The organism is Delftia sp. S65, from assembly GCF_016516495.1.
Lineage (GTDB): Bacteria > Pseudomonadota > Gammaproteobacteria > Burkholderiales > Burkholderiaceae_C > Comamonas > Comamonas acidovorans.
This window is the reverse complement of record NZ_JACVUR010000005.1, coordinates 113,205-224,781: the sequence shown is the minus strand read 5'-3', so window position 1 is coordinate 224,781 and position 111,577 is coordinate 113,205. Positions and strand designations below refer to the sequence as shown.

Here is a 111,577-nt window from a genome sequence, read left to right as displayed (position 1 = left end):
AGGCCGTTGACGAGGCGCCCGAGTTCACGCTGCCCGAGGAGCTGACCTCGCCCGAGTACTCCAACTTCCTGTGCTATGCCGAGTGGCGCAGCGACTACCGCTATGCGCTGGACAACGTCATGGACCCCATGCACGGCACCTTCCTGCACAAGCAGTCGCACTCCATGGCCGAGGGCGACAGCAAGGCCACGTTCCAGGTGCGCGAGACCGATGACGGCTTCGTCTTCGAGAAGGTGGGCCAGCGCGACGTGAACTTCGACTGGACCGAGTGGGGCAGCACGGGCGTGCACTGGATGCGCCTGGAGATTCCGTACCCCAAGACCGGCGGCCCCGGCGGCAACTTCGCCATCGTGGCCTGCGTCACGCCCATCAGCGCCGACCTGTGCGCCGTGTTCTTCTGGCGCTGCCGCAAGGTGCAGGGCTGGATGCGCGACACCTGGCGCTTCCTGTACCGCAACCGCCTGGAGGCGCGCCACTGGGCCGTGCTGGAGCAGGACCGGATCATGATGGAGCAGATGGAGCTGGACGCCAACGAGCGCGAGAACCTCTACCAGCACGACATCGGCCTGGTGCGCCTGCGCCGCCACCTGCGCCGCCTGGCCCAGGAGCAGATCGACGAAGGCGCCGCATCATGAGCACCAACCTCCAGGCCTTCGTGCACACGCTGCGCTTCGAGGCCCAGGACACCATCAGCGTGGACCTGCGGCCCGTGGCGGGCGGGGAGCTTCCCGCCTTCACGCCGGGCTCGCACATCGATCTGCACCTGCCCAACGGCCTGGTGCGCAGCTACTCGCTGAGCAACCCCAGCGAGGAGCGCCACCGCTACGTGGTCGGCGTGCTGCGCGACCGCGCCAGCCGCGGCGGCTCGCGCTGCGTGCACGAGTCGCTGCGCGTGGGCATGCCCATCACCATCTCCGAGCCGCGCAACCATTTCGCGCTGGACGAAAGTGCCGCGCACACCGTGCTGGTGGCCGGCGGCATCGGCATCACGCCGCTGCTGTGCATGGCGCGCCGGCTCAAGGGCCAGGGCCGCTCGTTCGAGATGCTGTACTTCGCCCGCGAGCGCAAGGGCGCGGCCTTCCTGGAAGAGCTGCAGGCGCTGGGCATGCCGCTGCACCTGCACTTCGACAGCGAGGCCGGCGGTCCGCCCGACCTGCGCGCGCTGCTGGCCCAACGGCAGCCCGACGCGGGCACGCACCACTACGCCTGCGGCCCCACGCCCATGCTGGACGCCTTCGAGAAGTTCTGCGCCGAGCTGGGCCACGCCAACGCCCACGTCGAGCGCTTCACGCCTGTGGAGGTCAAGGCCGCCGACGACGCGCGCAGCAACTACACGGTGGAGCTCAAGCGCAGCGGCCGCTTCATCGAGATCACGCCCGAGAAGTCGCTGCTCGACACCCTGCTGGATGCCGGCATCCAGATGGACCACAGCTGCTGCGAAGGCGTCTGCGGCTCCTGCGAGACGCGCGTGCTCGAAGGCATTCCGGACCACCGCGACTCGGTGCTCAGCCCCAAGGAAAAGGCCAGCAACAAAGTGATGATGGTCTGCGTTTCCGGCTGCAAGAGCGAACGTTTAGTGCTCGATATCTGAGCAGGCAATCAGACCTGCGCGGCAACAACCCACCACCCCCAAGCCCCCCAAGCCACCACCCCAGAGGAGACAACCCCATGAAAACCATCCATACGCCCATGCTGGGCGTGGCGCTAGCCTGCCTGGCGTCCTTGCCCGGTGCCGCTTCGGCGCAGTCCAAGGTCGAGATCTTCGGCGTCGTCGATGTCGGCGTCACGCACCTGAACGGCTCCGGCCCGTCCAAGACCGGCCTGTCCACGGGCGGCGCCAACATCAGCCGCCTCGGCTTTCGCGGCACGGAAGAGCTGGGCGGCGGCCTGCGTGCGGGCTTCTGGCTGGAGGCAGGCATGGACGTGGACAGCGGCTCGGGCAAGGCCAGCGGTGGCGGCCTGAGCTTCAACCGCCGCTCCACCGTGAGCCTGTCGGGCGACTTCGGCGAAGTGCGCCTGGGCCGCGATGACTCGGCCACCTTCCTGAGCACGCTGATCTTCGACCCCTTCCTCACCAACGGCGTGGGCGGCACCATGGGCTTCACCATGCTGGGCATTCCCGGCACGGGCACGGCCACGGGCGGCGCGCCCATCCAGATCAGCAACGCGGTCAGCTACTTCCTGCCGCAGAACCTGGGCGGCTTCTACGGCCAGGTGCAGGTGGCCATGGGCGAGCAGGCGCGCAGCGCACCCAACAAGAACCAGGGCGACTACCGCGGCCTGCGCTTTGGCTACCGCCAGGGCCCCTTCAACGGCGCGCTGGCCACGGGCAAGTTCTATGGCGACAGCGATGCGACCAACCTCACGGCCAGCAACGTGGGCCTGAGCTGGGACTTCGGCGTGGCCAAGCCCATGCTGCTGTGGGCCAGCGAAAAGCGCGGCGCCCTCAAGGTCACCGCCCTGCAGCTGGGCGTGACCGCGCCCGTGGGCATGGGCGAGTTCAAGGCCTCCTACGGCCACTACAACACCGACGGCAGCAATGCCGACTGGAACAAGATCAGCGTGGGCTACGGGCACAACCTGTCCAAGCGCACCCAGGTCTACGGCACGGTGGCCTTCCTCAAGAACAAGGACGGCGCGGCCAAGTCCATCGGCGTGCAGGGCCTGTCGGCCCCGGGCACCACGCTGGGCGGCCGCTCCTCCGGCTTCGAGGTGGGCGTGCGCCACTTCTTCTGATACAGCCCATCGGGCGATAGAGACTTGCCATGAAAGATATGCGTGCGGCCCGCTGGTGGGGGGTGATCAGCCTCTTCATCATCGTCGCCATCTCCTATGTGGACCGGATCAACCTTTCGATCCTCATCCTCGACCAGGGATTTCTGGACCACATCGGGCTGACGCACGACGACCGCACGCGCCAGGGCCTGCTGGCCACGGCCTTCATGGTGGGCTACGGCGTTTCTTCCTTCGTGTTGACGCCGTTTTGCGCGGCGCTCTTCGGCGTGCGCCGAAGCCTGGTGGTCGGCCTGCTGCTGTGGGGCGCCGTGTCCTTTCTGTCCCCGGCCATGAACAGCTATGGCCTGCTGCTGGCCTCGCGCATCCTGCTGGGCATCTCCGAAGGACCGCTGTACTCGCTGGCGGGCAGCTACATCAAGGCGCATTTCCAGAGCCACGAGAACGGCTTGCCCAACTCCTTCGTGAACATGGGCACGGGCCTGGGGCTGGCGGTGGGCTATCCGCTGATCGGCTACCTGGTGGCCGGCCATGACTGGCAGACCTCGTTCCACGTGCTGGGCCTGATCAATGTGGCCATCGGCATTCCGCTGGTGCTGGCCTTCATCCGCATGCCCCGCGTGGACACCGGCATGCCGCGCCCGCGCTCGCTGGGCGAGGCGGTGGGCCAGGTCGGCCAGATCGTGCGCGGCGCCATGCACACGCGCTATCTGGTGCTGGTGGCCGTGCTGTCGGCGGCCTTCTTCTCCTACCTCTGGGGCAGCAGCAACTGGCTGCCGGCCTATCTGGAGTCGCGCGGCTTTTCGCTGCGCGAGATGGGCTGGCTGGCCTCGCTGCCCCAATACGCCACGGTGCTGGCCGTGCTGGTCGGCGGCATCATCATCGACCGCCTGCCGCGCCGCCAGGTGCCCCTGATCTTCGTCGGCGGCAGCCTGGGCCTGGCGCTGGCCATCTGGCTGGCCATCCACATGGAAGACCGCTACGCGGCGGCCTACTGCCTGATCGCCGCCAACTTCTGCTGGGGCCTGATGAGCCCGGCCATCCCCAGCACCGTGCAGTACTGCGCGCGGCCCGAGCATGTGGCCAGCGCCTACGGCGTCGTCAACGGCACGGCGACCCTGGTGGCGGGCTTCATGCCTGCGCTCATGGGGGCCGTCATCGGCTGGACCTCGCATTCGGCCGGTGGCGGGTTCGTCGCAGGCTTCAGCCTGCTGGTGGGCACGCAGCTGGTGGTCATGGTCTGCGGCCTGGTGCTGTGGCTGCGCGAGCGCGGCCAGGGTACCGACAGTGCCAGCGATGCCCGGGACACGTCCGCGCGCACGGCCTGACCTGCACTACAGCGCGCCCGCTGCGGCGCACTGCTCCAGAAACGTCACCAGAGCCTGCACGCGCGCCGTGCGGCCCTTGCGCGTGGGCACCAGCAGGGTGACCGGCGCGCTGCCGAAATGCCAGTCGGGCAGCACGCGCACCAGCCGGCCCTCGGCAACGGCCTGCTCCATGTCCCATTGCGAACGCAGCACCAGGCCCAGGCCCTGCTCGGCCCAGTGGCGGGCCACGCCGCCATCGTTGGTGACGTAGGACGGCGTCACGCGCAGGGTCTGGCCGTCCGCGGCGCGCCGGCTGGCGGCGGGGCGCAGGTGCCACAGCGTCACGTCTTCCTCGTTCTCGCGGATGCAGATGCAGGCGTGCTGCAGCAATTCGCGCGGCGTGGCGGGCGTGCCGTGGCGGCGCAGGTAGTCGGGGCTGGCGCACAGCCAGCGGTCATTGGCGGCCAGTTCGCGCGCCACCCAGGAGGAGTCGCGCACCGCGCCGATGTGGACCACGGCGTCGGCATCGTGGCGGTCGGGGAAAGGCGTTTCGCGCAGGTCCAGCTGCAGTTTCAGTTGCGGGTGCTGGCGCGTGAAGGGCACCAGGGCCGGGGCCAGCCGGCTGCGCCCGTAGCCAAAGGGCGCGGCAATGCGCAGCGTGCCGCCCAGCTGGCGGGCATCGCCGTGCAGCGAGTCGCGCAGCTCCTCGATCTGGCCCAGCAGCCGCCCGGCCTCGCGGGCGAAGCGCTCGCCCTCGGGCGTCAGCGCCAGGCGCCGCGCGCTGCGGTTGGCCAGGGACAGGCCCAGTTCGGCCTCCAGCCGGCGCAGCCGCATGGACAGGGCGGGCGGCGTCACATCGAGCGCACGGGCTGCGGCGCTGAGCGAGCTTTCGCGCAGCAGGGCGGCGGCAAGCTGCAGGTCTTCGATGGCAATCATTCAATTTGCCTTAACGATTGATGACGGCGGATTTAACCACGGGCACAGGTTCCATCCGTACAGTTCCAGGCTATGAACACCCCAGCCCCACTGACGGAACCGACCGCCGCCGCCTGGCCCCGTGCCGTGCTTTTTGACCTGCTGACCGCCTTGCTCGACTCCTGGACGGTATGGAACAGCGCTGCCGGCAGCGAAGCCGCCGGGCGCGACTGGCGCGCCGAGTACCTGCGCCTGACCTATGGCTGCGGCGCCTACCAGCCCTATGAAGACCTGGTGCGCGACGCGGCCCGCAACCGGGGCCTGCCCGCCTCGGCCGCCGACCGGCTGGAGGCGCAATGGGACCAGCTGCAGCCCTGGGATGGCGCGCGCGAGCTGCTGGCCGCCCTGCGCCCGCACTGCCGCCTGGCCGTGGTGACCAATTGCTCCGAGCGCCTGGGTCAACGTGCCGCTGCGCTGCTGGGCGTGGATTGGGACGTGGTGGTGACCTCGCAAGCAGCAGGCTTCTACAAGCCCGACCCCCGGCCCTACCAGCTGGCGCTGGACCGGCTGGGGCTGCCTGCGGACCAGGCCGCCTTCGTGGCCGGATCGGGCTATGACCTGTTCGGCACCTCGGCCGTGGGCCTGCGCACCTTCTGGCACAACCGCGTGGGCCTGTCTCGGCCTGCGGGCGCGCCTGCTGCCGAGGGGGAAGCCGCCACGCTGGCCCCCGCCTTGCCCTGGCTGCGCGGCTTTGCCGCAGGCCGCTGACTGTGCCAAGTTTTTTTCAGGAGCCGCCATGCAAGACACCCTTTTGACGCTGGACACGCCCGCTGCCGTGATCGACCTCGACCGCATGCAGCGCAACATCGCCCGCATGCAGCAGCGCATGGACGCGCAGGGCGTGCGCCTGCGCCCCCATGTGAAGACCAGCAAGAGCGTGCCCGTGGCCGCCGCGCAGCGTGCGGCCGGGGCCTCGGGCATCACGGTCTCCACCTTGAAGGAGGCCGAGCAGTTCTTTGCGGCAGGCACCACCGACATCCTGTATGCCGTGAGCATGGCGCCGCACCGCCTGCCGCAGGCCCTGCAACTGCGCCGGCGCGGCTGCGACCTCAAGCTCATCGTGGACAGCGTGGCGGCGGCCCAGGCCATTGCCGCGTTCGGCCGCGAGCAGGGCGAGGCCTTCGAGGTGTGGATAGAGATCGATACCGACGGCCACCGCTCCGGCGTGGGCGCAGACGATACGCCGCTGCTGCTGGCCATTGGTCGCACGCTGCACGATGGCGGCATGCGCCTGGGCGGCGTGCTCACGCATGCGGGCTCCAGCTACGAGCTGGACACGCCCGAGGCGCTGCAGGCCCTGGCCGAGCGCGAGCGAGCCGGCTGCGTGCAGGCTGCCGAGGCCCTGCGCGCGGCCGGCCTGCCGTGCCCCGTGGTCAGCGTGGGCTCCACGCCCACGGCGCTGGCGGCCAGCCGGCTGGACGGCGTGACCGAGGTGCGCGCAGGCGTCTACGTGTTCTTCGACCTGGTGATGCGCAACATCGGCGTGTGCGAGGCCGAGGACGTGGCGCTGTCGGTGCTCGCCACCGTGATCGGCCACCAGGCCGACAAGGGCTGGGCCATCGTGGATGCGGGCTGGATGGCCATGAGCCGCGACCGCGGAACGGCCCGGCAGAAACAGGATTTCGGCTACGGCCAGGTCTGCGACCTGCAGGGGCGGGTGATGCCGGGCTTCGTGCTCACGGGCGCCAACCAGGAGCACGGCATCCTGGCCCGGGCCGATGGCGCGGCGGAGGCCGACATCGCCACGCGCTTTCCCCTGGGCACGCGGCTGCGCATCCTGCCCAACCATGCCTGCGCCACGGGCGCGCAGTTCCCGGCCTACCAGGCGCTGGCGGCAGATGGCTCGGTGCAAACCTGGGAGCGGCTCCATGGCTGGTGAAAACGGGATCGATCTGCGCCATGCATCGCCGAACCTGCCTGCGCCGGGCGGCCACTACAGCCACACGGCCACGGGCCAGGGGCTGGTCTTCGTGTCAGGGCAGCTGCCCATACGGCCCGACGGCACGCGCCTGGTGGATGCCGGTTTCGAGGACCAGGCCCGGCAGGCGCTGGCCAACCTGGCAGCGGCGCTGGAGCTGGCCGGCAGCGGCGTGCCGCGGCTGCTGCAGGTGCGCGTGTACCTGGACGACATGGCGCACTGGCCGGCCTTTGACCGCATTTACGCGGACTGGGCCGGCGCGCACCGGCCCGCGCGCGCCGTGGTGCCCGCGGGGGCGCTGCATTTCGGATTGAAGGTGGAGATCGAGGCCGTGGCGCTGGCCTGAGAAGGCGTTCCGGCCCGAGGGGGGCCGGCTGCCGCTACTTCAGCCAGCCGCGCTTGCGGAAGTAGAGCATGGGCCCCACGGCGCTGAGCACCATGAGCCCGATGACGTAGACGTAGCCGAACTCCCATTCCAGCTCGGGCATGAACTTGAAGTTCATGCCGTAGACGCTGGCGATCAGCGTGGGCGGCAGCAGGGCCACGCTGGCCACCGAGAAGATCTTGATGATCTTGTTCTGGTTGATGTTGATGAAGCCGACCGTGGCATCCATCAGGAAGTTGATCTTGTCGAAGAGGAAGGCCGTGTGGCTGTCCAGCGATTCGATGTCGCGCAGGATCTGGCGCGCTTCCTCGAACTGCTCGGCATTGAGCATCTTGGAACGCATCATGAAGCTGACGGCGCGGCGCGTGTCCATGACGTTGCGGCGGATGCGGCCGTTCAAGTCTTCCTGGCGCGCGATGGCGCCCAGCACCTCGCGGGCCACGTCGTCGGTCACGTCGCCGGACAGCACCATCTGGCTGGCTTTTTCGAGGTCGTCGTAGATGCGCTCCAGCGTGTCGGCCGAGTATTCGGCGTCGGCGTCGAAGAGCTTGAGCAGCACGTCCTTGGCCTCGTCGATCAGGCCCGGCGCGCGGCGTGCGCGCATGCGCAGCAGGCGAAAGACCGGCACGTCCTCGTCGTGGATGGAGAAAAGCACGCCGCAGCTGCGCAGGTTCTTGTTGTGCTCGTTGACGATGAAGGCCACGCGCACCGAACGCGGGTCCTCGTCATCGTCGATCAGGAAGTCGCTGCGGATGTGCAGCTCGCCGTTGTCTTCCTCGTAGAAGCGGGCGGATTCCTCGATGTCGTCGTCCATCGCATCCTCGGGGATGGACAGCTCGTAGTGCTGCTTGATCCAGCGCTTTTCCTCGACCGTGGGCGACTCCAGGTCCACCCAGATCGGCTTGAAGCGGGACAGCTCCTCCAGCGACTCGATCTCTTCTTGAACCAGGCGGCCATTGGCCAGCGTAAAGATGTTGAGCATAGGCTCACTCCAGGTGTTCTTCTCAGGCGTGCGGGGTATCGGAGGTGCTTTCAACCCCACAGGCCAACCGGGAGTTGAAAGCTACCAACTGGGGTAGGTTTCCACGGAGCTTTCTCCAAGATGCAAAGCGTTGGATTATGCAGCGTTGCGCTGCAGCATGCGGGCCGGCTGCGCTATTCGGAAGCGGCTCCAGGGGGCATCTGGCGGCCTGTCACAAAAGCCTGCGCATGGCACAGGTCGGCCCAGGCGCCCGCCTTGGCCTGGGGCGCGCGCAGCAGGTAGTTGGGGTCGTAGCTGACCACGGCCGGCACGCCCGCAATGCGGTGCGGCTCGGCACGCAGGCGGCCCAGCGCCTCCTGGCGCTGCAGCACGGCGCGCGCCGTGGCCAGGCCCAGCACCAGCACGCAGGCCGGGCGCAGATCGCGCAGCAGCGCCTCCAGCGATGGCTGCAGCGCCGGGACCTCGGGCGCCTCCTGTCCTTCGGCCGCAGGCTGCACGCGGTGCAGGGCGGCGCTGTACAGGCGCGGATGGTCCTGCAGGTTCAGCGCGCGCAGCATGTTGTCCAGCAGCCGGGCCGCGTCGCCTTCCAGCGCGGTGCGCGCGCAGTCGGGGCCGGGACGCTGGGCGGGTGGCAGGGGCAGCGAGTTGGCGGGCGGCTCCAGCAGGATCAGCCAGCCGCCTTCGCCGCCATCACCGGCAGGCGGCGTTGCCGCATACACGGGCCGCACGGGGCCCAGGCGCCAGCCCAGGCCCGGGGCGCCGGCCACGGGCTGCTGCACGTAGCGGCGCGGCGGGCGTTCGCGTTCGGGAATGACGGGTGCGGGAGGCGGCGGCGCCTGGACAGGCACCTGAACGCGTGCGGGCGTTGGCGCGGCGACAGGCGCCGGTGCAGCAGGCGTCGGGGGGGGCGCCTCCTGCACGGGCGGCGGCACGGGGCGGGCCACCGGCGGATCTGCCAGGGGCGCCGCTGCAGGCGCATCGGCGGGCGCAGCCAGGGCCTCGGACAGCACGGCGGGTGCGGTCTCGGGCTCGGGCAGCCAGACGGTGATGCCCATGGCGTGCAGCATGGCCCGCTGGCGGGTGTCTAGATTCAGGGCCATAGCTTGAGGCTCATGAGCACGGCATGCTCGCGCGGGCCGTCGTGCATGGGGTAGTAGTTCTTGCGCAGGCCCACCTCCTGGTAGCCATGCGCGGCGTAGATGCTGCGTGCGCGGACATTGCTCTCGCGCACTTCCAGCCAGATCCATTGGGCCTTGCGCTGGCGCGCCCACAGGGCCAGCGCGTCCAGCAGGATGCGGGCCCAGCCCTGGCGCTGGCGCGACGGGGCCACGGTGATGTTGAGCAGGTGGACCTCGTCGAGCACGATCATGGCGACGAAGTAGCCCACCAGTTCGCCCCGGGCATCGACCAGCAGCTGCGCTTCATTGCCGGCCGCCATGGCATCGATGAAGTTGCCACGGGACCAGGGATGCGAGTAGGCCTGCTGCTCCACGGGCAGCAGCATGTCGAGCGACAGCACGTTCAGCGGCTCGAAGCGCACGCTGTCCCGCTCCGGCGCCGGAGCGTCGGTCAGGGGCGGCTGCGGCCGCGAGGGCTGTGGCGTGTGCGTGCTCATGGTGCGGGTGGGTTGGCCTCTGGAGTGGGCGTGGCCAGGGCCAGCGCGGCGGCCGCCTTGGCAGCCTCCCGCTCGGCCGTGGTCTGCGCGACTTTATCGCGGATGTAGCGCGGCAGGGCCTGGTCGGCCGGCAAGGCGCGGTCGGCCGCCAGCAGGGCCGGGGCCAGGCGCAGCATGGCGGCGGCGGTGGGCAGGGCGGCCAGGTGGCTGGCCTGGGGTGCCAGGCGCTCGCCGTAGGCGGCCAGGGCGTTGCCGGCCACCACGGTGCCGGGCGGCAGTTGCAGGGCCTCGGGCGCGCACAGGCCGAAGTCGCCGCTTTGCTCGCCAATGTCGTTCCAGCGGCCGCCGCTCCAGTGGTAGGCGGCGTGATAGACCTCGTTCATGCGCGCATCGATCACGGCGATGAGGTCGGTGCAGCCGTATTGCATGCGGGCCTGCTCGGCCACGGCCAGCAGGCTGTCCATGGGCAGCACGGGCACGCGGGCGGCAAAGGCCAGCCCCTGGGCCACGGAGCAGGCCGTACGCAGGCCCGTGAACGAGCCCGGACCCCGGCCGAAGACGATGGCCTGCAGCTCGGCGAATTCCAGGCCGGCCTGGGCCATCAGCGCCAGGATGGCGGGGATCAGCTCGGTCGAGGTCTGCTGGCCGCCGGGGCCGCTGTGCTCCCAGACGGCATCGCCGCGCTGCACGGCGATGGAGAGGGTGTCGGTACTGGTGTCTAGGGCAAGAAGATTCATGGCTTGGGGCAGGCGGCGGTGCCGCAGCAAGTGCAGGATTATCGGTGCCCCGCCCGTCCCGCGCCCGGCACGGCTGCAATGACCGGCGTAGACTTGCCGGCCATGTTGCATCTTTCGCCGTCTTCTTCCCTTATTTCCTCGATTTCCTCCGCCTTCTCACTCGGAACGCCGCGTTCACGCCGGGGCCTGGCGGCCGCGCTGCTGGCGGCGTCTGTCCTGCCCGGCGTGGCAAGCGCCCAGGCAGATGCGCCCACCTCGCCGGCCTCGCTGTCCACCAAGACTGCACGCGAAAGCCGGCTGCCCCCGGCCGTGGAGGCGGCGCTTGCGCGCGCCAAGCTGCCGCGCGACGCGGTCTCGGCCCTGGTGGTCGAGGTCGATGACCGGGCCGCCCCGCGCCTGGACTGGCAAAGCCATGTGGCCATGAACCCCGCCTCGGTCATGAAGCTGGTCACGACCTATGCGGCGCTGGACCAGCTGGGTCCTGCGCATGTCTGGCGCACGCCCGTGTTCCTGGGCGGGCCGGTGCAGGACGGCGTGCTGCGCGGGCCGCTGTACATCCAGGGGCAGGGCGATCCCAAGCTCGTGATGGAGCGGCTGTGGCTGATGCTGCGCCGCCTGCAGGGCATGGGCATCAAGGTCATCGTGGGCGACATCGTGCTGGACCGCAGCGCGTTTTCCGTGAGCGGCCATGACGCGGCCACCTTCGACAACGAACCCTGGCGCCCCTACAACGTGGCGCCCGACGCGCTGCTGGTCAACTACAAGGCCGTGACCGTGGGCTTCACGCCCGACACGGCGGCGGGCGTGGCGCGGCTGCAATACGATCCGCCGCTGGCCGGCATCCAGCAGCAGGAGACCGTGCCGCTGGCGCCGGCCGGCAGCGAATGCGGCGACTGGCGCGCCCGGCTGCAGCTGGACATGGCCGACCCGCTGCGCATCGCCTTTGCCGGCCCGTTCCCGGCCAGTTGCGGCGACAAGAGCTGGTCGCTGGCGCCGGCCCAGCCCGAGGCCTTCGCGGCCCGCGCCATTGAGGGCATGTGGCGCGAGCTGGGCGGCAAGCTCACCGGCACCGTGCACGACGGCCGCGTGCCGGCCGGGCTGCAGCCAGCGTTCCAGAGCGAATCGCCTTCGCTGGCCGAGGTGGTGCGCGACATCAACAAGTACAGCAACAACGTCATGGCCCAGCAGGTGTTCCTGACCATGGGCATGCAGCGCACGGGCGTGGCCAGCTTCGAGTCCTCGCGCCAGGCCCTGGGCCAGTGGTGGCAGGCGCGCTGGGGCGCGGCCGAGCAGCCCGTGGCTGACAACGGCGCCGGCCTTAGCCGCGAGGCGCGCATCACCGCCTCCGGCCTGGGCCGCATGCTGCAGCAGGCCTGGGCCTCGCCGGTGATGCCGGAGTTCGTGGCCTCCATGCCCATCGTCGGCGTGGATGGCACGCTGCGCCGCAGCCTCAGCCGGGCCCAGGGCATGGCGCATCTGAAGACCGGCACGCTGCGCGATGCCTCGGCCCTGGCCGGCTATGTGGACGGGGCCAGCGGCCGCCGCTACGTGCTGGTGGCCATGGCCAACCACACCAACGCCCCGGCCGCGCGCGCGGCCTGGGATGCGCTGGTGGACTGGACGGCGCGCGACCGCTGATCGGGCGCCTTCGCGTCTTGTGCAGGGCCTGCTTTCGCAGGCCCTTTTTCATTGTTTTCCCAGCAAGGGCGTTGTCCTACCCACGGGCGATGCGGCGGTCCTTATCGTCTGTTCGCCCGCGTGCGAATTGCCTTGTCGGCGTGCGATTTCTATCCGTAGTTGCCCGGTGTCGCCAATGCGCAAGTGTCGTTACGATGGCTTTAGCAAAAAAGCACGGTCGTGCTATTCATAACACTTCACGGAGATTCCATCTTGGCAAATCGTTATCGAATCCTCGCGGCCGCTCTGGCCACGGCCGGCCTGCTGGTCGCTTGCGGCGGCGGCAGCGGCGCTGACACCACTCCCCGCGCCAAGATCACTTCCGTCAAGGTGATGGGCGACAGCCTCTCCGACAGCGGCACCTTCGGCTACAAGTTCACCGTGCAGAACGCCACGCTGACGGGCGCCGGCTCCAACCAGGTCTGGGCCGAGCGCGTGGCGGGTCTCTACAACATCTCCCTGTGCCCGCGTTTCAACGGCACGGCCTTCACGCCCAACACCTCGTGCAACAACTACGCCGTGGGCGGCGGCCGCATCAACTACACCAGCGCGCCCACGGCGCCTATCTCCATCACGCAGCAGATCCTGCTGGCGGGTGCGGCGGGCTTCACGGCCGATGACCTGGCGGTGATCGACGGTGGCGCCAATGACGCGGCCGATGTGATCGGCGCCTTCCTGGCCGCCTCCAGGGACCAGGGCGCCAACTTCAAGGCGCTGCTGTCCACCAAGATCGACGCGGCCACGCTGGGCGCGCTGCTGCAGCAGGGCCAGACCGGCATGGCCCAGGCCGGTGGCCTGTACATGCAGAACCTGGCCAAGGGCTTTGTCTCCAGCATCCAGACCAATGTGCTGGGCAAGGGCGCCACGCGCGTGGCCATCCTCAACGTGCCCGCCATCACGCTGACGCCGCGCTTCCAGCTGGTGCTGCAGTCCGTGGCCCAGCAGCAGGGCTCGGCCGCCGCCGCGCAGCTGGAGACCGTGTTCGACGGCTGGGTCAAGGCCTTCAACCAGCAGGTCGCGGCCGGTTTCACGGGGGAGAACCGCGTGGCCATCATCGATTTCTACAGCGAGTTCCGCCAGCAGATGGCTGACCCCGCCCAGTACGCCTACACCAACGTGAAAAAGGCGGCCTGCCCTGCCACCGGCGTGGGCGCCGACGGCCTGCCCACCTACAGCTTCCCGACCTGCACCGAGGCCGCGCTGTCCGCCTCCATTCCCGTGGGCGAGACCAGCGCCAACTGGTGGAAGAGCTATGCCTTTGCCGACAGCTTCCACCCCACGCCCTATGGCCACCAGCAGATGAGCCAGCTGGCCTCCCGCACCCTGGCCCGCGCCGGCTGGCTGTGATCGCAGACACGCAGCACGAGGAGACACATCCATGAAGACATTCCTGCGCATCACCGCCGCCGTGGCCATGGCCACGGCCTGCATGGCCGCCACCGCCCAGTCCGCCGGAACCTGGAGCGTGCGCCTGGGCGCCACGCGCATCGATCCCCAGACCAGCAGCGGCTGGCTGAGCACGCCCAGCTTCCCCGACACCCGCGTGGACGTGAAGGCCAACAGCCAGCTCACGGGCGGCGTGACCTACATGGTCACCAACAACTGGGCCATCGACGTGCCCATGGGCCTGCCGTTCAAGCACGACTTCGTGGGCGATGGCGCCATCTCCGGCACGGGCAAGCTCGGCCGCACCAAGGTGTTGCCCGCCACCGTGTTCGCGCAGTACCGCTTCGGCGAGGCCAACTCCGCCTTCCGCCCCTACCTGGGCCTGGGCGTGACTTATGCCAAGTTCTTCGGCGAGCGCACCACGGCCTCCCTCAACGGCCTGACCGGCGGCACGCTGGCCAACCCCACCACGGCCTCGGTGGACAGCAAGTGGGGCCTGACGCCGCAGATCGGCTTCGTCTACAACTTCAACGAGCGCTGGTTCCTGGACGTGGCCTACTACAAGAGCTTCCTGAAGACCACGGCACACCTGTCCTCGGGCCAGAGCGTGTCGCTCAAGCTGAACCCGAACGTCTACGCCATCGGCATCGGATACCGCTTCTGACAGGTCGCAGTCCCCAAAGAAAAACCAGCCCGCGGGCTGGTTTTTTCATGGAGCGGGCCTGCGACTACTTGGCCGTGGGCATCACGAATTCCGCGCCCTTGGGCGTGCTCTCGGGCCAGCGCTGCATGATGCTCTTTTGGCGGGTGTAGAAGCGCACGCCTTCCTCGCCGTAGGCATGCATGTCGCCGAACAGGCTGCGCTTCCAGCCGCCAAAGCCGTGCCAGGCCATGGGCACGGGAATCGGCACGTTGATGCCGACCATGCCGACCTCGATGCGGCGGCCGAACTCGCGCGCCACATTGCCGTCGCGTGTGAAGCAGGCCACGCCGTTGCCGAACTCATGGTCGTTGACCAGCTGCACGGCCTCGGCGAAGTCCTTGGCGCGCACCACGGCCAGCACGGGGCCGAAGATCTCTTCCTTGTAGATGCGCATGTCGGGCGTGACGTGGTCGAACAGCGTGCCGCCCAGCCAGAAGCCGCCCGAGGTGTCGGTGCCCGTGGCGGCGCCGGCCGCCTTGCCGTCGAAGCCCCGGCCATCGACCAGCAGCTGCGCGCCTTCCTTGATACCCAGATCGATGTAGCCGCTGATGCGCTCGTGCGCGGCGCGCGTCACGATGGGGCCCATTTCCGCAGCCAGGTCCTCGCCGTCCAGCACCTTCAGCGCCTTGGTGCGCTCGATCAGGCGCGGCAGCAGCTGGTCGGCCACATCGCCCACCAGCACGGCCACGCTGATGGCCATGCAGCGCTCGCCGGCCGAGCCGTAGCCGGCGCCGATCAGTGCGTCCACGGCCTGTTCGATATCGGCGTCAGGCATGACCACCATATGGTTCTTGGCGCCGCCCAGGGCCTGCACGCGCTTGCCGTGGCGCGCGCCCGTCTCATAGATGTAGTTGGCAATGGGCGTGGAGCCCACGAAGCTCACGGCCTTCACCTGGGGATGCTCGATCAGCGCATCCACGGCTTCCTTGTCGCCCTGGACCACGTTGAACACGCCGTCGGGCAGGCCGGCCTGCTTGAGCAGGTCGGCGATCAGCAGCGAGGGCGTGGGATCGATGGGGCTGGGCTTGAGCACGAAGGTGTTGCCCGCCGCAATGGCCACCGGGAACATCCACATCGGCACCATCACGGGGAAGTTGAACGGCGTCACGCCCGCCACCACGCCCAGCGGCTGGCGCAGCGTCCAGTTGTCGATGCCGGTGGAGACCTGGTCGGTGAAATCGCCCTTGAGCAGCTGCGGGATGCCGCAGGCGAACTCCACGATGTCGATGCCGCGGCTGACCTCGCCCTGCGCATCGGTGAAGACCTTGCCGTGCTCGGCCGTGATGGCGTGGGCCAGTTCGTCCTTGTGCTGGTTGAGCAGCTCGAGGAAGCGGAACATCACGCGCGCCCGGCGCAGCGGCGGCGTGTCGGCCCACTTGGGGAAGGCCGCCTGGGCGGCCGCCACGGCGGCATCGACATCGGCGCGCGAGGCCAGGGCCACGCGGCCCGTGACCTGGCCGGTGGCCGGGTTGGTCACGTCCTGCTCGCGGCCGCTGGCACCTGCCGTGCGCTGGCCGTTGACGTAATGGACGATGGAAGCGAAGGAGGTGTTTGCGGTGTTCATGCCGGCCAGTCTAGGAGTGCGCCTTCGGCCTGCCTAGGCGCTGCGCTTGAATTGATTGTTCATTTTGCTGAACAATCCCTGCATGGCAAATGAAAAACCCGATGCCAAGGCCGAGGCCTTGTGGAGCCACCTGCACTGGCTGGTCGTGCTGGAGCAGCAAGGCAGCTTCACCTCGGCCGCCGCGCGCCTGGGCGTGAGCAAGGCGGCCATGAGCCAGCGCGTGGCCGAGCTGGAGCGCGCGGCCGGCGTGGCCCTGGTCACACGCACCACACGCAGCGTACGCCTGACCGAAGCGGGCCAGCGCCTGGTGGACGAGACGCGCGGCGCCTTCGAGCACATCGCCGACAGCTTTGCGGGCGTGCGCGACCTGGCGGCCGAGCCGCGCGGCCTGCTGCGCGTGACCGCGCCCGTGGCCTTCTCGCGCCAGCAGCTCATGCCCCGGTTGCCGGCCTTCCTGCGCGCCCATCCGCAGATCCGGCTGGAGCTGGACCTGTCTGACCACCTGCGCTCGCTGGCGATGGAGGGCTTCGACATCGCCGTGCGCCATGCCTCCACCCCGCCCGAAACCCATGTGGCCTGGGCGCTGGCGCCCACGCGCTCGCTGCTGGTGGCCAGCACGGACTACCTGGCCGCGCACGGCACCCCGGCCGCCCCGCAAGACCTGGCCGCGCACCAGTGCCTGCACTACCCGCGCACCCAGGGCGCCATGGCCTGGAGCTTCGTGCCCGCCGATGCCGGTGCGGACGCCGGTGCAGACGCCAGTGCAGACGCAGCACGCACCGTCGTGCCCGTGGCCGGCGGCTTTGCCGCCAACAACAGCGAAATGCTGCGCGACGCCGCCATGGCAGGCCTGGGCATCGCCCTGGTGCCTGACTTCAGCGCCCAGTCGGGCCTGGCCTCCGGCCATCTGCGCGAGGTCCTGCCCGGCTGGCGGCCCGTCGATGCCTTCGGCGAACACCTGTTCGCGATACGCCCCTACGCCAGCCACGTGCCGCGCGCGGTGGCGGTGTTCGTGGAGTTCCTGCGGGCGTCGTTTGCGGCGGGGTTCATCCGCTGAGGGCGAGCCCTCAGGCCTTGATCCCCAGCTTGTCCACCAATTGCTTGAACACCGCGTTGTCGCGGTCGATCACGGCCTTGAATTCGGGCTGGTCCAGGTAGCCCTCGCCCATGTTCTGCTTGGCCATGGTTTCGCGCAGGACGGGGTCCTTGAGGGTCAGGGCCATGGCCTTGCGCAGGGTCTGGACTACGGCGTCGGGCGTGTTGCGGGGCACGGCCAGGCCGCGCCAGCCGCCGATGAGCAGGTCGATGCCGCGCTCCTTGAGCGTGGGCACGGCTTCCCAGCCGGCCTGTATGCGCTGCTCGGCCATGATGGCCAGCGGGCGGATCTTGCCGGCCGCCACATAGGTGGCCACCTCCACGGGCGTGACGGCCACGGCCTCGATGTGGCCGCCCAGCAGGTCGAGCACGGCAGGGTTGGCGCCGCGGTAGGGCGCGTGGTTGAACTTCACGCCCGCCTTGTCCTGCAGCGCGGCGGCGGCCAGGTGGCCCAGCGAGCCCGGGCCGGCATTGCCGATGCGCACGGCGGCCTCGTCCTTGCGCGCGGCAGCGATCAGTTCCTCGATGCTGCGATAGGGCGAGTCGGCACGCACGGCGATGGTGGCGGGGTCGGCATTCAGGCGGGCCACGGGCAGCAGGGCGTCGGAGCTGATCTTGGTCAGCCCCATGTGCGGGATCATGGTCAGCTCGACGGTGATGATGCCGATCTTGTAGCCGTCCGGCCGGGCATTGGCCAGTTCGGTCCAGCCCACGGCGCCGCTGGCGCCCGCGCGGTTGAGCACGATCAGGTCCTGCGGCAGGTGCTTGCGCGCCACCTCGGCCAGCGCGCGTGCCAGCACGTCGGTGCCGCCGCCAGCGGCAAAGGGCACGATGAGTTCAATGGGGCGCTGGGGCCAGGCGCCGGCCGGTGCCTGCGCCATGGCGGGCAGGGCCGGCGTTGCGGCCAGGGCGGCCAGCGAGTGGATGAATTGGCGGCGGGATGCGAGGGTCATGGAGTCAGCGCAGCGGCTCAGAGGGTATCGAAGTACCTCGTGACGCGCGGCGGTTCCTTGCCCTTGTGATAGGCCAGCTTGCGGTCGCGCAGGGCCACGTCGGCGGCGGTGACGCGGTCGAAGCGGCGCAGGTGCTCGGTCCAGGATTCGTCGATGATCTGCTCCACGTAGCGCTCCGGGTGGCTCATGCTGTGCAGCAGGCTCCAGCCCAGCGCGCCCTGGCGCATGCGGCTGCGGCGGCTTTCCTGCATGAGGGCGCGGAAGGCCTCGGCCTGGGTGGGGTCGATCTGGTACTCGATGGTGACGACCACGCGGCCGGCTTCGGGGATGTTGACCTCGGGGCGCTGGAAGGCCTTGGAGGGACTCAAATCCTCCTCGATCTGGCGGTCGCGCACCAGGCGCTGGACCAGCAGCATGCAGACCACGCCGCTGGCGGCGGCCACCATGAGGCTGCCCCGCACGCCCACCATGCTGGCCACCTGTCCCCAGAGCGCGGCGCCTGTCGCCGTACCGCCCATGATGGACATCTGGTAGATGGACATGCCGCGCGCCCGCACCCAGTTGGGCAAGGCCATCTGGGCCGAGACGCCCAGCACGTTGGCGGTGGAGATCAGCGCCATGCCGGCCAGCATCATGGCCGGCACGGCCATGTAGACATTGGGCGACAGGGCCACGGCCAGCGTGGCCAGCGCATGCACGGCAGAGCCCGCCCGGATCAGACTTTCCTTGGACATGGCCTGGCGCAGGCGCGGCAGGAACATGGCGCCCACGATGGCGCCCGCACCCATGGAGGCGAGCAGCAGCGTGAAGGTCTCGGCGCCGCCCCCGCCCTCGGTGGGGCCGTGCAGGCGCTGGGCCACCAGGGGCAGCAAGGCCATCACGGCCGTGCACTGCAGGAAGAAGCACACCGTGCGCGCCAGCACCGCATGCATGCGGGGCGACTCGCGCACGAACTGCAGGCCCACGCGCATGGCCGAGGGCAGGCGCTCGCGGCCCAGCGGGTTGGCCACATGGCGGCGCTTCCAGCGGATCAGCACGATGCCCGAGAGGATGGACAGCACGGCGTTCAGCACGAACACCCATGCGCTGCCCAGGCTGGCGATGATGGCGCCGGCCACCAGCGGGCCGATGATGCGCGATGCATTCATGGCCACCGCGTTCAGCGCCATGGCCGAAGGCAGGTGGTGCTTGGGCACGAGTTCGGGGATCAGCGCCGAGAACACGGGCCAGCGCATGGCCAGGCCGATGCCGTTGGCAAAGGTCAGCACCAGCAGCCAGTGCGCCGTCATCTGGCCGGACAGCACGAACAGGCACAGCACCAGGGCCACGGCCGCCACCCAGAACTGGGTGACGATGAAGTAGCGGCGCCGGTCCAGGATGTCGGCCAGCGCGCCGCTGGGCAGGCCCAGCAGGAAGACGGGCAGCGTGGAGGCCGATTGCACCAGGGCCACGAGCACGGGCGAGGTGGTCAGCGAGGTCATGAGCCAGGCCGCCGCCACATCGTTCATCCACATGCAGGTATTGGCCGCCATCCAGATCAGCCAGAGCATGCGGAAGGTGGGGCCCGACAGCGGCGCCCAGACGCCCTGCTGGGCCTGGGCCGCCTTCTGGCCTTCGGCCTCGGCAGCCGCCTTGTCGGCGGCCGTCATGCCTGACGGGTCTTCGATCAGGGTGCCCGGCGCCCCCATGCCCGAAGGCTCGGCCGGAGGCTGGGTGGAAGGCTCGGATTCAGAGGCAGGCGGCTGGGCGGGGACTGGTGTTGTTTGTTCTGCGGCCATGTGCCCCTGATTCTCGGCCCAAACGCGGGGGTGGCGCCAGAAATGGTTGTTGCACTAAGAACCACGATCACCGCCTTGCGCGGCAGGCGTTTTTTGCTCCTTTTGCAGGAGCACACTGTCGCTTCGGCGCGACCTTCACAGGCCAGTCCGCCGGCCTGCGGCTACTGGTCCGGCAGGCCCTTGCCCGCCATGGGCCCCAGCTGGGACAGGGGCAGCGCATGGCTGGACTTGATCTCGCCCAGCGAGAAACTGGTCTGCATGTCCTTCACATTGGGCAGGTTCAGCAGCGTGTTGCGCGCGAACTGCGCAAAGCTGTCCAGGTCGCGCGCCACCACCTGCAGCTCGAAGGTGCCGGTGCCGCTGATGTAGTGGCAGGTCACGACCTCGGGCAGCTTGCGGATGGCGTCCTCCATCTCCAGCGTCAGCGTGCCGGCCGTGCGCACGGCATCGAGCCGCACGAAGGCCAGCACGCCCAGGCCGATCTTGTGGCGGTCGATGTCGGCGTGGTATCCGCGGATGAAGCCCGCCTCCTCCAGCGCCCGCACACGGCGCCAGCAGGGCGCGGCCGACAGGCCCACGCGCTGGGCCAGCTCGGCATTGGTCAGGCGCGCATCGGCCTGCAGGTGGCCGAGGATGGCAATGTCGAATTTGTCCAAAGTTTGCACAAAACACCGTTTTCAAGAAAGATTCTTGCCAAGAATACTTGAAACAGCGCAAAGAAAGCAAAGACCTATCAGACGAGCACGAATACACTGAAAAAAGGCGATTTGGTTCAGACAACGAGTGCCGTGCATGCCTCTTTCCCGTTCCGGGCAGGACATGACAGGGCGCCGACCATCGATGGAGACAAGCCATGAATGCCCCACTGCCCGAAGACGTGCGCCGCGCCCTGGAGACGGTCACTCTCGACGACAAATACGCTCTGCAGCACGGCCGTGCATTCATGAGCGGAGTACAGGCCCTTGTGCGCCTGCCCATGCTGCAGCGCCAGCGCGACGCTGCAGCGGGCCTGAACACCGCAGGCTTCATCAGCGGCTACCGGGGCTCCCCGCTGGGCGGCTATGACCAGGCGCTATGGGCCGCGAAAAAGCACCTCGAATCCAACAACATCGTCTTCCAGCCCGGCGTCAATGAAGAGCTGGGCGCCACGGCCGTCTGGGGCACGCAGCAGCTGGATCTCTATCCCGAGACCAAGAAGTTCGACGGCGTCTTCGGCCTGTGGTACGGCAAGGGCCCGGGCGTGGACCGCTGCTCCGACGTGTTCAAGCACGCCAACATGGCGGGCACGGCCCGGCACGGCGGCGTGATCGCGCTGGCCGGCGACGACCACATCAGCAAGAGCAGCACGGCCGCCCACCAGAGCGACCACATCTTCAAGGCCTGCGGCACGCCGGTGTTCTTTCCCAGCAATGTGCAGGACATCCTGGACATGGGGCTGCACGCCTTTGCCATGAGCCGCTTCTCGGGCCTGTGGTCGGGCATGAAGACCATCCAGGAGGTGGTGGAGTCCTCGGCCAGCGTGTCGGTGGAGCCGGACCGCGTGAACATCATCCTGCCCGAGGACTTCCAGATGCCGCCCGGCGGCCTGCACATCCGCTGGCCCGATGCGCCGCTGGAGCAGGAACAGCGGCTGATGAATTACAAGTGGTATGCCGCCCTGGCCTATGTGCGCGCCAACCGGCTCAACCACAACGTGATCGACGGCCCCAACGACCGCTTCGGCCTGATCGCCAGCGGAAAGGCCTACAACGACATGCGCCAGGCCCTGGCCGACCTGGGCCTGGACGACGACACCTGCCGCCAGCTGGGCATACGCGTGCACAAGGTCAACGTGGTCTGGCCGCTGGAGGCCACCATCACGCGCGACTTCGCGCGCGGCCTGCAGGAAATCCTGGTGGTGGAGGAAAAGCGCCAGGTCATCGAATACCAGATCAAGGAAGAGCTGTACAACTGGCGCTCCGACGTGCGGCCCAACGTGGTCGGCAAGTTCAGCGATGAGCACGGCGGCGAATGGTCGGTGCCCAATCCCAGCCAGGACTGGCTGCTGCGCCCCAATGCGGACCTGACGCCGGCCCTCATCGCGCGCGCCATCGTCCAGCGCCTGACCAAGATCGGCGTGCCCGAACACATCGCCCAGCGCATGCACGAGCGCATTGCCGTGCTGGACGCCCGCGAGGCAGCGCTCAAGGCCGCCCAGAGCCAGCCCACGGGCGACCGCGTGCCATGGTTTTGCAGCGGCTGCCCGCACAACACCAGCACCCGCGTGCCCGAGGGCAGCCGCGCCGTGGCCGGCATCGGCTGCCACTACATGACGGTGTGGATGGACCGCTCCACCAGCACCTTCACGCAGATGGGTGGCGAGGGCGTGACCTGGGTGGGCCAGGCGCCCTTCACCAAGGACGCCCATGTCTTCGCCAACCTGGGCGACGGCACCTACTTCCACAGCGGCCTGCTGGCGATACGCCAGAGCATCGCGGCCGGCGTGAACATCACCTACAAGCTGCTGTACAACGACGCCGTGGCCATGACGGGCGGCCAGCGCGTGGGCGAGCGGCCCGAGGGCCACTCGGTGCTGCAGATCATGAACAGCCTCAAGTCCGAGGGCGTGGCCAAACTGGTCATCGTCACCGACGAGCCCGCCAAGTACGACGGCGTGCCGCTGGCCGAGGGCGTGACCGTGCACCACCGCGACGAGCTGGACCGCATCCAGCGCGAGTTCCGCACCCTCAAGGGCTGCACGGCCATCATCTACGACCAGACCTGCGCCACCGAAAAGCGCCGCCGCCGCAAACGCGGCACGCTGGCCACGCCCGACAAGACCGTGGTCATCAACGAATTGGTCTGCGAAGGCTGCGGCGACTGCTCGGTGCAGTCCAACTGCCTGTCGGTCGAGCCGGTGGAGACCGAGTTCGGCCGCAAGCGCCGCATCAACCAGAACACCTGCAACAAGGACTACTCCTGCGTGAAGGGCTTTTGCCCCAGCTTCGTCACCATCGAAGGCGGCCAGCTCAAGAAGCCCAAGAAGGAGAAGAAGGGCGACCTGTCCATGCTGCCCGCCATCCCGGAGCCCGTGCTGCCCGTGGCCGAGCAGGCCTGGGGCATCGTCGTGGCCGGTGTCGGCGGCACGGGCGTGATCACCATCGGCTCGCTGCTGGGCATGGCGGCCCACCTGGAGGGCAAGGGCGTGATCACCCAGGACGCGGCCGGCCTGGCGCAAAAGGGCGGCTCCACCTGGAGCCACATCCAGATCGCCAACCGTCCCGAGGCCATCTACACCACCAAGGTGGACATGGCCAAGGCCGACCTGGTGATCGGCTGCGACCCCATCGTCACGGCCACGCCGACCACCATGTCCGTGATGCAGCCGGGTCGCACCTTCGTGGCGCTCAACAGCCACGGCTCGCCCACGGCAGCCTTCGTCACCAACCCTGACTGGCAGGCGCCGGACGACCGCTGCGCCAGCGCCCTGGCCCAGGCCGTAGGCCCCGAGCTGCTGGGCAGCTTCGACGCCGAGCAGGTGGCCGTGCAGCTGCTGGGCGACAGCATCTACACCAACCCGCTGATCCTGGGCTACGCCTGGCAAAAGGGCCGCGTGCCGCTGTCGCACGCCGCGCTGATGCGCGCCATCGAACTCAACGGCGTGCAGGCCGACAACAACAAGGCCGCCTTCGAGTGGGGCCGCCGCTGCGCCCATGACCTGGCCGCCGTGCGCGCCCTGTTCCAGACGGCCCAGGTGATCCAGTTCGTCAAGAAGCCCTCGCTGACCGAGATGGTGGCCAAGCGTGTGGACTTCCTCACGGGCTACCAGAACGCCGCCTATGCAGCCGAGTACCAGGCCTTCGTGGACAGGGTCCATGCCGTCGAGCGCGGCGTGGCGGGCTCCGGCACGCGCCTGTCGGAGGCCGTGGCTCGATATCTGTTCAAACTCATGGCCTACAAGGATGAGTACGAGGTCGCGCGCCTGCACACCGATGCGGCCTTCAGCCAGCGCATCGCCGGCATGTTCGAGGGCGACTACCGCGTGGTCCACCACCTGGCGCCGCCATCGTCGGCCGGCAAGGACGAGCACGGCCATCTGGTCAAGAAGTCCTACGGTCCCTGGATGCGCAAGGCCATGGAAGTGCTGGCGAAGATGAAGGGCCTGCGCGGCACGGCGCTGGACCCCTTCGGCCGCACGCAGGAGCGCCGCACCGAGCGCGCCCTGATCCAGGAATACCGCCAGTGCATCGAAGGCCTGCTGGCCGAACTCACGCCCGAGCGCCTGGCGCTGGCCGTGGAGATCGCCAGCATTCCCGAGGACATCCGCGGCTACGGCCATGTGAAGGAGCGCAACCTGGCAGCGGCCCGCATCAAGTGGAAGGCGCTGATGGCACGCTGGAGCGCGCCTTCACGGGGTGCCGGCAGCACGGGCAAGCCCGCCGTCGGCGTCGCCTGAAACCACACGGACCGCCCCGCTCCAGGGGCCTCCTGTAAGATCGCTGCCGCCGCCCGCACCGCAAGGTGTGGGCGGCGCGGCTCCGTCAGGGTCCGTTCCATGGACCGTCAAGCCGGGCGCAAAAATCACGAAAAACCGCGCTCCACCCCTTTAAAAACGGCAGATGGCAGCCAGTTGCAGCCATCGTCGCCGAAAAACCCGCAGCCGCCAGATCCTGGCAGCCCATGTGGGTCAGGGCTGACGCATACAATGCTCCGTTCTCCTGCGCGGGCCCGTGCATACGGCGTGCGCAGCGACCCTTTTTCGACCTTCCAATCCTGGAGTCTTGCCCGTGTTTATTTCTTCCGCTTTTGCCCAGACCGCACCCGCAGCAGCAGCCTCCGGTGGCGACTTCATGTCGCAGCTGTACGGCATGGCACCGCTGGCACTGATGTTCGTGGTGCTGTACTTCGTGATGATCCGCCCCCAGATGAAGCGCCAGAAGGAGCACCGCTCCATGATCGAGGCGCTGGCCAAGGGCGACGAAGTGGCAACGTCCGGCGGCATCATCGGCCGCGTGACACGCATGTCCGAGCAATTCCTGCACATCGAGATCGCCTCGGGTGTGGAAGTCCAGATCCAGCGCAGCGCCGTCGTACAGGTGCTGCCCAAGGACACGCTGAAGTAAGCGCTGTCCCTGTCTTGCGGGTGTGCGGACCGCGCAGGCGGCAGCACACCCTTTTGTGCGTTGCTGTCTACAAAGAGCGAAGAGCGCGATCATGAACCGATATCCGGTCTGGAAGTACGCGATCATCGTGATCGCGCTGCTGGTGGGGGTGCTCTACACCCTGCCCAATTTTTTCGGTGAGGCGCCTGCCGTGCAGGTCTCCTCGGCCAAGGCCACCATCAAGGTGGACAACGCGGTGCTGCACAGGGTCGAGGAGGCCCTGAAGGCTGCCGATGTCAAGCCCGATGTGCTGACCATCGAGGGCACCTCGGTGCGGGCGCGCTTCAACACGCCCGACGAGCAGCTCAAGGCCAAGGACGTGATCCAGAAGGCCCTGATCCCCGATGCCAACGACCCGGCCTACATCGTGGCGCTGAACCTGGTGTCGCGCTCGCCGCAATGGCTCACGGCCGTCGGCGCCAAGCCCATGTACCTGGGCCTGGACCTTCGCGGTGGCGTGCACTTCATGCTGCAGGTGGACATGGCTGCGGCCCTGACCAAGAAGGCCGACTCCTTTGCCGGCGACCTGCGCACCTCGCTGCGCGACAAGAACATCCGCCACGGCGGCGTCTCGCGCAACGGCAACACCGTCGAGATCCGCGTGCGCGACGAGGCCATGCTCACGGCCGCACGCAATCTGGTCACCGACCAGTTCCCCGATCTGGCAGCCACCTCCGAGCCTGATGGCGCCGGCTTCAAGCTGCTGGCCTCCATCAAGCCCGAAGCCCTGCGCAAGGTGCAGGAACAGGCGCTCAAGCAGAACATCGTCACCCTGCACAACCGTATCAACGAGCTGGGCGTGGCCGAGCCCGTGATCCAGCAGCAGGGTCTGGACCGCATCATCGTCCAGTTGCCCGGCGTGCAGGACACGGCCAAGGCCAAGGACATCCTGGGTCGCACGGCCACGCTGGAAGTGCGCCTGGTCGACGAATCCTCCGAGGCGCGCGGCGCCGAGCTGGGCTCGGGCCCCGTGCCCTTCGGCTCCGAGCGCTACCTGGACCGCAACGCCCAGGCCGTGATCGTGCAAAAGCAGGTCGTGCTGACCGGCGAGAACCTCACCGACGCACAGCCCGGCTTCGACAGCCAGACCCAGGAACCCACGGTCAACCTGGTGCTCGATGCCAAGGGCGCGCGCATCTTCAAGGACATCACGCGTGAGAACGTGGGCAAGCGCATGGCCATCATCCTGTTCGAAAAGGGCAAGGGCGAGGTCGTGACGGCTCCCGTGATCCGCACCGAGATCGGTGGCGGACGCGTGCAGATCTCGGGCCGCATGACCACGGCGGAAGCCAACGACACGGCCCTGCTGCTGCGCGCCGGCTCGCTGGCCGCGCCCATGGAGATCATCGAGGAATACACCATCGGCCCCAGCCTGGGCGCCGACAACATCAACCGCGGCATCCACTCCGTGGTCTGGGGCCTGGTGGCCATCGCGGCCTTCATGTGCGTGTACTACATGCTGTTCGGCGTGATCTCCACGGTGGCCCTGTCGGTCAACGTGCTGCTGCTGCTGGCCATCCTGTCCATGCTGCAGGCCACGCTGACCCTGCCCGGCATCGCCGCCATGGCGCTGGCGCTGGGCGTGGCCATCGACTCCAACGTGCTGATCAACGAGCGCATCCGCGAGGAACTGCGCGGCGGCGTCTCGCCGCAGGCCGCCATCCATGCGGGCTACGAGAACGCATGGCACACCATCCTGGACTCGAACGTGACCACGCTGATCGCGGGCCTGGCGCTGCTGGCCTTCGGCTCCGGCCCGGTGCGCGGCTTCGCCGTGGTGCACTGCATCGGCATCCTGACCAGCATGTTCTCGGCCGTGTTCTTCTCGCGCGGCCTGGTCAACCTCTGGTACGGCCGCCGCAAGAAGCTCAAGAGCATCTCCATCGGCCAGGTCTGGAAGCCGGAAGACACCAGCCAGCTGCGCTCCGTGGCTGCCAAGGGTTCCAGCGTCGCCGATTCCGGCGCCAACAACTGAAAGGGGGAAGACCATGGAGTTCTTCCGCATCCGCAAAGACATCCCCTTCATGAAGTACGCGTTGGTCCTCAACGCGATCTCCTTCATCACCTTCGCGCTGGCCGTGTTCTTCCTGCTCACGCGCGGCCTGCACCTGTCCGTGGAGTTCACGGGCGGCACCGTGATGGAGGTGGCCTATACCCAGACCGCCGACATCGCCAAGGTGCGCGATACCGTCTCCAAGCTGGGCTACAGCGACGTCACGGTGCAGAACTTCGGCACGTCGCGCGACGTGATGATCCGCCTGCCCGTGCAAAAGGACGTGTCCTCCGCGCAGCAAAGCGAGCAGGTGCTCACGGCGCTCAAGAAGGAAGACGCCGAAGTCACGCTGCGCCGCACCGAGTTCGTGGGCCCGCAGGTGGGTGACGAGCTCATGCACAACGGCCTGATGGCACTGGGCTTCGTGGTGCTGGGCATCGTGATCTACCTGGCCATGCGCTTCGAGTGGAAGTTCGGCGTGGCCGCCGTGATCGCCAACCTGCACGACGTGGTCATCATCCTGGGCTTCTTCGCGTTCTTCCAGTGGGAGTTCTCGCTGTCCGTGCTGGCCGGCGTGCTGGCCGTGCTGGGCTACTCGGTCAACGAGTCGGTCGTGATCTTCGACCGTATCCGCGAAGCCTTCCGCAAGTTCCGCAAGCTCAGCACCACTGAGGTGATCGACCACGCCATCACCAGCACGATGAGCCGCACCATCATCACCCACGCCTCCACCGAGGCCATGGTGCTGTCCATGTTCTTCTTCGGCGGTCCCAGCCTGCATTACTTCGCGCTGGCTCTGACCATCGGCATCCTTTTCGGCATCTATTCCTCGGTCTTCGTGGCCGCCGCCATCGCCATGTGGCTGGGCGTCAAACGCGAGGATCTGATCAAGGCGCCCAAGGCTTCCACGGACCCCAACGATCCCAACGCCGGCGCCACTGTGTAAGCGAATGTTCTAGCTCCAGACCGGCTTACACTCGCGGGCATGCCCTCCCTGCCCACCCCTTCCAACGCGCCTGCTGGCACCCAGTCTTCACTGGGCCAGCAGGCGCGTTTGCATTGGGTGCGTGGACTGTGCAAGGGCCTGCCCGGCGTGGCCCAGCAGCTGCTGGCCCAGATGGAACAACAGGCCCAGGCTGTGGGCACCGCACGTGAAATGCAGGAGCGTCGCGAGGCCTGGTCCAGCTACCGCCAGCATCAGGCGGCCTGGCTGAATGCCTGCATGCAGGCGCTGCAGGGCGCACTGCAGCCGGGCAGGGCCACACCGGCCTCCGTGCCACAGCGCGGGGCGCTGCAGTTCGAACTGCTCAGCGACGATGTGGTGGAGAACAAGATCCTGGCCTCCCGCATGGCGCTGGCCATGGGGGAAACCACGGCACCCGTCTTCGATACGCTGCGCCTGCGCATGCAGGCCATCGAAAACCAGGAACTGCCATCCGACGACATTCTGCGCAGCGAGTCCGTGTGCCGCCATCTGGTCGAGCAATGGCTCGCCAGCGGCCTGCAGCGCGGCGATCTGCAGCGCGTGATCGATCTGCTGCAGACAGCCCTGGCACCGCTGCTGGTGGCCGGATACCAGGCGGCCCACCAGCTGCTGGACGGCCAGGGCGTCACCCGTTCGCAGGACGTGGCCATGCGGGTGCGGCGCACCGAGGGCGGCCACTCCACGCGCGCCATGGGCCTGGGCCCGGCCACGGCGCCTGCCTCGACCTCGCAGCCTTCCTCGGCCTATGCGCCCACGCAGATGGGTGGCGTGCCGGGCGCTGCCGCCTCCTATCCGCCCAACGGAGCACTGCCCCAGGGACAGATGCCCGTGGGCCTGACAACACTTTCGCGCGCACGCCACCGCGCCCATGAAGTCGTGGGCCAACTGCGCCGCCTGCTCATGCAGCCGGGCGTGGGCGTGCCGGGCCTGGTGCCCGGCGTGGGCGGCGTGGGCGGTGGCCTGCAGCAGGCCCCCGCATCGGCCGCGCTGACCCAGGCCCTGCTGGAGCAGCGCGTCGTGGCCCAGACGCAGTACCAGCAGATGCTGGCCCGGGGACTGACCACGCTGCAAATCGATGCCAGCCCGGCCGCCATCGGCCAGTTGGTGGGCCAGGTGCGCGAGCGCTCGGCCGAGCTCAAGCGCAAGGCCACCACCTCGGGTGAAAAGGCCACCATCGAGATCGTGGCCCTGATGTTCCAGGCCATCCTGACCGAGGACCGCATCCCGCCCTCGGTGCGCGTCTGGTTTGCCCGGCTGCAGGTGCCCGTGCTGCGCGTGGCCCTGGCCGAGCCGGAATTCTTCAGCAATCTGCGCCACCCGGCCCGGCTGCTGATCGACCGCCTGGGTTCGTGCGTGATGGGGTTCGACGCCTCCAGCATCAGCGGCAGCGCGCTGGAGTCGGAGATCCGGCGCATCGTCCAGGTCATCGAGCAGTACCCGGAGACCGGCCAGAAGGTCTTCGTGCTGGTGCTGCGCGAGTTCGAGGACTTCCTGGCGCGCTACCTGACCCAGTCGCAGGACAAGGCCAAGATCGTCAGCGTGGCCCAGCAGGTGGAGCAAAAGGAAACCTTGGCCATCCAGTACACGATCGAGCTGCGCCACCTGCTCACCGACATGCCGGTGCGCGAGGAGATCCGCGAGTTCCTGTTCAAGACCTGGACCGAGGTGCTGGCCCTGGCCGCCGTGCGCCACGGCGCCAAGGACGCGCGCACCATGCGCTTCAAGCAGGCCGCCAGCGAACTGGTCTGGGCCGCCAGCGCCAAGCCCACGCGCCAGGAACGCTCGCGCGTGATCCAGACGTTGCCGACGCTGCTGCAGACGCTGCGCGAAGGGCTGGCCCTGATCGGCGTCACGGGCGAGGTGCAGTCCGCACGCATCAAGCTGGTCACCGACACGCTGGCCGAAGCCTTCGTCTCCAAGACAGCGACCATCGCACCGGCCCGTATCGAGGCCATGGCCCAGCGGTTGTCCCATCTGGAGCAGTACATCAGCGAAGACGGCATGCTCGACGAGGACATGCCGCTGTCGCCCGAGAACATCGAGATGATCCTGGGCGTGGACACGGCCGGGCTCAACGTCATCCCGAGCACCAACACCCCCGTGGACCCGGTGATGCTGGAGTGGGCCACCTCGCTGGAGCCGGGCCGCTGGTTCACGCTGGACCACAACGGCGCGCGCATCCAGGTGCAATACACCTGGCGCAGCCGCCGCAAGCAGCTGCACCTGTTCGCCGCGCTCGATGGCACCTGCCACCTGCTGCAGCTGCGGCGCATGGCCTCCTACCTGCAGTCCGGCCTGCTGTCCGTGCATGACGAAGAGGCGCTCACCGTGCGCGCGACGCGCGATGCGCTGGAGAAGATTCAGGCGAACCCTGAAAGGCTAAGCTCCCCCTGAGGCGCTACGCGCCTTCCCCCTCTCTACCCGCTTCGCGGGGGAGGGGGACGATGCCATCGGCTAGGCGCCCCCACCGCGAGGCGGCTCTTGCTCGGCATCTCCCGCTTGGGGACGCGCCAGTTTTTGAGATCAGGCCTGGGCCAGGCGCTGGAACAGGCCGCCGGGCAGGCGCTCCACGCGGCCTTCCAGTTCCAGCTCCAGCAAGTGGGCCTGCAGGGCTGCGGCATCCATGCCTGTGCGGTCCATGAGCTCGTCCAGCGACAGCGGGTCGTGGGCCAGGGCGCGCAGGGTGGCGTCGTTCTCATGGTCCTGTGCGGACTGAACAGCTGCCGCTGCCGCCGCTGCTGCCGGTACGGGCTTGGCAAGCGGCAGGCGCACGGCCGTTCCCTGCAGCTCATCGAGCACGTCCTGCGCCGTTTCCACGAGCTTGGCGCCCTGGCGCAGCAGCGCATGGCAGCCGCGCGACTGGGGCGCGTGGATGGAGCCGGGGATGGCAAAGACCTCGCGGCCCTGTTCGCTGGCCAGCCTGGCCGTGATCAGCGAGCCCGATTGCAGGGCCGCCTCGACCACCAGCGTGCCCTGGGACAGGCCCGCAATGATGCGGTTGCGCTGCGGAAAGTGCGCGGCCATGGGGCCGGTGCCCAGCGGATACTCGCTGACGATCAGCCCATGGCTGGCCACTTCGCGGGCCAGGCCGATGTGGCGCCGTGGATAGACCTGGTCCAGGCCCGTGCCCACGACGGCAATGGTGACAGGCGCCGCCTGGGTGCCCGTGCGCAGCACCGCGCGCAGTGCGCCCTCATGGGCAGCGCCATCCACGCCCTGCGCCAGTCCGGAGACGATGCACAGGCCGGCCTCGGCCAGCGCCTGCGCCATGGCGCGCGCATTGGCCGCGCCCTGGACCGTCGGCCCGCGGCTGCCGACCATGGCCAGGGACTGTGGATAGGGGAACCAGGGGCCCGGCCCTGTCATGCAGCGCTCGCTGCCCTGCACATGCAGCAGCAGCGGCGGATCTTCGGTCTGCAGCAGCGACTGCGGATACTGGGGATGGCCCAGCGCAAGCACGGCATGCAACTGCCCGGAAGCGGGCTGGTCCAGCCATTGCGCCGTGGCCGTCACAAGCTGCTCCAGGCGCTGGGGCACGGTCTGCAGCGAATGGGCCTGTGCCGCCGTCACCAGGCCTTGCCAGACGGCTGGAGGGCCGCTCCAGATGTTCTGCGCGCCACCGCAGGCCGCCAGCAGGCGCCGCGCCGTGGTGCGGCCCACGCCGGGCGTCAGCAGCAGCCGAAGCCAGGCGGACAGCTCCTCGGCAGCGAGCCGGTCGGTGGACTGCAAGGCGGCCGCCATGGCGTTGCCGGCAGGCCGCTGGGGCTCAGGGAGCCGGCGAGGTCAGGCTGTCGCCCACCTCGACGCCGCGCCGTGCCTCCAGGATCAGCGCGTAGGAGACGCGGTCGAAGGTACGGAACACCATGGCATGGCCATTGCGTTCATCGGGCAGCTGCACCTGCTCCTTCTTGTCGCCCGTCTTGTCCACGATGCGCGCGCCACGGCGGCTCAGCTCCAGCACCGTGCCCACGTCCATGCCGTCCTGCGTGCCCTTGTTGATGGCAATGACCTGGTTGTTGGCCGCCCAGCGCACGGCCTGGTCGCCGTACAGGGACACCACATGGGCCTTCACGGCAGCCTGCGGCGCATGCGGCGCATAGTTCATGTAGGTTCGTTCCGGTGCGGGCAGCAGGCGGTCGCCAGCACGCATCTCGGTCTTGGCGCGCGACAGGTCCACCGTGGCGGGAGAGGCCTGCTCGTGCTTTTCGCCCTTGCTGTCCACGATCTCCAGCGAGGTCTCGCCCTCGATGAGATCGGCCAGGCCCAGGTACTTGGCCTCGTAGCCCAGCACCTCGCCGGAGATGGGGTCCTTGAGCGCCACCGCATCGCGGAAGACACGGTACTGGCGCGGCAGGCCGTCGCCCTTGCGCAGCGGCGCCTCGGCCGTGCCGCGTGCATAGGCGCGGTCACCGCTGGCCATGAGCACGCGCTCGTCCGTGGTGGCGATGAGGCGGGGTGCGCGCAGCAGCGTTTCGGCATCGACCACCAGCGGCTCGGCCAGGAAGGGCTCGATCAGATGGGGCTGCAGCGTGGGCAGGGCCGCCTGCGCCAGCGACTCGCTGCGCGTGCTCGGAGACACGCGCACCACACCGGGCTCGCCGCCGTCGCCCATGGGACGCGCCGTGCTCAGGCGGGCATAGCCATCACGCTTGTCCAGGTACAGCACCTGGCCCGGATAGATGAGGTGGGGATTGGCGATGGCCTGCATGTTCATGCCCCACAGCTCGGGCCAGCGCCAGGGACGGCGCAGGTACATGCCGGAGATGCCCCACAGCGTGTCGCCGCGCTTGACGGTGTAGCTGTCGGGCGCATCGGGCGCCAGCTCGCCCACGGGAACGCCCTGCTGGGCCACCTGCTGGGCGGCCGAGCGCTGCGATGCCGTCACCGGAAGCTGCTGCGCATGGGCCGCTGCGAACGCAGCGATCAGGGCCGTTGCGACAGTCCAGGTACGAGCTGTGGCGAATGCAGTCATGGAATTCCTCTTCTTGTGGCTGACGCAGCGTCCCTCCTAGGCACTGCGGCACGACCGATCTTGTCATGAACGGCCATACAGGTCTTACAAATCAGCAAAGATTCTGCGTGCAAGGCCATGAGAGGGCAACGCTTATTGCGTCGTCCCGCTGCGCCCAGGCAGAAAAGTGGCGAAAATAACGACATTCACCGACCACGCCATGTCCATTCTGCCCATTCTTTGCTATCCCGACCCCCGCCTGCACACCGTTGCCAAGCCGGTTGCCAAGGTCGATGACCGCATTCGCCAGCTGGTCCAGGATATGTACGCCACCATGTATGACGCCCAGGGCGTGGGCCTGGCAGCCACCCAGGTGAACGTGCACGAGCGCGTGGTCGTGGTCGATGTCTCCGAAGGCCGTGACGAGCCCTTTGCGCTGATCAACCCGGAACTGCTCTGGGCCAGCGAGGAAACGCAGCTGGGCGAAGAAGGCTGCCTGTCGGTGCCCGGCATCTATGACGGCGTCGAGCGCTCCACCGCCATCAAGGTCAAGGCGCTGGACGAGAACGGCAACGAACGCATCATCGAGGCCGAAGGCTTCAAGGCCATCTGCATCCAGCACGAGATGGACCACCTGATGGGCAAGGTCTTCGTCGAGTACCTGTCGCCGCTCAAGCGCAACCGCATCAAGACCAAGCTGCTCAAGCAGCAGAAACAGGCAGAACGCGCATGACCCACCTGCCAGCGCTTCGCTTCATGCCGCGCTGGAAGATGGACGGCGCGGGCCTCGTTGCCTGGGCGCTGCTTGCCCTGGCCTTTTCCTTGCTGCTTGCCGGCTGCGCCGTGCCCGAGTGGCAAAAGCCCGGCACGCCGCGCTCCGAGATCGAGCGCTCCATGGGCCGCCCGACCCTGAGCCTGCCACTGGACGGTGGCGGCACGCGCCTGGTCTACAGCCGGCAGCCTGCGGGCCAGCAGGTCTACCACATGGATTTCGACGCCAGCCAGCGCCTGGTGCGCGTGGAGCAGGCGCTCACCATCGAACGCTTCCACGCCCTGCGCAATGGCGAGGACACCCGCGAAAGCGTGCGTCAGCTCTTCGGCCCGCCTGCGCTGATCGAGAGGGTCTACAGTTTCAACGGCGACATCTGGACCTACCGTATTCTGGAAAATGGCATTCGCCGCCAGGCCCATGTGCATATCGACCCCGCCGGCGTGGTGCGCCGCGTGATGTTCACCGACGAAGTGTTCAACGACGACAACCGTCGTTGAGCCGGCACACCGTCCCACTGTCCCTACTGGATTGCATGAGAGTCATTTTTGCCGGCACGCCCGAGTTCGCGCGCGTTGCCCTTGAACGCCTGCTCGCCGCGGGCTTTACCGTCCCCCTGGTGCTGACCCAGCCCGACCGTCCCGCCGGGCGCGGCATGAAGCTGCAGGCCTCTCCCGTCAAGCAGTGCGCTCTGGAGCATGGCATTGCCGTGGCCCAGCCGCGCAGCCTGCGCCTGGACGGCAAATACCCCGAAGAGGCCGCCGCCGCCCGCGCCGCCATCGAAGCGGCCCAGGCCGATGTCATGGTCGTGGCCGCCTACGGGCTGATCCTGCCGCAGTGGGTGCTCGATACGCCCCCGCGCGGCTGCCTGAACATCCACGCCAGCCTGCTGCCGCGCTGGCGCGGCGCCGCGCCCATCCACCGCGCCATCGAGGCCGGCGATGCCGAGACCGGCGTCACCATCATGCAAATGGATGCAGGCCTGGACACGGGCGACATGTGCCTCATCGAGCGCCTGCCCATCACCGCCGACGACACCACGGCCAGCCTGCACGACAAGCTGGCCGACCTGGGCGGGCGCCTCATCGTCGAGGCGCTGGAGATGAGCGCCTGCGGCGGCCTGCCGCGCACGCCCCAGCCCGCCGAGGGCGTGAACTACGCGCACAAGATCGAAAAGGCCGAAAGCCAGATCGACTGGCACCAGGATGCCCAGGCCATTGCCCGGCGCCTGCGCGCCTTCAACCCCTTCCCGGGCGGCGCCACGCAGTACGGCGATGAAGCCATCAAGGTCTGGGAGGCTCACGCAGACCCCGCCGACCCCGCCGTCGCCGTGGCGGCGGCAGCGCCCGGCACCGTGCTGTCCGCAGGCGCCGACGGCGTGCGCGTGGCCTGCGGCCATGGCGTGCTGTGCATGACGCTGCTGCAGCGCGCGGGCGGCAAGCGGCTGGCGGCGGGCGATTTCCTGCGCGGCTTCGATCTGCCTGAAGGAGCCGTTCTGGACGGTGCTGCCAGCGGCGGCACGCCATGAACCTGCAGCCCCTGGTGGAGCGCGCACGCGGCATTGCGCGCGATCCCGCCTTCATGACCGGCGTGCGCGACATGTCGGGCACGGCGCTGGGCATAGGCGCCTGGGGCCTGGTCACGGGCGTGGCCATGATCAAGAGCGGCATGTCCCTGCCCCTGGCGCTGTTCATGGGCCTGCTGGTCTATGCCGGCAGTGCCCAGCTGGCCGTGCTGCCGTTGATGGCCGTGGGCGCGCCCATGTGGGTGGTCTGGTTCACGGCCATCTGCGTGAACCTGCGCTTCGTCATCCTCAGCAGCATGTGGCGCAGCTACTTTGCCCACCTGCGCCTGCGCCACCGCCTGGCCATCGCCTATTTCAGCGGCGACGTGATCTTCGTGGGCTTCATGAAGCGCTACCCCGATGCCCGGCCCCAGCCCGAGCAGCTGCCCTATTTCTGGGGTGCCGCCTCGACCAACTGGCTGGCCTGGCAGATACCGTCCACGCTGGGCATCCTGCTGGCCGACCAGGTGCCGCTGTCCTGGGGACTGGGCTTTGCGGGCGTGCTGGCCCTGATGGGCGTGCTCCTGTCCATGCTCAACGACCGTGCCACCTGGGTGGCAGGCGTAGTTGCGGCCAGCGCGGCCGTGGCGGCCTTTGCGCTGCCGCTCAAGCTCAATATCCTCGTGGCCATCGCGGCAGCCGTGGCCGCAGGCCTGCTGGCGGAAACGCTGCAGCAGCGCCTGCGCGCCCTGCAGGCGCCTGAAAAAGGGGAGCCAGGCCCGGTGATTCTCCCGCCCGATACGGCCCGCGGCGAGCGCCATGCCCGGCTGCCGCTGGACGAAGACGCCCGGCCCGTGGAAACAACCAAGAAAAAGGAAACGCTCTGATGGATCTGTCCTGGCTGTGGCCCTGGCTGGCCTGCGTGGGCCTGGCGGCCATCACGCTGTTCACACGCGCCTTCTTCCTGATTCCCGAGCGCGAGGTGCCCTTGCCGCAATGGCTCAAGCGCGGCCTCAAGTACGCGCCGCTGGCGGCCCTGGCGGCCGTGATTGCGCCCGAGATCGTGATGACCAACGGCCGGCTGATCTCCACCGTGGTCGATGCGCGCCTGCCGGCCCTGGCTTGCGCGGTCATGTATTTTTTTTACAAGCGCAGCATCATGGGAACGATCGCGCTTGGCATGGCGGTCTATCTGCCACTGCATATCGGCCTGGGCTGGTAGGCGCAGCGCGGGCGAGAGCGGCCGAGAGCGGCCGAGAGCGCCCGGCTCCCCGGCTGAAACCGGATTACAGGCGCTCCCGATGCCCCGGATCGCCGGTGCGCACGCCCGCTGCCGGGGCGGGTGCGCCGCCTACAATGGCCGCGCTTTACCTCTTTTTCGTTTCAATTCCATGGCGATCGCCACCGATCGCAACGCCGCCGTCATGAACATTCTCCGTTTCTCCGATCTGTGCGCCCAGGGCAAGGCCCAGGGCCAGCGCGTCTTCATCCGCGCCGACCTCAACGTGCCCCTGAACGATGCCGGCGAGATCACCGAGGACACGCGCGTGCGCGCCTCCGTGCCCGCCATCGAGATGGCACTGAAGGCCGGCGCCGCCGTGATGGTGACCAGCCACCTGGGCCGCCCCACCGAAGGCGAGTTCAAGCCCGCCGATTCGCTGGCGCCCGTCGCCCGCCGCCTGGGCGAGCTGCTGGGCCGCGAAGTGCCCCTGGTCGCCGACTGGGTGGACGGCGTGCAGGTGGCGCCCGGCCAGGTCGTTCTGCTGGAGAACTGCCGAGTGAACGTGGGCGAGAAGAAGAACAAGGAAGAACTGGCCCGCAAGCTGGCCGCGCTGTGCGACATCTTCGTGCACGACGCCTTCGGCACTGCCCACCGTGCCGAGGGAACCACCTACGGCATCGCCCAGTTCGCGCCCATTGCCTGCGCGGGTCCCCTGCTGTCGGCCGAGATCGACGCCATCACCAAGGCCCTGGCCAACCCGCGCCGCCCGCTGGCCGCCATCGTGGCCGGCTCCAAGGTGTCGACCAAGCTGACCATCCTGCAGTCGCTGGCAAAGAACGTGGACCAGCTCATCGTGGGCGGCGGCATTGCCAACACCTTCATGCTGGCGGCGGGCCTGAACATCGGCAAGAGCCTGGCCGAGGCCGATCTGGTCGGCGAGGCCCGTGCCGTGATCGACGCCATGGCCGCACGCGGCGCCGAGGTGCCGATTCCCACCGACGTGGTGGTCTCCAAGACCTTTGCGGCCGATGCGCCCGCCACCGTCAAGAAGGCCACCGAAGTGGCTGACGACGACATGATCCTGGACATCGGCCCCGAGACCGCCGCCCGCCTGGCCGAGCAACTGCGCAAGGCCGGCACCATCGTCTGGAACGGCCCCATGGGCGTGTTCGAGTTCGACCAGTTCGCCAACGGCACCAAGGTCGTGGCCCAGGCGATTGCCGAGTCCGACGCCTTCAGCATCGCCGGTGGCGGCGACACCCTGGCCGCCATCGCCAAGTACGGCATCGAGGACAAGGTCGGCTACATCTCCACGGGCGGCGGCGCCTTCCTGGAGGTGCTGGAAGGCAAGACCCTGCCTGCCTTCGAGATCCTGCAAAAGCGCGCCAACGGCTGAGCACGGCAACATCCGGATACGGGGCACTTTCTTGTCAGTGCCTCGCGGCGAAGCCACAATCGACACTTTGCGCAGCTGCAGCAATCCGCCGCAGCGCGCCCCCGCACCGAGGAGAAATCCATGCGATCGTTCAAATCCGCTGGCGGCCTGGCCCTGGCGGGCCTCTGCCTGGCCCTGGCGGGCTGCGTCAATGCACCGATGACCAGCTACTTCGAAGCCACGGCCCAGCCCAAGATCGGCGCTGCCGGCCACTGGGACTCCGTGGCCAACGATGTCGTCGCCAAGACGCTGGAAACACTGCAAAAGACCGGCATCGAGCGCACCACGCCGGTCCACGTGGCCCTGCCGGCCGAGCCCAGCCAGTTCGACAAGGGTTTTCGTGAGCTGATCATCACCAAGCTCGTGCAAAGCGGCGTGACCGTCATGCAACAGCCGGCCCAGGCCCAGCTGCAGGTGAGCTACGGCGCCCAGGTCGTGCGCCACGGCAAGCGCCTGCCCAACCCCGAACTCGTGCTGACGACGACGGTGGTGCGCAACAACCAGTACCTGGCGCGCAAGACCGACGTCTACTACCTCGAAAAGAGCGACGCCGTGCTGTTCACGGCCGAGGACGAGCGCCCCGAATTCCCCGCCAAGAACCTGAAGGTGGTGGGCCAATGACACTGCGCACGCCCCTCCTGCCTGCCGCACTGGCTGCGGCGGCCCTGCTGTCCGCCTGCGCCGTGCCCGCTCCTGCGACCACGCCCGAATCGTCGGCCGCGCGCCGCGGCGAGCCCACCTACCAGTCGGCCGCAGCCAACCCCTTCATCGCCAGCAGCCGCGCTGCCGTGGACGAGCTGGTCAAGGGCCTGAACACCGAGGAACTGGGCGAGGCGCCCGTGCTCGTGGCCACCGTGGTCAACGTCAACGACCTGACGCGCTCGGCCCCCCTGGGCCGCACGCTCAGCGAGCTGTACGCCTCCCAGCTGTCCGCCAAGGGCTACAACGTCAAGGAGCTGAAGCTGCGCGGCGATGTGTACGTCAAGGAAGGCACGGGCGAGCTGCTGCTGTCGCGCGAGATCAAGGACATCGCCCGCAACCACAATGCGGCCCTGGTCCTGGTGGGCACGTACTCGGCGGCTGCCAAGTACACCTATGTGAGCCTGAAGCTGGTTCGCACCGACGACAGCCGCATCGTGCGCAGCCACGACTACGCGCTGCCCAACAACATCGACATCCAGCGCCTGCTGGGCGCCCCGGCCACGGCGCAACGCTGAGGCCCTGCAGCCTGACTGCGCCCGCGTGCGCAGTCAGGCTGCGTCTTCTTCTCCCGATCTTCCCCTGCTTGCCCTCAGCGGCCGCGCGCCGGCCACAGCACCGAGGCGATGGCCACCACCATCAGCGCCACGGCCGTCCAGTCCTGCCAGTGCAGCACCTCGCCCAGCCACCAGGCGCCGCTGAACACGCCCAGTACGGGGATCATCATCACGCTCAGCGTGGACGCCACGGGCGGCAGGCTGCGCGCCAGGAAGAACCAGACCGTCTGGCCAAAGCCCAGCACCAGCACGCCGTTGAAGACGATGGCGCCCGTGGCCTGGGCGTCGGGCCAGTGCCACAGGTGGCGCTCGAAGACGAAGGCCAGCACCGTGAGCGTCAGCGCGGTCAGCGCCACCATCCACAGCGTCATCGTCAGCAGGGGCACGGGCACCTCGGCGCGGCGCAGCTTCTGCGTGCCGAAGGCCCAGCTCAGCGCGGCGGCCAGCATCAGGCCCACGCCGATGGGGCGGCTGCCCAGGGCGCCGACCTCGTGCCACAGCAGCAGGAGCACGCCCGCCAAGGCCGCCGCCACACCCGCCCAGGCACGCGGCGCCAGCCGGTCATGGAAGAACAGGCTGCCCAGCACGGCCGAGAAGATGGGCATGGTGTAGCCCAGGATGGCCGCCCGCCCGCTGGACAGCATGGGGATGGCAATGATGATCAGGCTGTTCCACAGCACCATGTTGAACAGCGTCAGCTGCGCCAGCCGGGGCCAATAGGCGCGCGGCACGGCCAGCGGCAGGCGGCGCCAGACCACGAAGGCCGCCAGGATGGGCAGCCCCACCCACATCGAGGCCATGCGGAAACTCAGCGGCGGGAAATGCTGCACGCCCAGCTTCATCACCGGCCAGTTGATGCCCCAGATCAGGGTCAGCGCGATCAGCAAAAGGATTTGTCGGGCGGTGAAGGCAGGCATAGGCCGCCGATTGTGCCCGCGGGCCGCCAGGCCCGCTGGATGCCCGGCGACAGGCCCCGGGAAGGGCCGATCGCTAAAATCGCGCCCCATGACCTTTCTCGACATGCTGCGCAATGCCACCGCCCAGAACCAATCCATGCTGTGCGTGGGCCTGGACCCCGAACCCAGCCGCTTTCCTGCGGCCATGCGCGGCGATGCAAGCAAAATCTACGACTTCTGCGCCGCCATCGTCGACGCCACGGCCGACCTGGTGAACTCCTTCAAGCCCCAGATCGCCTACTTCGCGGCCCACCGCGCCGAAGACCAGCTGGAAAAGCTCATGGCCCACATGCGCGCCGTCGCGCCCCATGTGCCCATCATCCTGGATGCCAAGCGCGGCGACATCGGCTCCACGGCCGAGCAATACGCCAAGGAAGCCTTCGAGCGCTACGGCGCCGACGCCGTGACCCTGTCGCCTTTCATGGGCTTCGACTCCATCACGCCCTACCTGCAGTACGAGGGCAAGGGCGCCTTCCTGCTGTGCCGCACCTCCAACCCCGGCGGCGACGACCTGCAGGCCCAGCGCCTGGCCGACCTGCCGGGCCAGCCCCACCTGTTCGAGCATGTGGCGCGCCTGGCCCAGGGGCCCTGGAACACCAACGGCCAGCTCGGCCTGGTGGTGGGCGCCACGCGCCCGCAGGAGATCGAGCGCGTGCGTGAATTCGCGCCCTCGCTGCCGCTGCTGATTCCCGGCGTGGGCGCCCAGGGGGGCGATGCCGTGGCCACGGTCAAGGCGGCGCGCATCGGCGGCGGCCCCATCATCATCAATTCCTCGCGTGCGGTGCTCTATGCATCGCAGGGCGACGACTTCGCTGCCGCCGCGCGCACCGCCGCCCAGGCCACGCGCCAGACGCTGCAAGACGCAGCCGCCGCCTGAGACGGCAGGGAAGCCCGGCCATGCAAGGCAAATGGCTGGAAGACTTCCTGCTGCTGGCCCAGGAGCGCAGCTTCACGCGCGCGGCCGAGCTGCGCCATGTCACCCATCCGGCCTTCGGGCGGCGCATCCGCGCGCTGGAGGCCTGGGCCGGCACGCCCCTGGTCGAGCCCGGCGGCGGCCCCGTGCGGCTGACGCCGGCCGGCGAAGCCTTCCGCGACACGGCCGAGCAACTGGTGCGCACGCTGGCCCAGTCGCACGATGAACTGCAGGCCGTGGCCGGGCGCCAGGCCCGCGTGATCACCCTGGCCACGGGACGCACGCTGGCGCGCACCATCGTGGCCGACTGGCTGACGCGCCACGGCAGCGTGCTGCAGACGGCCGAGCTGCGCGTGGTCACACGCACGCTGGACGAGACCGTGGCCATGCTGCAGCGCGGCGAAGTCAGCTTCACGCTGGTCTACCACCACGCCGCCATTGGCGTGCGCCTGGACGGCCGCCAGTTCAGCTACCTGACGGTGATGCAGGACAGGCTGGTGCCCGTGGCCCGCGCCGATGCCCAGGGCCGTCCGATGTACGAGCTGTCGGCCAGCCACCAGCCCGTCGCTCCCGTGCCCTACCTGGCCTTCTCCCACAGCATGGCCCTGGGCCGCCTGGTGGAAGACCACCTGGCCCGGCATCCGCTGGCGCCGCGCCTGCGCCGCTGCGTGGACTGCGACTCGGCCGACGCCCACTACGAATACGTGCTGCGCGGCCTGGGCCTGGCCTGGATGCCGTGGTCCATGGTGCGCGGCGACTGCCAGGCCGGCCGCCTGGCCGTGGCCGGCGACCCGGGCCTGGAAGTGCACTTCGACGTGCGCCTGTACCGTCCCAAGCGCCACCTGGGACCCGCGGCCGAGCAGTTCTGGAGCGACATCACGGGCGCCTGATGGGGTGCATGCATGCGCCCTCCTGGTGCAAACCCGCACCGCACTGTGGAGCAAGCGGGTTTTGGTGCTGCAATGGCTCCGCTTCGTGCCGAATCAGCACCAAATGCCTGGGTAGTCCTTCGCACAATCAATCTCATACATTTCAGGAATAACCCCATGCCCAGCAACTCCCTCCTGCGCCGCACCGCCCTGGCCTGCGGCCTGCTGATCGCCGCCACCGGCAGCGCCTTGGCCGACGATGCCGCCAGCTACCCCAACCGCGCCATCACCATGATCGTGGGCTACCCCGCCGGCGGCAGCACCGACCTGGTGGGCCGCTTCGTGGCCGATGGCCTGGCCTCGCGCCTGGGCCAGCCCGTGGTGGTGGAGAACCTGGGAGGCGCGGGCGGCGCCATCGGCGCGCAAAAGGCCGTCAAGGCCACGCCCGACGGCTACACGCTGTTCGTGGGCGCCAACAACGAGCTGGCCATCGCGCGGCTGATCAACAAGAGCATCAAGTACTCCATCGGCGACTTCACGCCCATCGGCATGATCGGCTCCCAGCCCATGGTGCTGGTGGCCTCGCAGAAGGCCGGCGTCAAGACAGCCGCCGAGTTCAGCGCCCTGGTGGCCAAGAACCCGGGCAAGTTCAGCTACGGCAGCTCGGGCGTGGGCACGGCACTGCACCTGGCCGGTGAAATGATCAAGGAGCAGGGCAAGCTGCACATGACCCACATCCCCTACCGGGGCGTGGCGCCCCTGACCACGGACCTGGTGGGCAACAACATCGAGTTCGGCATGTTCGTGCTGTCCTCAGGCCTGCCCCAGATCCGCGCGGGCAAGGTCATCGCCCTGGGCACGACGGAGGCCAAGCGCTCGGCCATCACGCCCGACATCCCGGCCCTGTCCGAGCTGCCCCAGTACAAGAACGTGGACATCAACGTCTGGTTCGCGCTGATGGCGCCCAAGGGCCTGCCCGCACCCGTGGCCGCCAAGGTCAAGAAGGCGCTGGACGAGACCATGGCCTCGCCCGAGTTCCGCAAGAAGATGGAAGAGGCAGGCTCGGTGGTGGCCGATCCCAAGACGGATGCCGGCAAGTACATCAACGCCGAGATCGCCAAGTACACAAAAATCGTCCAGTTTGCCCACATCGAGAACTGAGCCAGCCATGGACGCTTTGCAATTTGACCTTCCCCTGCCCGACCTGAGCGCCTGGCGCGCAGGCAATACCGGTACCGAGGGCGTGTGGCAATTCGACTCGGGACGCCCGGGCCGCCACGTGATGATTTCCGCGCTGGTGCACGGCAACGAGATCTGCGGCGCCTGGGCCGTGTCCGGGCTGCTTCAGGCCCTGAACAACGGCCTGGCGCTGGACAACGGCCGCCTGACCCTGGTGCTGGCCAACCTCGATGCCTTCGACCGCTTCGACGCGGCCAGCCACGATGCCTCGCGCTTCGTGGACGAGGACATGAACCGCCAGTGGATAGACGCACGCATCGACGAGGGCAGCACCCGCGAGCGCCGCCGCGCCGCCGCGCTGCGCCCCTTCGTGCAGCAGGCCGACTGGCTGCTGGACCTGCATTCCATGCACGAGCCCTCGGCCCCGCTGCTGCTGACCGGCATGCAGCCGCGCAACCGCGATCTGGCACGCCAGATGGGCGCGCCGGCGAACATCGTCGTGGATGCCGGCCACAAGGACGGCACGCGGCTGCGCGACTACGGGCGCTTCGGCCTGCCCGACGCCGAGGCCGGCGACTCGCGCTCGCTGCTGATCGAATGCGGCTTCCACGGCGATCTGGCCAGCCGCGACGTGGCGCACGACCAGTGCCTGCGTTTCCTCGAAGTGGCCGCCATCTTCGACAACGGCGCGCTGCACGCCGCCCTGCCAGGCTGGAAGCAGGCCGACGCACCGGCCCAGTGGGCGCTGGAAGTCACGGCGCCCGTGGTGGCCAAGAGCAGCGGCTTTCGCTTCACGGCGCCGTTCACGGGGCTGGAGCGCTTCGAGAAGGCCGGCACGGTGATCGGCGACAACGATGGCGAGCCGGTGATCACGCCCTATGGCGACTGCGTGCTGGTCATGCCCTCGGTGCGCCAGGCGCGCGCGGGCGTGACCGTGGTGCGCTTCGCCAGGCGCTCGCCGCTCTGAACGGCACGCTTCAGCCGAACCTCAGCCACGCTGGCAGCGCGCGGGCGACAGCCATTCAGGCTGCACGCCCTGCGCGGCCAGGCGTGCATCCAGCGGCTCGCCGCGCAGCAGGTTGCGCGCCAGCAGGCTGTAGCCGAAGGCGCTCTGTATGCCGTAGCCGCCCTGGGCGGCCACCCAGAAAAAGCCCGGCAGCGGCGCAGGCGAGGCATCCCAGCCCACGGCCATCTCGCCGTCGGCCACAAAGCTGCGCAGCCCGGCCCAGGTGTGGGAGGGGCGGCGGATCTGCAGCGTGGTCACTTCCTCGATGCGCCAGATGCCCGTGGCCACGTCCAGCTCCTCGGGCGCCACGTCCTGCGGCGCCACGGGGTCGGCGTTGGCGGGCGAGCCCAGCAGCTGGCCTGCATCGGGCTTGAAGTAAAAGCCCTCGTCGGCGCTGATCACGGCGGGCCAGTGCGCGGCGTCCATGCCTTCGGGCACGGCAAAGGTGAAGGCACTGCGCCGCTTGGGCACCAGGCCTATGGGCGCTGCGCCCGCCAGCGCGCCCAGCGCATCGGCCCAGGCGCCGGCCGCGTTGACCACGCAGCGCGCACGCACCCGGCTGCCGTCGGCCAGGTCCACGGTCCAGACACCTGCGTCATGCGCCAGCGCACGGACCTCGGCGCTGCAGCGCAGCTCGCCGCCGCACTGGCGCAGGCCGCGCAGGAAGCCCTGGTGCAGGCCGTGCACGTCGATGTCGCGCGCGCCGTCGTCCGCAAAGCCATCGACCAGCAGCGCGGTATTCAGGCAGGGCACCAGGGCCTTGAGTTCATCGGGGCCCAGGCGCCGCGCCTGGGGCGAGTGCAGGAGCGCCTCGGCATGGGCGGCATCGAGCAGGTCCTTCTGCGCGGCCGTGCCCACATAGAGCACGCCGCGCGGCGCCAGGATGGGCGCCTGCACAAAGCCCTGCGGCGGCTGCTCGTAGAAGGCGCGGCTGGCCCGCGTCAGCGCCTGGACCTGCAGCGGGCCATAGTGCTCCTCATACAGCGCGGCCGAGCGGCCCGTGCTGTGGTAGCCGGGCTGGGATTCGCGCTCCAGCACCAGCACCGAGGTCTGGCCGTCGCGCGCCAGCTGCCAGGCCACCGAGGCACCGGCCATGCCCGCGCCCACCACCACGAAATCACGGATGCTGCTGTCCATGGCCGGCCTCACTTTGCGTTCTTGCGGCCTAGCTTGGCCTGCGCAGGAGCCGACGCTGCCTCCAGATAGGGCCGCAGATAGCGCCCCGTATGGCTGGCCGGGTTGGCCGCCACGTCCTCGGGCGTGCCCGTGGCCACCACCTGACCGCCGCCCGAGCCACCTTCGGGGCCCATGTCGATGATCCAGTCGGCCGTCTTGATCACGTCCAGGTTGTGCTCGATGACCACGATGGTGTTGCCCGCATCGCGCAGCTGCTGCAGCACCTTGAGCAGCAGGGCGATGTCGGCGAAGTGCAGGCCCGTCGTGGGCTCGTCCAGGATGTAGAGCGTGCGCCCCGTGTCGCGCTTGGACAGTTCCTGGGCCAGCTTGACGCGCTGCGCCTCGCCGCCCGACAGCGTGGTCGCGCTCTGGCCCAGCCGGATATAGGACAGGCCCACGTCCAGCAGGGTCTGCAGCTTGCGGGCGATGGTGGGCACGTCCTTGAAGAAGGCATGGGCGTCCTCCACCGTCATCTCCAGGATCTGGGAGATGTTGCGGCCCTTCCACTGCACCTCCAGCGTCTCGCGGTTGTAGCGCTGGCCGTTGCAGATGTCGCAGGGCACATAGACATCGGGCAGGAAGTGCATCTCCACCTTGACCACGCCATCGCCCTGGCAGGCCTCGCAGCGGCCGCCGGCCACGTTGAACGAGAAGCGCCCGGGGCCGTAGCCGCGCTCCTTGGCGGTGTTGGTCTCGGCCATCAGGTCGCGGATGGGCGTGAACAGGCCCGTGTAGGTGGCCGGGTTGCTGCGCGGCGTGCGGCCTATGGGCGACTGGTCCACATTGATGACCTTGTCGAAATGGCCCATGCCGATGATGTCGTCGTGCGGCGCGGCCTCGCCGCCGGCACGGTGGATCTGGCGCGCGGCCTCGGTATAGAGCGTGTCGTTGACCAGGGTGCTCTTGCCCGAGCCCGAGACGCCGGTCACGCAGGTCAGCAGGCCCACGGGAAAGTCCGCCGTCACGCCCTTGAGGTTGTGGCCGCGTGCGCCCACCACGCGCAGGGCCTGCAGTTGCGGCGCGCCGGGGGCGGTTGCGTTGTCGGGATTGGCGGGGGGCTGCTGGGCGCGGGCCGGGAAGCCCTTGGCCGCTGGCCGGGCCTCGCCCTCGGCCGTTGCCTCCAGCACGGGTTGCCAGGGCGTGCGCCGCGCAGGCACTTCGATGCGCTGGGTGCCCGCCAGGTAGCGGCCCGTGGGTGAATCGGGATTGGCGCGCACCTCTTCGTAGCTGCCCTGGGCCATGACGCGGCCGCCATGCACGCCAGCGCCGGGCCCCAGGTCGATGATCTGGTCGGCCGCGCGCATCATGTCCTCGTCGTGCTCGACCACGATGACGCTGTTGCCGATGTCGCGCAGGTGCTGCAGCGTGCCGATGAGCTTGTCGTTGTCGCGCTGGTGCAGGCCGATGCTGGGCTCGTCCAGCACATACATCACGCCCGTCAGGCCGCTGCCGATCTGGCTGGCCAGGCGGATGCGCTGGGCCTCGCCGCCGGACAGGGTGTCCGCGCCGCGCTCCAGGCTCAGGTAGCTCAGGCCCACGTCGTTGAGGAACAGCAGGCGCGAGGCGATCTCGCGCACCACCTTGCCCGCGATCTCGGCCTTGGCGCCCGACAGCTGCAGGGACGCGCACCAGGCATGGGCCTCGGCCAGCGTGGCATGGCCCACCTCGTAGATGGCGCGGGCCTGCTCGCCCTCGCCGATGCGCACGAAGCGCGCCTCGCGGCGCAGCCGCGTGCCGCCGCAGTCTGGGCAGACGGCGACGCTGCGCAGCCGCGCCAGATCATCGCGCACCACGCTGGACTCGGTCTCGCGCCAGCGCCGCGTGATGTTGGGGATGATGCCCTCGAAGGGATGGCTCTTGACCATGGACTCGCCCTTGCGCGCGCCGCTGTCGAAGACGTAGCTGAAGGGCATTTCCTCCTCGCCCGAGCCCCAGAGCACCACATGGCGCACCTTCTCGGGCAGCTCCTCGAAGGGCAGCTCCACATCGGTGCCGTAGTGGCGCGCCACGCTCTCGAGCATGGAGAAGTAGTAGCCGTTGCGCCGGTCCCAGCCCTTGACGGCGCCGCTGGCCAGGCTCAGCGTGGGGAAGGCGACCACGCGCTCGGGGTCGAAGGACTCCGTGCAGCCCAGGCCGTCGCAGCCCGGGCAGGCGCCCATGGGCGAGTTGAACGAGAACAGGCGCGGCTCCAGCTCGGGCAGCGAATAGCTGCACAGCGGGCAGGCGAACTTGGCGCTGAAGAGGTGCTCTTTGCCGCTGTCCATCTCCAGGGCGATCACGCGGCCGCCGGCGTCGGCGCCACCCGCGCGCAGGGCGGCCTCGAAGCTCTCGGCCAGGCGCTGCTGGGCGTCGGCGCGCACCTTGAGGCGGTCGATCACCACGTCGATGTCGTGGCGCTCGTTCTTCTCCAGCGCGGGCAGGGAATGGGACTCGTGGATCTTGCCGTCGATGCGAAAGCGCACATAGCCCTGGGCCTGCATCTGCGCGAACAGCTCGGCGAACTCGCCCTTTTTGTTGCGCGCCAGCGGCCCCAGCACCATGAGGCGCGTGTCCTCGGGCAGGGCCAGGGCCGCATCCACCATCTGGCTGATGGTCTGGGACTGCAGCGGCAGGTTGTGGTCGGGGCAGTAGGGCGTGCCGGCGCGTGCGAACAGCAGGCGCAGGTAGTCGTTGATCTCGGTCACCGTGCCCACGGTGGAGCGCGGGTTGTGGCTGGTGGCCTTCTGCTCGATGCTGATGGCGGGCGACAGGCCCTCGATCAGGTCCACATCGGGCTTGTCCAGCCGCCCCAGGAACTGGCGCGCATAGGCCGACAGGCTCTCCACATAGCGGCGCTGGCCCTCGGCATACAGCGTGTCGAAAGCCAGGCTGGACTTGCCCGAGCCCGACAGCCCGGTGATCACCACCAGCCGGTTGCGCGGAATGTCCAGGTCGATGTTCTTGAGGTTGTGCGTGCGCGCACCGCGGATGGCGATGCGTGACTGCGCCAGCGCCAGGCCAAGGTAGCGGCCGTCGGGCTGGGAGCGGGAGTCGGCGGCCCGGTCCAGGCCGCCGTCTTCGGAAATCGTGTGGGAACCAGGCATCGGGAAAACCCCTGCGAAGGCGAACCCGCCATGATAGGTCAGAACCCGTGCCACCGCATGGCGGCTCGGTCTGCGGGGCGGCAGGGCCTTCTGCGGCGCCCCTTCACAAAACTGTCTTGCACTGGCTTGCATAACCCAGCCACCCCGCAGCGCCGGCCTATGGGCGAGAATGGCGGATTGCTTGCCCCCACAACAGTGCACCCCGTGCTCGATTCCCCCACACCCGTCCACGGCGCCCAGGCGCCAGCCCCCTCCTCGGCCGCATCGGGCCGCATGACCCCGCAGGAACGCCGATCCAGCGCCAGCCTGGCGCTGATCTTTGCGCTGCGCATGCTGGGCCTGTTCCTGGTGCTGCCGGTGTTCGCGCTGGAGGCCCGCAAGTACCCGGGCGGTGACGATCCGGCCATGATCGGCCTGGCCATGGGCCTGTACGGGCTCACCCAGGCCGTGTTCCAGTTGCCCCTGGGCCTGGCTTCGGACCGTTTCGGGCGCAAGCGCGTCATCGTCGCCGGGCTGCTGGTCTTTGCGGCGGGCAGCCTGCTGGCGGCCACGGCCGACTCGCTGCTGGGCCTGATGTGGGGCCGGGGCCTGCAGGGCGCGGGCGCCGTCTCGGCCGCCGTGACCGCGCTGCTGGCCGACCTCACGCGCGACAGCGTGCGCACCAAGGCCATGGCCATGGTGGGCGGCAGCATCGGCCTCATGTTCGCGCTGGCCCTGGTGCTCAGCCCCCTGCTGGCGGCCTGGGGCGGGCTGCCCGGCATCTTCGGCCTGACCTGCGCCCTGGCGCTGGCGGGCATTGCCGTCGTGCTCTGGGTCGTCCCGCCCGAGCCCGCGCGCCACGCCGACCAGCCGCGCGGCCGCATGGCCGAGCTGTGGCGCCATGGCGACCTGGTGCGACTGAACCTGGGCGTGTTCGTGCTGCACACCGTGCAGATGTCCATGTGGGTGGCCGTGCCCGCCATGCTGGTGCAGGCGGGCCTGGACAAGCAGGCGCACTGGCATGTCTACCTGCCGGCCGTGGTGCTGTCCTTCGCCGCCATGGGCGGCCTGTTCGCCATGGAGCGGCGCGGGCGCCTGCGCGCGGCCCTGCTGGGCGCCATCGCCCTGATCACCCTCGTGCAGATCGGCCTGGGCCTGCTGGCGGCCGGCGGCGCGCAGCCGCCGCTGTGGGCCATGGCCGTGCTGATGTTCGTGTTCTTCTGCGGCTTCAACGCGCTGGAGGCCACCCAGCCCAGCCTGGTCTCTCGCATGGCCCCGGCCCCGCTGCGCGGCGCGGCGCTGGGCGCCTACAACACGCTGCAATCGCTGGGCCTGTTCGCAGGCGGCGCGCTGGGCGGCGCCGTCGCCAAATGGGCCGGCATGCCGGGCCTGTTCACCCTGACGAGCGTCCTGGCCGTGCTGTGGCTGGTCGTCACCTGGCCGCTGCGCCCCGTGGGCCGCCACGGCTGAACGGCGGATTTTCAGACGGTTACAAGCCGCCGCCACCGGCGGTTGCCACGGGATATCCGCCCCCTGCCATCGGCGGACGGCTTGCGGCACAATGGCGCGTCTGGCCCGGGATCCATCCCTCTATGCCCGGGCCACTTCCCTATGTAAAGGTATTTCACTCATGGCATCCGTCAACAAAGTCATCATCGTCGGCAACCTCGGACGCGACCCCGAAATGCGCACCTTCCCGAGTGGCGATCAGGTGGCCAACGTGACCATCGCCACCACCGACCGCTGGCGCGACAAGAATACCGGCGAGAACAAGGAAGCCACCGAGTGGCACCGCGTGGTCTTCAATGGCCGCTTGGCCGAAATCGTGGGCCAGTACCTGCGCAAGGGCAGCCAGGTCTATGTCGAAGGCAGCCTGCGCACGCGCAAGTGGACCGACCAGGCCAGCGGCCAGGAACGCTACGCCACCGAAATCCGCGCCGACAGCATGCAGATGCTGGGCAGCCGCCAGGGCGGCGGCGGTGGCCAGCAAGGCGGCGGCTACGGCGATGAAGGCTACGGCGACAGCGGCTACGACGCCCCTCCCCAGCAGCAACAGCGCCGCCCGGCCCCTGCCCCCATGGCAGCGCCCGCACCGCGCCAGGCCCCTGCCCAGCGCCCCGCTCCCGCACCCATGGCACCCCCGCCGCAGCGCGCGGCCTCGGGCTTTGACGACATGGATGACGACATTCCGTTCTGATTCGGACCATCAAGGTTCTTGAGCATCCAGACCCGCTTTCCCCGGAATGCGGGTTTTGTTTTTCCAGGCGCCCGACGACAAATCCCATGTCCCTGCCGCGTGCCAGAACCCTGTTGTGGAGTCTTGTCCTGTGCCTGCCGCTGGCCGTGTTCGGCTGGCTGGCTGCAGCCCTGTGCCTGATCTCGCAGGAGGACTACACACCCGAGCCCGGCAGCTTCACCTACTACATCGGCATCTCGTCCCTGGTGCGCCATGCGCCGCTGGTGGGCGCGCTGGGCAAGGCGGAGTACTTCGGCACCGTGGGCGACGGCAACAAGCCGCCACACGGCCTGGTGTCCTATGACGTGGAGTTCGCAAGCATTGGCCCCGCCACGCACGCCTTCGATGCCTACCTGCTCGGCAAAGGCTATTCCCGGACTGCGGACGACGAAACGCCCGGCCCCTCCTACGGCATGGGGCCGCGCGTTCGCCATGCCAGGTACACGGCGGCTTCGGGCCAAGTCGTCTACGTGGAAGTGGTGCAGGCCTCATCGGCCGAGCAAGGCCCTGTGCGCTACCGCGCCACCATGGCGCACTACGACTGATTGCGGCCAGGGGTCCATCCCACGGCAGGCAGCACCCCCTCGTACAATCGCGCCCGTGATTTCAGTCCACCGGCACCGTCAACCAGGGGCTCGCCAAGCGCGCAGCCGCGATGCCGCACGCCTTCACAGCTTCACGCTGGCCCGCATCGCGCGCGGCTCGCAGAGCCGGCGCTCGGGCTGCACCCGCCTGGCGCCGCCGTAGCACGGTCGAACCGTACAAGCCGCCAGGTTTCGGGCATGGCCCGACGCCCGGCATGTTCATTCCCGTCTACAAAATCCTGCCCCGCCCTGCCACACACAGCGCGACGGGGCCGGCCATTTCCATGTCGAAACACCCCCATCCCTTTCGCGCCGAGTGGGCGCCCAGCATTCCGCGCGAGCTCATGGCCGGCGCCGTGGCCACCTTTGCGCTGATCCCCGAGGTCATCGCCTTCTCCTTCGTGGCTGGCGTCGATCCCGCCGTCGGCCTGTTCGCCTCCTTCATCATCAGCATCGTCATCGCCTTCACCGGCGCGCGCCCGGCCATGGTGTCGGCGGCAGCGGGCTCGGTCGCCCTGGTGGCCGCTCCGCTGGTGCATGCGCATGGCGTGCAGTACCTTTTTGCGGCCGGCATTCTTGCGGGAGCCGTGCAGATCCTGTTCGGCCTGCTGCGCCTGGGCGTGCTGATGCGCTATGTGTCCGGCTCGGTGCGCACGGGCTTCGTCAATGCGCTGGCCATCCTGATCTTCTCGGCCCAGATGCCGCACCTGATCGGCGCCAATGCCGCCACCTGGGCCATGGTGGGCGCCGGCCTGCTGATCATCTACGGCCTGCCCCGGCTGACCACGGCCGTGCCCTCGCCCCTGGTCTGCATCGTGGTGCTGACGGTGGCGGCGAATTGGCTGGACCTGCCCCTGAAGACGGTCGCCGACCTGGGCCTGCTGCCGGACGGCCTGCCCAGCTTCGGGCTGCCGCAGGTGCCTTGGTCGCTGGAGACGCTGCGCCTGATCGCCCTGCCCGCGCTGGCGATCGCCATGGTGGGATTGCTGGAGTCCATGATGACGGCCAGCGTGGTCGATGAACTCACGGACACGCCCAGCTCCAAGAACCGCGAGTGCAGCGGCATCGGCGTGGCCAACATCGCGGCCAGCCTGTTCGGCGGCATTGCCGGCTGCGCCATGATCGGCCAGACCGTGGGCAATGTGCGCTACGGCGGCCGCGGCCGGCTTTCCACGCTGTTCGCGGGCGCCTTCCTGCTGATCCTGATGGTGCTGCTCAAGCCCTGGGTGTCCCAGGTGCCGGTGGCGGCGCTGGTGGCCATCATGGTGATGGTGTCGGCCTCCACGCTGGACTGGGGATCGGCCCGCGCCCTGCTCAGGCATCCCAAGCTGTCCAGCGCCGTGATGCTGGCCACCGTGGTGGTCACCGTGGCCACGGACAACCTGGCCGCCGGCGTGGGCGTCGGCGTGCTGCTCAGCGGGGTGTTCTTCACCTTCAAGGTCTCAAGGCTGCTGTCCGTCGAGAAGACGGAGGACGATGCAGGCCTGACCTACCGCGTCTCGGGCCAGGTCTTCTTCGCCTCGGCCGACCAGCTGGTCGATGCCTTCGACGTGCGGGACATCGAAGGCCGGCCCGTGCGCATCGATCTGACCAACGCCCATTTCTGGGACATCACGGCCGTCAATGCGCTGGACAAGGTCTGCCAGCGCCTGCGCAAGCACGGCAGCACGGTCGAAGTAACAGGCCTGAACGAACACGGCCGGGCACTGGTGTCGCGGCTGGATATCGGCATCGAGTAGGCCCGCGGCCGTCCCCGGGCGGGACGGCCCTCAACGCTCATCGAACGACAGCACCACGCGCTCGGTCAGCGGATGCGCCTGGCAGGTCAGCACGAAGCCGCAGGCGACTTCGTTCTTGTCGAGGGCGAAGTTGCGCTCCATGCGCACCTCGCCCTCGACCACCTTGGCGCGGCAGGTGCCGCAGACGCCCGAGGTGCAGGAATAGGGCACTTCCAGCCCGGCCGAGGAGGCCGCGTCCAGGATGCTGGCCTGGCCGCGCGTGAAGGGGATTTCGCGCGAGAGGCCGTCGCGCACCAGGGTGATGCGGGCGGTGGCGGCGTCGCCGGGCTGGGCCTCGTGCACCACGGCGCCCACCGTGCCCTGGCCTGCGGCCGGCAGGGCCACGCCGAAGCGCTCGATGTGGATGCGCTCCTCGGGCACGCCGGCGGCCAGCAGGGCGGCCTCGGCCTCGTCGTTCATCTGGAAGGGTCCGCAGATGTAGACATGGTCGATGTGTGCGGCCGGCACCACGCCCTGCAGGAATTCGGCGATCTTGGCTCGGTCCATCACGCCCATGTTCAACGGCAGGTCGGTGTGCTCGTCCGAGAACACATGCTGCAGCGACAGCCGCGACATGTAGCGGTTCTTGAGGTCCTCGATCTCCTCCTTGAACATGGTGGACTGCAGCTGGCGGTTGCCGTAGATCAGCGTGAAGCGGCTGGCGGGCTCGCGCGCCAGCACGGTCTTCATGATGGACAGGATGGGCGTGATGCCGCTGCCGCCGGCGATGCCCACATGGTGGCGCGCGGCCCCGGGCTCGATGGGCACGAAGAAGCGGCCCTGGGGCGCCATGACCTGCAGCGTGTCGCCGGGGCGCAGATGCTCGTTGATCCAGTTGGAGAACTGGCCACCGCGCACCTTGCGCACGCCCACGCGCAGCTCGCCGTCATCCACGCCTGCGCAGATGGAGTAGCTGCGGCGCAGGTCCTGGCCGTCGATCTGGTGGCGCAGGGTGAGGTACTGGCCCTGGGTGAAGCCGAAGACCTCGCGCAGCGCGGGCGGCACGTCGAAGGAGACGACCACGGCCTCGGCCGTGTCGGGCGCAATGCTGCGCACGCGCAGCGGGTGGAACATCGTGGTCGTGGTCATATCGGCTTGAAGTGTTCGAAGGGTTCGCGGCAGTCCAGGCAGCGGTGCAGGGCCTTGCAGGCCGTGGCGCCGAAGGCCGACAGCCGCTCGGTGTGCACGCTGCCGCAGTGCGGGCAGGCAACGGGCTCGGGCACGGCAATGCCCTGGCGGCGGCGCACCAGGCGGATGGGCGAGGTGCCTTCCGGCAGGCCGGAGTCGCCGCAGCGCCCGGGCGGCGCGATGCCGTACTCGCGCAGCTTGCGCCGGCCGTCGTCGCTGATCCAGTCCGTGGTCCAGGCCGGGGCGCGGCGCAGCACGGCGCGCGCGGGGCCCAGGCCTGCGGCCTCGATGGCATCGAGCACGCTGCGCTCGATGACCTCGGTGGCGGGGCAGCCCGAGTAGGTGGGCGTGAGCACGATCTCCATGCCCTGGCCTTCGGGCAGGGCATGGACCTCGCGCACGATGCCCAGCTCGCAGACCGAGATCACGGGCACCTCGGGGTCGGGCACGTCCTGCAGCGCGGCCCAGGCCAGGCGCTCGCGCTCGGCCAAGGCGGATGTGACGGCCACAAGCCGTGCGGCAGCCATCACCACACCCCGCCCGGATAGGCGCGCTGCAGGTGCTGCATCTCGGCCAGGATGAAGCCCATGTGCTCGCTGTGCACGCCGTTGCGGCCCGTGCTGCGGAAGGCGGATTCGGCCGGCATGTCCAGCGTGGCCTCCTGCAGCAGGGCGGCCATTTCGGCCTGCCAGGGTTCGCGCAGCTCGGACCAGGCCGGGCCCAGGCCGCTGGCGCGTGCGGCGGCGTCCGTGGCGTCGTCGGTGAACAGCTCGGCCGCGTAGCGCCACAGCTGGGCCAGGGCCGCCTCCATGCGCTGGCGCGATTCCTCGGTGCCGTCGCCCAGGCGCACCACCCAGTCGCCCGCGTGCTGCTCGTGGTAGCGCGCTTCCTTGAGCGCCTTGGCGGCGATGGCGGCCAGCTCGGCGTCGCTGGAGTGCACCAAGCGCTCCCACATCAGGCGCAGCCAGGTGGCGGCCATGGCGTTGCGCAGCACGGTGAAGGCGAAGTCGCCGCGCGGCAGCTCGGCCAGCGTGGCGTTGAAGTAGTCGCGCTCGTCGCGCAGAAAGGCGAGCTGGTCCTCGTCGTGCGCGCGGCCTTCAAGCTGGCCGGCGCGGGTCAGCAGGGCTCGTGCCTGGCCGACCAGGTCCAGCGCCATGTTGGTCATGGCGATGTCCTCTTCGAGGATGGGCGCGTGGCCGCACCACTGGCCCAGGCGCTGGGCCAGGATCAGGCAGGTATCGCCCAGGCGCAGCAGGTACTGCACCTCGGGACGGGCGTCGATGGCGATGGAGGATGCCGAGGCGGAGGCGTTCATGGCTGCACCCCGCTCACATGTGGTCCACCGAGGGGGGCAGCTGGTAGAAGGTCGGATGGCGGTAGACCTTGTCCTGGGCCGGATCGAAGAACATGTCCTTGTCGCCAGGGTCGCTGGCCACGATCTGGTCCGAGCGCACCACCCAGACGCTCACGCCCTCCTGGCGCCGCGTGTAGACATCGCGCGCCATCTGCAGCGCCATCTGCGGGTCGGCCGCATGCAGGCTGCCGCAGTGCTTGTGGTCCAGGCCGGCCTTGCTGCGGACGAAGACTTCCCACAGCGGCCATTCGTTGGTGATGTTCTGTTCGACGGCGGTCATGCGGCCTCCTTGCGGGTCTGGTTTCTCTGTGTCTGCTTGCGGGCATGGGCCAGGGCGGCCTCGCGCACCCAGGCGCCTTCGTCCCAGGCCTTGACGCGGGCGCCCAGGCGCTCGCGGTTGCAGGGGCCGTCTCCGGCGATCACGCGCCAGAACTCGTCCCAGTCGATGGGGCCATGGTCATGGGCCTGGCGGGCCTCGTTCCATTTCAGGTCGGGGTCGGGCAGGGTGACGCCCAGCACCTTGGCCTGGTCCACCGTGGCGTCGATGAACTTCTGGCGCAGCGCGTCGTTGGAGATGCGCTTGATGCCCCAGCGCATGGACTGCGCGCTGTTGGGCGACTGGTCGTCGGGCGGGCCGAACATCATGATGGACGGCCACCACCAGCGGTTGACGGCGTCCTGCACCATGGCCTTCTGCGCCTCGGTGCCCTGCTGCATCATGGTCAGCAGCGCCTCGTAGCCCTGGCGCTGGTGAAAGCTCTCCTCGCGGCAGATGCGCACCATGGCGCGCGCGTAGGGCGCATAGGAGCAGCGGCAGATGGGGACCTGGTTCATGATGGCCGCGCCGTCCACCAGCCAGCCGATGGTGCCCATGTCGGCCCAGGTCAGCGTGGGGTAGTTGAAGATGGAGCTGTACTTGGCCTTGCCCGTGTGCAGCGCGTGCAGCATCTGGTCGCGGCTGCTGCCCAGCGTCTCGGCGGCCGCGTAGAGGTACAGGCCATGGCCGCCCTCGTCCTGCACCTTGGCCAGCAGGATGGCCTTGCGCTTGAGCGTGGGCGCGCGGCTGATCCAGTTGCCCTCGGGCAGCATGCCGACGATCTCGCTGTGCGCGTGCTGGCTGATCTGGCGCAGCAGCGTCTTGCGGTAGTTGTCGGGCATCCAGTCCTTGGCCTCGATGAATTCGCCGGCATCGATGCGCTCGTCAAAGCGCTGCTGCAGGCGCATTTCGTCGGCCGAGCGCACGGCCTTGCCGCCATCGCCCGCTTCCTTGCCCATGGTGTCCATGGCCTGGGTGTACATGTGCGATCTCCTTCAGTGAAATGGTTGACGACGGCCGGCGGTGCCTCAACGCGGCCGCTTGTCGTACACGCGCCTGGCCTTGCCGGTCTGCGTGCGCTCGATGGTGTCGGGATCGAAGACGCGCACCGCCGTGGAAATGCCCACCAGGGTCTTGATGCGCTGCTGCACCCACTGCGCGATCTCGCCGCGCTCGGCATCGCCCAGGCCGCGCCGCTGCGGCTGCAGCTCGCAATGCACCTCGACGGTGTCCAGCAGGCCTTCACGGCTGATGTGCATCTGGTACAGGCCCGTGAGGCTGGCATTGGCCAGCACGATTTCCTCGATCTGGGTCGGAAAGACGTTGACGCCGCGGATGATCATCATGTCGTCGCTGCGCCCAACGATCTTGCCCATGCGCCGGAAGCTGCGCGAAGTCGGCGCCAGCAGCCGCGTCAGGTCCCGCGTGCGGTAGCGCACGATGGGCATGGCCTCCTTGGACAGCGACGTGAAGACCAGCTCACCCTCGCTGCCGTCGGGCAGCACCTCGCCCGTGTCGGGGTCGATGATCTCGGGATAGAAATGGTCTTCCCAGATCACCGGCCCGTCCTTGCTCTCCACGCATTCGCTGGCCACGCCCGGGCCCATGACTTCGGACAGGCCGTAGATGTCCACGGCGTCCAGCCCCGCCTTGCCCTCGATCTCGCGGCGCATGGCCTCGGTCCAGGGCTCGGCGCCGAAGATGCCGATCCGCAAAGAGCTGTCGCGCGGGTCCATCCCCTGGCGCTGCATCTCCTCCACGATCACCTGCATGTAGCTGGGCGTGACCATGATGATGTCGGGCCGGAAATCCTGGATCAGCTGCACCTGCTTTTCGGTCTGCCCGCCCGACATGGGCACCACGGTGCAGCCCGCGCGCTCGGCGCCGTAGTGCGCACCCAGCCCGCCCGTGAACAGGCCGTAGCCATAGGCCACATGCACCATGTCGCCTGGCCGCCCGCCCGCCGCGCGGATGGAGCGGGCCACCAGGTTGGCCCAGTTGTCCAGGTCCTTCAACGTGTAGCCCACGACCGTGGGCTTGCCCGTGGTGCCCGAGGAGGCATGCACGCGCGCCACCTTCTGGCGCGGCACGGCGAACATGCCGAACGGGTAGTTCTCGCGCAGGTCCTTCTTGGTGGTGAAGGGAAAGCGGGCCAGGTCGGACAGCGTGCGCAGGTCGGACGGATGCACGCCCTTTTCGTCGAAGGCGCGGCGGTAGTGCGGCACGTTGTCGTAGGCATGCTGCAACGACCAGCGCAGGCGCAGCAGCTGCAGCGAGGCGATCTCGTCGCGGCTGGCGGTTTCGATGGGGTCGAGTTCGCCGGGGGCGGGGCGCAGGTCTTTGTTCATCGGGGTTCTGGCGTCGTGAGGCAAGGGGTTCAGAATAATTGACCGACCGGACGGTAGGATTATAATATGCAGCTTTCTTGAGCAACAAGGCTTGTTGTCCGGTACTAACCCTGATAGCGACGCCACATTCCAACCCAGGAGACATCCCATGCCCGCCCACGCCCTCTACGAACGCCACCGCCCTCTGCTCGACGACGCCCTGCAGGCCCTGTCCCGCCGGGGCCACTGGTCGCCCTTCCCCGAGGCGCCCTCGCCCAAGGTGTATGGCGAGACCGCCCAGGCCCAGGGCCATGCCGCCGTGCAGGCGCTGTTCGGCAAGGACTATCCGCTGCGCCAGCCCGGTGAACGCGCCCGCGTGGCCACCGAGCAATCGCCCTATGGCGTGGCCCTGGACATCCGCTACCCCGAGTGCGATGCCCAGGCGCTGGTGGACGCGGCCCAGGCGGCCGAGCCTGCGTGGCAGGCGCTGGGACCCCAGGGCCGCACCGGCGTGCTGCTGGAGGCGCTGACGCGCATCCACCAGCGCAGCTTCGAGATCGCGCATGCCGTGATGCTGACCACGGGCCAGGGCGCGATGATGGCCTTCCAGGCCGGCGGCCCCCATGCCCAGGACCGCGCCCTGGAAGCCATTGCCGTGGCCTGGAAGGCCATGGCCGACGTGCCCGCCGAGGCCGTCTGGGAAAAGCCCCAGGGCAAGCATGCGCCCGCCGTGCTGCACAAGCGCTTCGAGATCGTGGGGCGTGGCGTGGCCCTGGTCATCGGCTGCGCCACCTTCCCGACCTGGAACACCTACCCGGGCCTGTTCGCCGCGCTGGCCACGGGCAACCCCGTGATCGTCAAGCCCCACCCCAACGCCGTGCTGCCGGCCGCGCTCACCGTGAGCGTGCTGCGCGATGTGCTGACCGAGCAGGGCCTGGACCCCAACCTCGTGACCCTGGCCGTGAACGGCAAGCCCGAATTGACCCAGGCCCTGGCCACGCACGCGGCCGTGGCCTCCATCGACTTCACGGGCGGCAATGCCTTCGGCCAGTGGCTGCAGGCGCATGCGCCGCAGGCACGCCTGTATGCCGAGATGGCCGGCGTGAACCTGGTGGTGATCGAGTCCACCGATGCCTACGCAGGCATGCTGCGCAATCTGGCCCTGTCACTGTCGCTGTACAGCGGCCAGATGTGCACCACCACGCAGAACCTGCTGATTGCCGCCGGCGGCATAGAGACTGACCAGGGCCACAAGAGCTTCGAGCAGGTCGGCGCCGATCTGGCCGCCGCCATCGACCAGTTGCTGGCCGATCCCAAGGTGGCCTTCACCGTGCTGGGCGCCATAGGCTCTGCGCAGACCGTGGAGCGCGTGGAACAGGCCGCCACCGTGGGCCGCGCCGTGCGCGCCTCGCAAAAGCTCACCCATCCCGAGTACCCGCAGGCCGAGGTGCGCACGCCCGCGCTGCGCGCGCTGGACGTGGCGGACGCCGCCATCTACGAGCGCGAATGCTTCGGCCCCGTCTCCTACCTGGTGGCCGTGCCCTCGGCCCAGGCCGCGCGCGAGCTGGCCGAGCGCAGCGTGCGCGCGCATGGCGCGATGACCCTGGGCCTGTACTCCACGGATGCGGCCTTCGTCGATGCCGTGGCGGCCTCGGCGCTGCGCTCACGCGTGGCCTTGTCCATCAACCTCACGCAGGGCGTGATGGTCAACCAGTCGGCAGGCTTCTCGGACTTCCACGCCACGGGCGGCAATCCCGCGGCCAATGCCAGCTACACCACGCTGGCCTTCGTGGCCGACCGCTTCGTGGTCGTGCAGCGCCGGTGGTGAGGGACCGGGCCGAGCCTAGGCCTGGCGGGCCTTGCGCGGCTTCTTGGCGTCCGGCACGCTGACCGCGCGCACGCCGCCGAAGAACAGCTGGGACACCATGGTGCCAATGGCGTCATGGTCCAGCGTGCCGCCCGGCTTGAGCCAGGTGAAGGTCCAGTTGATCATGCCGAACAGCAGCATGGCCAGGGGCTTGCCCAGGGCGCTGTCGGCGGGCTCGCCGCGCACCTGGGCAATGGTCTGCGCAAAGGCGGCGACCACGCGGCGCTCCACGTCCAGGATGCGCTGCTGGTCTTGCTCGCGCAGGAAGCGCACGTCCTCGGTCAGCACGCGGTGGGCATTCTGGGCCTGGGCGTACTCCTGGCCGAAGCCGCGGATCAGCGCATGCAGGCGCTGCTCGGGATCGGCATGGGCCTGCAGGGTGTCGTTGACCAGGGCTTCGAGACGCAGCACATGCTCTTCGGCAATGCGCACGGCCAGGTCGTGCTTGTCGATTACATAGTGGTAGAGCGTGGCCTTGGAGACGCCGCAGGCCGCAGCCACCTCGTTCATGGAGGTGCCCGCATAGCCGCGCTGCGCGAACAGCTGGGCGGCGTGGGAGAGGATCATTTCACGCTGGCCATCGTAGCCAGCAGGGTCACGTACGCGTGCCATGCGGCGGCGTCCTTTCGGTAGGTGTCGTTGCCAGGGTCCGCCCGTGCGGCCCGGGCCGGAATTATGGACGGCGCAGCGGCGCGCACCCCCGCGATTACCAGTTTTCAGGGATATGCAAAGATGCGGGCTTCGCCCACAGTCGGGCGGCCATCCTGCCCCTTTTTACGCCCGCCGCTGCGCACGCCTTTTCCATGCCCGCCCACCTGCTTGTCCCAGAGTCCACGCTTCCGGCCCCGGTGCTGGTGGTGGAGGACGAGCCGCTGATCCGCCAGCGGCTGCAGTCCGTGCTGGGCCAGCTGGGCTACACGCCCGATGCCCTGCTGTTCGCCGGCTCCCTGGCCCAGGCCCGCGCCTGCCTGGCCGAGCCCGTGGCCCTGGCCCTGGTGGACCTGGGCCTGCCCGACGGCAGCGGCATCGACCTGATCGCCGAGATGCGCAGCGCAGACCCGGCCGTGGGCATCCTGGTGATCTCGGCCTGGAGCACGGAGGACGCCATCCTCGCGGCGCTGCGCGCAGGCGCCACCGGCTATGTGCTCAAGGAACGCGACGACCTGGAAGTGTCGCTGTCCATCCGCAGCGTGCTGCGCGGCGGCGCCCCCATCGACCCCTTCATCGCGCGCCGCGTGATCGCCGAGCTGCAGGGCGCGGCACCCGCCACGCCGGAGAGCACCGGCACCGAGTCCACGCTGAGCGCGCGCGAAAGCCAGATCCTGCGCCTGGTGGCCGACGGCCTGACCAACCGCGAGATCGCCGAGCAGCTGCACCTGTCGCGCTACACGGTGGAATGCCACATCAAGCACATCTACCGCAAGCTGGCCGTGTCCTCGCGCACGCGCGCCGTCAACACGGCACGCGTGCGCGGCCTGCTGGGCTGACGGCCATGGGCGGGTGGCGCCGGTGGTTCGGCCCGGTGCGGCGCCTCGCCCAGGGCCAGGCCCTGGGCCTCGCCCTGAGCCTTGCGTTTCTCCTGTGCAGTACCTGCGCCTTGGCCCAGGCCTGCCTGCCGCAGATCCTGTCCATCCAGTCCGCCAAGGCCGCAGGCCAGGGACCGCCGCCCATGGCCAGCGCGGTACGCGACTGGCACAACGTGACCCTGCCCGACCACTGGCTGGACCGCTGGCCCGGCTACAGCGGCGCCGTCTGGTACCGCATCGACTGGCAGCGCGGCTGCCCTCACCCCGCTGCCGCTTCTGCCACCGCTCCCGCCGCCGCCGATCCCGTGGCGCTGGCCCTGCACTCCATGGTCATGGCCGGCGAGGTCTTCGTGAACGGCGACCTGCTGTGGCGCGACCGGAACCTGGTCGAGCCCCTGTCGCGCAGCTGGAACATGCCGCGCTTTTGGCTGCTGCCCGAATCCGCCCTGCATGCGGGCACCAACAGCGTGTGGATACGCGTGCACGGCCTGGCCGAGCAGACGCCCGGCCTGGGCGAGGTGCGCCTGGGCGAGCCCGAGGCGCTGCGCCAGTGGCACGAGCAGACCTGGTGGAACCAGCGCACGCTGTTTGCCATGAACATCGTGGTCTCGCTGGTGCTGGGCGTGCTGTTCGCCTTTGCCTGGCTGCAGCGGCGCGCCAGCAAGGCCTTTGGCTGGTACGCGCTCAATGCCTTCTGCTGGGCGCTGTTCCTGGCCAATATCCTGGCCACCGAGGCCTGGCCCTTCCCCGACACCCTGGCCGTGGCACGCGGCAACCTGCTGGTCTTTTTGCTGTTCGGCCAGAGCTTTTGCCTGTTCACCTGGCGCTTCGGCAGGCTGCACCTGCCCCGGCTGGAAAAGCTGCTGTGGGCGCTGACGCTGGCCGGCATGGCCGCCGCCATCTTCGCGCCCTGGTGGCTGGTGGATGGCGTGCTGCACATCGGACTGGTGTACTTCGGCGTCTGCGTGGCCGTGTCGCTGCACTTTCCGCTGCACGCCTGGCGCACGCGCGAGCCGGGCCACCTGGTCTACGCGGCCTGCCTGCTGGTCTTCCTGTGTGCGGGCCTGCACGACATGCTGGCGCTCAAGAAGGTGATTGGCCCCGCCACGCCCTGGATGCCCTATACCGCACCGCTGACCATGCTGGCCCTGTCCATGGTGCTGGGCCGGCAGTTCGTGCTCAGCATGCGCCGCATCGAGCAGTTCAACCAGGAGCTGACCGACAGCGTGGCGCGTGCCTGCGACGAGCTTGGCGGCACGCTGGCGCGCGAGCATGCGCTGGCGCTCAGCCACTCGCGGCTGCAGGAACGGATGCAGCTGGCGCACGACCTGCACGACAGCCTGGGCGGCTCCCTGGTGCGCTCCATCGCCATGGTGGAACAGGCGGGCGGCCCCATGCACAACCGCCAGTTCCTGTCCGTGCTCAAGCTGCTGCGCGACGACCTGCGCCAGATGATCGACAGCGGCACCAGCGTCTCCGTCACCGTGCCGGACACGCCCCAGGCCTGGATCGCGCCGCTGCGCCACCGCTTTGCCAGCCTGTTCGACGCGCTGGACATGCAGTCCGACTGGCAGGTGCCTGCCGCCTGGCCGCAGCCGCCCGGTGCGCTGCAGTGCCTGGCGCTGACGCGCGTGCTGGAGGAAGCGCTGGCCAATGTGATCAAGCACAGCCGCGCCCAGTGCGTGCAGGTGCAGCTGCAGTGGCCCGAGCCGCATTGGCTGATGCTGCGCATCACCGACGACGGCGCAGGCTTTGACGTGGCCGCCGTGCAGCAGGCCGGCATGGGCGTGGGCCTGCGCAGCATGCAGGCGCGCCTGCAGCGCCTGGGCGGCCATCTGGACATGGATTCAGAGCCCGGCGCCACCGTGCTGGCCGCCTGGCTGCCCGTGCCCGGCGATCACCTGCACAACGGCGCGGAGCAGGCCACCCTCAGCGCGAAAAGCGCCCTATCCCCGCACTGACGCCGGCCGGGGTCAGCACATCGTCGAAGTACTCCAGCGTGAGCTGGTTGCCGTCGAACGTGGCCTTGGACAGGCTGCCCGGCGAATCGCCCTCGGGCACGAAGCTGAAGACCTCGCCATCCCAGTGGCTGAGCAGCATGCGCTGCGAACCCAGGCTGACCTGCAGCCCCCCGCCACCCGTCTGCAGGCTGACCTGGGCCGGCCCGTAGAAGCGGTTGGCGTAGCTGCCCACATAGGCGCCCAGCGGCCGGGGCGGGCGCGGGAAAGGGGGCCGAGTCTTGCCTACCAGCTCGCCATGCGGCTGCATGATGGGCGCCAGCCGCTTGGTCCAGATGCTCTCCCAGTCCTGGCGCTGGCGGCCCCATTCGACCTGGTCCAGGAACTGCGAGACCACGATCTCGGGCACGCCGATGGGCATGCCGTTGGTCAGCACCACGATGCCCAGCTTGAGCTCGGGCATGACGGTGAAGCTGGTCGCGCTGCCCGTGCCGAAAGCACCCGAGTGGCTGTAGGTGGTGCGCCCCGCCTCGGACACGCCCACGTTGAAGCCGAAGCCGTAGTAGCGCGCAGGCTCGCCGCTGCCGGCCGGCGACTGCAGCATCTGCGGCGACAGCGCCGTGCGCAGCGCCTGCGCATCGACCACCTGGCGGCCCTCGAAGCGGCCCTCGTCCAGCAGCATGGTCATCCAGCGCGCCATGTCGCGCACCGTGGAGCTGACGCCGCCCGCGGCCGACTGCGCATCGGGCCGGCGCACCGGCCCCGTCTGCCACACGCCGTTGACGCGCAGGTGGCCGGCCGCGCGGTTGGCGCGCGCCTCGAAATCGGCAAACAGCGAACTGGTCTGCGTCATGCCCAGCGGGCCGTAGACGGCCTGCTGCGACAGCGCGGCCCAGGACTGGCCCGCGATGGCGGCCACGGCCTCGGCGCCCGTGGTCAGGCCGAAGTTGCTGTAGGCGTACTGGGTGCCCACGGGCCGCAGCGGCAGGTAGCGCAGGCGCTCCAGGATCTGGCGCTGGCTGTAGCCCAGCTCCTCCAGCGCATCGCCGGCCTGGCCGGGCAGGCCCGAGCGGTGGGCATACATGTCGCCCACGGTGATGCGCTGGGCCGCGTCGGCGTCCTCCAGCGTCCACCAGGGCAGGCCCTGCTGCACGCGCGTGTCCCAGGACACGCGGCGCTGACCCACCTGCTGCGCCACCACGGTGGCGCCCACGGACTTGGAGACCGAGGCGAGCTGGAACACCGTGTCCGCATCCACGGCCAGCGACGAGCCCAGACGGCGCACGCCCATGCCCTGGGCATAGACCAGGCGCCCCTCATGCACCACGGCCACGGCCACGCCGGGCACGCCCGTGCGCCGCATCTGCGCGCGCACCTGGCCATCGAGTTGATCGAGCGCACGCTTGACGCGGTCCGTCACGGGCGGATCGATGGGATCGCCCCAGGACACCTCGCCGTTGCATCCGGCCGTGGCCACGGCGCCCAGGGCCGCTCCCAGAAAATGCCGGCGCGCAAGAATCGATGAAGCCATGGGGTCTCCTGTGGTGCTGTCGTGAAGAACAAAAGGAAAAAGAAAAAGGGGCGGTTGTGCCGCCCCCCGTGACGATAGCAAAACGCGCCGGGCCGAATCCTGCCCGGCATCAATGCCGCATCAGTGCGGATCCACCGCCGCGATGATGCCGCCGCCCAGGCACACGTCGCCGTCGTAGAGCACGGCCGACTGGCCGGGCGTGACGGCCCATTGCTGCTCGGGAAAATCCAGCCGGAAGCCCTCGGGCGTGGCGCCCGAGATCAGGGCCGGCGAGTCGGGCTGGCGGTAGCGCGTCTTGGAGCCGTAGGCCTTGCCCTCGGCGGGCGCGTGGCCGGCCACCCAGCTGACCTGGTCGGCCAGCAGCGACCGCGACAGCAGCCAGGGATGGTCATGGCCCTGCACCACGCGCAGCGTGTTGGTGTCCAGCTCCTTGCGCGCCACGAACCAGGGCTCATGGTCGCCGCCGCCGCGCGGCGCGCCCTTTTCCTTGACGCCGCCGATGCCCAGGCCCGAGCGCTGGCCCAGCGTGTAGAACGACAGGCCCACATGCTTGCCCAGCTTGCGGTTGCGGTCGTCGAGGATGTTGCCGGGCTCCTTGCTGATGTAGCGGTTCAGGAAGTCGCGGAAGGGCCGCTCGCCGATGAAGCAGATGCCCGTGGAGTCCTTCTTCTTCGCGTTGGGCAGGCCGATCTCCTCGGCAATGCGGCGCACCTCGGTCTTCTTCAGCTCGCCCACGGGGAACATGGACCTGGACAGCTGGGCCTGGTTGAGGCGGTGCAGGAAGTAGCTCTGGTCCTTGGCCGGGTCCAGCCCCTTGAGCAACTCGAACAGCTGCGTGTCGGGGTTCTGGCGCACGCGGGCGTAATGGCCCGTGGCGATCTTCTCGGCGCCCAGGCGCATGGCGTGGTCCAGGAAGGCCTTGAACTTGATCTCGGCATTGCACAGCACGTCGGGGTTGGGCGTGCGGCCGGCCTGGTACTCGCGCAGGAACTCTGCGAAGACGCGGTCCTTGTACTCGGAGGCGAAGTTCACATGCTCGATCTCGATGCCGACCACGTCGGCCACGGCGGCGGCATCGACGAAATCGACATTGGACGAGCAGTATTCGCTGTCGTCGTCATCTTCCCAGTTCTTCATGAAGATGCCGACCACTTCATGGCCCTGTTGCTTGAGGAGATGGGCCGTGACAGCGGAGTCCACACCGCCCGACAGGCCCACCACGACGCGGTGTTTAGTCATGGGCAGCGATTATCCCCGCGCCCTTCAAAGGCTGCGCGCCACGGGCTTTGCAGCCCTGCGCCAGCAGGAATAATGGCCCTCTTGCCCCCTAGGAAACGCCCGCATGCGCTACGACCTGACCGATCTCAAGCTGTTCATGGCCATCGCCCAGGCCGGCAATCTCTCGCGTGCCAGCCAGGCGCGGCACCTGACGCCCTCGGCCGCCAGCCAGCGGCTGCGCAATCTGGAGCAGGCCCTGGGCTGCCAGCTGTTCACGCGCGAGCACAAGGGCATGCGGCTGACCGAGGAAGGCCACGCCATGCTCGAGCATGCGCGCGGCGTGTTCGCCGCCATCGACGGCATGGAGGCCGAGGCCGCCCTGCTGGGCAGCAGCCTGCAGGGCAAGGCGACGCTGGCGGCCAACAGCTCCTCGCTGCACGGCTTCATCGGCCCGCACATCGGCGAGTTCCTGACCGCCTTTCCCGAGGTGAACCTGACCCTGATGGAGCAGACCAGCGAGACGATTGCCGCCAGCGTGGCCGAGGGCGAGGCCGACCTGGGCGTCTACGCGGGCGAGCCCATGGCGGGCGCCGTGGCCTGCGAGACCTTTGCGCTGGACCGCCTGGTGGTGATCGCCCCGCCCGGCCATCCGCTGGTGCCCCAGCCGGGCGAGAGGCCAGAGGACGGCGAAGGCCCTTCCTGCCGGTTCTTCGACACCCTGTCCCATGCCTTCGTGGGCATGGCGCTGACCAGCAGCAACTACGCCTTTCTGCGCGAGCTGGCCAGGCGCCATGGCCGGCCGCTGCGCTGCCGCATCCACGTGGACGATTTCACCTCCATCGTGCGGCTGGTCTCGCAGGGCGTGGGCCTGGCCATCATTCCGCACAGCATCTACCGCAGGCTTGGCACCGCGCATGCGGTGGCCTGCCTGCCGCTGGAGGAAACCTGGGCACGGCGCCCGCTGCAGCTGGTGCGCTCCAGCGAACGGCCGCTGACGCCCACTGCGCAGCGGCTGCGCAGCTTTCTGAAAGGGCTGGCCGACAAGGCCTAGGCCCGGGTTCAGGGCTGGGGCTGGGGCTGGGCCTGGGCCTTGGCCTGCTTGCGCTCCAGGAAGGCATTCATGTGGTGCTGCGGCTCGCCCGAGTTGAAGGCCGCGCCGAACTCGGCCACGCTGTCGGTGATGGCCGAGTCCACGCCCATGCCCTCCCAGCGGCGCAGCAGGCGCTTTTGCTGGCGCAGCGCCTCGATGCCGATCCCGCCCAGCCCCTCGGCAATCTGCGCGATGCGCGCATCGAGCTGGTCGCCGGGCACGCATTCGTTGAGCAAGCCCCAGCGCTCGGCCTGCAGGGCGCCGATGTTCTCGCCCGTGAGCAGCAGCCAGCTGGCGCGCGTGCCGCCGATCTGCGCGGGCATCATGGCCGCGTGGATCACCGAGGGAATGCCGACCTTGACCTCGGGCATGCCCACCACGGCATCATCGGCCGCGATGCGCAGGTCGGCCGCCATGGCCAGCTCCAGCCCGCCGCCCAGCGTATGGCCCTGCAACCGGGCGATTACCGGCACGGGGAAATGCCGCACCGCGTTGCACAGGTCGCGCAGCCCGCTGATGAAGGCGCGTGCCGAGGCGGCGTTGAGCGACGCCATCTCGCGGATGTCGGCCCCCGCCACGAAGGCGCGCGTGCCCGATCCGCGCAGCACCAGGCAGTGCAGATCGGGGCGCTCTGCCAGTTCGGCCAATTGCGCGGTCAGCGCGCGGATCACGGGTGTGCCCAGGATGTTCAGCGGCCCGCCGCCGGTGATGGTGAGCACGGCGGTCTGCGGGGTGGGAAAGGTCACTTGTGCATGCACGGCAGATCTCCTCAAAGTTTCTCGAATCCGATGTCGCGGATCAGCTGGGACCAGGCGCGGTTGGAGCGCTCCACCGTCTGCCTGAACTGCGCAGGCTCCTGGAAGTCCACGACGGCGCCCTGCTGCTCGATGGTCTTGATCAGCTCGGGCTTTTGCAAGGTCTTGCGCATGGCTTCGCTGAGCCTGGCAAGAATGGCGGGATCGAGCCTGGCAGGCGCGCCCAGGCCGTACCAGGACATGTCGTTCATGGGCTTGAGCCCGGCCTCGGCATAGGTGGGCACGCCCGGCAGGGCCGGCAGGCGCACGGGGCTGGACACGGCCAGCGCACGCAGCTGGCCGCCTGCGATCAGTGCGCCGGAAGACGGCATGTTGTCGAACACCACATCGAGCTGCCCCGCCATCAGGTCGTTGAGCGCCGGCCCCAGCCCCTTGTAGGGCACATGGGTGAGGGTGGTGCCCGTGGTGCTGCCGAACAGCGCACCGCTCAGGTGGCTGAGCCCGCCATTGCCCGAGGAGCCGTAGTTGAGTTTGCCCGGCGCGGCGCGCGCCGCGTCGCTGACGTCCTTGGCGCTCTTGTAGGCCGAGCCTGCGCTGACCACCATCACGCCCGGTACGTTGGCGATGTTGGTGATGGGGGTGAAGTCCTTCACCGGGTCATACGCGGGCTTGGCGTAGACGTTGGGGTTCACGGCATGCGAGCTCTCCACCATCATCACCAGGGTGTAGCCGTCGGCCGGCTGCTTGGCCGCATAGGCCGAGCCCGTGCTGCCGCCCGCGCCGGGGCGGTTTTCCACCACCACGGGCTGGCCCAGCGTCTCGCCCAGGTAGCGGGCCGCCACGCGCGCGATCACATCGGTGGCGCCGCCCACCGCATAGGGCACGACCAGGCGTATGGGCCGGTCGGGATAGCTTCCTGCCCCTGCCGCCCCCGCTGCATACGCCAGCGGCATCCCCGCCAGCGCGGCGGCTGCCACGGCGGCCTTCAGTGCTTTCATGCGTTTCGTCATCCTTGTCTCCTTCTTGGCTTGTCGATGTCTAGGGATTCAGAGGTCCTGCGGCGCCGCACCGAGCACGGGCGGCGGCGGCACCTGGGCGCCGCTGCCGGCCGGCACCATGGGGTTGCGCACCAGCTTCAGCGTGCCCAGCTGCGGGTGCTCCACCGTCTGCAGCATCTGGCGGTGCCGTACCTGCGGATGGGCGAAGACCTGCTCCATGGTGTTGATGCAGCCCCAGGGCACCTGGGCGGTGTCCAGCGCATCGGTCAGGGCCTGCAGCGGCCAGCGGCCCAGCGCCGCGCGCAGCAGCGGGCGCAGCTGCGCCATGCCGGTCAGGCGCGCGGCATTGGTGGCAAAGCGTGCGTCCAGGTGCCAGTCCGTGCCCAGCACGGAGCATAGGGCGGCGAACTGCCCGTCATTGCCGATGGCCAGGATGAAATGCCCGTCTTCGCAGGCAAACACCTCGTAGGGCGCGCAATTGGGATGGGCGTTGCCCGTGCGGCGCGGGTTCTCGCCGCTGACCAGGTAGTTGGCCGCCTGGTTGGCATTCATGGCCACGGCCACGTCCAGCAGCGCCAGGTCGATGTGCTGGCCGCGCCCCGTGCGCTGGCGCTGCACCACGGCCGCCAGCACGGCGCTGGTGGCATACATGCCCGTCATCAGGTCCACCACGGCCACGCCCGTGCGCAGCGGGCCCGCGCCCTCCTCGCCATCGGCCACGCCCGTGTAGCCCATGAGGCCGCCCAGCCCCTGGAACACATAGTCGTAGCCGGGCTTGTGCGCAAATGGGCCACTCTGGCCGAAGCCCGTGATCGACAGGTAGATCAGCCCGGGGTTGATGGCGGCCAGCGCCGCGTAGTCCAGTCCGTGGCGCGCCAGCGCGCCGGCCTTGTAGTTTTCCACCAGCACGTCGGCATCGCGGATCTGGCGCAGCAGCCAGGCATGCGAGGCCGGCTCGGTGAAGTCCAGCGCCACCGACTGCTTGCCGCGGTTGCAGGACAGGAAATAGGCCGACACGGCCTCGCCACCGGGCGCCTGCACGAAGGGCGGGCCCCAGGCGCGCGTGTCGTCGCCCGTGCCGGGACGCTCGATCTTGAGCACCGATGCGCCCAGGTCGGCAAGGTTCTGGGTGCACCAGGGTCCCGCCAGGATGCGGGACAGGTCCACCACGCGCAGGCCGTCGAGGGCGCTGGACAATCCATGGGTTTGTTGCATGGACTCCATGCTCGCGGCATGGCGCGCGGTGGTCCATCGGTCATTGCTTCATGCTGCGTTCGCCTGGGCTTCATGCTGCTTGTGCCTTGGCGCGTCCAGCGGCTTGCCTGCGCGGCAGGCAGGGGCCGGGTCTCGGCCCGGCGGCCGACCCCCTTTCTTGATCGCCAAGAAAGGGGGACAAAGAAGGCGACCCCGAATGTCCGCGACCCTTCGCTTCGCTGCGGGCAACCTGCACCGGGCCGCCTGCGGGGTTCGCCGTGAAACTCACTTCGCGCTGCGCGCTCCGTTCAGACAATCACGGCGAGGCAGATGACGAGGCAGTCCTGTCCTTCGGCAGGACTGCAACCCCGCAGACAACCCGGCGCAGGCGCTGACATACGGGGGAGTTGCTGCGGGCCGTCGCTGCGCTCGGCCCCTTTACCGGGCATGCGCTACTGCTTCCTCCACCGTTTCCCAGATGAACCGGCCCGACGGGCTTTGCTGCTCCTCCACCACATGCGCCACCAGCCCGGCCGCCCGCGAGATGACGGCAAAGCCGCGCATCACGGCCGTGGGCACGCCGATCTCGCCCAGCAGGGCGGCCACGGCCCCTGTGGCATTGATGGTGATGGGCCGGCCCGCTGCGGCGTCCACGGCGGCAGAGAGGATTTCGAGCGCGCGGATTCTGCTGCCCGCCAGTTCGGGTTCGGCGCGGCCCATGTCCAGCAGCTTGTAGGCGCGCGGGTCCACGGGCTTGTGCAGGTGGTGGCCAAAGCCGGGGACGGGGCTTTTCAACGCCTTGTGGTGCCGGGCGATGGCGCGGGCCTCGGCCTCGGGGTCGGCGGCGGCGGCGATGCGATCGAGCAGCACGGCGCAGTTCTCCATGGTGCCCACGAAGGAGCTGCCCACGGCCAGCAGGCCGGCCGAGACGGCGCCCTGCAGGTTCTCGGGCGCGCTCATGTAGATGAGGCGCGTGGCGATGGCGCTGGGCGTGAGGCCATGCTCCATGAGCACAATGAGCACCACATCGGCGATGCGCAGGTCCACGGGGCGCGGCGTGCGGCCCAGGATCTGCATCAGCATCACCTCGGTGAAGGTCTTCTTGCCCATCAGGTCCTCGACCAGGTCGGCATCGCGGTAATGCAGGCTGGTGAGGGTGTGGGTGCACAGGCGGGTGACGGGGGGTTGGTGCGTGGCCATGGCCAGGGTCTCCTTGTGATGGTGTGCGGGATCAACGGGGTGCCAGCGCAAGCTCGCGCACGGCCGTCTTGAGCAGCTTGCCCACGGGCGAGCGCGGCAGGCTGGCGTGAAAGTGGATGCGCTTGGGTGTCTGCACGGGGCCCAGGCGCTGGCGCACGAAGGCGATCAGCTCGGCCTCGTCCGGCCGCTGGTCGGGGCGCAGTTCGGCGCGCAATTGCACGGCGGCCTGCACGGCCTCGCCCCAGTGATCGTCGGGGATGCCGAAGACCACGCACTCATGCACGGCCGGATGCTGGCCCAGGGCGTTTTCCACATCCACGGGATAGACGTTGAAGCCGCCCGTGATGACCAGGTCCTTCAGGCGGTCCTTGAGGTGCAGGTAGCCCTGCGCATCGATCAGGCCCCGGTCCCCCGTGTGCAGCCAGCCGTTCACCAGGGTCTCGGCCGTCTTGCCGGGCAGGCGCCAGTAGCCGCTCATCAGCAGATCGCCGCGCGCCACGACCTCGCCCACCTCGCCCCGGGGCAGCAGGCGGCCGTCGGGCGCCATGATGGCCAGGTCGCTGAACCAGGTGGCCCGGCCCACGGAGGTCCACAGGCCTTCGTCCTCGAAGTCCTCGGGCCGCATGGCCGTGAGGATCTGCGGCGCCTCGGTCTGGCCATAGGTGGTGGCCAGCACGGGGCCGAAGAAGGCGCGCACCTGGCGGATTTTCTCGGGCGGCATGGCGGCGCCGCCGTAGATGAGGCGGCGCAGGCCGGGGAAGTCCGCACGGCTGGCGCCCGGCAGCGCCATCAGCATGTAGATCAGGGTGGGCGGCATGAAGCACACGGTGCCGCCCCGCAGGGCAAAGGCGCTGCGCACGGCCTCGGCACCCGCACCGTCGAGCAGCACATGGCAGCCGCCCTGCGCCAGGATGGGCAGCAGGTAGGTGGACGTGCCATGCGTGATGGGCGCGGCCATGACGTAGCGGTCATGCTCATCGAACCCCCAGGCCTGGATCTGGTTGGCAATGCCGGCCATCCAGGCGCGGCAGGGCTGCATCACGCCCTTGGGCAGGCCCGTGGTGCCACCCGTGAACTTGATGGCCTGGATGGCATCGGCGGGCAGGTCGGGTGTCACAGGCAAAGCGCCGGTCTGCGCCTGCTCCAGCGCCGCCGTGCCCTCGCCCAGCACCAGGTGGATGCCCGGCGCCCCTTGCACCAGTGCAGCGCCGCCCGCATCGCACAGCACGATGGAAGGCTCGGTGGCATCGATGATGCGGCGCACCTCGGACTGCGTGCTCTTGGGATTGAGCGGCACCCAGACCTTGCCGCTGGCCATCACCGCCAGCAGGGCGGCGATATGGTCTGCGCTGTTGCCCGCGCAGATGCCCACGCGGCTTTGCACGGCGGGCTCCAGCGCCTGCAGGCCGGCCGCCAGCGCGGCCACCTTGCAGGCCAGCGCGTCATAGCGAATGCAGCCTCCCGGTGCGTCGATGGCGATGCGCTGCGGCCAGCGTTCGGCCGCGCGCCAGAAAAAATCAATGGGTTGCATGGGGGTCGTCTCCTTGTGGGGCGGTTGTGTTGAGCTTTTGCCGAACGTGTGCCGAACTACTGGGCGGTGGCGCCCGAGGCCTTGACCACCTCGCGCCAGCGCTTGATCTCCGACGCCGCAAAGCTGCGCATCTGCGCCGGGGTGCCGGGCTCGGGCGTGGCGGCCATCTCGCCCAGGCGCTGGCGCAGCTCGGGTGCGGCCAGGGCGGTGTTCAGGGCATGGTTCAGGCGCTCGATCACGGCGGGCGGCGTGCCCGCAGGGGCGGCCAGGCCGAACCACGACTGCACGTCGAAGCCCGCATAGCCCGACTCCGCCAGCGTGGGCACATCGGGCAGCAGCGCCGAGCGCCGGGCGCTGGTGATGGCGATCGCGCGCAGCTTGCCTGCCTGCACATGGGGCAGGGCCGAGGGCGCGTTGTCGAACATGGAATCCACCTGCCCGCCCAGCAGGTCGGTGATGGCCGGTGCGCTGCCCCGGTAGGGCACGTGCAGCATGCGCAGGCCCGAGAGCTGACGGAACATCTCGCCCGACAGGTGGATCGACGAGCCGCTGCCCGACGAGACGAAGCTGATGCCCTGCGCACTCTGCCGGGCGTAGCGCACATAGTCGGCCACGTTCTGTATGGGCAGGCGCGGGTTGACCACGAGGATGTTGGGAATCTTGGCGATCAGGCCGATGGGCTCGAAGTCCTTGACCGGGTCATAGCCGAGCCGGGGGTAGAGCGAGGCATTGATGGTGTTGGCAATGGTGTAGACATACAGCGTGTAGCCGTCCGCAGGCGCCCGCGCCACGGCCTCGGCCCCCACATTGCTGTTGGCGCCCGTGCGGTTGTCCACCACCACGCTCTGGCCCAGCTGCTCGCCCATCCGGGCGGCCACCAGGCGTGCGATCACATCGGTGGCGCCGCCGGCCGCATAGCCCACCACGAGCCGCACGGGCCGGGCCGGCCAGGCCGCCGGCTGCGCCAGCACGGGCGCTGGCGCCAACGCCACGGTCGCGGCGGCCATGCCGGCCAGTGCGCAGGTGAAGGAACAGGCCAGCAGGCGCCGGCGCGCCCACGGATTGAAACGGGCAGGGGTTGTCATGTCTTGTCTCCAGGTGATCGTTCTGATGTCTGCTTATGTCTGCTTGTGTCCGCTTACGTCTGCCTGTGTGGGCTTTCGACGGCCTGCGGCACACTGCGCGCTGCACGCAGGCCCTTTTCTGCCCTGCCTGCAATCACCGGGAAATTCTTTTCCATGCCTTCGCGCAGCACCAATCCAAACGTCCGGCCAGCGGACATTCCAGTCTCCGCCGACGATGCCGGCAGCCGCACGCTGCGCCGTGGCCTGCAGGTGCTGGACGCCGTGCTGGCCGCAGGCCGCGAGGGCCTGCGCGTCGCTGACCTGTGCCGCGCCACGGGGCTGGAGCGCGCCACGGTGTACCGCCTGCTGTCCACCCTGGTGGACAGCGGCTATGTGGCGCACAGGGGGCGCTTCGGCTATGCGGCCGGCCACCGGCTGGCGGCCACGGCCGCCAGCGCAGGCCAGCCCAACATGGCCGTGCGGCTGCAGCCCGTGCTGGAGCGCGTGAGCGCGGGCTGCGCGGATGCGGCCTTTGCCATCGTGCGCGAAGGCGCGGCATCGCACTGCATCGCCCGCCATGTGGGCACGCATCCGGTGCAGATCCTGGTGATCCAGGTGGGTACGCGCCAGCCGCTGGGCGTGGGAGCGGCGGGACTGGCCCTGCTGGCCGCCCTGCCCGATGCCGAGGTGCAGGCCGCGATGGCGGCCAACGCGCCCGTGCTGGAGCAGTACGGCGGCATGACGCCCGAGCGCATGGCCCTGCTGGTGAAGGCCACGCGCCAGCGCGGCTGGTCCGTCATCGGCAACCACGCCACGCGCGGCGTGCTGGCCGTGGGCATGGCGGTGCGCAATGCCGAAGGCGAGCCCGTGGCCGCCGTCAGCGTGGCCTCCACGCTGGAGCGCATGCCCGGCGAGCGCCAGAAGCTGATTGCGCGCTCGATAGGCGAGGCCCTGGCGGCCCTGCTGCCGCGCGGCATCTGAGGCCAAGCCCCCGGTGCAGCGGCCCGCCCGGTCTGCACCGACAATCGCCGCTGCCATCCACAAGCGCCGCCCCCATGGAACTGAGACAACTCCGCTACTTCGTCCGCATCGTCGAACTGGGCTCCATGAGCCGCGCCGCCCTGGACCTGGACATGGTCCAGTCCGCGCTGAGCCAGCAGATCAGCCGCCTGGAAAGCGAGCTGTCCACCCGGCTGCTGCAGCGCACGCCGCGCGGCGTGGTGCCCACCGAGGCGGGCGTGGCCTTCTTCCGCGAGGCCCAGCTCACGCTGCGCCATGCCGAGCAGGCCGTGCGCAGCGCGCAGCAGGCGCGGCTGTCGGGCTCGGTCAGCGTGGGCCTGGCGCCCACCACCTCGGCCATGCTGGGCCTGCCCATGATGCAGGCCATGCGCGCGCGCTACCCCGATGTGCGCCTGCACATGGTGGAGGGCATGTCCGGCCACCTGACCGACATGCTCAATGCGCGCGCGCTGGACATGGCCGTGCTGTTCGACGCCCGCCTGCACGGCGGTCAGGCCCGCGCAGGCGGGCGGCGCTGGCAGGTGCACCCGCTGATCGAGGAGGAGCTGTTCCTGATCCGCGCGCGCGGCCACCACCCCGAGCCGCTGCCGCCGCAGATGGCGCTGGCCGACCTGGCCGGCGAATCGCTGATCCTGCCCACGGGCCTGCACGGCCTGCGCAGCACGCTGGACACGGCCTTCTCGCAGGCGCGCTTCACGCCGCATCTGGTGCTGGAGGTGGATTCGCTGTCCATGGTCATGGCGGCCGTGGATGCAGGCCTGGGCAGCACGGTGCAGCCCTGGGCCTCCATGGGCCGCTATGCCGATGCCGCGCAGCGCTTCGAGTGGTCGCGTATCACGGACAAAGATGCCCTGCGCACCAACTTGCTGTGCAGCCTGTCCGAGGATGAGCTGTCGCCCGCGGCCCTGGCCACGCGCGTGGTGCTGATCGACTGCGTGCGCCAGCTGCTGCGCGGCGGTGCCTGGGCTGGCACGGCCCTCATCCATCACGAAGACTGATACCCCCATGCCGGCGGGCCCCTGCCCGCCGCGCGGCGTTCTCCCTACATTCGCAATCCCCACGATGGCGAATGCAAGGAGAACTCCATGGACCCCGATGTCCTGGTCATAGGCGGCGGCAATGCCGCCCTGTGCGCGGCCCTGATGGCGCGCGAGGCAGGCTGCAGCGTGCTGCTGCTGGAGGCGGCGCCGCACGACTGGCGCGGCGGCAATTCCGGCCACACGCGCAACCTGCGCTGCATGCACGACGCGCCCCAGGACGTGCTGGTCGAGGCCTACCCCGAAGAGGAGTTCTGGCAGGACCTGCTCAAGGTCACGGGCGGCATCACCAACGAGCACCTGGCGCGCATGGTGATCCGCGCCTCCTCCACCTGCCGCGACTGGATGCGCCGCCACGGCGTGCATTTCCAGCCGCCGCTGTCGGGCGCCCTGCACGTGGCGCGCACCAATGCCTTCTTCATGGGCGGTGGCAAGGCCCTGGTCAATGCCTACTACCGCAGCGCCGAAAGGCTGGGCGTGCAGGTGCGCTACGCGTCGCCCGTGGACCGGCTGGAGATCGAGGACGGCGAGTTCAAGGCCGCCTGGGTGGGCGAGCAGCGCATCACCGCAAAGACCTGCGTGCTGGCGGCGGGCGGCTTCGAGTCCAACCGCGAGTGGCTGCGCGAGGCCTGGGGGCAGAACGCGCGCGGCGAATGGCCGTCCGACAACTTCCTGATCCGCGGCACGGCCTTCAACCGCGGCGTGCTGCTGCGCCACCTGCTCGAAGACCATGGCGCCGACCGCATCGGCGATCCCACCCAGGCCCACATGGTGGCCATCGACGCGCGCGCGCCGCTGTACGACGGCGGCATCTGCACGCGCATCGACTGCGTCTCGCTGGGCGTGGTGGTCAACCGGGAGGCCGAGCGCTTCTATGACGAGGGCGAGGACTTCTGGCCCAAGCGCTATGCCATCTGGGGCCGCCTGGTGGCCCAGCAGCCGGGCCAGACCGCTTGGTCCGTCATCGACGCCAAGGCCATTGGCCGCTTCATGCCGCCGGTCTTCCCGGGCGTGCGCGCCGACTCCCTGCCCGAGCTGGCACGCAAGCTGGGCCTGGACGAAAACCGCTTCATGCAGACCCTGGATGCCTACAACGGCGCCTGCCGCGTCGGCCACTTCGACCACACGGCGCTGGACGACTGCCACACCGAGGGCCTGGCGCCCGCCAAGACCCACTGGGCCCGCCCCATCGACACGGCGCCCTTCTACGGCTACCAGCTGCGCCCCGGCGTGACCTTCACCTACCTGGGCCTGGAGACCGACGACACGGCGGCCGTGCACTTTGCCGGCCAGCCCAGCACCAGCCTGTTCGTGGCCGGCGAAATGATGGCCGGCAACGTGCTGGGCAAGGGCTATACGGCCGGCGTGGGCATGTCGATCGGCACGGCGTTCGGCCGCATCGCGGGCCGCAACGCAGCCCTGGCCGCCACGGGCCAACCCGCCGTGCGCGGCGCAGTGACAGAGAAGGCTTGACCGAGATGCAGACCCTGAACGCCCTGGCCCAAGAAGCCCAGGACCTGGCCGCCGGCCGGGTCATTCCCATCCTGCCGGTCTCCACCGAAACCGCCGCCGAAGGCGAGGTGGCGCGCGCCCTGCAGATCTGCAACGCCTGCCGCTACTGCGAAGGCTTTTGCGCGGTCTTCCCGGCCATGACGCGGCGCCTGGAGTTCGGCAAGGCCGATGTGCACTACCTGGCCAACCTGTGCCACAACTGCGGCGCCTGCCTGCATGCCTGCCAGTACGCGCCGCCGCATGAATTCGCCATCAACATCCCCAAGGCCATGGCCGAGGTGCGCGGCCAGACCTATGCCGACTACGCCTGGCCGCCCGCCCTGGGGCGCCTGTACCAGAGGAACGGGCTCACGCTGTCGCTGGCCCTGGCCGCAGGCCTGTCGCTGTTCCTGGTGCTGGCCGTGGCCCTGCAGGGCGGCCTGGGCCGGCTGTGGGGCGCGGATCTGGGCTCCAACTTCTACAACCTGTTCCCGCACAACCTGCTGGTGGGCATCTTCGCGCCCGTGTTCCTGTTCGTGGTGCTGGCACTGGCCATGGGCGTGCGCCGCTTCTGGAAGGACGTCAAGCCCGCCACCGGCGGCGTGGACGTGGGCACGCCGGCAGCGGCTGAGGCCGCGCACGACGTGCTGCGCCTCAAATACCTGGACGGCGGCCACGGCGAGGGCTGCCATAACGAGGACGATGCCTACACCCTGAGCCGCAGGCGCTTTCACCACCTGACCTTCTACGGATTCCTGCTGTGCTTTGCGGCCACGGCGCTGGCCACGGTCTACCACTACGTGTTCGGCTGGGCGGCGCCCTACGAATTCCCCAGCCTGCCCAAGCTGCTGGGCGCCGTGGGCGGCACCAGCCTCATGCTGGGCACCGCAGGCCTGTGGCGCCTGAACCGCAGGCGCCACCCGCAGCATGGCGACGCGCGCCAGAAACCCATGGACCTGGGCTTCATCGCCCTGCTGTTCCTGGTCGCCGCCAGCGGCATGGCGCTGTGGCTGGGCCGCGGCACGCCGGCCCTGGCCCTGCTGCTGTGCCTGCACCTGGGCGCGGTGATCGCCCTATTCGCCACCCTGCCCTACGGCAAGTTCGCGCACGGCGTGTTCCGCACGGCATCCCTGCTGCGCCACAACACCGAAAAGCGCCAGCCCAGCCCCATCGGTCTGGGCGCCGACTAGCCGCATCCGCCCCGATTCCCAGCCAATGACGGAGACAACCCCATGATGAACAAGCGCAACTTCCTGCACGCCAGCGCCCTGGCCGCCTCCCTGCTCGCACTGGCTGCCAGCGCGCAGGCCCAGGACTTTCCTCCCAAAAAGCCCGTGTCCCTGGTCGTGGGCTTCGCCGCCGGCGGCGCCGCAGATGCGGCCGCGCGCCTGATCGCCAAGAAGCTGGGCGAGAACATCGGCCAGAGCGTGGTGGTGGAGAACAAGGGCGGCGCGGGCGGCAACATCGCCCACCAGCAGGTGGCCAATGCGGCGGCCGACGGCTCGGTGCTGCTGTTCGGCTCGGTGGGGCCGCTGACCATTGCGCCGCACCTGATGAAGCTGCCCTACGACCCCTTCAAGGACCTGGCACCCATCTCGGGCGGCGTGAACTTTCCCAACGTGCTGGTGGTGCACAAGGGCGCGGGCGTGAAGACCCTGGCCGAGTTCGTGGCCAAGGCCAGGAAGAACCCGGGCACGGTGGACTACGCATCGACGGGCGCGGGCTCGGCCTCCCACCTGGCAGGCGAGCTGTTCAACCAGCGCGCGGGCATCGACATGGTGCACGTGCCCTACAAGGGCGGCGCGCCCGCGCTGCAGGACCTGCTGGGCGAGCGCGTGACCAGCTACTTCGCCGCGCCGCCCACGGCCCTGCCCCACATCGAGGCCGGCAAGCTGATCCCGCTGGCCACCACGGGCCTCACGCGCCCGGCGTACATGCCCGACATCCCCACGGTGGCCGAAGCCGGCTATCCCGGCTTCGAGGCGCTGAACTGGTATGCCTTCGTGGCACCGGGCAAGACGCCCAAGCCGATGCTGGACCGCTGGAACACCGAGATCGTCAAGGTACTCAATGACCCGGGCGTCAAGGAGGCGCTGAACAAGCACGGCCTCACCCCCCAACCCACCACGCGCACCGAGTTCGCGGCCTTCATGAAGAAGGAGTACGAGCAGTGGGGCAGGCTGGTGAAGGAGCGAAAGCTCTCGGCGGAGTGAGCTGCTTGCAGGCGTTCAGAGCTTGATCGGCTTGCGTGCCACGGGCGCTGCAAAGCCCGCGCACAGGCGGTTCCAGACATTGATGTCTGCCGATGGCATAGGTCAGCTCCACCATCTCGCGCTCGCTGAAATGCGGGCGCAGCGCCTCGAAGTCCTGCTGCTCGGGATGGGCCTGGCTCAGGCGCGTGCAGCGCTCGGCCCAGTTCAGGGCGGCGCGCTCGCGCCCGTCGTAGAAATCCACCTCGGGCCAGGTGACGATGCTGTTGATGCGCTGCAGGTCCTCGCCCCGGGACAGCAGTTCGCGCGTGTGCATGTCCACGCAGAAGGCGCAGCCGTTGATCTGCGAGACGCGCAGGAACACCAGCTCCAGCAGCTGGATGCCCAGGCTGGACTGGTTGAGCAGCGCGTTGATGCCGGCCTGGGCCTTGTACAGCTCGGGGGCCACGGCCTGGAAGTTCAGGCGCGGCGTGGGGGCGGCGAGAGGACGGGCGCCGGTGGCAGCGGAAGACGAAGCGGTCATGGAAAACACTCCTTGAGGGATGTAGCAGCCGGCCGGAATGGCTGGCCCATACCTTCAAGACGCGCGGGGCGTGCGCGTTGTGACAGCGTTGGCGAAAATTCTTTCGCAGCCCCTATCCTCCCTTCCGCCGGCTACCCCTCAATCCGCCACGATGCGCCGCTCCGTGGCGATCTTGCGGTACAGGGCGTTCTCGGCCGCGATCTCGCGCGCGAACTCCTCGGGGCGGTTGCCGATCACGCGCGAGCCCGTGTCCTCGATCTGGCGGCGCACCTCGGGGCTGGCCAGCGCGCGCTGGGCGGCCGCATGCAGGCGCGCCACGATCTCGGGCGACAGCCCCTTGGGGCCGTAGATGCCATAGAAGGCGCTGCGGTTGACCGGCTCCAGCCCCAGCTCCTTGAAGGTGGGCACCTGGGGCAGCTGGGCCAGGCGCTCGGGCGCGGCCACCGCCAGCGCGGTGAGCCGGCCCGCCTTGATGAAGGGCAGGGCCGAGGGCAGGTTGTCGAAGACTATGGGCACCTGGCCCGCCACCGCATCGTTGAGCGCGGGGCCCGATCCCCGGTAGGGCACATGCGTGAGCGACAGCCCCGAGCGGCTGGACATCAGCTCCATCAGCATATGGCCTATGGAGCCCGTGCCCGCCGTGCCGTAGGCATGCTTGCCGGGGTTCTTCTTCACCTCCTCCACGAAGGCCGCAAAGCTCTGCGCCTTGAAGCCCGGATGCACGGCCAGCACATTGGGCGTGGCCGCAATGTTGGTGATGGGCGTGAAATCGGTGAGCGGGTTGTAGGGCAGGCGCGGGTTGATGGCCGGATTGGTGGCCGTGGTGGACACGGTGGCCACGCCCAGCGTGTAGCCGTCGGGCTGGGCACGCGCGGCCTCGTGCGCGCCGATGGCGCCTCCGCCGCCGCCCTTGTTGTCCACAACCAGCGGCTGGCCCAGGGCCTCTGCCATGCGCGGCGCGATCGCTCGCGCCACGATGTCGGTGGTGCCGCCGGCCGCAAACGGCACGATCAGGCGCACCGGGCGCGTGGGATAGGCGCCGGCATCGGCCGCCATGGCGGCCGGTGCGACACCAGCGGCCAGCAGCAGGGCGCACAGGCTGCGGCGTGAAGTGAAGTGGTTCATGGGATGTCTCCTGGGAATGGCTGTGTTTTGAACGGACGGTGGAGGTTTCTGTCAGGCCGATGCGCGGCGCACGATGTGCGAGCGGTCCAGCGCGCCGCAGGAGGAGGCGCCCAGCATGGCCAGGTTGCGGTCCACCTCGTCGCGCAGCAGGCCGATGGCGTGCAGCACGCCGGCCTCGCCGCCCACGGCGGCGGCGTAGTTGAAGGGCCGACCCACCAGCACCATGCGCGCGCCCAGCGCCACGGCCTTGAGCACATCGGAGCCGCGCCGAAAGCCCCCGTCGATCAGCACCGGATAGTCCGGCCCCAGGGCCGCCACCACGTCCTCAAGAATGCGCATGGCCGACACCGCGCCGTCGAGCTGCCGCCCGCCATGGTTGGACAGCACGATGCCGTCGGCCCCCACGCGCCGGGCCTGCAGCGCGTCCTCCACGCTGAGCACGCCCTTGATGACCAGCGGCCCCTTCCAGCGGCGGCGGATGGCCTCGATGTGGCGCCAGCTCAGGTGGTCGCGTGCCGAGAAATCGCGCATCACGCTGGACGACATGATGGGCGCGCCGCGCGTGGCAAACGAGTTCTCGAAATGCGGCATGCCGTGGCGCAGCAGCGTGCGCAGGAAGGTGCCGGCCACCCAGCCCGGGCGCACCATGCCGTCCCAGGCCAGGCGCAGGCTGGGCTTGAGCGGCGTGGAAAAGCCGGTGCGGATGTTGTTCTCGCGGTTGGCGGAGATCGGTATGTCCACCGTCACCACCAGGGTGCGAAAGCCTGCGCGCTCCACGCGGTCGATCAGCGCGTCGATGCGGGCCTGGTCACCAGGGATATAGGCCTGGAACCAGGTGGCCGGGCTCTCGCGCGCCACCTCCTCCATGGGGATCAGCGAGGTGCCGCTCATCACCGACACAATGCCAGCGCGCTGGGCCGCGCGCGCCAGCACCAGGTCACCCCGGTAGGTGGACAGCGCATTGATGCCCATGGGCGCAATGCCGAAGGGGCTGGCATAGCGCTCGCCGAACAGCTCCACGGCCTGCGAGCGCTGCGACACATCGGCCAGCACGCGCGTGGTCAGGCCCCATTCGCCGAACACCTCGCGGTTGTCGCGCAGCGAGGCGTTGTCCTCTGCCGCCCCGGCGATGTAGCCGAAGATGGGCCGGGGCAGCCTGCGGCGCGCGGCCTCCTCGAAATCATGCAGCGACAGCATGCGGCGCAGCACGGCCGGGGCGCGCGGCGCAGGCAGCGCGGATGCCGAAGGCGTGGAGGCAGAGGAGGAAGCGATGGCGGCCATGGTGCGGACCTCGGAATGTTCAGGAACCGGCGCCACTGTAGGCTGCGCATCCATTGAATGAAAGTGGATTATTTAGAATGCACTTGTTCGCTTTTTTCCAATAAAAGACCCATGTCCACACCCTCGGTCAAGCAGCTCGAAGCCTTCTGGTGGGCCGCCACCTGCAGCAACTTCGCCACGGCAGCGCAGCGCGTGCACCTGTCCGTGTCCTCGCTGTCCAAGCGCATCACGGAACTGGAGTCCGCGCTGGGCCAGCCGCTGTTCGACCGCAGCGGCCACCGCGCCGTGCTCACCGATGCCGGCCAGCGCCTGCTGCCCGCCGCGCTGGAGGTGCTCAACGCCATGGCCGCGCTGGGCCAGGCCCTGGACACGCGCGAGGCGCTGGCCGGCCATTGCCGCTTCGGCGTGGGCGACCTGTCGGCGCTGACCTGGCTGCCGGCCTTCGTGGCCGCCGCGCGCCAGGCCCATCCGCAACTGGTGCTGGAGCCCCATGTGGACGTGGGCGGCGTGCTGGAGCAGCGCCTGGACGACGGCGAGCTGGACTTTGCCGTCATCGCGGGCCGCTCCTCGCGCAGCAGCCTGCTGTCCCGCCCCGTGGGCGCCGCGCGCTTTGCCTGGGCCGTGGCCCCCGGCCTGGCAGGCGCGGGCCGCCTGGGCGCCACGGCCCTGCTGCAGCGACATGCGCTGGTCACCCTGCCCCCGCAAGCCGGCACCACGCGCCTGCTGGACGACTGGCTGCTCGCCCAGGGCGCCAGCGTGCGCGAGCGCATCCTGTGCAACAGCTGGGGCGCCGTGGCCGGCATGCTGCGCGCCGGCCTGGGCGTGGGCTTCCTGCCCACCGGCTGGATCGCCGCCCTGGGCCTGCGCGCCGTCGGGGGCGCCCATCCCAAGGCCGCCCTCGCGCCCCTGCACTACGCCTTCCAATGGCGGCGCGGCGACGCCCGCGCCCTGATCCCGGCCATGCAGCAACTGGCGCAGGCGCAGGTCGATTTCACGGTGATGCCGGGGTTGGTGGGGTCAGGGCGATGAAGGCAAGGCAGCGGCACTGCGTCAATTGGCCATCGGTGCCGTCCAGCTTGCACTGCCCATCTGCCCCGATCCGGAAACGCGCGGCATATCCGCATGCCCATGGTGTGAACCAGTAAAAGGGAACGATCAACAGGGACCGCGAATCGATGCGCCCGGTTTTTTTCACCTGCATCTCGACACCGACCACCCAGGCCCAGCAAATATCCGTTCGATCCCGACTCCGTAGTTCAAGCCGCAGCATGGCGCTGCCTCCTTGGGCCAATGCCTTGGCACAGAGCGCCATCGTTTGCTTTGAGCCTTCGCCGCGCTGCACTTGCCAGCCTGGGAGGAGTCGACTCAGGCAACTCGCCACATCGCCAGCCTCAGGGAACAAAGGCAGGCCGGGGGGCAGGCGCAGAGAACGCCATGGCTGCCGTACCGCCACAGCAACACACCGCCGTACACACAGCCAGGCACCCTGTGGGTCCGCCTTTTCGCGCAGGTCCTGCCCCATGGGAAGCGTTCCCCAACGCGTTCTGCCAGATGGCATGCGCCTCTGGTACTGCCATAGCGTGTCGAAGCGCAGATGGGGAATGAAGCGGTGCATCAGATGCATGGACGCCAGCCTTTCCGAAGCAGTTCAAGAGTTGCCTTGCCTCGAATTTAGCAATTTATTGCTAGATCTTCAAGCAACACTTTGCTAGCAAAGTTCTGCAGACTCGCCCGATGCCTGAAAGCTCCCTCAACCAGATCCTTGCCGACAACTTGGCTATCCACATGGAGAAAAAGGGCTTGAAGCAAATGGCGCTGGCCAAAAAATGCGGAGTGGGCCAGACAACGATCAGCCTGTATCTGAGCCCGGATCGGCGCAAGCCGGGCAAGGATGGCAAGGCCGGCTCCGCCAAGCTCACCGAAGTGGAGATGCTGGCAAGGGCCCTTGAAGTGGAGCCATGGGAATTGCTGCGCCCCCTGGACGAAGCTTAGCCATTACGTGTGAACGTACCGGATAAAAGCATTTCGCCCCTCGCGTGTCCGCCCTAGGCGAAGATGCGGGTTGTCCGCACTCGCGCATCCAGAACAGCTGAGGCTCCAACCATGATCTGCCAGAACCTTCTCAACCTGACCGGGTTTGCGTGCCAGCCCATCAACGAGCAAGGCACGCTTGCAAGGATCAACACGCCCTTCTGTTTTGCCGATGGCGACCCCGTGCCTGTGTATGTGCAGAGTTTCGACAACGACGTACATCGGTTTTTCGACGATGGCCAGACCGTCCTGCACTTCATTGGCAGAGGGATGAATTTCTCGTCAGGGCACAAGCTGAGGTTCCTCAGCAACCTGGCGAGCAAACACGGGGCCTCGCTCAATGCCAAGGGCGTCATAGAGATCCTGTCAACGGACTCGTCGTCCGCCGACGCCTTTGCACGGTACATCTCCTGCCTTGTAGCCATCACCCATTGGGAGATGGAGCACCAGGGCGTGGACGCCGATGGATCGGCATTTGCCACGGAGGTAGCACAAGCCCTGCTCCAAAGGTACCCCGGCAAGGAGCTGCAACTTAGGCCCGAATACCTTGGAAGCTCGGGCAAGCGGCATGAGTTGGACTTCAAGATGGAAGGCTCTGGGTATCTGGCCGTCAAGCCAACGCAGCAGTCTGCGGCTCCCGCCCTCTACAAGCTGGTGGACATCACCAACCGGCAAACCAATGACGGCGAAAACATCGTGGTCGTGATCGATGACAGATTCGACAAACAGGCCGCCAAAAACACCCAGCAAGTCTTCAGAAGCATCGTCAGCGACGTGATCCACTTCAGCAAGCTTGTCCCTGCAGACTCTGCAAGCGCTGCGATCGTGCACTGAGCAGGCAAAAGCCCTGAGCCTATGGCAGGGGACTCAAAATCCCCCACTCCACCAACTGCGGCCGCACCTGCACCACCTGCCCCGCGCGCAGGCCTTCGCCATCGATGGCGCGGAAGGCCTCGGCCATCAGGCCTTCGACGTTCTGGCGCACCATGTGCACCGGAAAGCGCAGGCATTCGGCATAGGGATCCCAGTCATAGCTGCCAAAGCTGCATTGCGCCAGTTCCGCATCGGGCAGTCCACGCAGGAAGCGGATGGCGCCCTGCAGCGTGATGCCCGATGAAAACAGCAGCGCGCGCGGCAGGCCGCCCAGGCGCTGGTAGAGCGCGGCCATGGCAAGGCGGGCCGCTTCGGGGTCGTAGCCGCAGCAGAGGATGTGCTCGTCCGCCACCGGCGTGTGGGGCGCCAGGGCTTCGCGAAAGCCGGCCAGGCGCTGCTCGGTGGCGTACTCCTTGCGGACGCCGCCCAGAAAGCAGATGGCGTCCTGCGGCGCACCTGCCGGGGGCCTGGAGCGCGCCAGCAGCAGGCGTGTGAGTTCGGCCGCACCCCAGCGGTTGTCGCTGGTGACGGAGGGCGCCTTTTTCCCGGGAAGATCCACGTTGACATGGCGCACGCCGGCCTGGCGGCATTCGGCGCTGATGGCGTCGGGCCGGGTGGCGCCCGTGACGATGAGGTGCTCCACGCGAAAGGCGATCAGCGAGCGCACGGTCTCCACCTCCAGCGCGCCGTCGCGCAGCGTGCTGACCACCAGCGGGCACAGGCCGCGCGCGTGGGCCATGCGCTCGAAGGCCTGGGACAGCGCGCCGAAGAAGCGGTCCTCGTGCGTGGGAATCACCATGCCGATCAGCCCCGAGCGCTGGCGGCGCAGGCCGCTGGCCTGGCGGTTCACGGCAAAGCTGTTTTCCTGGGCGAGCTGCTGCACGCGGCGCGCGGTCTCCTCGCTGATGCGCCGCGACTGCCAGCTGCCGTTGAGGATGGCGCTGACCGTCGAGGCCGAGGTGCCGGCCAGTTCGGCCAGGTCGTAGATGGTGGAGGTTCGGGGGCGGTTCACGGTGCTCTGCAGGGGTTGGGACGGGAGCGCTCGGCGGCCATCGTAGCCGCTGCGGCAGCGATTCGGGCGGACCGGCACCGGCACGCAGCAGCGGCCCGGGAAATCCCGCATCGGCAATGGAAGTCCATCTGTCTATAGTTTGCGCAATCGATTGTGCAAAACAGAGGGAGGAGCGCCATGTTCCATAAATTCAGCCGGTTCTCGAGGGCACTGTTGGCCTGCACCCTGACGGCGCTGGCAGGCGCCGCCGGTGCCGAGGATGTGTCGGTGGTGGCCAAGGTCGGGGGCATTCCGTGGTTCAACGCCATGGAGACCGGCATCCGCAAGGCAGGCCGCGAGCTGGGCATCTCCAGCGGCATGGTCGGCCCCACCGAGGCCGATGCGGCCCAGCAGGTGCGCGCGGTCGAGGACCTGATCGCACGCCGCAGCAAGGTCATCGCCGTGGTGCCCAACGATGCCAGGGCACTGGAGCCCGTGTTCCGGCGTGCGCGCAGCGCGGGCATCAAGGTGCTCACGCACGAGTCGCCCGACCAGAAGGGCGCCGACTGGAACATCGAGCTGAGCAGCGTCGCGGGCTTTGGCGAGCGCCACATGGACAGCCTGGCCAAGGCCATGGGTGGCGAAGGCAAGTACGTGGTCTTCGTGGGCTCGCTGACCGTGCCGCTGCACAACGCCTGGGCCGATGCGGCCATCGCCCACCAGAAAAAGCAGTGGCCGAAGATGCAGCTGGTGTCCGAGCGCTTCGGCGTGGCCGAGAGCCTGGACGACTCCTACCGCAGCGCCCAGGACCTGATGCGCGCGCACCCCGACCTCAAGGGCTTTCTGGCCTTCGGCAGCCAGGGCCCCATTGGCGCGGGCCGTGCGGTGGCCGATGCGCGCAAAGCCGAGCGCATTGCCGTGGTGGGCTCGTTCTCGCCGGGCCAGGGTGCCAAGCTGGTGCGCGACGGCGTGATCCGCGAAGGCTTCATCTGGAACCCCGCGCTGGCCGGCGAGGTGATCGTGCATGTGGGCAAGATGCTGATCGATGGCCGCGAGCCCACGGACGGCATGGAGATACCGGGCCTGGGCAAGGTGCAGGTGGACCGCGAGCGCCGCAACATCCAGGGCCAGAAGCTGGAGCCGATCAACCGGCAGACCATAGACCGGCTGGTCGGCCTGGGCCTGTGAGCCGCGCGCTGCCATGGATGCCACCACAACGGCGCTGGTCCGCATGCAGGCGGTCACCGTGCGCTTTGGCGACGCCACGGCGCTGCATGCGCTGGACTGGGACGTGATGCCCGGCGAGGTGCACTGCCTGATGGGCAGCAACGGCAGCGGCAAGAGCACGGCGATCAAGGTGCTCAGCGGCGTGCACGCGCCGCAGCCGGGCGCGCGCATCGACATCGGCGGACAGACGGTGCAGCGGCTGGACCCGGCGCTGGCCAAGTCCCTGGGCATTCAGGTGATCTACCAGGACCTGTCGCTGGTTCCCAACCTGAGCGTGGCCGAGAACATCGCCTTCGACCAGGCCATGGGCCGCTGGTGGGCGCCCGTGCGCCGCAGGCGCCAGCGCGAGGCGGCCCAGGCCGTGATGCGGCGCCTGGGCATTGCGCTGCCGCTGGATGCGCGGGTGGGCGACCTGCCCATTGCGGGCCGCCAGCTTGTGGCCATCTGCCGGGGCATGGCGGCCCGGGCCAGGCTGCTGTTCATGGATGAGCCCACGGCCTCGCTCACGCGCGCCGAGGTCGATGCGCTGCTGGCTGTGGTGCGCCGGCTCCAGGCCGATGGCATGGCCATCGTCTTCGTGAGCCACAAGCTGGACGAGGTGATGGAGATCGCCGACCGCGTCACCGTGCTGCGCGACGGGCGCAAGCTCGGCACCTGGCCCGCCGAACAGTTGTCGGGCCGGCAACTGGCCACGCTGATGACCGGGGAGGAAGTGGATGAGCGACTGCATGCGCGCGACATGTCCGCCGCGCCCGCGCTGCTGGAAGTGCGCGGCCTGGGCCGCGACGGCGACTACGAGGACGTGAGCTTCGACGTGCGCGAGGGCGAGATCCTGGGCCTGACCGGGCTGCTGGGCGCTGGCCGCACCGAGCTGGCCCTGGGCCTGTTCGGCATGCGCCGGCCCGACCGCGGCAGCATCCGCCTGGGCGGCCGCACGTTGGTGCTGCGCAGCAACCGCGACGCCATGGCGGCGGGCATTGCCTATGTGCCGGAGGACCGCCAGTCTATCGGCCTGAACCTGCGCCAGTCCGTGCAGGACAACCTGGTGCTGGCCATGCTGCCGCGCCTGTCCGGCCCGCTGGGCTGGCTGCCCGCCAGCCGCCGCGCCGCCACTGCGGCCCAGTGGCGCGACCGCCTGCACATGCGCCTGCCCGCGCTGGACGCGCCCGTGCACCAGCTGTCCGGCGGCAATGCCCAGCGCGTGGTGCTGGCCCGCTGGCTGGCGACCGCGCCACGCCTGCTGATCCTCGACTCGCCCACCGTGGGCGTGGACATCGGCAACCGCCAGGGCATCTTCGAGATCGTGCACGGGCTCGCCGCACAGGGCATGGCGGTGATCGTCATCTCGGACGAGGTGGCCGAGGTCCATGCCCACTGCGACCGCGTGCTGCACATGCGCGGCGGGCGCATGGCCGGCGAGTTCCTGCCAGGGGTGCATTCCGAAAGCCAGATCGAGGAGGCCGTCCATGCCTGAACACGCATACGCGCTGCTGCACCACCCCGTGGCCCGGCTCGGCCTGGCCATTGCAGCCATGGCCCTGCTGTTCGGCGCCCTGGCCCCGGGCTTCTGGACGCTGGGCAACTGGATGGACGTGGCCGAGGGCGCATCGGTCACCGCCATCATGGCCGTGGGCCTGCTGGTGGTGCTGGTCGCGGGCGGCATCGACATCTCGTTTGCCGCCACGGCCACGGTGGCGCAGTACCTTGCGGCCATCGCGGCCACACGCCTGGGCTGGGCACCGGCGGCCAGCATCGCGCTGGGCCTGGCCACGGGACTGGCGCTGGGCGCATTCAACGCCCTGCTCATCCACCGCCTGCGCGCCACCTCCATCATCATCACCATCTCCACGCTGAACCTGTACTTCGCGCTGCTGATGCATGGCACCGGCGGCCGGTCCATCTACGACCTGCCGTCGTGGTGGAGCGACTCCGTGGTGCTGGCCCGCTTCGCAAGCGCCGACGGCGCAGACCCCGTGCGCCTGACCCTGCCCATCGCCGTGGCCGGCGCAGCCGCCCTGCTGACGGCGCTGCTGCTGGGCCGCAGCGCGCTGGGGCGGCGCCTGTACGCCTTCGGCGGCAACCCCGAGGCTGCGCACCGCATGGGCATCGGGCTGGGCGCCATCCAGGGCGTGGCCTATGGCTGGCTCGGCATGATGGCGGCCATCGCAGGCCTGGTGCAGGCGCACCGCGTGGGCGAGTCGGTGCCCAACGCCCTGGTCGGCACGGAGCTGTTCGTGCTCGCAGCCGCCGTGCTGGGCGGCGCAAGCCTGTTCGGAGGCACGGGCAGCGTGGGCGGCGTGCTGATGGGCGTGCTGCTGCTGGCCGTGCTGCGCAACGGGCTGAACCTGATGGGCGTGTCGCCGTATTTCTTTCAGGTGCTGCTGGGCGCCGTGGTGCTGGCCTGCGCCGCCGCAACGGGACTGCGGCGCACGCAGCGACGCAACCAGCAGCGCAGCGCTGACGCCACTCCTGCAGCGCCTTTGGCGGGGGCCGCGCCATGAACCGCAGCCCTGGCGCGCCGCTGGGCCTGATCGCGCTGCTGGCACTGCTGTGCGCCGTGTTCACGCTGCTGCTGCCCGGCAGCTTCGCCACCCTGGGCACGCTGCAATCGGTGCTGCTGCAAATCCCCGAGCTGGGCCTGCTGGCACTGGCGCAGATGCTGCCGCTGGTCAGTGGCGGCATCAACCTGGCCGTGGTCGCCAGCGCCAACATGGCGGGCCTGGCCATGGCCTGGGTGCTGGTGGGAGGCCTGTCGGCGCTGGGCCTGGACCTGTCGGGCCATGAGGGCCTGCTCATCGCCGCGGCACTGACCGTGGGCGCCCTCGCCAGCCTGCTGGTGGGGCTGGCCAGCGGCTGGCTGGTGGCGCGCGTCCATGCGCATCCCATCCTCGTCACGCTGGGCACCATGTCGCTGATCAACGGCCTGTGCGTCTGGCTCACGCGCGGCAAGCCCATTGCAGGCTTTCCCGAGGCCTTCCAGGCCCTGGGCTCGGCCCAGTGGCTGGGCCTGCCGCTGCCGTTCTGGATCTTCGCGGCCGTGTGCCTGCTGGTGGGCCTGTACCTGGGCAGCACACGCCACGGGCTGGCCATCTGCATGGTCGGCTCCAATGCCGAGGCCACGCGCCATGCGGGCATCGACACGCGCCGCGTGCTGATCGGCGTCTACACCCTGTCCACGCTGCTGTGCTGGATCGCGGCCGTGCTGATGATGGCGCGCTTCAACTCGGCCAGTGCGGACTACGCCCAGTCCTACCTGCTGGTCACGGTGCTTGCGGCCATCCTGGGCGGCACCGATCCCATGGGCGGCTTCGGCAGGGTGTCGGGGCTGTTCGTCGCCCTGCTCATCCTGCAGGTGCTGTCCAGCGGAGTGAACCTGCTGGGCGCCAATGCCCAGCTCACGCAGGCCCTGTGGGGCGCCACCATGATCGCCGCCGTGGCCGCGCGCCACCTGCTCGCGCGCTGGCGGGGCCGTGCCCGGGCACCCGCCGAACCCTCCCCTTCACGCTCTCGCAGCGTCCACCCGGAGCCCCTATGACCCCCCTCGGCATCCACGCCCTTGTATGGGCCGGCGACCTGTCGCCGGCCTCCACCCGCCATGTGATCGAGCAGACGCGCCAGGCCGGTTACGACCTGGTCGAGCTGTCCCTGCACGGCCCCCGGCTCATGGACCTGTCGCTCACGCGTGATCTGCTGCAGGAGCATGGCCTGGGCGTAGGCTGCTCGCGTGGCCTGACCTTCGAGGCCGATGTCTCCAGCGAAGACCCCTCCGTGGTCGCGCGCGGCCTGGCGCTGCTGCAAGAAGGCGTGGACATCACGGCGCGCCTGGGCGGGCGCTATTTCGGCGGCATCCTCTACGGCGCCATGGCGAAATACGGCCACCCCTGCACGCCACGGGGCCGGCGCAACGCGATCGAGGCCGTGCGGCGCATTGCCGACTTCGCGGGCGAGCGCGGCGTCACGCTGGGCCTGGAGGTGGTCAACCGCTACGAAAGCAATCTGCTGAACACGGCCGCGCAGGCGCTGGAGTTCATCGACGAAGTCGGCCAGCCCCATGTCTGCGTGCACCTGGACACCTACCACATGAACATCGAGGAAGCCGACCTCGCCGCGCCCGTGCTGGCCTGCGGACAGCGGCTGGGCTATGTGCACATCGGCGAGAACCATCGTGGCTACCTGGGCGCGGGCCACATCGACTTCGCGCAGTTCTTCGGTGCGCTCGCGCAGATCGGCTACCAGGGCACCGTCACCTTCGAGAGTTTCTCGTCCGCCATCGTCAACGAGCAGCTGTCGAACGCGCTGGCCATCTGGCGCCCGATGTGGGAAGACGGCATGGACCTGGCCCTGCACGCACGCGGCTTCATGGCAGACGGGCTGGCCAGCGCGCAGCAGGCACGCGCATGACGGCCATCCTGCCGCCCGAGGCCCTGGCGCGTGCGTTTGCGCTGGCGCGCTCCGGCCCCCGCCGCCTGCTGGGCCTGGCGGGCCCGCCCGGTGCAGGCAAGAGCACGGTCTGCGCCGCCCTGCTGCAGGCGCTGGGCCCGCTGGCGGCGGCCGTGCCCATGGACGGCTTCCACCTGGCGCAGTCCGCGCTGGAGCGCCTGGGCCGCGCGCAGCGCAAGGGCGCACCCGACACCTTCGACTCGGCCGGCTACGTGACCCTGCTGCGCCGCCTGCGCGCGCCCGTGGCTGGTGAAACGGTCTACGCCCCCGAATTCCGGCGCTCCGTCGAGGAGCCCATTGCAGGCGCCATCGCCATCGCGCCCGGCGTGCCCCTGGTCATCACCGAAGGCAATTACCTGCTGATGGATGAACAGGATGCGCCAGGCACACACTGGCATGCCGTGCGCGCGCTGCTGTACGAGGTCTGGTACGTGGACATGGACGACCGCCTTCGCATCGAGCGCCTGACCCGCCGCCACGAACTCCACGGCCGCAGCCCCCAGGCCGCACGCGACTGGGTGGCGCAGGTGGACGAGCCCAATGCGCGCCGCATTGCGGCAACGCGGGGGCAGGCGGATTGGGTGTTGCGCTGGGGGTGAGGCTGCCGGACACAGCCCCCGCTCAGAACGCCACCACGCCCCCGTCCTTGCGCGGGTCCGATCCGCCGATGTAGTGGTCGCCGTCGCGCAGAACCAGTTGCGCGCCGCCGAAGGCGAAGACGCCATGGCCTTCCTCGATCGTGACTTCGTGGCCGCGTGCGCGCAGGGCGGCGACGACCTCGGCGTCGAAGGCCGGCTCCACAGCCACGCCCTTGCCGCCCGTCACGCGCCAGCGCGGTGCGTCGGCGGCGGCCTGGGGGTTCTGGCCGTAGCGCAGCACGCGCAGGGCCATCTGCAGGTGGCCCTGGCTCTGCATGGGGCCGCCCATCACGCCGAAGGCCATCTGGGGCGTGCCGTCGGCGTTCATCGCAAAGGCCGGGATGATGGTGTGCGAGGGGCGCTTGCGCGGCGCGACCTCGTTGGCATGGCCGGCTTGCGTGGTGAAGCCGTGGCCACGGTTTTGCAGGCTGATGCCGGTGCCCGGCACAACCACGCCCGAACCGAAGCCCATGTAGTTGGACTGGATGAACGAGACCATCATGCCGCTGGCATCGGCCGCCGCCAGGTAGACGGTGCCGCCGGGGCGCGGTGCGCCGTAGGTGGGCGCGCTGGCGCGCTCGCGGTCAATGAGCGCCGCGCGTTCGCGCAGGTAGCCGGCGTCCAGCAGATGGGCGGATTCGACGCGCATGTGGTCGCCGTCGGCGTTGTATTCGTGCAGGTCGGCCAGGGCCAGCTTCATGGCCTCGACCTGCAGGTGCACGGACTCCACGCCGTCCAGCGGCTCGGCGCCCACGCCCAGTGCGTCCAGCATGCCCAGCGCCATCAGCGCGGCAATGCCCTGGCCGTTGGGCGGGATCTCGTGGATCACCGAATCGCCAAAGGTCTGCGACACCGTGCCGACCCAGTCGGCCTGGTGGGCGGCCAGGTCGGCCTCGGTCATGGCGCCGCCGCAGGCCTTGGCGTGCTCGGCCATCGAGCGCGCCAGTGCGCCACGGTAGAAGGATTCGCCCTTGGTGGCGGCGATCTCCTCCAGCGTGCGCGCATGGGCTTCGCTGCGGAAGACCTCGCCCGCCTTGGGGGCCTTGCCATCGGGCAGGAAGCATTCGGCAAAACCGGGCTGGTCGCCGAGCTTGGCGCCGCCCAGCGCCCACAGCGTGGCAATGGTGGGCGAGACCGCAAAGCCGTCGCGCGCATAGCGGATGGCGGGCTGGGCCAGTTGCTCGAACGGCAGCTTGCCGAAGCGGCGCGACAGCTCCACCCAGGCCGAGACGGCGCCGGGCACGGTGACGGCGTTCCAGCCCTTCTCGGGGATGCCGCCCAGCGCGGCGAAGTACTCGGGCGTCCAGGCTTCGGGCGAGCGGCCCGAGGCATTGAGGCCGTGCAGCTCCTTGCCATCCCACAGGATGCAGAAGGCATCGCTGCCCAGGCCGCAGCCCGTGGGCTCGACCACGGTCAGCGCCATGGCCGTGGCAATGGCCGCATCCACGGCATTGCCGCCGGCCAGCAGCATGGACAGGCCGGCCTGCGCGGCCAGCGGCTGCGAGGTGGAGACCATGTTGCGGCCCAGTACCGAAGAGCGGTGCGAGGCGTAGGGAAGTGTCCAGTCCGTAACAGTGCTTGTCATATCAATTTCCATAGCGCCAACGCGCCACCGATAGCTTGAGGAACCGCAGGCACGGCCCAGCTCAGGGACGCCAAGCAAGGGCCGCCCCGCAGCAAGGGCGTCGTCCCCCTCCCGCAGGAGAGGGGGAAGCGGCAAAGCCGCTCAGGGGGTGCTTCACTCAATCCAATGTGATTTTGTTGTCTTTGATGACCTGCGCCCAGCGCGCGCTGTCGGCCTGCACCATGGCAGCGAACTGCGCGGGCGTGCGGGGCGATGCGGCCTCCACGCCCTGCTTGGCCAGGCTGGCCACCACCTCGGGATTCTGGATGGCCTTGTTGAAGGCCTGATTGATCCGCGCCACCAGCTCGGGCTTCATGCCGGCCGGGCCATAGACGCCGAACCAGGTGACCGAAGAATAGCCAGGCAGGCCGGACTCGGCCACCGTGGGCAGGTCGGGCGCCAGCGCGCTGCGCTTGTCGCCGGTCACGGCCAGGGCGCGCAGGCGGCCGCTGGCCACATGGGGCATGCCGGTGGGAATGGAGTCGAACAGCAGGTGCACCTGGCCAGCGGCCAGGTCGGTGATGGACTGGGCCGTGCCCTTGTAGGGCACATGGGTCAGCTGCAGGCCCGCGCGCGCCGCGAAGGCCGCCGCGTTCAGGTGGACGATGGTGCCGTTGCCGCTGCTGGCGTAGTTGAGGGCGCCCGGATGGGCCTTGGCATAGGCGATCAGCTCCTGCACGTTGCGCACGGGCAGCGAGGGCGTGACCAGCAGGATGCTGGCCGCGCCGCCGATCTCGGCAATGGGCGTGAAATCCTTGTCGGCCTTGTAGGCCAGACGGGTCATCAGATGCGGCGAGATGGCATGCGTGCTGCTGGTGGTGAACAGCAGCGTGTAACCGTCCGGCGAGGCCTTGGCGGCCTCGCCCGTGCCGATGGTGCCGCCCGCGCCGGGGCGGTTGTCGATGACCAGCTGCTGGCCCAGGTCCTGGGACATGCGCTGCGCCACCACGCGCGCCACGAGGTCGGTGGCGCCGCTGGCCGGAAAGGGCACGACCAGGCGCACCGGGTGCGAGGGCCAGGACGCCTGGCCCTGTGCCACGGCGGGCAGGGCGATGGCGCCAGCCAGGGCACAGGCTGCAGCCACGATGGCGCGGCGTGGAAGTAAAACGCTGGGCAATGCCTTCATGGGCACACTCCTGGACAGGGGTTGGACGGCTGCAGCCGCTGCTCCCCAGCAACGCTGCAACAGGCCATCGTAGAACCCTCGCCCCTTTGCCGCCATCAGCAAATTTGCAAACCTGCGTTGCCTCTGCGGCAAATTGATGACAATCGGGGCGACATGCCCGACGCCCGCCACCTTCTTTTGCAGGACACCGCGCTGCGCTACTTCCACGAAGTGGCGCAATGCGGATCGCTGACCGAGGCCTCGGCGCGGCTGCATGTGGCGGCCTCGGCCATCAGCCGCCAGATCGCGGCGCTGGAGTCGCTGCTGGGCACGCCGCTGTTCGAACGCCACCCGCGCGGCATGGTGCTCAATGCGGCCGGGGAGATCCTGGCCGACCATGTGCGCCGCGCCGGCCTGGACGCCGAGCGCGCGCTGGGCGAGATCGAGGCCCTGCAGGGGCTGCGCAGCGGCCGCGTGCGCATCGCAAGCTCCGACGCCTTTGCCAACGAGTTCCTGCCGCGCCTGTGCGCAGCGTTCCAGCGCGCGCATGCCGGCATCGTCTTCGAGGTGATGGTGCTGCCCACGCCTGCCGTGCCAGAGGCCGTGCGCAGCGGCACGGCCGACATCGGCCTGTGCTTCAGCCGCGCGCCTGAAAAAGGCATTGCCGTGGCCTGCCGCGTGGCGGCGCCCCTGGTGGCCCTGGTCGCACCCGGCCATGCCTTGGCCCAGGCCCGCCGCCTGTCGCTGGCCCAATTGGTACGCCACCCCCTGGCACTCACACCGGCCGATACTGCCGTGCGCCAGTTGCTGGACGCGGCCTGCAGCCGCCAGGGCCTGATGCTGATGCCCGTGATGGAGAGCAACCACGGCAAGACCCTGCTGAACTTTGCAGCCCAGGGCGCCGCCGTGGCCGTGGCCAGCGAGATCGCCGCGCGCCACATGGTGGCCACAGGCGCACTGGTGGCCGTGGCGCTCAGCGACCGGGGCATGGACCTGCGCGACATCGAGGTGCAGACCCTGGCCGGCCGCACGCTGCCGCATGCGGCGCAGTCCTTCCTGGAAATGCTGCAGCTGCGGTTGCCCGGTCCCTGGTAGCCGGAGGGCATCGCGGGCAGCGCCCGCCAGACACCACGGAAACAGGGCCGGCCAGAAAAGAGACCACAGTCCGAACATGGGCGGAGGGGCAAAACTCGGAAAGCTCCGGTTTTTACTGCCCTGCAGACCCGTGATTCATCCATCGCCCTGATCGGTCCACCGAAGACGGGAGCGGATCGGGCATGAATCGGATAGGACTACTCTGATTCTGACTCAGCCGATTCGGATTCTCCTGCGCGACCGGACAGCCAGCCGCCGGCGCCGTTCCTATCATTCGCATCTCTGTCGCCGGGCTTCCTTTACGGAACCCCTGGACTCCCGCTCCTGAATGAATACACGGACAACCCGGCCATCGCCGGACCTGCAAACAAGAGGCAAGGCATGTACACGAACCAGACCGGGGGGCGCAAGCGGCAATTGCAGCGGGAGGCACAGCATGGATGAGCGAACCGAACTGACCTTCATGCTGCATGGCCTGTCGGACCGCGACGCCAAGCTGTTCCGCTCCTATGTGCTGATGGTGAATCACCGCACACGGCACCGCTGGACGTGGCGCGAATCCCAGGCGGACATGACGGTGGCGCATGGCGAACTGGCCGAAGCGCCTGCCGCCCCGCCCGCGTTGACGCTGCGCGTGGGCGGGCAGCCCAAGGGGGCCTTTCCTGCGGGCGGCCATCTGAGCATGCCCCTGCGCTCCGATGCGCTGGAGGAATGCCTCAACACCATGGGCGCACGCATCCTGTCGGTGCACGGCAAACCGGCCAGCGCCAAGGCACACGCCAGCGGCCTGCACACGCAGCATCAGCTGATGCTGCTGCAGCTGCGGCGCTGGCCGTCGCCGCAACTGCTGACGAGATCCCACCATATCCGCCTGGCCACCTTGCTGACAGGCCAGCCCACGACGATGCAGACCCTGTGCCAGCGCTCGGGCCTGCCGCCCGAGATCTGTGCCGGTTTTCTGAACGAGCTGGACGCCGCCGGCCTGCTGCGCTGGGCCTCGGCCCGCCCGCCCGCCGCACCGCCCCCCGGCAACCCTGCGCCGGACAGGGGCGTGCTCGAACGCATACGCCTTCGCCTGGCCCGGTTTGCAGGAGCGCGCCCATGAGCGAACTCAAGATCCTGATTTCCGGCCCTCCAGGCGCAGGCAAGACCACGGCCATCCGCTGCGTCAGCGAGATCGCCCCCGTGAGCACCGACGTGCGCAACACCGATGACACCCTGGACAAGGCGCTGACGACGGCCGGCATGGACTATGGCGAGCTGACCCTGGACAACGGCGAGAAGCTGTACCTCTACGGCACGCCCGGGCAGGAGCGCTTTGACTTCATGTGGCGCATCCTCTCGCGCGGCGCGCTGGGCGTGATCTTGCTGATCGACAACAGCCGCTCCGATCCGCTGGCCGACCTGGATATCTATGTCCAGGGCCTGTCCGATGTCTTGCGCAGCACGGCATGCGTGGTGGCGGTATGCCGCATGCAGGAGTACACAGCGCCTGATCTGGACAGCTTTGCCGTGCACCTGCAATCGCGCGGCCTGCTGTGCCCCGTGGTGCCGGCCGATGTGCGCAACCCCCAGCAGGTGGTGGCCCTGATCGAGCTGTTGCTGCTGCAGATTGAAGCCCTTGCCCAGGAGAAGTCCCATGAAGAATGACGCTGCCTTGACGGCTGCAGCCCAGGCGGCGGTGCAGTCGCTGATGAGCAGGTTGCACGGCGTGCGTGGCTGCGTGGTCAGCACCGAGGACGGCTTCGAGGTGGCCGCCCGTGCGCAAGGCCAGGGCAGCACGGCGCGGCTGTCGGCCATGGCCAGCTCGATGGCGGCGCTGGGCATGATCGCCGGCGAGGAGAACCAGCTCGGGCATTGCGCCAACGTGGTGGTCGAGGCGGCCGAGGGCTTCATCGTCATGCTGCAGGCACAGCGCCCGGGCCTGACGCTGGTCATCAGCGTGGTGGCCTCGCGCGAGGCCGTTCTGGGCCAGGTTCTCTATGTCTCGCGCGAGGCCGTGCGGACGCTGGAACAAGCGTGATGGCAAAGGCAGGCAAGGGCTGCTCATATGCATCCGGCAAGAAGGCACCGCGAAGGTGCAGAACATTTTCGCAACACAAGGGAGTTAGGAAAACAATGGCCAATATCAAGCAAACCATGGATGAACTGATGCGCTGCGACGGCGCCATGTGCGCTGCACTGGTGGACTACAACAGCGGCATGATCCTGGGGCAGGAAGGCTCGGGCGTGGACCTGGAGCTGGCTGCCGCCGGCAACACCGAACTGGTGCGCGCCAAACTCAAAACCATGCGCTCGCTGGGCCTGGAAGACACCATCGAGGACATCCTCATCACGCTGAGCAAGCAGTACCACATCCTGCGCCCCTCCACCCACCACGAGGGCCTGTTCCTGTACCTGGTGCTCGACAAGACCAAGGCCAATCTCGCGCTGGCGCGCCGCAAGGTGCAGGACGTGGAGAATGCGCTGGTGGTCTGAACAACAGCCCTTGACTGGCTGCGCCGCTCAGAACCGCTCGGCGCACAGCGCCTGCCACTGCAGGATCTCGATCTCGCCGCGCTGCACCCGGATGAGGCCGCGCGCCTGCAGGCCCTGCAGCAGCACGTTGGTGGTCTGGCGCGAGATCGACAGCATGCGCGCCAGCTGCTCCTGCGTGATATCCAGGCGCGGCCGGGCCGGCACATCGTCCAGCCGCTCGCCGTAGCCGCGCGCCATGGCCACCAGGCGGCGCGCCAGGCGCTGGGGTGCGGGCAGCAGGGCCAGGTCCTCCAGCGCCGCAAAGGCCGCGCGCATGCGCCCCGACATCAGCACGCCCAGGTCATGCCAGTGCGCGGGGTGCTGCTGCAGCCAGTCCAGCAGCGGCTGGCGCGGCACCTGCAGCACCACGCTGGGCTCCATGGCGTGGGCATCGTGGGTGCGCGGCGAACCGTCGAACAGCGCGATCTCGCCAAACCAGGTGGCCGGTCCCATGCGCGTGAGCAGCGCCTCGCGCGCCTGCTCGCTCTGGCCACCCACACCGGAGAAACCGATGCTGCCCCGGACCACGGCGAACAGCCCGCCCTCCAGCGCATCGCCGCGCAGGAACAGGGCTTCGCCCGTCTCCAGGCTGCGCGGCTGCGCCAGCGCCAGCAGCAAATCGGCAAACTGCGGCGCCAGTGCGCTGAACCAGCGACCGGCGCGCAGCGTGGGCAGGTAGGAAGAGGCGAGGGAAGCTTGCATGGAAAGGGATGTCGGGTGGCTGACAGACACAGCCGGCGGGCCTGCGTATTTTCGCCGCTGACATCGAACATGCCAGGAGACCTTTCCATGCAAGCCTCACACCCCCTGCCCCGCGCGCTGGCGCGCCCTTCCCGCCTGCTGGCCAGCCTGGCCACAGCCGCTTTGCTGGGCGCCTGCGCCCACGGCAGCCTGCCCGTCTCCGACATGGCCAGGCCCCAGCCGGCCAGCGCCGCCACGCGCGCGGCCCAGCAGGCGGCCTTGGTGCAGCAGCCGCTGGACGATGCGCAGGCCATGGAGGACGCCCGGCGCGGCCTGATCGCACCGGCCGACACCCTGGTCGTGCGCAATGCCCAGGGCCGTCCCATCTGGAGCATGCAGTCCTATGCCTTCCTGGAGCAGGACCAGGCGCCCGACACCGTGCACCCCGCGCTGTGGCGCCAGGCCCAGCGCAACCGCGTCAGCGGCCTGTTCCAGGTGACGGACGGGCTCTACCAGGTGCGCGGCCTGGACCTGTCGAACATGAGCATCATCGAGGGCGAGACCGGCCTGATCGTGGTCGATCCGCTGATGTACACCGAGACCGCCCAGGCCGCCATGGACCTGTACTTCCAGCACCGCCCGCGCAAGCCCGTGGTGGCCGTCGTCTACTCGCACAGCCATGTGGACCATTTCGGCGGCGTGCGCGGCGTGGTGCGCCAGGAAGAGGTGGATGCAGGCCGCGTGCAGGTCATCGCCCCGGCGGGCTTCATGGCCGAGGCCGTGGGCGAGAACGTGATCGCCGGCCACGCCATGGGCCGGCGCGCGCTCTACCAGTTCGGCATGCTGCTGCCGCGCGATGCCAGGGGACAGGTGGACGCAGGGCTGGGCAAGGCGGGTGCGCCCGGCACCATGGGGCTGATCGCGCCCACGCGCGTGATCGACAAGCCGCGCGAGACCCTGCGCATCGACGGCGTGGACATCGAGTTCGCGCTCACGCCCGGGGCCGAGGCGCCGGCCGAGATGATCATGTACTACCCCCAGCTCAAGGTGCTGAACATGGCCGAGATCGCCGTGCACACCCAGCACAACCTGCTGCCGCTGCGCGGCGCCCAGGTGCGTGACGCGCTGGGCTGGTCCCGCCACCTGAACGACGCCCTGCACGCCTATGGCGGCAAGGCCGAGATCCTGATTGCCCAGCACCACTGGCCGGTCTGGGGCCAGCCCCGGCTGCAGCACCTGCTGGCCGGCCAGCGCGACACCTACAAATACCTGCACGACCAGACCGTGCGCCTCATGAACCACGGCTACGTGGGCTCGGAGATCGCCGAGATGCTGAAGATGCCCGAATCCCTGGCCCGCGACGGCGCAACGCATGCCTTCTACGGCCACCTGCGCCACAACATCCGCGCCATCTACCAGCACTACCTGGGCTACTACGAAGGCAATCCGGCGCAATTGGAGGCGCTGCCGCCCGTGCCCGCCGCGCGCAAGACCGTGGAATACATGGGGGGCGCCGACGCCGTGCTGCGCCGTGCGCAGGCCGACTACGAACGCGGCGAATACCGCTGGGTGGCGCAGATCGCCTCGCAGCTGGTCTTTGCCGACCCGGCCAACCAGGCCGCGCGCCGCCTGGCGGCCAATGCCTATGAACAGCTGGGCTACCAGATGGAGTCGGCCACGGCCCGCAACGCCTTCCTGCAGGGCGCGGCGGAACTGCGCCAGGGCGTGCCCCAGCTGCCCAGGCCCGGCAGCACCGCGCGCGACCTGGTGCGCAGCCTGCCGCTGGAGATGTTCTTCGACTACCTGGGCGTGCGGCTGGACGCGGGCAAGGCCGCAGGCCAGCGCATCGTGCTCAACTGGACCTTCACCGACACCGGCGAGCAGCGCAGCCTGAACCTGGAGAACAGCGCCCTCACCCAGAGCCCGGGCCTTGCGCCCGCCGCCCATGCCAGCCTGCGCCTGACGCGCGCCACGCTGGACGCCATTGCAGGCCAGGAGACCACGATGGCCGAGGCCATCAAGAGCGGCCAGCTGCGCATCGAGGGCGACGCCTCCAAGGTGACGGCGCTCATGTCCATGCTGGACCGCTTCGACAGCGTGTTCCCCATGGTGGAGCCACGCCCCGAGCGGGCCGCTCAGTAACCGTGCTGGGCGCGGAAGTCGCGCGCCTTGCCGAAGTGCCCGTTGCCGATGAAGGGCACGGGCGGGCGCAGCGCCGACAGCGGCGAGGGATGGTTGCTGGTCAGCACCAGATGGCCCCGGTCGGCCGGAATGAAGGCGCGCTTGGACTGAGCATGGCTGCCCCAGAGCATGAAGACCACGGGGCGCGCGCCCTGGGCGATGTGCCGGATCACCGCATCGGTCAGCAGCTCCCAGCCCTTGCCCGAGTGGCTGGCCGCCTGGCCTTCTTCCACCGTGAGACAGGTGTTGAGCAGCAGCACGCCGTTCCTGGCCCACTTGACCAGGCTGCCGCCCGGGTTGGGGAACGGCGGAAAGGGCACGCCCAGGTCACGCTGCATCTCCTTGAAGATGTTCTGCAGCGAGGGCGGCATGCGCACGCCCGGCGCCACCGAGAACGACAGGCCTTCGGCCTGCCCCCGGCCGTGGTAGGGGTCCTGCCCCAGGATGACCACGCGCACTTCCTCGGGCGGGGTCAGCTCCAGCGCGCGCAGCGGCTGGGGCGGAAAGATCACCGCGCCGGCTTCCAGGCGCTGGTGCAGAAAGGTCAGCAGCTGCTGGCCCGTGGCACCCGCGAAGAAGTCCTCGACCAGGGGCTGCCAGTCGGGCGCAACGGGCCAGTCGGCGGGATCGGCGGATTGGAGTTGGTCGGCTTGCGCCGGGGCGATTGCGTCGTCTTGAAGGGCCATGGCGGATGGGGCACCAGCGCACGCATGGCGCGCGATGGTGGTTCCTCGAAGGTACGAAAGAAACGGGAATGCACCGGCGCGCGGCCGGTGCATTGATGTCCTGAGGATACCCGCAGTCGCACAGCCGCCCGGCGTGTGCGACATGCACGTCAGCGCATCAGCGCGTCCGGCGGCGCCGGCGCATTGCCGCCATGGCCAGCAGCACCGAGGCCGATGTGGCCGCCAGACCCGCGAGGTTCCACACGGGAATGGCGGCAGGAGAGGTCGCCGCCATCACCATCAGACCGCCCGGATCGACCACCACGCCATTGGCCTGCAGGTCATCATCGCCCAGGCCACCGTCCTGGACTTCCAGGGTGTAGGTATTGGCCGAGGTCACCTTGAAGCCATCGTTGAAGGCATACCAGTGCGGTGCCGGGTTGGCCGCCGTGGGACCGTACTTCCAGTACTGGGCCCCCGAAGGCAGGGCCTGCGGCATGGTGACGCTGAGCTTCAGCGTCGCGCCTGAGTTGCAGCCCGACGAGCGCAGGTCCAGCACACCCAGCGGATAGGCCGCCGCACCCTGGGGCGGCGCCGTGGGCAGGCTTTGCGCACGCACCAGCGATGCCGATTGCAGGCTGCAGCCGCTGGCCGGATTGCTGACGGTCAGCGTCGCGCTGCCGCCTTGCAGGGTCGAGATGGTGGTGGCGCCAGCGACAGGGGCGTTGACCGTCAGGGGCTGCGAGGCGGGCCCCGCACCGCTGCTGGACTGTGCCGCCACGCTGCAGTTGTAGGCCACGCCGGGTGTCAGGCCGTTGACCGCCACCGTCGGAGTGCTGGACGTGCCCATCAGCACCGCGCCGCCACCTTGCGGGACACATTGCGCCACATAGCCCGTGACCGTCTGGCCGGGGATGGAGGCCACCGGATCGAAGGTCAGCTGCACGGCCGTGCCCTGCGCGAAAAAGCCCGTATCGGCAGGTGGCTGAAGTGCGCCCGGAACGCTGCCGGACCAGACGCTCATCGCATCCACGCCGAAGAACAGGCTTTGCCGGTTGTCCACCTCGGCAATGCGCATCCGCACGGTCTGGCCCGCGTAGGCCGACAGGTCGAACTGCAGCGACTGGTAGCCGCTGCCGCTGTCCGAAGGACCGGGCGCCGTGGCCGGCGGCCACTGGAAGACATTGGCCAGCACACCGGCGCCCAGGCTGTCGGGCGCGGCGGCAGGGTTCATGACGTCGATGCGCACCTGCTGGTTGGGCGCAGCCACCGTGTAGTCAAGCGTGGCCGGCGCCGCAGCGACCTTGGCCGCATTCTGGACATGGATGCGGGCGCTCAGCGTGGCCGGGCTGCCCGCCGGAATGGCGACGTCCTGGTAGAGCACATGGCTGCCGGGGCCGGGCTGGTCGCTCATGAGGGCAAACGCCCCGTCGGGAGGTGCAGGCACGGCCACGGGCGTGATGGCGCCCCTGGTGCCTTGCTGGGCGGCGAAGCCGCCCTTGGAGCCGGCCTGGGACACGGATTGCCAGCCCGTGAAAACCAGGGAACCCGGACCGGAGTTCTGCTCGAAACTGCCGTTGGCCAGCAGTTCGGCGGCCTGCGCCGGGCCCAGGGCCGCAAACACCGCAAGCCCCAGACAGGACTTGCGGGCAACGCCTTTTACGCTGTGCATGATGCTGCCTTGCGCCGATCAGCGTTCGTAGACGGTGTCGGTGGGCGCGCTGTCCTGGGTGTTGCCCATGACCCGGTTGTTGTTGAACGAGGTGATCTTCCCGCCTGCCACAGCGTTGAACGCCTTGTCATTGCCGAACACCGTGGTGTTGGACAGGTAGACCTGGGCGGTCGTGCTCTGGACACTGATGGCGGCGCGTTCCGGCTCGCCCTGTGCTGGCACTGCATTGCCCAGCAATTGCGAGCGTTGCACCAGAACAGACACAGAAGTAGCGCTCGTCTCGACCTTGACCGCCGCCTGCGTGAAGCCCTGGATCCTGACGTTGTCCAGCACCACTTTGCCTGCCTGGAAGATTCTGACGCCGAACGTTCCTGTGCCGTTGCCGACGATGTCCAGATCCCGCAGCACCACGGTGTCAGAAACACCCGCGTTGATGGTGATGCCCGCGCTACCGGAGACCAGCACGCCGGCAAGCACGCCTGTGCCGTCCACCTGCATGGACTTGGTGATGGTGACTCCACCGACGCCCGCAGGATCCAGCACGTTGATCTCGCCGTTGGCGGCCGTCCTGGCGATGGCCCCCGCAAACGTCTTGCAGGGAGCCGTGCGGCTGCAGGGGTTGACGTCATCGCCCACGCCCGAGACCCAGGTGCGCGTGGCCTGTGCCCAGGCGCCGGACGATGCCAGCGTGGCCGATGCGCAAACGATGAGGGCAGCCCAGCCGCGGCTGGACAGGAAAGGGGCACGGGGCATGAACGACATCGAAGTCTCCGTAGGCGATGGGCTGCGGCCATGTTGCCGGATCGGCATTTCATGCGCATTGTCAATAATTATCATGCAAACGAAAAACTTTTAGAAACACTATTTGCACAAAAAAAGCCCGCACGCATGGCTGCGGCGGGCTGCTTCGGTGGCGCACCACCGAGGGACCGATCCGGTCTCGGCTTCAGGCAAACAGCTTGGCCAGCGCCTCTCCCGGCTCCTTGGCGCGCATGAAGGCCTCGCCCACCAGGAAGCTGTGGATGCCGGCATCGCGCATGGCCTTGACGTCCTCGCGGCTGCCGATGCCCGACTCGGTGACCAGCAGACGGTCGGCGGGCACGTTCTTTTGCAGGTCCAGCGTGGTCTGGATGCTGACCTCGAAGCTGCGCAGGTTGCGGTTGTTGATGCCCACCAGCGGCGTCTTGAGGCGCAGGGCGCGGTCCAGTTCGGCGCCGTCGTGGACCTCGACCAGCACGGCCATGTCCAGGCTGTGGGCGATCTGTTCCATCTCGGCCATCTGCGCGTCGTCCAGGCAGGCGGCGATCAGCAGCACGCAGTCGGCGCCCATGGCCCGCGATTCGTAGATCTGGTAGGGATCGACCATGAAGTCCTTGCGCAGCACGGGCAGGTGGCAGCTGGCGCGCGCCTGCTTGAGATAGTCCACGCTGCCCTGGAAGAACTGCTTGTCGGTCAGCACCGAGAGGCAGGCGGCGCTGACGCCCTTGCCGTCGCCATCGGCATAGCTTTGCGCGATGTCGGCGGGGATGAAGTCCTCGCGGATCACGCCCTTGCTGGGGCTGGCCTTCTTGATCTCGGCGATCACGCCGGCCTGGCCGGCGGCGATCTTGGCGCGCAGCGCGCCCACGAAGTCGCGCGTGAGCACGCGGCTTTCGGCGTCACGGCGCATGTCCGCGAAGGGCATGCGCTTCTGGGCGGCGGCCACTTCCTGCACTTTCACGTCGCAGATTTGCTTGAGGATGTCGGACACGTTGCTTTCCTTGGTTTCTTGTATTCGGTGGTCGATGGGAGCTGCGCGGCTCAGGCCGTCAGCCGGGCCGTGTAGGCCACGAGTTCGTTGAGCTTGGCCAGGGCCGCGCCGCTGTCCAGCGCCGCCTGGGCGCGGGCCATGCCGTCCTCGATGCTGGAGGCCACGTTGGCCGCATACAGGGCGGCACCCGCGTTCAGGCAGACGATGTCGCGCGCGGCACTCTTTTCGCCATGGAGCACGCCCAGCAGCATGGCCTTGGATTCCTCGGGATTGTCCACCTTGAAGGCGCGCGTGCCCACCATGCGCAGGCCGAAGTCCTCGGGATGGATCTCGTACTCGCGCACCACGCCGTCCTTGAGCTCGCCCACCAGGGTGCCCGCGCCCAGACTGATCTCGTCCAGGCCGTCGCGGCCATAGACCACGATGGCGTGCTCGGCGCCCAGGCGCTGCAGCGCGCGCACCTGGATGCCGACCAGGTCCTCGTGGAACACGCCCATGAGGATGTTGGGCGCGCTGGCCGGATTGGTCAGCGGACCCAGGATGTTGAAGATGGTGCGCACGCCCAGCTCCTTGCGCACGGGCGCCACGTTCTTCATGGCCGGGTGGTGGTTGGGCGCGAACATGAAGCCGATGCCCACGTCGGCGATGCTGCGCGCGATCTGCTCGGGGCTGAGCTGGATGTTGACGCCCAGCGCCTCCATGGCGTCGGCGCTGCCGCTCTTGCTGCTGACGCTGCGCCCGCCGTGCTTGCTGACCTTTCCGCCCGCCGCCGCGATCACGAAGATGGAGCAGGTGGAGATGTTGAAGGTGTTGGCGCCGTCGCCGCCCGTGCCCACGATGTCCACCAGGTGGCGCTTGTCCTCCACATGGACCTTGTTGGAGAACTCGCGCATGACCTCGGCCGCGGCCGTGATCTCGCCGATGGTCTCCTTCTTCACGCGCAGGCCGGTGACGATGGCGGCCGTCATCACGGGCGACAGCTCGCCGCGCATGATCAGGCGCATCAGGTGCAGCATCTCGTCGTGGAAGATTTCGCGGTGCTCGATGGTGCGCTGCAGCGCTTCCTGGGGGGTGATCTGGGTCATTGCGGTGTCTCGGTTGGGTGCCGGCCTGCTCAGGCCTTCTGTTCCAGGAAATTCTTGAGCATGGCGTGGCCATGCTCGGTGAGGATGCTCTCGGGGTGAAATTGCACGCCCTCGATGGCCAGGCTGGTGTGGCGCACGCCCTGGATCTCGCCGTCCTCGCTGGTGGCCGTGATCTCCAGGCATTCGGGCAGGCTGGAGCGCGCAATGGCCAGCGAGTGGTAGCGGTTGACCGTGAACTGCTCGGGCAGGTCGGCGAACACGCCCTTGCGGTCGGTGGTGATGACGCTGGTCTTGCCATGCATCTGCTGGCCCGCGCGCACGATGTCGCCGCCGAAGGCCGCGCCAATGCTCTGGTGGCCCAGGCACACGCCCAGGATGGGCAGGCGGCCCGCGAAGTGCTGGATGGCCGCCACGGAAATGCCGGCCTCGGCCGGCGAGCAGGGGCCGGGCGAGATCACCAGGCGGTCGATCTTCTCGCGCTCGACCAGGGCGATCACCTCGTCCAGCGTGGCCTCGTCATTGCGCACCACGGTGACATCGGCACCCAGCTCGCCGAAGTACTGGACGATGTTGTAGGTGAAGCTGTCGTAGTTGTCGATCATCAGCAGTCTGGTCATACCGGCTCCTGGGTCTCAAAGGGAAAAACGGGTGGCGCGGGCATGCCGCAGCGAAGGCTGGCGCGGGAATGCGCGCAATGCTGCCTGGGTCTGGAAGGGGGAATCTGAGGGCATCTGGGCAATCTCCTGGGTTCTGGGAGCCGCCGTGCCGGGGAGCCATCTGCTGGGTGAGCCTTGCTGCCGTCACGGCGGCAAGGCGCGGTACGCAACCGCAACGACGTGCCGCTTCCTTATTGGAAGCGCCACCACTGTGCAACGATGATCGAAACGGGCGTACCGTTCATGGCTGTCTTGGATCGAGAGTTCAGGTGTCTGGAAGACGGGAATGCAGCAGGCTGCATGGCGAAGCATGCTAACACAGGGTCCGCGCAGCGTGGCGGGACGACCCTGCGGGCGCCTCACTTCAGGAAATCCGGCTGGTCGAACTTCTGCTTCAAAAAGCGCCCGTTGGCCAGCAGCGCCTGCGCATCGCTGGCCGCCACATGGGCCACCACCTGCTGCATCTGCCCGGCCAGCAGCGCCAGCTGCTCGGTCAGCAGCTGCCTGGCCGTCTTGCCGTCCTGCACGGGCTGGGTGACACGGAACAGCGGCGGCAGCGCCGCATAGTGCGACAGCGTGGCGGGCAGGTACTGCAGCACCGTCTCGCGCACGGTGAACAGGCCGTCGTTGAAGACCGGGCCGGCGTCGGCCAGCGAGGGCAGCACCTCGTGCACCGAGCCGCGCACGCTGTCCAGGTGCTTTTGCATCTCGGGCGTGAGCATCGGACGGGCCTTTTGCACCAGCTCGTCGATGCGTTCGCGGATGTCCTCGGCGCTCCAGTGCTGCTGCAGCGCCCGCTCGAAGCTGGCGCCCGCGGGCTGCAGGGCCCAGCCCAGCAGCAGGCCCGCGACGTACAGGCCCAGCGTGATCCAGCCCCAGCCGGCGCCGATCACGCCCGCAAACAGCAGCACCGGCCCCAGCAGGGCCAGCGCCAGGCCGGCGAGGTTGCCGTTGCCGTAGAAGAAAAGCTGCAGGCGGCGCATCAGGCGGGTCCGATCGCTGGCGGCGCTGTCACTGGTAGCCCCGGATTTCCTTGAACACCAGCGGCAGTCCGCTCTTGCCGGTGTTGCGCGCATCGAAGGCGCGCCCGCCCGTCAGCGCGGCCAGGGCCTGCATTTCGCCGGACTGCGCCTCGCCAAAGATGATGGGAAAAACGCGCACCAGCGGCGCGCCGCCGTCGCGCGCCATGCGCTGCTCGCGCTCGAATGCGGCCCAGTCGCGGCCGGCCGTGTTGGCGCCATCGGTCAGCAGCACGATGCTGACGAAGCGCTCGGGATCGGCCCGCAGTTCCTGGCGTGCCTGCTGCTGCGCCAGCGTGAGCGCGTCGTAGATGGCCGTGCCGCCATCGGCCACCAGGCTGTCGGCATAGGCCAGCACCTGGGCGCTTGCGGCCTGCAGGTCGCCCGCCGCGAACTGCACGCGCGCGGGCTGGCCGACCAGGCCCGAGAACGGAATCAGCAGCACGCGCTCGCGCGCCTGGAAGGCGGCGTAGCGCTGGCTGGCGGCCGAGGCCTCGGCGCCGGACAGCAGCTTGAGCGCCTCCTTCATCTGCGCCAGCCGCGCACCCTTCATGGAGCCGCTCACGTCCAGCACGAAGATGCTGGTGGCCGGGCGGCGCAGATCGCTCTGGTAGGCCGAGAGCACGGCATCGATCACCTCCAGCCGGTTCGGAAAGCTCAACTCCACCACGGGCGCCGTGGGCAGCGCCGGGCTGGCCTGCGCCTCGGGGCTGGCGGGGCGCAGCTGGGCCTGGCGCAGCGGCTGGCCCTGGAAGGCGGGGGCCTTGAACTGGGCGACCAGCCGGTCATAGTCTGCGCGCCGCGCAGCGTTGAGCAGCATCAGCGGATAGTCGGCCGAGATCACGCCGTCGCGCGGGTAGACCAGGGTGAGCCGGTCGGCGGCGGGCAGCTTCTCGTTCAGGCGCAGGATCACGGCCTCGTAGTTGACCAGCGCATCGACGGCGCCGGGCTCGCGCTCGAAGGCCTCGGCCAGCCAGCCGGAGCTGCCTGCCGTGAGCTTCTGGCCCGACAGAAAATCCTTGAGCACCTTGGCGTTGACCTCCCTGGCGTCCAGGTCCTCGGTCTTGCCGGCCACGGCCGAGGCCACGGCGAACAGCGCGCTCATGCCGGTGTTGGAGCTGGCCGGATTGGTCATGCCGTAGCGCAGCCGGCCCTGGACGGCAGCGCGTGCGATGTCGGCCCAGGTGGGCGGTGCCTTGTCCCAGCCCAGCTTTTGCAGCACGGGGGCCTTCACGCCCAGGGCCACGCGCGAGTAGAAAAGCTTTTCGCGCGCCAGCGGCTTGTTCGCCAGCGCCAGCGCGGGATAGGCGCCATTGGGCGGCAGGATGGCGTCGTACTGCTCGCCCGCATTGATGCGCTCGACCATCTCCAGCGTGCCCGCATAGCTGAGCTTGAGCGGCACGCCCGCCGCCGTGGCGGCCTGCTCCAGCGCGGGCGCCACGTCCTTGAGCTCGGAGCCGGCCAGCACGGTGAATGCACCCTGGGGAGCGGCGGACGGATCGGACTTGGCGGCGGCCTGCGGCGCGGGTTCGGGCGACTTGCCGCAGCCGGCCAGGGCCAGCGCAAGGCCCAGCAGCCACCAGGCCGCCAGGCGCCGGAACATGCTCACAGCACCACCTCGCCGGCAGGCGCCTGCAGCGCCTCGCGCACGTCCTCGCGGCGGCTCTTTTCCAGATAGGCGCGGGACTTGTCGACCTCCTGCGACAGCGTGTCCACCGTGGTCTGCATGGAGGCCAGGGCCTTGACCTTGAAGTCGGCCATGGCGTCCATGGTCTGGTAGATGTTGCCGAAGGCCTGCTGCAGCCTGGCGATGTCGATGGTGCTGCCGGCCGCCTGCTCGTGGATCTTGCCGCTTTGCTCGCGCAGCAGCTCGCTGGTGCCGGCGATCAGGTTGCCCGTGGTGGTGTTCAGCGCCGTGATCTGGTCCAGCACCAGCTTCTGGTTGGCCAGCGCCTGCGCCACGATGACGGCCGTGCGCAGGGCGGAGACCGTGGTGGTGGTCGCGCGGTCCACGCCCTTGGCCAGTTCGAGGTTGTTCTTGCGCACCAGGTCCAGCGCCAGGTAGCCCTGCACGTTCACCGCCATCTGGGTGAGCAGGTCGGTGACCTTCTGGCGTGCGTAGAACAGCATGTCCTCGCGCACCACGCGGGCCTTTTCCGGGTCGCTGGCGTCCAGCTGTGCGGCCTTGGCCTCCAGCGCCGCGTCCAGCTTCTTGCCGATGTGGATGTATTTCTCCAGCCGCTCCATCAGTCCCCACAGGTTGGCCTTTTCCTGCTCGATGGCGGCGTTGTCGCGCAGCAGCTCGTCCTTGCCGCGCTTGAGGCTGTCGATGATGGCGTTCAGGTGGCTCTGGCTGGACTGGAACTTGTCGAAGTAGTCCACCAGCCTGTTGCCCATGGGGATCAGGCCCAGCAGCTTGCGCGGCTTGAACAGGTCGTCCTGGCGCGAGGGGTCCAGCGCCTCCACCTGGCGGCGCAGGTCGATCAGGCCCTGGCCGATCTGGCTGCCCTGGTCGAACAGGCCGTTGCTCAGCGTCTTGACGGGGCGCTCCAGCATGCGGTTGGAGACGGCGGCAGCGGCCTGCACCTCCTTGTTGCCCATGCCGTGGATGCGCTCGACCGCGCCCTTGAAGGCGGGCGACTGGCTGTCGTTGGCGGTGATGTCGTCGATGAACTGCGCCACCTGCGCGTCCAGCTGCTGCACTTCCTCGGCCTTGAGGCGGACCTTGCCGCTGGCCGACTCGATGGGCACGGGCAGGGC

General features: G+C 69.1%; 101 protein-coding genes and 1 pseudogene (2 of these 102 only partly in view). 56 read left to right on the top strand and 46 right to left on the bottom strand.

Going from position 1 to position 111,577, the window contains the following annotated elements; all coding sequences use genetic code 11:
* From IAE24_RS07310 to IAE24_RS07295, 4 genes are all read left to right on the top strand, one after another.
* Positions 1-635: the 3' portion of an aromatic ring-hydroxylating oxygenase subunit alpha gene (locus IAE24_RS07310; RefSeq protein ID WP_199962243.1), read on the top strand. Its footprint begins 391 nt before the window's first position; the window shows 635 of its 1,026 coding nt (coding positions 392-1,026); its start codon lies off the left edge, out of view; it ends in the stop codon at positions 633-635.
* Positions 632-1,591: a PDR/VanB family oxidoreductase gene (locus IAE24_RS07305; protein WP_012202897.1), complete on the top strand. Its 960-nt coding sequence runs from the start codon at positions 632-634 to the stop codon at positions 1,589-1,591. The genes IAE24_RS07310 and IAE24_RS07305 overlap by 4 nt, the downstream gene beginning before the upstream one ends.
* Positions 1,592-1,668: 77 nt before the next feature.
* On the top strand, positions 1,669-2,736 hold the full coding sequence (locus IAE24_RS07300; RefSeq protein WP_013804504.1) for a porin: 1,068 nt from the start codon (positions 1,669-1,671) through the stop codon (positions 2,734-2,736).
* 29 nt (positions 2,737-2,765) lie between these two features.
* Complete coding sequence (locus IAE24_RS07295) at positions 2,766-4,061, top strand: MFS transporter (RefSeq protein ID WP_199962380.1); 1,296 nt, start codon at positions 2,766-2,768, stop codon at positions 4,059-4,061.
* A 6-nt stretch (positions 4,062-4,067) separates the two neighbouring features.
* Here the strand turns inward: IAE24_RS07295 and IAE24_RS07290 are convergent, their stop codons facing one another.
* Positions 4,068-4,976, bottom strand: a complete 909-nt coding sequence (locus IAE24_RS07290; protein ID WP_199962379.1) for a LysR family transcriptional regulator — start codon at positions 4,974-4,976, stop codon at positions 4,068-4,070.
* A 72-nt stretch (positions 4,977-5,048) separates the two neighbouring features.
* On the opposite strand from IAE24_RS07290, the gene IAE24_RS07285 reads away from it, so the two are divergent.
* From IAE24_RS07285 to IAE24_RS07275, 3 genes are read left to right on the top strand one after another with little or no spacing between them, the layout of a single operon-like run.
* On the top strand, positions 5,049-5,723 hold the full coding sequence (locus IAE24_RS07285; RefSeq protein WP_199962378.1) for an HAD family hydrolase: 675 nt from the start codon (positions 5,049-5,051) through the stop codon (positions 5,721-5,723).
* Positions 5,724-5,751: 28 nt separating this feature from the next.
* Complete coding sequence (locus tag IAE24_RS07280) at positions 5,752-6,894, top strand: DSD1 family PLP-dependent enzyme (RefSeq protein ID WP_199962377.1); 1,143 nt, start codon at positions 5,752-5,754, stop codon at positions 6,892-6,894.
* On the top strand, positions 6,884-7,279 hold the full coding sequence (locus IAE24_RS07275; protein WP_199962376.1) for a RidA family protein: 396 nt from the start codon (positions 6,884-6,886) through the stop codon (positions 7,277-7,279). Before IAE24_RS07280 ends, IAE24_RS07275 begins: the two co-directional genes overlap by 11 nt.
* Positions 7,280-7,313: 34 nt before the next feature.
* On the opposite strand, the gene corA is transcribed toward IAE24_RS07275, so the two are convergent.
* The 4 genes from corA to tsaB all read right to left on the bottom strand — a co-directional run bounded on the left by corA (position 7,314) and on the right by tsaB (position 10,652).
* Positions 7,314-8,300: a magnesium/cobalt transporter CorA gene (gene corA, locus IAE24_RS07270; protein WP_013804498.1), complete on the bottom strand. Its 987-nt coding sequence runs from the start codon at positions 8,298-8,300 to the stop codon at positions 7,314-7,316.
* A gap of 173 nt (positions 8,301-8,473) precedes the next feature.
* Positions 8,474-9,400, bottom strand: coding sequence for a uracil-DNA glycosylase family protein (locus tag IAE24_RS07265; protein ID WP_199962375.1), 927 nt, complete (start codon positions 9,398-9,400; stop codon positions 8,474-8,476).
* On the bottom strand, positions 9,391-9,915 hold the full coding sequence (gene rimI / locus IAE24_RS07260; protein WP_013804496.1) for a ribosomal protein S18-alanine N-acetyltransferase: 525 nt from the start codon (positions 9,913-9,915) through the stop codon (positions 9,391-9,393). Before rimI ends, IAE24_RS07265 begins: the two co-directional genes overlap by 10 nt.
* Positions 9,912-10,652: a tRNA (adenosine(37)-N6)-threonylcarbamoyltransferase complex dimerization subunit type 1 TsaB gene (gene tsaB / locus IAE24_RS07255; protein WP_199962374.1), complete on the bottom strand. Its 741-nt coding sequence runs from the start codon at positions 10,650-10,652 to the stop codon at positions 9,912-9,914. Before tsaB ends, rimI begins: the two co-directional genes overlap by 4 nt.
* A gap of 102 nt (positions 10,653-10,754) precedes the next feature.
* Between tsaB and dacB the strand changes: the two genes are divergently transcribed.
* The 3 genes from dacB (at position 10,755) to IAE24_RS07240 (ending at position 14,379) form a co-directional block, all read left to right on the top strand.
* A complete protein-coding gene (gene dacB, locus IAE24_RS07250) occupies positions 10,755-12,290 on the top strand; it encodes a D-alanyl-D-alanine carboxypeptidase/D-alanyl-D-alanine endopeptidase (protein ID WP_233626416.1) in 1,536 nt (511 codons plus the stop codon).
* Between the two features lie 252 nt (positions 12,291-12,542).
* A complete protein-coding gene (locus IAE24_RS07245) occupies positions 12,543-13,676 on the top strand; it encodes an SGNH/GDSL hydrolase family protein (protein WP_192367391.1) in 1,134 nt (377 codons plus the stop codon).
* A gap of 31 nt (positions 13,677-13,707) precedes the next feature.
* Positions 13,708-14,379, top strand: a complete 672-nt coding sequence (locus IAE24_RS07240; protein ID WP_013804492.1) for an OmpW/AlkL family protein — start codon at positions 13,708-13,710, stop codon at positions 14,377-14,379.
* A gap of 64 nt (positions 14,380-14,443) precedes the next feature.
* Here IAE24_RS07240 and IAE24_RS07235 read toward each other — a convergent pair whose 3' ends face one another.
* The gene (locus IAE24_RS07235) at positions 14,444-15,982 is read right to left on the bottom strand and encodes a CoA-acylating methylmalonate-semialdehyde dehydrogenase (protein ID WP_199962372.1); all 1,539 of its coding nucleotides are present in this window, start codon (positions 15,980-15,982) and stop codon (positions 14,444-14,446) included.
* Between the two features lie 82 nt (positions 15,983-16,064).
* On the opposite strand from IAE24_RS07235, the gene IAE24_RS07230 reads away from it, so the two are divergent.
* Positions 16,065-17,039, top strand: coding sequence for a LysR family transcriptional regulator (locus IAE24_RS07230; protein ID WP_199962371.1), 975 nt, complete (start codon positions 16,065-16,067; stop codon positions 17,037-17,039).
* A 10-nt stretch (positions 17,040-17,049) separates the two neighbouring features.
* On the opposite strand, the gene IAE24_RS07225 is transcribed toward IAE24_RS07230, so the two are convergent.
* The 3 genes from IAE24_RS07225 to IAE24_RS07215 all read right to left on the bottom strand — a co-directional run bounded on the left by IAE24_RS07225 (position 17,050) and on the right by IAE24_RS07215 (position 20,473).
* The gene (locus tag IAE24_RS07225; RefSeq protein ID WP_043822529.1) at positions 17,050-18,030 is read right to left on the bottom strand and encodes a tripartite tricarboxylate transporter substrate binding protein; all 981 of its coding nucleotides are present in this window, start codon (positions 18,028-18,030) and stop codon (positions 17,050-17,052) included.
* 17 nt (positions 18,031-18,047) lie between these two features.
* A complete protein-coding gene (locus tag IAE24_RS07220) occupies positions 18,048-19,808 on the bottom strand; it encodes an MFS transporter (protein ID WP_199962370.1) in 1,761 nt (586 codons plus the stop codon).
* A gap of 161 nt (positions 19,809-19,969) precedes the next feature.
* Positions 19,970-20,473, bottom strand: coding sequence for an Lrp/AsnC family transcriptional regulator (locus IAE24_RS07215; protein WP_012202773.1), 504 nt, complete (start codon positions 20,471-20,473; stop codon positions 19,970-19,972).
* A 188-nt stretch (positions 20,474-20,661) separates the two neighbouring features.
* Here IAE24_RS07215 and IAE24_RS07210 point away from each other — a divergent pair, with 188 nt between their 5' ends.
* From IAE24_RS07210 to IAE24_RS07190, 5 genes are all read left to right on the top strand, one after another.
* Positions 20,662-24,243, top strand: coding sequence for an indolepyruvate ferredoxin oxidoreductase family protein (locus tag IAE24_RS07210; protein ID WP_199962369.1), 3,582 nt, complete (start codon positions 20,662-20,664; stop codon positions 24,241-24,243).
* Positions 24,244-24,574: 331 nt separating this feature from the next.
* Positions 24,575-24,910: a preprotein translocase subunit YajC gene (yajC, locus tag IAE24_RS07205; RefSeq protein ID WP_012202771.1), complete on the top strand. Its 336-nt coding sequence runs from the start codon at positions 24,575-24,577 to the stop codon at positions 24,908-24,910.
* 91 nt (positions 24,911-25,001) lie between these two features.
* Positions 25,002-26,924, top strand: coding sequence for a protein translocase subunit SecD (secD, locus tag IAE24_RS07200; protein WP_043825337.1), 1,923 nt, complete (start codon positions 25,002-25,004; stop codon positions 26,922-26,924).
* A gap of 13 nt (positions 26,925-26,937) precedes the next feature.
* Entirely contained in the window at positions 26,938-27,888 is a 951-nt protein-coding gene (gene secF, locus IAE24_RS07195) for a protein translocase subunit SecF (RefSeq protein ID WP_012202769.1), read from the top strand.
* A gap of 39 nt (positions 27,889-27,927) precedes the next feature.
* Positions 27,928-30,321 (top strand): DUF1631 family protein, encoded by a 2,394-nt coding sequence (locus IAE24_RS07190; RefSeq protein ID WP_200016360.1) that lies wholly within the window; start codon positions 27,928-27,930, stop codon positions 30,319-30,321.
* 129 nt (positions 30,322-30,450) lie between these two features.
* On the opposite strand, the gene dprA is transcribed toward IAE24_RS07190, so the two are convergent.
* A complete protein-coding gene (dprA, locus tag IAE24_RS07185) occupies positions 30,451-31,668 on the bottom strand; it encodes a DNA-processing protein DprA (protein ID WP_199962051.1) in 1,218 nt (405 codons plus the stop codon).
* 25 nt (positions 31,669-31,693) lie between these two features.
* Positions 31,694-32,899, bottom strand: a complete 1,206-nt coding sequence (locus IAE24_RS07180) for a LysM peptidoglycan-binding domain-containing protein (protein ID WP_063327532.1) — start codon at positions 32,897-32,899, stop codon at positions 31,694-31,696.
* A 199-nt stretch (positions 32,900-33,098) separates the two neighbouring features.
* On the opposite strand from IAE24_RS07180, the gene def reads away from it, so the two are divergent.
* The 8 genes from def (at position 33,099) to IAE24_RS07140 (ending at position 39,025) form a co-directional block, all read left to right on the top strand.
* A complete protein-coding gene (gene def / locus IAE24_RS07175; protein WP_012202765.1) occupies positions 33,099-33,611 on the top strand; it encodes a peptide deformylase in 513 nt (170 codons plus the stop codon).
* Complete coding sequence (locus IAE24_RS07170; RefSeq protein WP_199962045.1) at positions 33,608-34,147, top strand: hypothetical protein; 540 nt, start codon at positions 33,608-33,610, stop codon at positions 34,145-34,147. Before def ends, IAE24_RS07170 begins: the two co-directional genes overlap by 4 nt.
* Positions 34,148-34,182: 35 nt before the next feature.
* Positions 34,183-35,175: a methionyl-tRNA formyltransferase gene (fmt, locus tag IAE24_RS07165; RefSeq protein ID WP_197944742.1), complete on the top strand. Its 993-nt coding sequence runs from the start codon at positions 34,183-34,185 to the stop codon at positions 35,173-35,175.
* Positions 35,172-36,038, top strand: coding sequence for an AzlC family ABC transporter permease (locus tag IAE24_RS07160; protein WP_199962043.1), 867 nt, complete (start codon positions 35,172-35,174; stop codon positions 36,036-36,038). Before fmt ends, IAE24_RS07160 begins: the two co-directional genes overlap by 4 nt.
* Positions 36,038-36,373: an AzlD domain-containing protein gene (locus tag IAE24_RS07155; protein WP_012202761.1), complete on the top strand. Its 336-nt coding sequence runs from the start codon at positions 36,038-36,040 to the stop codon at positions 36,371-36,373. Before IAE24_RS07160 ends, IAE24_RS07155 begins: the two co-directional genes overlap by 1 nt.
* A gap of 202 nt (positions 36,374-36,575) precedes the next feature.
* Positions 36,576-37,769, top strand: coding sequence for a phosphoglycerate kinase (locus tag IAE24_RS07150; protein WP_043783159.1), 1,194 nt, complete (start codon positions 36,576-36,578; stop codon positions 37,767-37,769).
* A gap of 120 nt (positions 37,770-37,889) precedes the next feature.
* Positions 37,890-38,429, top strand: a complete 540-nt coding sequence (locus tag IAE24_RS07145) for a hypothetical protein (RefSeq protein ID WP_012202759.1) — start codon at positions 37,890-37,892, stop codon at positions 38,427-38,429.
* Positions 38,426-39,025, top strand: a complete 600-nt coding sequence (locus IAE24_RS07140; protein ID WP_012202758.1) for a FlgO family outer membrane protein — start codon at positions 38,426-38,428, stop codon at positions 39,023-39,025. The genes IAE24_RS07145 and IAE24_RS07140 overlap by 4 nt, the downstream gene beginning before the upstream one ends.
* A 74-nt stretch (positions 39,026-39,099) precedes the next feature.
* On the opposite strand, the gene IAE24_RS07135 is transcribed toward IAE24_RS07140, so the two are convergent.
* The gene (locus tag IAE24_RS07135) at positions 39,100-39,981 is read right to left on the bottom strand and encodes a DMT family transporter (protein ID WP_034389732.1); all 882 of its coding nucleotides are present in this window, start codon (positions 39,979-39,981) and stop codon (positions 39,100-39,102) included.
* 88 nt (positions 39,982-40,069) lie between these two features.
* Between IAE24_RS07135 and pyrF the strand changes: the two genes are divergently transcribed.
* The 4 genes from pyrF (at position 40,070) to IAE24_RS07115 (ending at position 43,948) form a co-directional block, all read left to right on the top strand.
* Complete coding sequence (gene pyrF, locus IAE24_RS07130; protein ID WP_012202756.1) at positions 40,070-40,897, top strand: orotidine-5'-phosphate decarboxylase; 828 nt, start codon at positions 40,070-40,072, stop codon at positions 40,895-40,897.
* Positions 40,898-40,917: 20 nt separating this feature from the next.
* Positions 40,918-41,823 (top strand): LysR family transcriptional regulator, encoded by a 906-nt coding sequence (locus tag IAE24_RS07125; RefSeq protein ID WP_199962042.1) that lies wholly within the window; start codon positions 40,918-40,920, stop codon positions 41,821-41,823.
* Positions 41,824-41,979: 156 nt separating this feature from the next.
* Positions 41,980-42,963, top strand: a complete 984-nt coding sequence (locus IAE24_RS07120) for a Bug family tripartite tricarboxylate transporter substrate binding protein (protein ID WP_043825320.1) — start codon at positions 41,980-41,982, stop codon at positions 42,961-42,963.
* A 7-nt stretch (positions 42,964-42,970) separates the two neighbouring features.
* Positions 42,971-43,948, top strand: a complete 978-nt coding sequence (locus IAE24_RS07115) for a succinylglutamate desuccinylase/aspartoacylase domain-containing protein (protein WP_199962040.1) — start codon at positions 42,971-42,973, stop codon at positions 43,946-43,948.
* A 21-nt stretch (positions 43,949-43,969) separates the two neighbouring features.
* On the opposite strand, the gene IAE24_RS07110 is transcribed toward IAE24_RS07115, so the two are convergent.
* Both IAE24_RS07110 and uvrA read right to left on the bottom strand, forming a co-directional pair.
* The gene (locus IAE24_RS07110) at positions 43,970-45,124 is read right to left on the bottom strand and encodes an NAD(P)/FAD-dependent oxidoreductase (RefSeq protein WP_199962039.1); all 1,155 of its coding nucleotides are present in this window, start codon (positions 45,122-45,124) and stop codon (positions 43,970-43,972) included.
* A gap of 8 nt (positions 45,125-45,132) precedes the next feature.
* Entirely contained in the window at positions 45,133-48,246 is a 3,114-nt protein-coding gene (uvrA, locus tag IAE24_RS07105) for an excinuclease ABC subunit UvrA (protein ID WP_199962037.1), read from the bottom strand.
* 273 nt (positions 48,247-48,519) lie between these two features.
* On the opposite strand from uvrA, the gene IAE24_RS07100 reads away from it, so the two are divergent.
* The 4 genes from IAE24_RS07100 to IAE24_RS07085 all read left to right on the top strand — a co-directional run bounded on the left by IAE24_RS07100 (position 48,520) and on the right by IAE24_RS07085 (position 52,784).
* Positions 48,520-49,695, top strand: a complete 1,176-nt coding sequence (locus IAE24_RS07100; RefSeq protein WP_043796511.1) for an MFS transporter — start codon at positions 48,520-48,522, stop codon at positions 49,693-49,695.
* 160 nt (positions 49,696-49,855) lie between these two features.
* Entirely contained in the window at positions 49,856-50,422 is a 567-nt protein-coding gene (gene ssb, locus IAE24_RS07095; RefSeq protein ID WP_012202749.1) for a single-stranded DNA-binding protein, read from the top strand.
* A gap of 86 nt (positions 50,423-50,508) precedes the next feature.
* Positions 50,509-51,006, top strand: a complete 498-nt coding sequence (locus tag IAE24_RS07090) for a hypothetical protein (protein ID WP_199962035.1) — start codon at positions 50,509-50,511, stop codon at positions 51,004-51,006.
* Positions 51,007-51,329: 323 nt separating this feature from the next.
* Positions 51,330-52,784, top strand: coding sequence for a SulP family inorganic anion transporter (locus IAE24_RS07085; RefSeq protein WP_233626372.1), 1,455 nt, complete (start codon positions 51,330-51,332; stop codon positions 52,782-52,784).
* Between the two features lie 30 nt (positions 52,785-52,814).
* Here IAE24_RS07085 and paaE read toward each other — a convergent pair whose 3' ends face one another.
* From paaE to paaK, 6 genes are read right to left on the bottom strand one after another with little or no spacing between them, the layout of a single operon-like run.
* Positions 52,815-53,912 carry a 1,2-phenylacetyl-CoA epoxidase subunit PaaE gene (gene paaE / locus IAE24_RS07080; protein ID WP_016449341.1) on the bottom strand — a complete coding sequence of 366 codons (1,098 nt, stop codon included), beginning with the start codon at positions 53,910-53,912 and terminating at the stop codon, positions 52,815-52,817.
* Entirely contained in the window at positions 53,909-54,478 is a 570-nt protein-coding gene (gene paaD, locus IAE24_RS07075) for a 1,2-phenylacetyl-CoA epoxidase subunit PaaD (protein WP_096914637.1), read from the bottom strand. The genes paaE and paaD overlap by 4 nt, the downstream gene beginning before the upstream one ends.
* Positions 54,478-55,266, bottom strand: a complete 789-nt coding sequence (gene paaC / locus IAE24_RS07070; RefSeq protein ID WP_013804630.1) for a 1,2-phenylacetyl-CoA epoxidase subunit PaaC — start codon at positions 55,264-55,266, stop codon at positions 54,478-54,480. The genes paaD and paaC overlap by 1 nt, the downstream gene beginning before the upstream one ends.
* Before the next feature lie 13 nt (positions 55,267-55,279).
* Positions 55,280-55,585: a 1,2-phenylacetyl-CoA epoxidase subunit PaaB gene (gene paaB, locus IAE24_RS07065; protein WP_012202743.1), complete on the bottom strand. Its 306-nt coding sequence runs from the start codon at positions 55,583-55,585 to the stop codon at positions 55,280-55,282.
* Positions 55,582-56,604 (bottom strand): 1,2-phenylacetyl-CoA epoxidase subunit PaaA, encoded by a 1,023-nt coding sequence (gene paaA / locus IAE24_RS07060; protein WP_012202742.1) that lies wholly within the window; start codon positions 56,602-56,604, stop codon positions 55,582-55,584. The genes paaB and paaA overlap by 4 nt, the downstream gene beginning before the upstream one ends.
* Before the next feature lie 45 nt (positions 56,605-56,649).
* Positions 56,650-57,969, bottom strand: a complete 1,320-nt coding sequence (gene paaK, locus IAE24_RS07055; RefSeq protein ID WP_199962033.1) for a phenylacetate--CoA ligase PaaK — start codon at positions 57,967-57,969, stop codon at positions 56,650-56,652.
* A 148-nt stretch (positions 57,970-58,117) separates the two neighbouring features.
* Between paaK and paaN the strand changes: the two genes are divergently transcribed.
* On the top strand, positions 58,118-59,776 hold the full coding sequence (gene paaN, locus IAE24_RS07050; RefSeq protein WP_199962032.1) for a phenylacetic acid degradation protein PaaN: 1,659 nt from the start codon (positions 58,118-58,120) through the stop codon (positions 59,774-59,776).
* A 15-nt stretch (positions 59,777-59,791) separates the two neighbouring features.
* Here the strand turns inward: paaN and IAE24_RS07045 are convergent, their stop codons facing one another.
* Positions 59,792-60,427, bottom strand: coding sequence for a TetR/AcrR family transcriptional regulator (locus IAE24_RS07045; protein ID WP_013804634.1), 636 nt, complete (start codon positions 60,425-60,427; stop codon positions 59,792-59,794).
* 191 nt (positions 60,428-60,618) lie between these two features.
* On the opposite strand from IAE24_RS07045, the gene IAE24_RS07040 reads away from it, so the two are divergent.
* Together IAE24_RS07040 and IAE24_RS07035 are read left to right on the top strand one after the other, a co-directional pair.
* Positions 60,619-61,302, top strand: a complete 684-nt coding sequence (locus IAE24_RS07040; RefSeq protein ID WP_016449578.1) for a LuxR C-terminal-related transcriptional regulator — start codon at positions 60,619-60,621, stop codon at positions 61,300-61,302.
* Positions 61,303-61,307: 5 nt separating this feature from the next.
* Positions 61,308-63,302: a sensor histidine kinase gene (locus IAE24_RS07035; protein WP_199962031.1), complete on the top strand. Its 1,995-nt coding sequence runs from the start codon at positions 61,308-61,310 to the stop codon at positions 63,300-63,302.
* On the opposite strand, the gene IAE24_RS07030 is transcribed toward IAE24_RS07035, so the two are convergent.
* Together IAE24_RS07030 and mnmA are read right to left on the bottom strand one after the other, a co-directional pair.
* Entirely contained in the window at positions 63,271-64,830 is a 1,560-nt protein-coding gene (locus IAE24_RS07030; protein WP_199962030.1) for a serine hydrolase, read from the bottom strand. The two genes, IAE24_RS07035 and IAE24_RS07030, sit on opposite strands and share 32 nt — an antisense overlap.
* A gap of 120 nt (positions 64,831-64,950) precedes the next feature.
* On the bottom strand, positions 64,951-66,069 hold the full coding sequence (gene mnmA, locus IAE24_RS07025; protein ID WP_199962029.1) for a tRNA 2-thiouridine(34) synthase MnmA: 1,119 nt from the start codon (positions 66,067-66,069) through the stop codon (positions 64,951-64,953).
* Between the two features lie 103 nt (positions 66,070-66,172).
* On the opposite strand from mnmA, the gene IAE24_RS07020 reads away from it, so the two are divergent.
* Complete coding sequence (locus IAE24_RS07020) at positions 66,173-67,099, top strand: LysR substrate-binding domain-containing protein (protein WP_199962028.1); 927 nt, start codon at positions 66,173-66,175, stop codon at positions 67,097-67,099.
* An 8-nt stretch (positions 67,100-67,107) separates the two neighbouring features.
* On the opposite strand, the gene IAE24_RS07015 is transcribed toward IAE24_RS07020, so the two are convergent.
* The 6 genes from IAE24_RS07015 to IAE24_RS06990 form a co-directional block, all read right to left on the bottom strand.
* Positions 67,108-67,896: an enoyl-CoA hydratase gene (locus IAE24_RS07015; RefSeq protein ID WP_199962027.1), complete on the bottom strand. Its 789-nt coding sequence runs from the start codon at positions 67,894-67,896 to the stop codon at positions 67,108-67,110.
* 11 nt (positions 67,897-67,907) lie between these two features.
* The gene (locus IAE24_RS07010) at positions 67,908-68,903 is read right to left on the bottom strand and encodes a Bug family tripartite tricarboxylate transporter substrate binding protein (protein ID WP_200016359.1); all 996 of its coding nucleotides are present in this window, start codon (positions 68,901-68,903) and stop codon (positions 67,908-67,910) included.
* A gap of 36 nt (positions 68,904-68,939) precedes the next feature.
* Positions 68,940-70,106: a CaiB/BaiF CoA transferase family protein gene (locus tag IAE24_RS07005; RefSeq protein ID WP_199137182.1), complete on the bottom strand. Its 1,167-nt coding sequence runs from the start codon at positions 70,104-70,106 to the stop codon at positions 68,940-68,942.
* 417 nt (positions 70,107-70,523) lie between these two features.
* The gene (locus IAE24_RS07000; protein WP_199960423.1) at positions 70,524-71,285 is read right to left on the bottom strand and encodes a citryl-CoA lyase; all 762 of its coding nucleotides are present in this window, start codon (positions 71,283-71,285) and stop codon (positions 70,524-70,526) included.
* 31 nt (positions 71,286-71,316) lie between these two features.
* Positions 71,317-72,816 (bottom strand): class I adenylate-forming enzyme family protein, encoded by a 1,500-nt coding sequence (locus IAE24_RS06995; protein WP_199960424.1) that lies wholly within the window; start codon positions 72,814-72,816, stop codon positions 71,317-71,319.
* Between the two features lie 56 nt (positions 72,817-72,872).
* Positions 72,873-73,901, bottom strand: coding sequence for a tripartite tricarboxylate transporter substrate binding protein (locus tag IAE24_RS06990; protein WP_199960425.1), 1,029 nt, complete (start codon positions 73,899-73,901; stop codon positions 72,873-72,875).
* Positions 73,902-74,054: 153 nt separating this feature from the next.
* On the opposite strand from IAE24_RS06990, the gene IAE24_RS06985 reads away from it, so the two are divergent.
* The 5 genes from IAE24_RS06985 to IAE24_RS06965 all read left to right on the top strand — a co-directional run bounded on the left by IAE24_RS06985 (position 74,055) and on the right by IAE24_RS06965 (position 79,641).
* A complete protein-coding gene (locus IAE24_RS06985) occupies positions 74,055-74,861 on the top strand; it encodes an IclR family transcriptional regulator (RefSeq protein WP_013804645.1) in 807 nt (268 codons plus the stop codon).
* A gap of 74 nt (positions 74,862-74,935) precedes the next feature.
* Positions 74,936-75,898: a LysR substrate-binding domain-containing protein gene (locus IAE24_RS06980; RefSeq protein WP_199960426.1), complete on the top strand. Its 963-nt coding sequence runs from the start codon at positions 74,936-74,938 to the stop codon at positions 75,896-75,898.
* Between the two features lie 87 nt (positions 75,899-75,985).
* Positions 75,986-77,410, top strand: a complete 1,425-nt coding sequence (gene tcuA / locus IAE24_RS06975) for an FAD-dependent tricarballylate dehydrogenase TcuA (RefSeq protein WP_199960427.1) — start codon at positions 75,986-75,988, stop codon at positions 77,408-77,410.
* Between the two features lie 5 nt (positions 77,411-77,415).
* Positions 77,416-78,618 (top strand): tricarballylate utilization 4Fe-4S protein TcuB, encoded by a 1,203-nt coding sequence (tcuB, locus tag IAE24_RS06970; protein WP_199960428.1) that lies wholly within the window; start codon positions 77,416-77,418, stop codon positions 78,616-78,618.
* Between the two features lie 42 nt (positions 78,619-78,660).
* Entirely contained in the window at positions 78,661-79,641 is a 981-nt protein-coding gene (locus IAE24_RS06965; protein ID WP_199960429.1) for a Bug family tripartite tricarboxylate transporter substrate binding protein, read from the top strand.
* Positions 79,642-79,656: 15 nt separating this feature from the next.
* Here the strand turns inward: IAE24_RS06965 and IAE24_RS06960 are convergent.
* The 3 genes and pseudogenes from IAE24_RS06960 to IAE24_RS06950 form a co-directional block, all read right to left on the bottom strand.
* Positions 79,657-80,161, bottom strand: a pseudogene (locus tag IAE24_RS06960) (carboxymuconolactone decarboxylase family protein).
* 138 nt (positions 80,162-80,299) lie between these two features.
* Positions 80,300-81,286 carry a tripartite tricarboxylate transporter substrate binding protein BugE gene (locus tag IAE24_RS06955; RefSeq protein ID WP_199960430.1) on the bottom strand — a complete coding sequence of 329 codons (987 nt, stop codon included), beginning with the start codon at positions 81,284-81,286 and terminating at the stop codon, positions 80,300-80,302.
* Between the two features lie 51 nt (positions 81,287-81,337).
* Positions 81,338-82,567 (bottom strand): alpha-hydroxy acid oxidase, encoded by a 1,230-nt coding sequence (locus IAE24_RS06950; protein WP_013804649.1) that lies wholly within the window; start codon positions 82,565-82,567, stop codon positions 81,338-81,340.
* 111 nt (positions 82,568-82,678) lie between these two features.
* On the opposite strand from IAE24_RS06950, the gene IAE24_RS06945 reads away from it, so the two are divergent.
* Positions 82,679-83,596, top strand: a complete 918-nt coding sequence (locus IAE24_RS06945) for a LysR family transcriptional regulator (RefSeq protein ID WP_123694563.1) — start codon at positions 82,679-82,681, stop codon at positions 83,594-83,596.
* On the opposite strand, the gene IAE24_RS06940 is transcribed toward IAE24_RS06945, so the two are convergent.
* Positions 83,559-84,191 carry a hypothetical protein gene (locus IAE24_RS06940; protein WP_199960431.1) on the bottom strand — a complete coding sequence of 211 codons (633 nt, stop codon included), beginning with the start codon at positions 84,189-84,191 and terminating at the stop codon, positions 83,559-83,561. The genes IAE24_RS06945 and IAE24_RS06940 overlap by 38 nt on opposite strands.
* A gap of 110 nt (positions 84,192-84,301) precedes the next feature.
* On the opposite strand from IAE24_RS06940, the gene IAE24_RS06935 reads away from it, so the two are divergent.
* The gene (locus tag IAE24_RS06935) at positions 84,302-84,559 is read left to right on the top strand and encodes a helix-turn-helix domain-containing protein (protein WP_199960432.1); all 258 of its coding nucleotides are present in this window, start codon (positions 84,302-84,304) and stop codon (positions 84,557-84,559) included.
* A gap of 111 nt (positions 84,560-84,670) precedes the next feature.
* Positions 84,671-85,432: a DUF1828 domain-containing protein gene (locus IAE24_RS06930; RefSeq protein ID WP_065347101.1), complete on the top strand. Its 762-nt coding sequence runs from the start codon at positions 84,671-84,673 to the stop codon at positions 85,430-85,432.
* A gap of 19 nt (positions 85,433-85,451) precedes the next feature.
* Here the strand turns inward: IAE24_RS06930 and IAE24_RS06925 are convergent, their stop codons facing one another.
* A complete protein-coding gene (locus IAE24_RS06925; protein ID WP_325100516.1) occupies positions 85,452-86,483 on the bottom strand; it encodes a LacI family DNA-binding transcriptional regulator in 1,032 nt (343 codons plus the stop codon).
* Between the two features lie 177 nt (positions 86,484-86,660).
* On the opposite strand from IAE24_RS06925, the gene IAE24_RS06920 reads away from it, so the two are divergent.
* Genes IAE24_RS06920 through IAE24_RS06895 form a run of 6 tightly spaced genes read left to right on the top strand, consistent with a single transcriptional unit; the run spans position 86,661 to position 92,728 of the window.
* Positions 86,661-87,650: a substrate-binding domain-containing protein gene (locus tag IAE24_RS06920; RefSeq protein ID WP_199960434.1), complete on the top strand. Its 990-nt coding sequence runs from the start codon at positions 86,661-86,663 to the stop codon at positions 87,648-87,650.
* Positions 87,651-87,663: 13 nt separating this feature from the next.
* The gene (locus tag IAE24_RS06915; protein WP_199960435.1) at positions 87,664-89,163 is read left to right on the top strand and encodes a sugar ABC transporter ATP-binding protein; all 1,500 of its coding nucleotides are present in this window, start codon (positions 87,664-87,666) and stop codon (positions 89,161-89,163) included.
* Positions 89,156-90,190, top strand: coding sequence for an ABC transporter permease (locus IAE24_RS06910; RefSeq protein ID WP_199960436.1), 1,035 nt, complete (start codon positions 89,156-89,158; stop codon positions 90,188-90,190). The genes IAE24_RS06915 and IAE24_RS06910 overlap by 8 nt, the downstream gene beginning before the upstream one ends.
* The gene (locus tag IAE24_RS06905; protein WP_199960437.1) at positions 90,187-91,224 is read left to right on the top strand and encodes an ABC transporter permease; all 1,038 of its coding nucleotides are present in this window, start codon (positions 90,187-90,189) and stop codon (positions 91,222-91,224) included. Before IAE24_RS06910 ends, IAE24_RS06905 begins: the two co-directional genes overlap by 4 nt.
* A complete protein-coding gene (locus IAE24_RS06900; protein WP_199960438.1) occupies positions 91,221-92,090 on the top strand; it encodes a sugar phosphate isomerase/epimerase family protein in 870 nt (289 codons plus the stop codon). Before IAE24_RS06905 ends, IAE24_RS06900 begins: the two co-directional genes overlap by 4 nt.
* On the top strand, positions 92,087-92,728 hold the full coding sequence (locus tag IAE24_RS06895; RefSeq protein WP_199960439.1) for a nucleoside/nucleotide kinase family protein: 642 nt from the start codon (positions 92,087-92,089) through the stop codon (positions 92,726-92,728). The genes IAE24_RS06900 and IAE24_RS06895 overlap by 4 nt, the downstream gene beginning before the upstream one ends.
* A 22-nt stretch (positions 92,729-92,750) precedes the next feature.
* On the opposite strand, the gene IAE24_RS06890 is transcribed toward IAE24_RS06895, so the two are convergent.
* Positions 92,751-94,352, bottom strand: coding sequence for a gamma-glutamyltransferase family protein (locus IAE24_RS06890; RefSeq protein WP_063328043.1), 1,602 nt, complete (start codon positions 94,350-94,352; stop codon positions 92,751-92,753).
* 157 nt (positions 94,353-94,509) lie between these two features.
* Positions 94,510-95,517 (bottom strand): Bug family tripartite tricarboxylate transporter substrate binding protein, encoded by a 1,008-nt coding sequence (locus tag IAE24_RS06885; RefSeq protein ID WP_043825478.1) that lies wholly within the window; start codon positions 95,515-95,517, stop codon positions 94,510-94,512.
* Between the two features lie 153 nt (positions 95,518-95,670).
* Here IAE24_RS06885 and IAE24_RS06880 point away from each other — a divergent pair, with 153 nt between their 5' ends.
* From IAE24_RS06880 to IAE24_RS06860, 5 genes are all read left to right on the top strand, one after another.
* Entirely contained in the window at positions 95,671-96,591 is a 921-nt protein-coding gene (locus IAE24_RS06880) for a LysR family transcriptional regulator (protein WP_198820613.1), read from the top strand.
* Between the two features lie 436 nt (positions 96,592-97,027).
* The gene (locus tag IAE24_RS06875) at positions 97,028-97,696 is read left to right on the top strand and encodes a hypothetical protein (protein WP_099734940.1); all 669 of its coding nucleotides are present in this window, start codon (positions 97,028-97,030) and stop codon (positions 97,694-97,696) included.
* A complete protein-coding gene (locus IAE24_RS06870) occupies positions 97,693-98,241 on the top strand; it encodes a GTP-binding protein (RefSeq protein ID WP_043820163.1) in 549 nt (182 codons plus the stop codon). The genes IAE24_RS06875 and IAE24_RS06870 overlap by 4 nt, the downstream gene beginning before the upstream one ends.
* Positions 98,231-98,614, top strand: coding sequence for a roadblock/LC7 domain-containing protein (locus IAE24_RS06865; RefSeq protein ID WP_199960440.1), 384 nt, complete (start codon positions 98,231-98,233; stop codon positions 98,612-98,614). The genes IAE24_RS06870 and IAE24_RS06865 overlap by 11 nt, the downstream gene beginning before the upstream one ends.
* A 95-nt stretch (positions 98,615-98,709) precedes the next feature.
* Positions 98,710-99,069, top strand: coding sequence for a hypothetical protein (locus tag IAE24_RS06860; RefSeq protein WP_043820161.1), 360 nt, complete (start codon positions 98,710-98,712; stop codon positions 99,067-99,069).
* Positions 99,070-99,096: 27 nt separating this feature from the next.
* On the opposite strand, the gene IAE24_RS06855 is transcribed toward IAE24_RS06860, so the two are convergent.
* A complete protein-coding gene (locus tag IAE24_RS06855) occupies positions 99,097-99,810 on the bottom strand; it encodes a Crp/Fnr family transcriptional regulator (protein WP_012202707.1) in 714 nt (237 codons plus the stop codon).
* A gap of 87 nt (positions 99,811-99,897) precedes the next feature.
* Here IAE24_RS06855 and IAE24_RS06850 point away from each other — a divergent pair, with 87 nt between their 5' ends.
* A complete protein-coding gene (locus IAE24_RS06850; RefSeq protein ID WP_199960441.1) occupies positions 99,898-101,931 on the top strand; it encodes an alkyl/aryl-sulfatase in 2,034 nt (677 codons plus the stop codon).
* Here the strand turns inward: IAE24_RS06850 and IAE24_RS06845 are convergent.
* The 9 genes from IAE24_RS06845 to IAE24_RS06805 all read right to left on the bottom strand — a co-directional run.
* Positions 101,925-102,656 carry a uracil-DNA glycosylase gene (locus tag IAE24_RS06845; RefSeq protein WP_043780562.1) on the bottom strand — a complete coding sequence of 244 codons (732 nt, stop codon included), beginning with the start codon at positions 102,654-102,656 and terminating at the stop codon, positions 101,925-101,927. The genes IAE24_RS06850 and IAE24_RS06845 overlap by 7 nt on opposite strands.
* 157 nt (positions 102,657-102,813) lie before the next feature.
* The gene (locus IAE24_RS06840) at positions 102,814-104,307 is read right to left on the bottom strand and encodes a fibronectin type III domain-containing protein (protein ID WP_199960442.1); all 1,494 of its coding nucleotides are present in this window, start codon (positions 104,305-104,307) and stop codon (positions 102,814-102,816) included.
* Between the two features lie 18 nt (positions 104,308-104,325).
* Positions 104,326-105,069 carry a right-handed parallel beta-helix repeat-containing protein gene (locus IAE24_RS06835; protein WP_052155277.1) on the bottom strand — a complete coding sequence of 248 codons (744 nt, stop codon included), beginning with the start codon at positions 105,067-105,069 and terminating at the stop codon, positions 104,326-104,328.
* A 184-nt stretch (positions 105,070-105,253) separates the two neighbouring features.
* Positions 105,254-106,057, bottom strand: a complete 804-nt coding sequence (gene trpC, locus IAE24_RS06830) for an indole-3-glycerol phosphate synthase TrpC (protein ID WP_012202702.1) — start codon at positions 106,055-106,057, stop codon at positions 105,254-105,256.
* A gap of 50 nt (positions 106,058-106,107) precedes the next feature.
* Positions 106,108-107,142, bottom strand: a complete 1,035-nt coding sequence (gene trpD / locus IAE24_RS06825) for an anthranilate phosphoribosyltransferase (protein WP_013804671.1) — start codon at positions 107,140-107,142, stop codon at positions 106,108-106,110.
* Positions 107,143-107,171: 29 nt separating this feature from the next.
* The gene (locus IAE24_RS06820) at positions 107,172-107,759 is read right to left on the bottom strand and encodes an anthranilate synthase component II (protein ID WP_012202700.1); all 588 of its coding nucleotides are present in this window, start codon (positions 107,757-107,759) and stop codon (positions 107,172-107,174) included.
* Between the two features lie 398 nt (positions 107,760-108,157).
* A complete protein-coding gene (locus IAE24_RS06815; RefSeq protein ID WP_065347114.1) occupies positions 108,158-108,781 on the bottom strand; it encodes a hypothetical protein in 624 nt (207 codons plus the stop codon).
* A gap of 28 nt (positions 108,782-108,809) precedes the next feature.
* Positions 108,810-110,420: a vWA domain-containing protein gene (locus IAE24_RS06810; protein WP_199960490.1), complete on the bottom strand. Its 1,611-nt coding sequence runs from the start codon at positions 110,418-110,420 to the stop codon at positions 108,810-108,812.
* A 2-nt stretch (positions 110,421-110,422) separates the two neighbouring features.
* Positions 110,423-111,577, bottom strand: partial view of a toxic anion resistance protein gene (locus IAE24_RS06805; protein ID WP_199960443.1) — the 3' portion only. It continues 78 nt past the right edge of the window; 1,155 of the gene's 1,233 nt are visible here — the last part of the coding sequence; its start codon lies off the right edge, out of view — the gene reads right to left on this strand; its stop codon occupies positions 110,423-110,425.

What these genes read in the sequence shown, in the direction of transcription:
- IAE24_RS07040 (WP_016449578.1), top strand. Translation starts at nt 60,619, where the DNA reads ATGCCCGCCCACCTGCTTGTCCCAGAGTCCACGCTTCCGGCCCCGGTG.
- IAE24_RS06855 (WP_012202707.1), bottom strand. Translation starts at nt 99,810, where the DNA reads ATGCAAGCTTCCCTCGCCTCTTCCTACCTGCCCACGCTGCGCGCCGGT.
- rimI (WP_013804496.1), bottom strand. Translation starts at nt 9,915, where the DNA reads ATGAGCACGCACACGCCACAGCCCTCGCGGCCGCAGCCGCCCCTGACC.
- IAE24_RS06885 (WP_043825478.1), bottom strand. Translation starts at nt 95,517, where the DNA reads ATGAAGGCATTGCCCAGCGTTTTACTTCCACGCCGCGCCATCGTGGCT.
- paaN (WP_199962032.1), top strand. Translation starts at nt 58,118, where the DNA reads ATGCCCGCCCACGCCCTCTACGAACGCCACCGCCCTCTGCTCGACGAC.
- IAE24_RS07220 (WP_199962370.1), bottom strand. Translation starts at nt 19,808, where the DNA reads ATGGCCGCAGAACAAACAACACCAGTCCCCGCCCAGCCGCCTGCCTCT.
- IAE24_RS06895 (WP_199960439.1), top strand. Translation starts at nt 92,087, where the DNA reads ATGACGGCCATCCTGCCGCCCGAGGCCCTGGCGCGTGCGTTTGCGCTG.
- IAE24_RS07280 (WP_199962377.1), top strand. Translation starts at nt 5,752, where the DNA reads ATGCAAGACACCCTTTTGACGCTGGACACGCCCGCTGCCGTGATCGAC.
- IAE24_RS06835 (WP_052155277.1), bottom strand. Translation starts at nt 105,069, where the DNA reads ATGTCGTTCATGCCCCGTGCCCCTTTCCTGTCCAGCCGCGGCTGGGCT.
- IAE24_RS07020 (WP_199962028.1), top strand. Translation starts at nt 66,173, where the DNA reads ATGCGCTACGACCTGACCGATCTCAAGCTGTTCATGGCCATCGCCCAG.
- IAE24_RS06850 (WP_199960441.1), top strand. Translation starts at nt 99,898, where the DNA reads ATGCAAGCCTCACACCCCCTGCCCCGCGCGCTGGCGCGCCCTTCCCGC.
- trpD (WP_013804671.1), bottom strand. Translation starts at nt 107,142, where the DNA reads ATGACCCAGATCACCCCCCAGGAAGCGCTGCAGCGCACCATCGAGCAC.
- mnmA (WP_199962029.1), bottom strand. Translation starts at nt 66,069, where the DNA reads ATGACTAAACACCGCGTCGTGGTGGGCCTGTCGGGCGGTGTGGACTCC.
- paaC (WP_013804630.1), bottom strand. Translation starts at nt 55,266, where the DNA reads ATGAACGCCTCCGCCTCGGCATCCTCCATCGCCATCGACGCCCGTCCC.
- IAE24_RS06995 (WP_199960424.1), bottom strand. Translation starts at nt 72,816, where the DNA reads ATGCAACCCATTGATTTTTTCTGGCGCGCGGCCGAACGCTGGCCGCAG.
- tsaB (WP_199962374.1), bottom strand. Translation starts at nt 10,652, where the DNA reads ATGAATCTTCTTGCCCTAGACACCAGTACCGACACCCTCTCCATCGCC.
- IAE24_RS06950 (WP_013804649.1), bottom strand. Translation starts at nt 82,567, where the DNA reads ATGGCCGCCATCGCTTCCTCCTCTGCCTCCACGCCTTCGGCATCCGCG.
- IAE24_RS07140 (WP_012202758.1), top strand. Translation starts at nt 38,426, where the DNA reads ATGACACTGCGCACGCCCCTCCTGCCTGCCGCACTGGCTGCGGCGGCC.
- IAE24_RS07085 (WP_233626372.1), top strand. Translation starts at nt 51,330, where the DNA reads ATGTCGAAACACCCCCATCCCTTTCGCGCCGAGTGGGCGCCCAGCATT.
- IAE24_RS07275 (WP_199962376.1), top strand. Translation starts at nt 6,884, where the DNA reads ATGGCTGGTGAAAACGGGATCGATCTGCGCCATGCATCGCCGAACCTG.
- IAE24_RS06965 (WP_199960429.1), top strand. Translation starts at nt 78,661, where the DNA reads ATGATGAACAAGCGCAACTTCCTGCACGCCAGCGCCCTGGCCGCCTCC.
- IAE24_RS07100 (WP_043796511.1), top strand. Translation starts at nt 48,520, where the DNA reads ATGACCCCGCAGGAACGCCGATCCAGCGCCAGCCTGGCGCTGATCTTT.
- IAE24_RS07240 (WP_013804492.1), top strand. Translation starts at nt 13,708, where the DNA reads ATGAAGACATTCCTGCGCATCACCGCCGCCGTGGCCATGGCCACGGCC.
- IAE24_RS07180 (WP_063327532.1), bottom strand. Translation starts at nt 32,899, where the DNA reads ATGACTGCATTCGCCACAGCTCGTACCTGGACTGTCGCAACGGCCCTG.
- IAE24_RS07170 (WP_199962045.1), top strand. Translation starts at nt 33,608, where the DNA reads ATGACCCACCTGCCAGCGCTTCGCTTCATGCCGCGCTGGAAGATGGAC.
- IAE24_RS07295 (WP_199962380.1), top strand. Translation starts at nt 2,766, where the DNA reads ATGAAAGATATGCGTGCGGCCCGCTGGTGGGGGGTGATCAGCCTCTTC.
- IAE24_RS07030 (WP_199962030.1), bottom strand. Translation starts at nt 64,830, where the DNA reads ATGGCTTCATCGATTCTTGCGCGCCGGCATTTTCTGGGAGCGGCCCTG.
- IAE24_RS07005 (WP_199137182.1), bottom strand. Translation starts at nt 70,106, where the DNA reads ATGCAACAAACCCATGGATTGTCCAGCGCCCTCGACGGCCTGCGCGTG.
- paaE (WP_016449341.1), bottom strand. Translation starts at nt 53,912, where the DNA reads ATGACCACGACCACGATGTTCCACCCGCTGCGCGTGCGCAGCATTGCG.
- IAE24_RS07300 (WP_013804504.1), top strand. Translation starts at nt 1,669, where the DNA reads ATGAAAACCATCCATACGCCCATGCTGGGCGTGGCGCTAGCCTGCCTG.
- ssb (WP_012202749.1), top strand. Translation starts at nt 49,856, where the DNA reads ATGGCATCCGTCAACAAAGTCATCATCGTCGGCAACCTCGGACGCGAC.
- IAE24_RS07000 (WP_199960423.1), bottom strand. Translation starts at nt 71,285, where the DNA reads ATGGCCACGCACCAACCCCCCGTCACCCGCCTGTGCACCCACACCCTC.
- IAE24_RS07115 (WP_199962040.1), top strand. Translation starts at nt 42,971, where the DNA reads ATGGACGCTTTGCAATTTGACCTTCCCCTGCCCGACCTGAGCGCCTGG.
- IAE24_RS06840 (WP_199960442.1), bottom strand. Translation starts at nt 104,307, where the DNA reads ATGCACAGCGTAAAAGGCGTTGCCCGCAAGTCCTGTCTGGGGCTTGCG.
- dacB (WP_233626416.1), top strand. Translation starts at nt 10,755, where the DNA reads ATGTTGCATCTTTCGCCGTCTTCTTCCCTTATTTCCTCGATTTCCTCC.
- IAE24_RS07090 (WP_199962035.1), top strand. Translation starts at nt 50,509, where the DNA reads ATGTCCCTGCCGCGTGCCAGAACCCTGTTGTGGAGTCTTGTCCTGTGC.
- IAE24_RS07235 (WP_199962372.1), bottom strand. Translation starts at nt 15,982, where the DNA reads ATGAACACCGCAAACACCTCCTTCGCTTCCATCGTCCATTACGTCAAC.
- paaD (WP_096914637.1), bottom strand. Translation starts at nt 54,478, where the DNA reads ATGGCTGCCGCACGGCTTGTGGCCGTCACATCCGCCTTGGCCGAGCGC.
- IAE24_RS07265 (WP_199962375.1), bottom strand. Translation starts at nt 9,400, where the DNA reads ATGGCCCTGAATCTAGACACCCGCCAGCGGGCCATGCTGCACGCCATG.
- corA (WP_013804498.1), bottom strand. Translation starts at nt 8,300, where the DNA reads ATGCTCAACATCTTTACGCTGGCCAATGGCCGCCTGGTTCAAGAAGAG.
- IAE24_RS06890 (WP_063328043.1), bottom strand. Translation starts at nt 94,352, where the DNA reads ATGACAAGCACTGTTACGGACTGGACACTTCCCTACGCCTCGCACCGC.
- IAE24_RS07125 (WP_199962042.1), top strand. Translation starts at nt 40,918, where the DNA reads ATGCAAGGCAAATGGCTGGAAGACTTCCTGCTGCTGGCCCAGGAGCGC.
- paaB (WP_012202743.1), bottom strand. Translation starts at nt 55,585, where the DNA reads ATGACCGCCGTCGAACAGAACATCACCAACGAATGGCCGCTGTGGGAA.
- def (WP_012202765.1), top strand. Translation starts at nt 33,099, where the DNA reads ATGTCCATTCTGCCCATTCTTTGCTATCCCGACCCCCGCCTGCACACC.
- IAE24_RS06815 (WP_065347114.1), bottom strand. Translation starts at nt 108,781, where the DNA reads ATGCGCCGCCTGCAGCTTTTCTTCTACGGCAACGGCAACCTCGCCGGC.
- IAE24_RS07150 (WP_043783159.1), top strand. Translation starts at nt 36,576, where the DNA reads ATGAACATTCTCCGTTTCTCCGATCTGTGCGCCCAGGGCAAGGCCCAG.
- tcuB (WP_199960428.1), top strand. Translation starts at nt 77,416, where the DNA reads ATGCAGACCCTGAACGCCCTGGCCCAAGAAGCCCAGGACCTGGCCGCC.
- IAE24_RS06920 (WP_199960434.1), top strand. Translation starts at nt 86,661, where the DNA reads ATGTTCCATAAATTCAGCCGGTTCTCGAGGGCACTGTTGGCCTGCACC.
- IAE24_RS06990 (WP_199960425.1), bottom strand. Translation starts at nt 73,901, where the DNA reads ATGACAACCCCTGCCCGTTTCAATCCGTGGGCGCGCCGGCGCCTGCTG.
- IAE24_RS07290 (WP_199962379.1), bottom strand. Translation starts at nt 4,976, where the DNA reads ATGATTGCCATCGAAGACCTGCAGCTTGCCGCCGCCCTGCTGCGCGAA.
- IAE24_RS07155 (WP_012202761.1), top strand. Translation starts at nt 36,038, where the DNA reads ATGGATCTGTCCTGGCTGTGGCCCTGGCTGGCCTGCGTGGGCCTGGCG.
- IAE24_RS06935 (WP_199960432.1), top strand. Translation starts at nt 84,302, where the DNA reads ATGCCTGAAAGCTCCCTCAACCAGATCCTTGCCGACAACTTGGCTATC.
- secF (WP_012202769.1), top strand. Translation starts at nt 26,938, where the DNA reads ATGGAGTTCTTCCGCATCCGCAAAGACATCCCCTTCATGAAGTACGCG.
- IAE24_RS06820 (WP_012202700.1), bottom strand. Translation starts at nt 107,759, where the DNA reads ATGACCAGACTGCTGATGATCGACAACTACGACAGCTTCACCTACAAC.
- IAE24_RS06985 (WP_013804645.1), top strand. Translation starts at nt 74,055, where the DNA reads ATGCCTTCGCGCAGCACCAATCCAAACGTCCGGCCAGCGGACATTCCA.
- IAE24_RS07035 (WP_199962031.1), top strand. Translation starts at nt 61,308, where the DNA reads ATGGGCGGGTGGCGCCGGTGGTTCGGCCCGGTGCGGCGCCTCGCCCAG.
- paaA (WP_012202742.1), bottom strand. Translation starts at nt 56,604, where the DNA reads ATGTACACCCAGGCCATGGACACCATGGGCAAGGAAGCGGGCGATGGC.
- IAE24_RS07285 (WP_199962378.1), top strand. Translation starts at nt 5,049, where the DNA reads ATGAACACCCCAGCCCCACTGACGGAACCGACCGCCGCCGCCTGGCCC.
- IAE24_RS07135 (WP_034389732.1), bottom strand. Translation starts at nt 39,981, where the DNA reads ATGCCTGCCTTCACCGCCCGACAAATCCTTTTGCTGATCGCGCTGACC.
- IAE24_RS07225 (WP_043822529.1), bottom strand. Translation starts at nt 18,030, where the DNA reads ATGACCCTCGCATCCCGCCGCCAATTCATCCACTCGCTGGCCGCCCTG.
- IAE24_RS06880 (WP_198820613.1), top strand. Translation starts at nt 95,671, where the DNA reads ATGCCCGACGCCCGCCACCTTCTTTTGCAGGACACCGCGCTGCGCTAC.
- IAE24_RS06930 (WP_065347101.1), top strand. Translation starts at nt 84,671, where the DNA reads ATGATCTGCCAGAACCTTCTCAACCTGACCGGGTTTGCGTGCCAGCCC.
- IAE24_RS07160 (WP_199962043.1), top strand. Translation starts at nt 35,172, where the DNA reads ATGAACCTGCAGCCCCTGGTGGAGCGCGCACGCGGCATTGCGCGCGAT.
- IAE24_RS06955 (WP_199960430.1), bottom strand. Translation starts at nt 81,286, where the DNA reads ATGAACCACTTCACTTCACGCCGCAGCCTGTGCGCCCTGCTGCTGGCC.
- IAE24_RS07110 (WP_199962039.1), bottom strand. Translation starts at nt 45,124, where the DNA reads ATGGACAGCAGCATCCGTGATTTCGTGGTGGTGGGCGCGGGCATGGCC.
- IAE24_RS07145 (WP_012202759.1), top strand. Translation starts at nt 37,890, where the DNA reads ATGCGATCGTTCAAATCCGCTGGCGGCCTGGCCCTGGCGGGCCTCTGC.
- IAE24_RS06860 (WP_043820161.1), top strand. Translation starts at nt 98,710, where the DNA reads ATGGCCAATATCAAGCAAACCATGGATGAACTGATGCGCTGCGACGGC.
- IAE24_RS06915 (WP_199960435.1), top strand. Translation starts at nt 87,664, where the DNA reads ATGGATGCCACCACAACGGCGCTGGTCCGCATGCAGGCGGTCACCGTG.
- uvrA (WP_199962037.1), bottom strand. Translation starts at nt 48,246, where the DNA reads ATGCCTGGTTCCCACACGATTTCCGAAGACGGCGGCCTGGACCGGGCC.
- IAE24_RS06940 (WP_199960431.1), bottom strand. Translation starts at nt 84,191, where the DNA reads ATGCATCTGATGCACCGCTTCATTCCCCATCTGCGCTTCGACACGCTA.
- IAE24_RS06910 (WP_199960436.1), top strand. Translation starts at nt 89,156, where the DNA reads ATGCCTGAACACGCATACGCGCTGCTGCACCACCCCGTGGCCCGGCTC.
- fmt (WP_197944742.1), top strand. Translation starts at nt 34,183, where the DNA reads ATGAGAGTCATTTTTGCCGGCACGCCCGAGTTCGCGCGCGTTGCCCTT.
- dprA (WP_199962051.1), bottom strand. Translation starts at nt 31,668, where the DNA reads ATGGCGGCCGCCTTGCAGTCCACCGACCGGCTCGCTGCCGAGGAGCTG.
- IAE24_RS06905 (WP_199960437.1), top strand. Translation starts at nt 90,187, where the DNA reads ATGAACCGCAGCCCTGGCGCGCCGCTGGGCCTGATCGCGCTGCTGGCA.
- IAE24_RS07305 (WP_012202897.1), top strand. Translation starts at nt 632, where the DNA reads ATGAGCACCAACCTCCAGGCCTTCGTGCACACGCTGCGCTTCGAGGCC.
- IAE24_RS07120 (WP_043825320.1), top strand. Translation starts at nt 41,980, where the DNA reads ATGCCCAGCAACTCCCTCCTGCGCCGCACCGCCCTGGCCTGCGGCCTG.
- tcuA (WP_199960427.1), top strand. Translation starts at nt 75,986, where the DNA reads ATGGACCCCGATGTCCTGGTCATAGGCGGCGGCAATGCCGCCCTGTGC.
- secD (WP_043825337.1), top strand. Translation starts at nt 25,002, where the DNA reads ATGAACCGATATCCGGTCTGGAAGTACGCGATCATCGTGATCGCGCTG.
- IAE24_RS07230 (WP_199962371.1), top strand. Translation starts at nt 16,065, where the DNA reads ATGGCAAATGAAAAACCCGATGCCAAGGCCGAGGCCTTGTGGAGCCAC.
- IAE24_RS07045 (WP_013804634.1), bottom strand. Translation starts at nt 60,427, where the DNA reads ATGGCACGCGTACGTGACCCTGCTGGCTACGATGGCCAGCGTGAAATG.
- IAE24_RS06875 (WP_099734940.1), top strand. Translation starts at nt 97,028, where the DNA reads ATGGATGAGCGAACCGAACTGACCTTCATGCTGCATGGCCTGTCGGAC.
- IAE24_RS07190 (WP_200016360.1), top strand. Translation starts at nt 27,928, where the DNA reads ATGCCCTCCCTGCCCACCCCTTCCAACGCGCCTGCTGGCACCCAGTCT.
- IAE24_RS07010 (WP_200016359.1), bottom strand. Translation starts at nt 68,903, where the DNA reads ATGACGAAACGCATGAAAGCACTGAAGGCCGCCGTGGCAGCCGCCGCG.
- IAE24_RS06870 (WP_043820163.1), top strand. Translation starts at nt 97,693, where the DNA reads ATGAGCGAACTCAAGATCCTGATTTCCGGCCCTCCAGGCGCAGGCAAG.
- IAE24_RS06900 (WP_199960438.1), top strand. Translation starts at nt 91,221, where the DNA reads ATGACCCCCCTCGGCATCCACGCCCTTGTATGGGCCGGCGACCTGTCG.
- IAE24_RS06980 (WP_199960426.1), top strand. Translation starts at nt 74,936, where the DNA reads ATGGAACTGAGACAACTCCGCTACTTCGTCCGCATCGTCGAACTGGGC.
- IAE24_RS06810 (WP_199960490.1), bottom strand. Translation starts at nt 110,420, where the DNA reads ATGTTCCGGCGCCTGGCGGCCTGGTGGCTGCTGGGCCTTGCGCTGGCC.
- IAE24_RS06945 (WP_123694563.1), top strand. Translation starts at nt 82,679, where the DNA reads ATGTCCACACCCTCGGTCAAGCAGCTCGAAGCCTTCTGGTGGGCCGCC.
- paaK (WP_199962033.1), bottom strand. Translation starts at nt 57,969, where the DNA reads ATGAACAAAGACCTGCGCCCCGCCCCCGGCGAACTCGACCCCATCGAA.
- IAE24_RS07210 (WP_199962369.1), top strand. Translation starts at nt 20,662, where the DNA reads ATGAATGCCCCACTGCCCGAAGACGTGCGCCGCGCCCTGGAGACGGTC.
- IAE24_RS06845 (WP_043780562.1), bottom strand. Translation starts at nt 102,656, where the DNA reads ATGGCCCTTCAAGACGACGCAATCGCCCCGGCGCAAGCCGACCAACTC.
- IAE24_RS06865 (WP_199960440.1), top strand. Translation starts at nt 98,231, where the DNA reads ATGAAGAATGACGCTGCCTTGACGGCTGCAGCCCAGGCGGCGGTGCAG.
- pyrF (WP_012202756.1), top strand. Translation starts at nt 40,070, where the DNA reads ATGACCTTTCTCGACATGCTGCGCAATGCCACCGCCCAGAACCAATCC.